Origin of the sequence: Sphingobium xenophagum (assembly GCF_002288285.1) — a bacterium.
GTDB lineage: Bacteria > Pseudomonadota > Alphaproteobacteria > Sphingomonadales > Sphingomonadaceae > Sphingobium > Sphingobium xenophagum.
The window spans coordinates 2113590-2226461 of the sequence record NZ_CP022745.1; the positions used below are offsets into that span (position 1 = coordinate 2113590).

104 protein-coding genes, 2 tRNA genes, 5 pseudogenes and 1 riboswitch (2 of these 112 running past the window's edge) are annotated in these 112872 nt (G+C 64.0%); of the genes and pseudogenes, 50 read left to right on the forward strand and 61 right to left on the reverse strand.

The genetic code is table 11. The features are described 5' to 3' along the window. From ftsW to CJD35_RS10520, 17 genes are all read left to right on the forward strand, one after another. Positions 1 to 47, forward strand: partial view of a putative lipid II flippase FtsW gene (ftsW, locus tag CJD35_RS10440; RefSeq protein ID WP_026002573.1) — the 3' end only. 1156 nt of this gene lie to the left of the window's left edge; only the last 47 of its 1203 coding nucleotides appear in the window; the start codon falls outside the window, past its left edge; the stop codon is at positions 45 to 47. Continuing rightward, positions 44 to 1210, forward strand: coding sequence for an undecaprenyldiphospho-muramoylpentapeptide beta-N-acetylglucosaminyltransferase (murG, locus tag CJD35_RS10445; protein ID WP_017184126.1), 1167 nt, complete (start codon positions 44 to 46; stop codon positions 1208 to 1210). The genes ftsW and murG overlap by 4 nt, the downstream gene beginning before the upstream one ends. A gap of 174 nt (positions 1211 to 1384) precedes the next feature. Continuing rightward, on the forward strand, positions 1385 to 2812 hold the full coding sequence (murC, locus tag CJD35_RS10450; RefSeq protein ID WP_017184127.1) for a UDP-N-acetylmuramate--L-alanine ligase: 1428 nt from the start codon (positions 1385 to 1387) through the stop codon (positions 2810 to 2812). Then, a complete protein-coding gene (locus CJD35_RS10455) occupies positions 2812 to 3009 on the forward strand; it encodes a hypothetical protein (protein ID WP_017184128.1) in 198 nt (65 codons plus the stop codon). The genes murC and CJD35_RS10455 overlap by 1 nt, the downstream gene beginning before the upstream one ends. Further along, on the forward strand, positions 2991 to 3905 hold the full coding sequence (gene murB, locus CJD35_RS10460) for a UDP-N-acetylmuramate dehydrogenase (RefSeq protein ID WP_017184129.1): 915 nt from the start codon (positions 2991 to 2993) through the stop codon (positions 3903 to 3905). The genes CJD35_RS10455 and murB overlap by 19 nt, the downstream gene beginning before the upstream one ends. 142 nt (positions 3906 to 4047) lie before the next feature. Further along, a complete protein-coding gene (locus tag CJD35_RS10465; RefSeq protein ID WP_037515017.1) occupies positions 4048 to 5010 on the forward strand; it encodes a D-alanine--D-alanine ligase in 963 nt (320 codons plus the stop codon). Beyond that, positions 5003 to 5947, forward strand: coding sequence for a cell division protein FtsQ/DivIB (locus CJD35_RS10470; protein ID WP_017184131.1), 945 nt, complete (start codon positions 5003 to 5005; stop codon positions 5945 to 5947). Before CJD35_RS10465 ends, CJD35_RS10470 begins: the two co-directional genes overlap by 8 nt. Positions 5948 to 5952: 5 nt before the next feature. After that, positions 5953 to 7239 (forward strand): cell division protein FtsA, encoded by a 1287-nt coding sequence (ftsA, locus tag CJD35_RS10475; RefSeq protein WP_017184132.1) that lies wholly within the window; start codon positions 5953 to 5955, stop codon positions 7237 to 7239. A gap of 108 nt (positions 7240 to 7347) precedes the next feature. Next, positions 7348 to 8769 (forward strand): cell division protein FtsZ, encoded by a 1422-nt coding sequence (gene ftsZ, locus CJD35_RS10480; protein WP_017184133.1) that lies wholly within the window; start codon positions 7348 to 7350, stop codon positions 8767 to 8769. A gap of 159 nt (positions 8770 to 8928) precedes the next feature. Further along, positions 8929 to 10752 (forward strand): SPOR domain-containing protein, encoded by a 1824-nt coding sequence (locus tag CJD35_RS10485; protein WP_017184134.1) that lies wholly within the window; start codon positions 8929 to 8931, stop codon positions 10750 to 10752. An 11-nt stretch (positions 10753 to 10763) separates the two neighbouring features. Then, positions 10764 to 11918 (forward strand): deoxyguanosinetriphosphate triphosphohydrolase, encoded by a 1155-nt coding sequence (locus CJD35_RS10490; protein WP_017184135.1) that lies wholly within the window; start codon positions 10764 to 10766, stop codon positions 11916 to 11918. A 58-nt stretch (positions 11919 to 11976) separates the two neighbouring features. Further along, positions 11977 to 12077, forward strand: a riboswitch (glycine riboswitch). Between the two features lie 164 nt (positions 12078 to 12241). Further along, entirely contained in the window at positions 12242 to 13393 is a 1152-nt protein-coding gene (gcvT, locus tag CJD35_RS10495; protein WP_017184136.1) for a glycine cleavage system aminomethyltransferase GcvT, read from the forward strand. A gap of 29 nt (positions 13394 to 13422) precedes the next feature. Next, positions 13423 to 13794: a glycine cleavage system protein GcvH gene (gene gcvH, locus CJD35_RS10500; RefSeq protein ID WP_017184137.1), complete on the forward strand. Its 372-nt coding sequence runs from the start codon at positions 13423 to 13425 to the stop codon at positions 13792 to 13794. A 118-nt stretch (positions 13795 to 13912) separates the two neighbouring features. Then, positions 13913 to 15271, forward strand: coding sequence for an aminomethyl-transferring glycine dehydrogenase subunit GcvPA (gcvPA, locus tag CJD35_RS10505; RefSeq protein WP_026002576.1), 1359 nt, complete (start codon positions 13913 to 13915; stop codon positions 15269 to 15271). 121 nt (positions 15272 to 15392) lie between these two features. Then, complete coding sequence (gene gcvPB / locus CJD35_RS10510; protein ID WP_017184139.1) at positions 15393 to 16961, forward strand: aminomethyl-transferring glycine dehydrogenase subunit GcvPB; 1569 nt, start codon at positions 15393 to 15395, stop codon at positions 16959 to 16961. After that, entirely contained in the window at positions 16958 to 17593 is a 636-nt protein-coding gene (locus tag CJD35_RS10515) for a DUF938 domain-containing protein (RefSeq protein WP_095687022.1), read from the forward strand. Before gcvPB ends, CJD35_RS10515 begins: the two co-directional genes overlap by 4 nt. A 95-nt stretch (positions 17594 to 17688) precedes the next feature. Next, a complete protein-coding gene (locus CJD35_RS10520; protein ID WP_017184141.1) occupies positions 17689 to 18564 on the forward strand; it encodes a hypothetical protein in 876 nt (291 codons plus the stop codon). On the opposite strand, the gene CJD35_RS10525 is transcribed toward CJD35_RS10520, so the two are convergent. The 5 genes from CJD35_RS10525 to hrpB form a co-directional block, all read right to left on the reverse strand. Further along, a complete protein-coding gene (locus CJD35_RS10525; protein WP_017184142.1) occupies positions 18521 to 20512 on the reverse strand; it encodes an ATP-binding protein in 1992 nt (663 codons plus the stop codon). The two genes, CJD35_RS10520 and CJD35_RS10525, sit on opposite strands and share 44 nt — an antisense overlap. 61 nt (positions 20513 to 20573) lie before the next feature. Next, the gene (gene spt, locus CJD35_RS10530; RefSeq protein WP_017184143.1) at positions 20574 to 21800 is read right to left on the reverse strand and encodes a serine palmitoyltransferase; all 1227 of its coding nucleotides are present in this window, start codon (positions 21798 to 21800) and stop codon (positions 20574 to 20576) included. 111 nt (positions 21801 to 21911) lie between these two features. Beyond that, positions 21912 to 22157, reverse strand: coding sequence for an acyl carrier protein (locus tag CJD35_RS10535; RefSeq protein ID WP_017184144.1), 246 nt, complete (start codon positions 22155 to 22157; stop codon positions 21912 to 21914). 119 nt (positions 22158 to 22276) lie between these two features. Continuing rightward, complete coding sequence (locus CJD35_RS10540; protein ID WP_017184145.1) at positions 22277 to 22555, reverse strand: ETC complex I subunit; 279 nt, start codon at positions 22553 to 22555, stop codon at positions 22277 to 22279. A 55-nt stretch (positions 22556 to 22610) separates the two neighbouring features. Beyond that, the gene (gene hrpB, locus CJD35_RS10545) at positions 22611 to 25154 is read right to left on the reverse strand and encodes an ATP-dependent helicase HrpB (protein WP_086485426.1); all 2544 of its coding nucleotides are present in this window, start codon (positions 25152 to 25154) and stop codon (positions 22611 to 22613) included. A 147-nt stretch (positions 25155 to 25301) separates the two neighbouring features. On the opposite strand from hrpB, the gene CJD35_RS10550 reads away from it, so the two are divergent. Next, entirely contained in the window at positions 25302 to 26927 is a 1626-nt protein-coding gene (locus tag CJD35_RS10550) for an ATP-binding protein (protein WP_095687023.1), read from the forward strand. Here the strand turns inward: CJD35_RS10550 and CJD35_RS10555 are convergent. Continuing rightward, positions 26912 to 27691, reverse strand: coding sequence for a TSUP family transporter (locus tag CJD35_RS10555; protein WP_017183140.1), 780 nt, complete (start codon positions 27689 to 27691; stop codon positions 26912 to 26914). The genes CJD35_RS10550 and CJD35_RS10555 overlap by 16 nt on opposite strands. 130 nt (positions 27692 to 27821) lie before the next feature. Continuing rightward, a complete protein-coding gene (locus CJD35_RS10560; protein ID WP_017183139.1) occupies positions 27822 to 28850 on the reverse strand; it encodes a polyprenyl synthetase family protein in 1029 nt (342 codons plus the stop codon). Positions 28851 to 28947: 97 nt separating this feature from the next. Between CJD35_RS10560 and CJD35_RS10565 the strand changes: the two genes are divergently transcribed. Further along, positions 28948 to 29232 (forward strand): chorismate mutase, encoded by a 285-nt coding sequence (locus CJD35_RS10565; RefSeq protein WP_017183138.1) that lies wholly within the window; start codon positions 28948 to 28950, stop codon positions 29230 to 29232. Here the strand turns inward: CJD35_RS10565 and CJD35_RS10570 are convergent, their stop codons facing one another. The 4 genes from CJD35_RS10570 to CJD35_RS10585 form a co-directional block, all read right to left on the reverse strand. After that, on the reverse strand, positions 29233 to 30126 hold the full coding sequence (locus CJD35_RS10570) for a DMT family transporter (RefSeq protein ID WP_017183137.1): 894 nt from the start codon (positions 30124 to 30126) through the stop codon (positions 29233 to 29235). It abuts the gene before it with no gap. A 104-nt stretch (positions 30127 to 30230) separates the two neighbouring features. Next, entirely contained in the window at positions 30231 to 30878 is a 648-nt protein-coding gene (locus CJD35_RS10575) for a heme exporter protein CcmB (RefSeq protein WP_026002385.1), read from the reverse strand. Further along, positions 30875 to 31486 carry a heme ABC exporter ATP-binding protein CcmA gene (gene ccmA / locus CJD35_RS10580; RefSeq protein ID WP_017183135.1) on the reverse strand — a complete coding sequence of 204 codons (612 nt, stop codon included), beginning with the start codon at positions 31484 to 31486 and terminating at the stop codon, positions 30875 to 30877. Before ccmA ends, CJD35_RS10575 begins: the two co-directional genes overlap by 4 nt. Further along, a complete protein-coding gene (locus CJD35_RS10585; RefSeq protein ID WP_017183134.1) occupies positions 31483 to 31932 on the reverse strand; it encodes a metallopeptidase family protein in 450 nt (149 codons plus the stop codon). Before CJD35_RS10585 ends, ccmA begins: the two co-directional genes overlap by 4 nt. On the opposite strand from CJD35_RS10585, the gene CJD35_RS10590 reads away from it, so the two are divergent. Further along, positions 31931 to 32218: a 4a-hydroxytetrahydrobiopterin dehydratase gene (locus CJD35_RS10590; RefSeq protein ID WP_017183133.1), complete on the forward strand. Its 288-nt coding sequence runs from the start codon at positions 31931 to 31933 to the stop codon at positions 32216 to 32218. The two genes, CJD35_RS10585 and CJD35_RS10590, sit on opposite strands and share 2 nt — an antisense overlap. A gap of 23 nt (positions 32219 to 32241) precedes the next feature. On the opposite strand, the gene CJD35_RS10595 is transcribed toward CJD35_RS10590, so the two are convergent. The 3 genes from CJD35_RS10595 to CJD35_RS10605 are packed head-to-tail and all read right to left on the reverse strand — an operon-like array spanning position 32242 to position 35810. After that, positions 32242 to 32709, reverse strand: a complete 468-nt coding sequence (locus CJD35_RS10595) for a hypothetical protein (RefSeq protein ID WP_017183132.1) — start codon at positions 32707 to 32709, stop codon at positions 32242 to 32244. 29 nt (positions 32710 to 32738) lie between these two features. Then, positions 32739 to 35072 (reverse strand): patatin-like protein, encoded by a 2334-nt coding sequence (locus tag CJD35_RS10600; RefSeq protein ID WP_017183131.1) that lies wholly within the window; start codon positions 35070 to 35072, stop codon positions 32739 to 32741. Between the two features lie 42 nt (positions 35073 to 35114). After that, positions 35115 to 35810, reverse strand: a complete 696-nt coding sequence (locus CJD35_RS10605) for an endonuclease/exonuclease/phosphatase family protein (protein ID WP_026002383.1) — start codon at positions 35808 to 35810, stop codon at positions 35115 to 35117. Between the two features lie 89 nt (positions 35811 to 35899). Between CJD35_RS10605 and radA the strand changes: the two genes are divergently transcribed. Then, positions 35900 to 37267, forward strand: a complete 1368-nt coding sequence (gene radA, locus CJD35_RS10610; protein WP_026002382.1) for a DNA repair protein RadA — start codon at positions 35900 to 35902, stop codon at positions 37265 to 37267. Between the two features lie 11 nt (positions 37268 to 37278). Further along, positions 37279 to 37791: a CvpA family protein gene (locus CJD35_RS10615; RefSeq protein ID WP_017183128.1), complete on the forward strand. Its 513-nt coding sequence runs from the start codon at positions 37279 to 37281 to the stop codon at positions 37789 to 37791. 23 nt (positions 37792 to 37814) lie between these two features. On the opposite strand, the gene CJD35_RS10620 is transcribed toward CJD35_RS10615, so the two are convergent. The 4 genes from CJD35_RS10620 to CJD35_RS10635 form a co-directional block, all read right to left on the reverse strand. Next, the gene (locus tag CJD35_RS10620) at positions 37815 to 38729 is read right to left on the reverse strand and encodes an NAD-dependent epimerase/dehydratase family protein (protein WP_017183127.1); all 915 of its coding nucleotides are present in this window, start codon (positions 38727 to 38729) and stop codon (positions 37815 to 37817) included. A 4-nt stretch (positions 38730 to 38733) separates the two neighbouring features. Further along, positions 38734 to 39876 (reverse strand): glutamate 5-kinase, encoded by a 1143-nt coding sequence (gene proB / locus CJD35_RS10625; protein WP_017183126.1) that lies wholly within the window; start codon positions 39874 to 39876, stop codon positions 38734 to 38736. A 97-nt stretch (positions 39877 to 39973) separates the two neighbouring features. After that, positions 39974 to 41074, reverse strand: a complete 1101-nt coding sequence (gene obgE / locus CJD35_RS10630; RefSeq protein ID WP_017183125.1) for a GTPase ObgE — start codon at positions 41072 to 41074, stop codon at positions 39974 to 39976. Between the two features lie 90 nt (positions 41075 to 41164). Beyond that, positions 41165 to 41794: a TetR/AcrR family transcriptional regulator gene (locus tag CJD35_RS10635; RefSeq protein WP_026002381.1), complete on the reverse strand. Its 630-nt coding sequence runs from the start codon at positions 41792 to 41794 to the stop codon at positions 41165 to 41167. A 52-nt stretch (positions 41795 to 41846) separates the two neighbouring features. On the opposite strand from CJD35_RS10635, the gene CJD35_RS10640 reads away from it, so the two are divergent. From CJD35_RS10640 to CJD35_RS10650, 3 genes are read left to right on the forward strand one after another with little or no spacing between them, the layout of a single operon-like run. Continuing rightward, a complete protein-coding gene (locus CJD35_RS10640) occupies positions 41847 to 42692 on the forward strand; it encodes a metal-dependent hydrolase (RefSeq protein WP_017183123.1) in 846 nt (281 codons plus the stop codon). Positions 42693 to 42724: 32 nt separating this feature from the next. Beyond that, positions 42725 to 43255 carry a GNAT family N-acetyltransferase gene (locus CJD35_RS10645; protein WP_017183122.1) on the forward strand — a complete coding sequence of 177 codons (531 nt, stop codon included), beginning with the start codon at positions 42725 to 42727 and terminating at the stop codon, positions 43253 to 43255. After that, positions 43252 to 43794, forward strand: a complete 543-nt coding sequence (locus CJD35_RS10650) for a hypothetical protein (RefSeq protein WP_017183121.1) — start codon at positions 43252 to 43254, stop codon at positions 43792 to 43794. The genes CJD35_RS10645 and CJD35_RS10650 overlap by 4 nt, the downstream gene beginning before the upstream one ends. On the opposite strand, the pseudogene CJD35_RS10655 reads toward CJD35_RS10650, so the two are convergent. The 3 genes and pseudogenes from CJD35_RS10655 to rplU form a co-directional block, all read right to left on the reverse strand. Further along, positions 43781 to 44355: pseudogene (locus tag CJD35_RS10655) on the reverse strand (GNAT family N-acetyltransferase). The gene CJD35_RS10650 and the pseudogene CJD35_RS10655 sit on opposite strands and share 14 nt — an antisense overlap. Before the next feature lie 272 nt (positions 44356 to 44627). Continuing rightward, entirely contained in the window at positions 44628 to 44897 is a 270-nt protein-coding gene (gene rpmA, locus CJD35_RS10660) for a 50S ribosomal protein L27 (RefSeq protein ID WP_017183119.1), read from the reverse strand. Between the two features lie 32 nt (positions 44898 to 44929). Continuing rightward, the gene (rplU, locus tag CJD35_RS10665) at positions 44930 to 45295 is read right to left on the reverse strand and encodes a 50S ribosomal protein L21 (protein WP_017183118.1); all 366 of its coding nucleotides are present in this window, start codon (positions 45293 to 45295) and stop codon (positions 44930 to 44932) included. A 189-nt stretch (positions 45296 to 45484) separates the two neighbouring features. Here rplU and CJD35_RS10670 point away from each other — a divergent pair, with 189 nt between their 5' ends. Together CJD35_RS10670 and ybaL are read left to right on the forward strand one after the other, a co-directional pair. Then, positions 45485 to 45877, forward strand: coding sequence for a hypothetical protein (locus CJD35_RS10670; protein ID WP_017183117.1), 393 nt, complete (start codon positions 45485 to 45487; stop codon positions 45875 to 45877). 225 nt (positions 45878 to 46102) lie between these two features. Continuing rightward, a complete protein-coding gene (gene ybaL, locus CJD35_RS10675; protein ID WP_017183115.1) occupies positions 46103 to 47740 on the forward strand; it encodes a YbaL family putative K(+) efflux transporter in 1638 nt (545 codons plus the stop codon). Here ybaL and CJD35_RS10680 read toward each other — a convergent pair. The 13 genes and pseudogenes from CJD35_RS10680 to CJD35_RS10740 all read right to left on the reverse strand — a co-directional run bounded on the left by CJD35_RS10680 (position 47737) and on the right by CJD35_RS10740 (position 61345). Continuing rightward, positions 47737 to 49275 (reverse strand): cryptochrome/photolyase family protein, encoded by a 1539-nt coding sequence (locus tag CJD35_RS10680; protein ID WP_086485428.1) that lies wholly within the window; start codon positions 49273 to 49275, stop codon positions 47737 to 47739. The genes ybaL and CJD35_RS10680 overlap by 4 nt on opposite strands. A gap of 265 nt (positions 49276 to 49540) precedes the next feature. Next, on the reverse strand, positions 49541 to 51331 hold the full coding sequence (locus CJD35_RS10685) for a DEAD/DEAH box helicase (protein WP_026002380.1): 1791 nt from the start codon (positions 51329 to 51331) through the stop codon (positions 49541 to 49543). Between the two features lie 319 nt (positions 51332 to 51650). Then, positions 51651 to 52349 (reverse strand): 50S ribosomal protein L1, encoded by a 699-nt coding sequence (rplA, locus tag CJD35_RS10690; protein WP_017183112.1) that lies wholly within the window; start codon positions 52347 to 52349, stop codon positions 51651 to 51653. A gap of 4 nt (positions 52350 to 52353) precedes the next feature. Continuing rightward, positions 52354 to 52785, reverse strand: coding sequence for a 50S ribosomal protein L11 (rplK, locus tag CJD35_RS10695; RefSeq protein ID WP_017183111.1), 432 nt, complete (start codon positions 52783 to 52785; stop codon positions 52354 to 52356). A gap of 217 nt (positions 52786 to 53002) precedes the next feature. Next, complete coding sequence (nusG, locus tag CJD35_RS10700) at positions 53003 to 53539, reverse strand: transcription termination/antitermination protein NusG (protein WP_017183110.1); 537 nt, start codon at positions 53537 to 53539, stop codon at positions 53003 to 53005. Positions 53540 to 53578: 39 nt separating this feature from the next. Next, positions 53579 to 53785 (reverse strand): preprotein translocase subunit SecE, encoded by a 207-nt coding sequence (secE, locus tag CJD35_RS10705; protein WP_017183109.1) that lies wholly within the window; start codon positions 53783 to 53785, stop codon positions 53579 to 53581. A gap of 170 nt (positions 53786 to 53955) precedes the next feature. After that, positions 53956 to 54031, reverse strand: a tRNA-Trp gene (locus CJD35_RS10710). A 53-nt stretch (positions 54032 to 54084) separates the two neighbouring features. Further along, positions 54085 to 55002 carry a YihY/virulence factor BrkB family protein gene (locus CJD35_RS10715; protein ID WP_017183108.1) on the reverse strand — a complete coding sequence of 306 codons (918 nt, stop codon included), beginning with the start codon at positions 55000 to 55002 and terminating at the stop codon, positions 54085 to 54087. A gap of 65 nt (positions 55003 to 55067) precedes the next feature. Beyond that, positions 55068 to 56291: a dihydroorotase gene (locus CJD35_RS10720; protein ID WP_017183107.1), complete on the reverse strand. Its 1224-nt coding sequence runs from the start codon at positions 56289 to 56291 to the stop codon at positions 55068 to 55070. 117 nt (positions 56292 to 56408) lie between these two features. Beyond that, a pseudogene (locus tag CJD35_RS10725) lies at positions 56409 to 57403 on the reverse strand (aspartate carbamoyltransferase catalytic subunit). A gap of 120 nt (positions 57404 to 57523) precedes the next feature. Further along, positions 57524 to 59134: a phytoene desaturase family protein gene (locus CJD35_RS10730; protein WP_026002379.1), complete on the reverse strand. Its 1611-nt coding sequence runs from the start codon at positions 59132 to 59134 to the stop codon at positions 57524 to 57526. Next, entirely contained in the window at positions 59131 to 60291 is a 1161-nt protein-coding gene (locus CJD35_RS10735; protein ID WP_174703655.1) for an aromatic ring-hydroxylating oxygenase subunit alpha, read from the reverse strand. The genes CJD35_RS10730 and CJD35_RS10735 overlap by 4 nt, the downstream gene beginning before the upstream one ends. Positions 60292 to 60358: 67 nt before the next feature. Further along, positions 60359 to 61345, reverse strand: coding sequence for a bile acid:sodium symporter family protein (locus CJD35_RS10740; RefSeq protein ID WP_017183103.1), 987 nt, complete (start codon positions 61343 to 61345; stop codon positions 60359 to 60361). Between the two features lie 95 nt (positions 61346 to 61440). Here CJD35_RS10740 and CJD35_RS10745 point away from each other — a divergent pair, with 95 nt between their 5' ends. After that, positions 61441 to 62199 (forward strand): enoyl-CoA hydratase-related protein, encoded by a 759-nt coding sequence (locus CJD35_RS10745; protein WP_017183102.1) that lies wholly within the window; start codon positions 61441 to 61443, stop codon positions 62197 to 62199. Here the strand turns inward: CJD35_RS10745 and CJD35_RS10750 are convergent. The 3 genes from CJD35_RS10750 to CJD35_RS10760 form a co-directional block, all read right to left on the reverse strand. Next, positions 62186 to 63103, reverse strand: coding sequence for a DMT family transporter (locus tag CJD35_RS10750; protein ID WP_017183101.1), 918 nt, complete (start codon positions 63101 to 63103; stop codon positions 62186 to 62188). The two genes, CJD35_RS10745 and CJD35_RS10750, sit on opposite strands and share 14 nt — an antisense overlap. A gap of 74 nt (positions 63104 to 63177) precedes the next feature. Beyond that, complete coding sequence (locus CJD35_RS10755; RefSeq protein ID WP_017183100.1) at positions 63178 to 63492, reverse strand: hypothetical protein; 315 nt, start codon at positions 63490 to 63492, stop codon at positions 63178 to 63180. Positions 63493 to 63562: 70 nt separating this feature from the next. Further along, positions 63563 to 64042 (reverse strand): MarR family winged helix-turn-helix transcriptional regulator, encoded by a 480-nt coding sequence (locus CJD35_RS10760; protein WP_017183099.1) that lies wholly within the window; start codon positions 64040 to 64042, stop codon positions 63563 to 63565. Between the two features lie 324 nt (positions 64043 to 64366). Between CJD35_RS10760 and CJD35_RS10765 the strand changes: the two genes are divergently transcribed. From CJD35_RS10765 to CJD35_RS10780, 4 genes and pseudogenes are all read left to right on the forward strand, one after another. Next, positions 64367 to 64441: transfer RNA gene (locus CJD35_RS10765), tRNA-Gln, on the forward strand. Positions 64442 to 64580: 139 nt separating this feature from the next. Next, positions 64581 to 64952, forward strand: a complete 372-nt coding sequence (locus CJD35_RS10770; protein WP_095687026.1) for a hypothetical protein — start codon at positions 64581 to 64583, stop codon at positions 64950 to 64952. Between the two features lie 75 nt (positions 64953 to 65027). Beyond that, the gene (gene istA / locus CJD35_RS10775) at positions 65028 to 66542 is read left to right on the forward strand and encodes an IS21 family transposase (RefSeq protein ID WP_021238707.1); all 1515 of its coding nucleotides are present in this window, start codon (positions 65028 to 65030) and stop codon (positions 66540 to 66542) included. Then, positions 66529 to 67092, forward strand: a pseudogene (locus CJD35_RS10780) (ATP-binding protein); the annotation flags it as partial. The gene istA and the pseudogene CJD35_RS10780, both read left to right, overlap by 14 nt. 152 nt (positions 67093 to 67244) lie before the next feature. On the opposite strand, the gene CJD35_RS10785 reads toward CJD35_RS10780, so the two are convergent. Further along, positions 67245 to 68327, reverse strand: coding sequence for an IS5 family transposase (locus tag CJD35_RS10785; RefSeq protein ID WP_031309815.1), 1083 nt, complete (start codon positions 68325 to 68327; stop codon positions 67245 to 67247). A gap of 72 nt (positions 68328 to 68399) precedes the next feature. On the opposite strand from CJD35_RS10785, the pseudogene CJD35_RS10790 reads away from it, so the two are divergent. Further along, positions 68400 to 68570, forward strand: a pseudogene (locus CJD35_RS10790) (ATP-binding protein); the annotation flags it as partial. A 246-nt stretch (positions 68571 to 68816) separates the two neighbouring features. Here CJD35_RS10790 and CJD35_RS10795 read toward each other — a convergent pair. The 5 genes from CJD35_RS10795 to CJD35_RS23400 form a co-directional block, all read right to left on the reverse strand. Further along, positions 68817 to 73493 carry an NAD-glutamate dehydrogenase gene (locus CJD35_RS10795; protein ID WP_017183327.1) on the reverse strand — a complete coding sequence of 1559 codons (4677 nt, stop codon included), beginning with the start codon at positions 73491 to 73493 and terminating at the stop codon, positions 68817 to 68819. A gap of 355 nt (positions 73494 to 73848) precedes the next feature. Next, a complete protein-coding gene (locus CJD35_RS22725; protein WP_216628940.1) occupies positions 73849 to 74010 on the reverse strand; it encodes a hypothetical protein in 162 nt (53 codons plus the stop codon). Between the two features lie 386 nt (positions 74011 to 74396). Then, positions 74397 to 75566: a hypothetical protein gene (locus CJD35_RS22395; RefSeq protein WP_157742300.1), complete on the reverse strand. Its 1170-nt coding sequence runs from the start codon at positions 75564 to 75566 to the stop codon at positions 74397 to 74399. Positions 75567 to 75851: 285 nt separating this feature from the next. After that, positions 75852 to 78773 carry an excinuclease ABC subunit UvrA gene (uvrA, locus tag CJD35_RS10800; RefSeq protein ID WP_095687027.1) on the reverse strand — a complete coding sequence of 974 codons (2922 nt, stop codon included), beginning with the start codon at positions 78771 to 78773 and terminating at the stop codon, positions 75852 to 75854. A gap of 575 nt (positions 78774 to 79348) precedes the next feature. After that, positions 79349 to 79483, reverse strand: coding sequence for a hypothetical protein (locus CJD35_RS23400; protein ID WP_017182017.1), 135 nt, complete (start codon positions 79481 to 79483; stop codon positions 79349 to 79351). 156 nt (positions 79484 to 79639) lie between these two features. Here CJD35_RS23400 and CJD35_RS10810 point away from each other — a divergent pair, with 156 nt between their 5' ends. Then, positions 79640 to 79972 (forward strand): UrcA family protein, encoded by a 333-nt coding sequence (locus tag CJD35_RS10810; protein ID WP_017182018.1) that lies wholly within the window; start codon positions 79640 to 79642, stop codon positions 79970 to 79972. Between the two features lie 88 nt (positions 79973 to 80060). On the opposite strand, the gene CJD35_RS10815 is transcribed toward CJD35_RS10810, so the two are convergent. Then, the gene (locus tag CJD35_RS10815) at positions 80061 to 80804 is read right to left on the reverse strand and encodes a LytR/AlgR family response regulator transcription factor (protein WP_019051471.1); all 744 of its coding nucleotides are present in this window, start codon (positions 80802 to 80804) and stop codon (positions 80061 to 80063) included. Between the two features lie 5 nt (positions 80805 to 80809). Continuing rightward, positions 80810 to 81922, reverse strand: coding sequence for a sensor histidine kinase (locus CJD35_RS10820; RefSeq protein WP_017182020.1), 1113 nt, complete (start codon positions 81920 to 81922; stop codon positions 80810 to 80812). Positions 81923 to 82056: 134 nt separating this feature from the next. On the opposite strand from CJD35_RS10820, the gene CJD35_RS10825 reads away from it, so the two are divergent. From CJD35_RS10825 to CJD35_RS10835, 3 genes are all read left to right on the forward strand, one after another. Then, positions 82057 to 82269, forward strand: a complete 213-nt coding sequence (locus CJD35_RS10825; RefSeq protein WP_241763599.1) for a hypothetical protein — start codon at positions 82057 to 82059, stop codon at positions 82267 to 82269. An 82-nt stretch (positions 82270 to 82351) separates the two neighbouring features. Further along, positions 82352 to 82606: a hypothetical protein gene (locus tag CJD35_RS10830; RefSeq protein ID WP_017182022.1), complete on the forward strand. Its 255-nt coding sequence runs from the start codon at positions 82352 to 82354 to the stop codon at positions 82604 to 82606. A gap of 149 nt (positions 82607 to 82755) precedes the next feature. Continuing rightward, positions 82756 to 83304 (forward strand): hypothetical protein, encoded by a 549-nt coding sequence (locus CJD35_RS10835; RefSeq protein WP_026002204.1) that lies wholly within the window; start codon positions 82756 to 82758, stop codon positions 83302 to 83304. A 73-nt stretch (positions 83305 to 83377) separates the two neighbouring features. Here the strand turns inward: CJD35_RS10835 and pgl are convergent, their stop codons facing one another. From pgl to CJD35_RS10860, 5 genes are all read right to left on the reverse strand, one after another. Next, positions 83378 to 84067 carry a 6-phosphogluconolactonase gene (pgl, locus tag CJD35_RS10840; RefSeq protein ID WP_017182024.1) on the reverse strand — a complete coding sequence of 230 codons (690 nt, stop codon included), beginning with the start codon at positions 84065 to 84067 and terminating at the stop codon, positions 83378 to 83380. 4 nt (positions 84068 to 84071) lie between these two features. Further along, positions 84072 to 84548 carry a YbaK/EbsC family protein gene (locus tag CJD35_RS10845; protein ID WP_017182025.1) on the reverse strand — a complete coding sequence of 159 codons (477 nt, stop codon included), beginning with the start codon at positions 84546 to 84548 and terminating at the stop codon, positions 84072 to 84074. Continuing rightward, entirely contained in the window at positions 84548 to 85546 is a 999-nt protein-coding gene (gene galE / locus CJD35_RS10850; RefSeq protein WP_017182026.1) for a UDP-glucose 4-epimerase GalE, read from the reverse strand. Before galE ends, CJD35_RS10845 begins: the two co-directional genes overlap by 1 nt. A 66-nt stretch (positions 85547 to 85612) precedes the next feature. Beyond that, complete coding sequence (locus CJD35_RS10855) at positions 85613 to 87790, reverse strand: 3-hydroxyacyl-CoA dehydrogenase NAD-binding domain-containing protein (protein WP_017182027.1); 2178 nt, start codon at positions 87788 to 87790, stop codon at positions 85613 to 85615. Positions 87791 to 87908: 118 nt separating this feature from the next. Next, a complete protein-coding gene (locus tag CJD35_RS10860) occupies positions 87909 to 89117 on the reverse strand; it encodes an acetyl-CoA C-acetyltransferase (protein WP_017182028.1) in 1209 nt (402 codons plus the stop codon). Positions 89118 to 89373: 256 nt separating this feature from the next. Here CJD35_RS10860 and CJD35_RS10865 point away from each other — a divergent pair, with 256 nt between their 5' ends. Then, positions 89374 to 90960, forward strand: a complete 1587-nt coding sequence (locus CJD35_RS10865; protein ID WP_244917246.1) for an MFS transporter — start codon at positions 89374 to 89376, stop codon at positions 90958 to 90960. Here the strand turns inward: CJD35_RS10865 and CJD35_RS10870 are convergent, their stop codons facing one another. Beyond that, on the reverse strand, positions 90961 to 91560 hold the full coding sequence (locus tag CJD35_RS10870) for a nucleotidyltransferase family protein (protein WP_017182030.1): 600 nt from the start codon (positions 91558 to 91560) through the stop codon (positions 90961 to 90963). Between the two features lie 158 nt (positions 91561 to 91718). Between CJD35_RS10870 and folE the strand changes: the two genes are divergently transcribed. The 5 genes and pseudogenes from folE (at position 91719) to CJD35_RS10895 (ending at position 97846) form a co-directional block, all read left to right on the forward strand. Further along, a complete protein-coding gene (gene folE / locus CJD35_RS10875; RefSeq protein WP_017182031.1) occupies positions 91719 to 92324 on the forward strand; it encodes a GTP cyclohydrolase I FolE in 606 nt (201 codons plus the stop codon). Then, a complete protein-coding gene (locus CJD35_RS10880) occupies positions 92321 to 93157 on the forward strand; it encodes an SDR family oxidoreductase (RefSeq protein WP_086485434.1) in 837 nt (278 codons plus the stop codon). Before folE ends, CJD35_RS10880 begins: the two co-directional genes overlap by 4 nt. 85 nt (positions 93158 to 93242) lie before the next feature. Then, entirely contained in the window at positions 93243 to 94019 is a 777-nt protein-coding gene (locus CJD35_RS10885; RefSeq protein WP_017182033.1) for an enoyl-CoA hydratase-related protein, read from the forward strand. Between the two features lie 229 nt (positions 94020 to 94248). Continuing rightward, positions 94249 to 96624, forward strand: coding sequence for a TonB-dependent receptor (locus CJD35_RS10890; RefSeq protein ID WP_095687028.1), 2376 nt, complete (start codon positions 94249 to 94251; stop codon positions 96622 to 96624). Then, a pseudogene (locus CJD35_RS10895) lies at positions 96624 to 97846 on the forward strand (dipeptidase). Before CJD35_RS10890 ends, CJD35_RS10895 begins: the two are co-directional and overlap by 1 nt. Positions 97847 to 97891: 45 nt before the next feature. Here CJD35_RS10895 and mmsB read toward each other — a convergent pair. The 3 genes from mmsB to CJD35_RS10910 form a co-directional block, all read right to left on the reverse strand. After that, the gene (gene mmsB / locus CJD35_RS10900) at positions 97892 to 98776 is read right to left on the reverse strand and encodes a 3-hydroxyisobutyrate dehydrogenase (protein ID WP_017182036.1); all 885 of its coding nucleotides are present in this window, start codon (positions 98774 to 98776) and stop codon (positions 97892 to 97894) included. A gap of 154 nt (positions 98777 to 98930) precedes the next feature. Continuing rightward, positions 98931 to 99989: an enoyl-CoA hydratase/isomerase family protein gene (locus CJD35_RS10905; protein WP_017182037.1), complete on the reverse strand. Its 1059-nt coding sequence runs from the start codon at positions 99987 to 99989 to the stop codon at positions 98931 to 98933. 174 nt (positions 99990 to 100163) lie between these two features. Further along, on the reverse strand, positions 100164 to 101309 hold the full coding sequence (locus CJD35_RS10910) for an acyl-CoA dehydrogenase family protein (RefSeq protein ID WP_017182038.1): 1146 nt from the start codon (positions 101307 to 101309) through the stop codon (positions 100164 to 100166). Between the two features lie 67 nt (positions 101310 to 101376). On the opposite strand from CJD35_RS10910, the gene CJD35_RS10915 reads away from it, so the two are divergent. Further along, positions 101377 to 101688, forward strand: a complete 312-nt coding sequence (locus CJD35_RS10915; protein WP_174703644.1) for a GIY-YIG nuclease family protein — start codon at positions 101377 to 101379, stop codon at positions 101686 to 101688. A gap of 81 nt (positions 101689 to 101769) precedes the next feature. Here the strand turns inward: CJD35_RS10915 and CJD35_RS10920 are convergent, their stop codons facing one another. Beyond that, entirely contained in the window at positions 101770 to 103266 is a 1497-nt protein-coding gene (locus CJD35_RS10920) for a CoA-acylating methylmalonate-semialdehyde dehydrogenase (RefSeq protein ID WP_017182040.1), read from the reverse strand. Between the two features lie 108 nt (positions 103267 to 103374). On the opposite strand from CJD35_RS10920, the gene CJD35_RS10925 reads away from it, so the two are divergent. From CJD35_RS10925 to CJD35_RS10940, 4 genes are all read left to right on the forward strand, one after another. Then, positions 103375 to 104277, forward strand: coding sequence for a LysR family transcriptional regulator (locus CJD35_RS10925; RefSeq protein WP_026002206.1), 903 nt, complete (start codon positions 103375 to 103377; stop codon positions 104275 to 104277). A gap of 117 nt (positions 104278 to 104394) precedes the next feature. Beyond that, complete coding sequence (locus CJD35_RS10930; protein ID WP_017182042.1) at positions 104395 to 105024, forward strand: class I SAM-dependent methyltransferase; 630 nt, start codon at positions 104395 to 104397, stop codon at positions 105022 to 105024. A 73-nt stretch (positions 105025 to 105097) separates the two neighbouring features. Further along, the gene (locus CJD35_RS10935; RefSeq protein WP_017182043.1) at positions 105098 to 106030 is read left to right on the forward strand and encodes an ABC transporter ATP-binding protein; all 933 of its coding nucleotides are present in this window, start codon (positions 105098 to 105100) and stop codon (positions 106028 to 106030) included. Then, positions 106027 to 106797 carry an ABC transporter permease gene (locus CJD35_RS10940; RefSeq protein WP_017182044.1) on the forward strand — a complete coding sequence of 257 codons (771 nt, stop codon included), beginning with the start codon at positions 106027 to 106029 and terminating at the stop codon, positions 106795 to 106797. Before CJD35_RS10935 ends, CJD35_RS10940 begins: the two co-directional genes overlap by 4 nt. Before the next feature lie 111 nt (positions 106798 to 106908). On the opposite strand, the gene CJD35_RS10945 is transcribed toward CJD35_RS10940, so the two are convergent. The 6 genes from CJD35_RS10945 to CJD35_RS10970 all read right to left on the reverse strand — a co-directional run bounded on the left by CJD35_RS10945 (position 106909) and on the right by CJD35_RS10970 (position 110671). Next, positions 106909 to 107229, reverse strand: coding sequence for a hypothetical protein (locus tag CJD35_RS10945; protein WP_017182045.1), 321 nt, complete (start codon positions 107227 to 107229; stop codon positions 106909 to 106911). Positions 107230 to 107314: 85 nt separating this feature from the next. Continuing rightward, positions 107315 to 108673: an MATE family efflux transporter gene (locus CJD35_RS10950; RefSeq protein WP_017182046.1), complete on the reverse strand. Its 1359-nt coding sequence runs from the start codon at positions 108671 to 108673 to the stop codon at positions 107315 to 107317. An 8-nt stretch (positions 108674 to 108681) separates the two neighbouring features. Then, positions 108682 to 109614, reverse strand: a complete 933-nt coding sequence (locus CJD35_RS10955) for a DUF808 domain-containing protein (RefSeq protein ID WP_017182047.1) — start codon at positions 109612 to 109614, stop codon at positions 108682 to 108684. A gap of 111 nt (positions 109615 to 109725) precedes the next feature. Beyond that, the gene (locus tag CJD35_RS10960; protein ID WP_017182048.1) at positions 109726 to 109959 is read right to left on the reverse strand and encodes a hypothetical protein; all 234 of its coding nucleotides are present in this window, start codon (positions 109957 to 109959) and stop codon (positions 109726 to 109728) included. Then, the gene (locus tag CJD35_RS10965) at positions 109956 to 110285 is read right to left on the reverse strand and encodes a hypothetical protein (protein ID WP_017182049.1); all 330 of its coding nucleotides are present in this window, start codon (positions 110283 to 110285) and stop codon (positions 109956 to 109958) included. Before CJD35_RS10965 ends, CJD35_RS10960 begins: the two co-directional genes overlap by 4 nt. Positions 110286 to 110341: 56 nt before the next feature. Beyond that, positions 110342 to 110671 carry an ArsR/SmtB family transcription factor gene (locus CJD35_RS10970; protein ID WP_017182050.1) on the reverse strand — a complete coding sequence of 110 codons (330 nt, stop codon included), beginning with the start codon at positions 110669 to 110671 and terminating at the stop codon, positions 110342 to 110344. A gap of 287 nt (positions 110672 to 110958) precedes the next feature. On the opposite strand from CJD35_RS10970, the gene CJD35_RS10975 reads away from it, so the two are divergent. Further along, complete coding sequence (locus tag CJD35_RS10975; protein ID WP_017182051.1) at positions 110959 to 112089, forward strand: site-specific DNA-methyltransferase; 1131 nt, start codon at positions 110959 to 110961, stop codon at positions 112087 to 112089. A 141-nt stretch (positions 112090 to 112230) separates the two neighbouring features. Then, positions 112231 to 112872 carry the 5' portion of a dihydropteroate synthase gene (gene folP, locus CJD35_RS10980; protein ID WP_017182052.1) on the forward strand. 480 nt of this gene lie beyond the right edge of the window, so 642 of the gene's 1122 nt are visible here — the first part of the coding sequence; it begins with the start codon at positions 112231 to 112233; the stop codon falls past the right edge of the window.

The window sequence follows — 112872 nt, forward strand, 5'->3', positions numbered from 1 at the left end:
ACCCCTTCATGGGTCGGCATACGGTCGTCAAATGGAGTGGTCGATGAGCATTTCCCGTCACTTCGTCCTCGCTGCCGGCGGGACGGGCGGTCATATGATTCCAGCGCATGCCGTGGCCGAGGAATTGATGGCGCGCGGCCATCATGTCGCGCTGGTCACCGATGAGCGGGGGGCGAAGATCCCCGGCATCTTCGACAAGGCGCAGGTTCATGTGTTGCCTGCCGGGCGCATGACCAAGAATCCCAAAAGCTGGCCGGGCGCATTGAAGGCGATACTGGCGGGCCGGGCGATGGCGCGGCGGCTCAATGAGACATTCCGCCCCACCGCCGTCGTCGGCTTTGGCGGCTATCCGGCGATGCCGGCTCTGCTCGCCGCGCTGGCCGATGGCGTGCCGACCGCCGTGCATGAACAGAATGCGGTGCTCGGTCGCGTCAACCGGCTGGTGGCGGGCCGCGTCGATGCGATTGCGACCGCCTATCCGGGGGTCGAGCGGCTGAAGGAAAAATATGCCGCCAAGGTGCATTTGATCGGCAATCCGGTGCGCGAGGAAGTGAAGCAGTTGCGCGAGGAGGATTTCCCGGCGCTGACGGAAGAGAGCGTGTTCCGGGTGCTGGTGATCGGCGGCAGCCAGGGCGCGTCGATCCTGTCGAGCGTCGTGCCGGAAGGGCTGTCGATGCTGCCGGTCGCGCTGCGCCGCCGCTTGCAGGTGACGCAGCAATGCCGGGCCGAGGATATTGAGCGGGTTCGCAAAACCTATGCGGAGATGGAAATCCCCGCCGACCTTGCCACCTATTTCAATGATGTGCCGGAGAAATTGGGCTGGTCGCATCTGGTGATCGCGCGCGCGGGCGCGTCGACGCTGGCGGAACTGACCTGCGCCGGGCGGCCTGCGATACTGGTGCCGTTGCCAAGCGCGATGGATGATCACCAGACCGCCAATGCCCGTGAAATGACCGAGGCGGGTGGTGCGCGCACCATTCCGCAGGCGCGCTTTACCGCGGTGGAACTGGCCAAGCAGATGCAGAAGATGGCGATGGAGCCGGGCGCGCTGCAAAATGCGGCGAAGCGCGCGCGCGGTTGTGGCCGTCCCAATGCGGCGCGGGACATGGCGGACCTGCTGGAAAGCATCGGCCATGCGCCGATCGTCAATGATGCGGTGCGGGTCGGGCCGACGCCGACGTCGCTCAACCTGGCGGGGGTTCCTGCTTGAGGCTGGCTGTCCGCACTGCATCCTCCCCTGCAAGGGGAGGGGGACCGTTCGCGAAGCGAATGGTGGAGGGGTGTTGTCCCATCGAGAGGGTGATACCCCTCCGTCTGACCTTCGGCCAGCCACCTCCCCTTGCAGGGGAGGATCTATTATAATGAATTACAAGGAATCTCGCTCATGAAGGGTGTCGGCACGGACATCGGCACGATCCATTTCATCGGCATTGGCGGCATCGGTATGTCGGGCATTGCCGAGGTGATGCACAATCTGGGCTATGATGTGCAGGGCAGCGACGTGGCCGAAGGCTATGTGGTCGAAGGGCTGCGGGCCAAGGGCATTCGCGTGATGATCGGCCACAAGGCGGAAAATCTGGGCGATGCCGCCGTGGTGGTGACGTCCACCGCGATCAAGCGCGGCAACCCGGAGGTCGAACTGGCGCTGGAAACGCGCGTGCCGGTGATCCGCCGCGCGGAGATGCTGGCCGAACTGATGCGGCTCAAATCCACCGTTGCCGTGGCGGGGACGCATGGCAAGACCACGACGACGTCGATGGTCGCGGCTTTGCTGGACGCGGGCGGGGTGGACCCGACCGTCATCAATGGCGGCATCATCAACAGCTATGGCTCCAATGCGCGGCTGGGCAATAGCGACTGGATGGTGGTGGAGGCCGACGAGAGCGACGGCAGTTTCCTGCGGCTCGACGGCACGATCGCGGTCGTCACCAATATCGATCCCGAACATCTGGACCATTATGGCAGTTTCGACCGGGTGAAGGATGCGTTTGTCGAGTTCGTCGGCAATGTGCCTTTCTATGGCGCGGCGTTGCTGTGTCTCGACCATCCCGAAGTGCAGGCGATTTTGCCGCGCGTGCAGGACCGGCGGATCGTCACCTATGGCTTTTCCGCGCAGGCGGATATTCGCGGCGACAATGTGGTGAGCTTCCCCGGCGGCAACCGCTTCGACGTGCAGATCCGCGAGCGGGACGGGTCGACGCGCAAGATCGAGGGGATCGAGATGCCGATGCCCGGTCGCCACAATGTGCTGAACGCCATGGCGGCGATCGGCGTGGCGCTGCACATGGGGATCGACGATGCGACGATCCAGACGGGTTTCGCCAAGTTCGGTGGGGTGAAGCGGCGCTTTACCAAGGTCGGCGAGATCGCCGTCGATGGCGGCGTTGCCACCGTGATCGACGATTATGGCCATCACCCGGTCGAGATCAAAGCCGTGCTGGCTGCCGCCCGCGAAGGCGCGCAGGGACGGGTCATCGCCGTCGTCCAGCCGCATCGCTTCACCCGGCTGCGCGACCTGATGGATGATTTCCAGCAGGCGTTCAACGATGCCGACATCGTCTATGCCGCGCCCGTCTACACCGCTGGCGAACAGCCGATCGAGGGTGTGGACAGCGCGGCGCTGGTCGCGGGGCTGAAGCGGCGGGGGCATCGCAATGCTTCCACGATCGCGGACGCCGATGCGCTGGCGACGGCGCTGGCCGCCGACATTCAGGCGGACGATATGGTCATCTGCCTGGGTGCTGGCGACATCACCAAATGGGCGGCGGGGCTGGCCGCTGCCGTTTCCGCCAAGGTCAAGGAGTCGGCCTGATGTTCGAACTGTTCGCGGTTGGACTGGAAATGCAGAAGCGCATGATCGACGTGCAGATGCAGGGCGTGGAGGCCGCGCGCGACATGGTGCAGGCGGCGCAGGAAAATGCCAAGGCAGGCATGGCCGCCAATCAGGCGGGCGAGGCGGGGCTGACGGCGATGAAAAGCTGGATGAAGTTGTGGGGCATGCGCGGTTGACAGCGACGATTGCCCTTCCGCCCGTGCGCGGCAGTTTGAAGGCGGATGCGCCGCTGGCCCCGCTCGTCTGGTTCAAGGCGGGCGGCGCGGCGCAATGGCTGTTCGAGCCGAAAGATGCCGACGACCTGTCGGATTTCCTGGCGATGCTGGACCCCGATGTGCCGGTCATGGCGCTCGGCCTCGGCTCCAACCTTATCGTCCGCGATGGCGGGGTGCCGGGCGTGGTGGTGCGGCTGGGCAAGCCGTTTGCAAAAGTCGAGCGACTGGACGCGGTGACGCTCACCTGTGGCGGCGGCGCGTCGGGGATATTGGTGTCATCGACCGCGCGGGATGCGGGCATTGCGGGGCTTGAATTTCTCCGCTCGATCCCCGGCACGGTCGGCGGTTTCGTGCGGATGAATGGCGGCGCCTACGGGCGTGAGACCCGCGATATATTGGTGGAATGCCAGGTGGTGCTGCGGTCGGGCGAGCAGGTGACGTTGCTCAACCGCGATCTTCATTACACCTATCGCCATTCGAACCTGACCGACGGTGCGATCGTGGTCAGCGCGACGTTCCGGGGCGAACCGGGCGAACCCGCCGCGATCCAGGCAGAAATGGACCGCATCGCCACCGCGCGCGAGGAAAGCCAGCCGCTGCGCAGCAAGACCGGCGGATCGACCTTCAAGAACCCGGACGGGCACAAGGCCTGGGCTTTGGTCGACGAAGCGGGCTGTCGCGGGCTGCAACTGGGCGGCGCGCAGGTGAGCGAGAAGCACACCAATTTCCTGCTCAACCTGGGCGAGGCGACCAGCACCGACATCGAAGCGCTGGGCGAAGAAGTGCGGCGGCGGGTAAAGGACAAGAGCGGCGTGGAGCTGGAATGGGAAATACAGCGGGTGGGGTTGGTGAAGTGAGTGGGATTGATTTCATCCTCCCCTGCAAGGGGAGGTGGCAGCACGAAGTGCTGACGGAGGGGTGTCGCGCTATCGAGAGGGCGACACCCCTCCACCATTCGCTTCGCGAACGGTCCCCCTCCCCTTGCAGGGGAGGATTTTAATGCGTGGCCCTTGGCATGTCGCCGTCCTGATGGGCGGCTGGTCGGCGGAGCGGCCTGTTTCCCTCATGAGCGGGGAGGGTGTAGCCAAGGCGCTGGAATCGCGTGGGCATCGAGTCACGCGGATCGACATGGACCGTGATGTCGCGGCGCGGTTGGCGGAAACAAAAGCCGACGTCGTGTTCAACGCGCTGCATGGCGTGCCGGGTGAGGATGGCACCGTGCAGGGGATGATGGACCTGATGGGGCTGACCTACACCCATTCGGGCCTTGCCACTTCTGTCATCGCGATCGACAAGCAATTGACCAAACAGGCGCTGGTACCGCACGGCATTCCCATGCCCGGCGGCCATATCGTGCAGAGCGAGAGCCTGTTCGAGGGCGATCCGCTGCCGCGTCCCTATGTATTGAAGCCTGTCAATGAAGGCAGTTCTGTCGGCGTCGCCATCGTCACGGCGGAGGGCAATTATGGCAACCCCATCGCGCGAGACAGTGTGGGGCCATGGCAGGATTTCCCCGAATTGCTGGCCGAACCCTATATTCGCGGGCGTGAACTGACCACCGCCGTACTGGGCGACGAAGCGCTGCTGGTGACGGAGTTGCGGCCCAAGAGCGGCTTTTATGATTTCGATGCCAAATATACCGATGGCATGACAGAGCATGTCTGCCCCGCCGACATTCCCGACGAGATTACGCAGGCGTGCAAGGCGCTGGCGTTGCGGTCGCACCAGTTGCTGGGGTGCAAGGGCGCATCGCGGTCCGATTTCCGCTGGGACGATGAACGCGGCGTCGAGGGGCTGTTCCTGCTGGAGGTCAATACCCAGCCGGGCATGACGCCGCTGAGCCTGGTTCCCGAACAGGCGGCGAAGCTGGGCATTGACTATGCCACGCTGGTAGAGACTATTGTCGAGGAAGCACTGGCAGGTGCCCGGATGCCGGACAGGGCGGGAGCGAAACATGGCTGAAGCACGGATCAGGCGCGGGGGCACGGCGCGACTGAGCAGCGCGAAGGGCAGGGCGACCAAGGGCGGTCGCGGCCGGACGCTCAAGCGCCAGTCCTCACTCGATCGACTGATCGAGGCGCTGCCGGTCAGCGAAGCCACGCTGCAACGCATGGCCAGCTGGACGATCGTGGGCATTTTCGCCGCGATCCTGATCGGGTTTGCGATTTTCTTCGGCCTGCCCGCCATGGTGCAGCAACAGGCCGCGCTGATCGCGGCGCGCGCCGGTTTCGAGGTCGACAAGGTCGAGGTGCGCGGCGTCGAGCGGATGGACGAACTGCCGGTCTATAATATCGCGCTGGGACAGGTGGATCGATCGATGCTCTCGCTCGATCTGCCCAAGGTCCGCGCCGACATGCTGAAACTGGGCTGGGTCAAGGATGCGCGCATTTCCCGCCGTCTGCCCGATACGCTGGTGGTCGACATTGTCGAACGCGATCCGGTGGCGGTGTGGCAGCATGGCGGGCAATTGCACCTGATCGACGTGGCGGGCGTGGTGCTGCAACCCGTGTCGGCCAGCGCCATGCCGGACCTGCCGCTGGTTGTCGGCCCCAACGCCAACCGCCAGACGGCGGGGCTTAATCGGCTGATGGAAAATGCCCCGGCGCTCAAGCCGATGCTGGCGGGTGCCACCTGGGTCGGCAATCGCCGCTGGGATTTGCGCTTCCAGTCGGGCGAGACACTGTCCTTGCCCGAAGGGGACAAGGTTTCCGCAGCCGCTCTGGTCAACTTCGCACGGATGGACGGGGTCAACCGGCTATTGGGCCGGGGTATCGTGAAATTCGACATGCGCGATCCTGACCGGTTCGTCCTGCGGCTGCCGCAGGGCAAGGTCGAGGAACGGCCGGTCGATGCGGCCGACACCGCGGCCAGCGCCGCGCCGTTGGGCGAGGAAGGCTAAGCCCCATGGCGCAGCCCAAGGTCGAAAAGCTGATCACCGCGATCGACATCGGATCGTGGAAAGTGTCTGCGCTGATCGCGGGGCGAACCGACACAGGTGAACTGGCGATTTTGGGCACGGGCCAGCGCGAAAGCCGGGGCGTGCGGCGCGGCTTCATCGCCGACATGGAGCGCACCGAACTGGCGGTGCGTGAAACGATCGAGCAGGCCGAGCGGGTTGCTGGCACCAATATCGAGGATGTGTGGGTCAGCTTTTCGGGCGGCAGCCTGGTCAGCGACGTCGTGACGGTAGAGCGCGACATGGGCGGCTATCGCATCGAGCAGGCCGATATCGACGATTTGCTGACGACCGGGCAACAGGGCATCGACCCGGATGGTCGCGTGGTGCTGCACGCGCAACCCACCTGCTTCACCATCAATGGCAAGGTGCCGGTCAAGAAACCCGCCGGGATGCATGCGGACCTGCTGGGCGTGGATATTCATGTCGTGCTGGCCGACGGCGCGCCGCTTGCCAATCTGGACCTGTGCGTGCGTGGCGCCTATCTGAACGTCAATTCCATCGTCGCATCGCCGATCGCGACGGGCCTCGCTTGCCTGTCCGAAGAAGAACGCGATCTGGGCGTAGCGCTGGTGGAATTGGGGGCAGGGGTGACCAATGTGTCGCTCTATGCCGGGGGAATGCTGGTGGGCCTGCATTCCATTCCCATCGGGGCATCCGACATTACCGACGATATTGCATCGGCCTTTGGCATTCGCCGCAGCCAGGCGGAGCGGATCAAATGCTTCTATGGTTCGGCGATGCAGAACCGCCGCGATTTCCGCGAGATGATCGAGATCGCAACCCCTCATGGCGATGTCGCCCTGCCGGGGCAAAGCGCCGGTCCCAATGCGGAAGGGGGCAAGATTACGCGCGCGGCGCTGGTCGGCGTTATCTGCGAACGGCTCAATCAGTTGATGTCCGAAGTGAACGCCGCGCTGGCGGGCATGGGATTCAATTCCCCCACCGGGCGGCAGGTGGTGCTGACCGGGGGCGGCGCGGAAATGAAGGGCATTGCCGACTATGCGCAGGGCGCGCTGGGCCGCGCGGTGCGGATCGGTCGGCCAAGGGGCTTGTCCGCCATGCCCGAAGCGCATAGTGGCCCGGCCTTCGCGACGCTGGCGGGACTGGCGCTTTACGGCGCTTCCAACCCGGTTGATCTCCGCACGATGGCGCCCGCGCCGCAAACCGTGCATCGTCTGGGCGCACCCTTGTGGTGGCAGCGGATGATGCGGGCGATAAAGACCAACTATTGAACGAATTTACAGTAAGACGAAATTAACTGGTGAAATACTCCAGTTTCTGGTGTTAACATTTGATGTCGGTTGTTGCTTCCTGACGAGGAAGCTGAGGGAGCAGAATATATGAGCATTGAGATCAGCCCTCCGCATGTGGATGAACTGAAGCCGCGTATCGCGGTGATCGGTGTCGGCGGCGCGGGCGGCAATGCCATCGCGAACATGATTGCAGCCCATGTCGAGGGCGTGGACTTCATCGTGGCGAATACGGATGCGCAGGCGCTCAACGCCTCGCCAGCCGAACGCCGCATCCAGCTTGGCCCGCAAATCACCGAGGGTCTGGGCGCAGGATCGCGTCCCGAAATCGGCAAGGCGGCTGCGGAAGAAACGATCGTGTCGGTCGAGCAGGCGCTGGAGGGCGCGCATATGTGCTTCATCGCCGCCGGGATGGGCGGCGGCACCGGCACCGGGGCGGCCCCCGTCATCGCCAAGGCGGCGCGCGAGCGTGGCATCCTGACCGTTGGCGTCGTGACCAAGCCGTTCACGTTCGAAGGCAATCGCCGCATGAAGTCGGCGGAATCGGGCATCGACGAGCTGCAAAAGCATGTCGATACGCTGATCGTCATTCCCAACCAGAATCTGTTCCTGATCGCCAATCCGAACACGACCTTCAAGGAAGCGTTCCAGATGGCGGACGAAGTGTTGCAACAGGGCGTGCGCGGCATCACCGACCTGATGGTCATGCCCGGCCTCATCAACCTGGATTTCGCCGACGTCCGCTCTGTGATGGGCGAAATGGGCAAGGCGATGATGGGCACCGGCGAAGCCGAAGGCGACGGTCGTGCGCTTCAGGCGGCGGAGAAGGCGATCGCCAACCCGCTGCTCGATGGCGTGTCGATGCGCGGGGCAAAGGGCGTCATCGTCTCGATCGTCGGGGGCGAGGATATGCGCCTGATGGAAGTGGACGAAGCCGCCAACCATATTCGCGAACTGGTGGACCCGGACGCAAACATCATCTGGGGCAGCGCGTTCAACGACAATCTGAATGGCAAGATTCGCGTGTCGGTTGTCGCCACGGGCATCGACAATGATGTTGGCAATCATGCCGCGCCGCTGACCCAGCCTTTCAGCTTCGCCAGCCGCCCTGCGGTGTCGGTGCCCCAGTCGGCAGCACCCAAGGCCGCTGCACCCGCGCCCGCGCCACAGGCAGCTCCCGCGCCAGCACCTGAACCGGAAACGCTGGAACTGGACGTCCCCGAAGCGCCGGCCCCCGCGCCGGTGGCAGCCGCCGCGCCCGCGCCGTTCGCTGCGCCGCGCCCGGTCGCTGTCTTTTCGGACGACGACCCGGCAGAGGATGAACTGGTGCTCGGCGCGGAAAGTGCGGCACCGCCTCCGCCAGCAGAGCCAGCGCCGCGTGTCGCATCGGGCGGCACCCTGTTCGAGCGGATGGCCGGCCTGACCCGCGGTACGGAAAAGTCGCCTGCCGCCGACGAAGGCGCGCCGGGGATGGACATTCCGCGCTTCCTCAATCGCCAGAACAACCAGTAAGCGATCCGCTTGCCGGGGCATCTGCTCCACCAGAAGCGCGCCGTCGGTCCCACAAGGCAACCGGGCGCGCTTTTTCGTTGGCGGTCATTTCCCATTCATGGCGGCATCGGTTAAGGCACGGGTGTGAAACGCTCTCTTCCCTGGATAATTGCCGCGCTGATGCTTCCGGGCGGCGCATTCGCGCAGGTTGACCAATCGCAACTGGTCCGTCCGCCAGACGCGGCCGACCTCAACAGCTACCTTGCCCGTCTGTCCACCAATCCGCGCGATGTGGCGGCGCTGATCGGCGCGGGGGAGGCGGCGCTGGCGTTGGACGACCCGCGCGCCGCCACCGGCTTTTTTGCCCGTGCCGATGCGATCGCCAGCGGTAATGGCCGGATCAAGGCCGGGCTGGGGCGGGTGATGTTGAAGCTGCAAAATCCGGGCGAAGCGCTGCGCCTGTTCGATCAGGCGGCGCGGCTGGGCTATCCCGACGCGACGATCCTGGCCGATCGCGGGCTGGCGCGCGACATGACCGGGGATCAGGCCGGGGCGCAGCGCGATTATCAGGCGGCGCTGCAACGCACGCCCGACGACGCGGAACTGATTCGCCGCTATGCATCGTCATTGGGGATAGCCGGGCAGATCGATGCGTCGGACAAGGTCATGCAGCCGCTATTCTACAAGAGCGATCGCGCGGCATGGCGATCGCGCGTATTCATTTTGGCGATGAACAACCGGCAGGCTGAAGCGCAGAAGATAGCCGAGCAGACTATGCCGCCGCAGCTCGCCGCCGCGATGATGCCCTATCTGCGCAAAATGCCCTATCTGACCCCAGCGCAGAAGGCTGCTGCGATTCATTTCGGGCATTTCCCGGCGCAGGTCGGCACCACCATCGCCGCGATCGTGCCGACGCCTCCGGCTCCCGGCTACAGCCAGCCGGTTGCAACCAAGGCACCACCGCCAGTCGCTGTGGCGGCCGCCCCGACCAGCCCGGCGCAGGATCGCCGCACGCGTCGCGCCGAACAACAGCGCCAGCGCCGCGAAGCAACGCGGCTGGCGCGGGCCGAAACGCCGCGAACGGCGACGGTTCAACCGACGCCGGCACCGACGCCCACCCCGACTCCAGCGCCGACACCGAGTGCAGCGCCCACCCCGCAGCAGCCTGCGCCGCAAACCGTCCAACCGACACCGGCGCCCACACCCGCACCGGCGCAGGTGCAGATGGTCCAGCAGACGCCCGGCGCACCGGCCCCGACCCAGTCTGCTCCGCCAAGGCAGCTTGCCGCCGCCACGCCGCAGGTACAGGGGCCGCCAGCGCCCGGTCTTGAATCGCTCGACACGCCGCGGACCGCGGCACCTGTCGCCAGCCAGCCTGCAACCACGGTACCGAATAATGCCACCGCGCTGGCCCAGGCTTCCGCACCGGCATCGACGCCCGCTGCTTCGCCTGTTGTCCAGCCCACGCCGCCCGCGCCGCCGCCTCAGCCCGATCCGCAGGCGACCCGCACGCTGGCCGACATCATCCGCGCCATCGATGTGCCGGAAGCGGAACGGCGGCCCACCGTCGCGGCCGTCGATCTGGCCGAGATCGAGAAAATGCAGGCCGCGCGCCGCGCCGAGCGTCTGGCGGCTGCCGAAAAGGTGAAGAAAGCCGCCGCAGCCAAGGCCAAGGCGGAAGCCGATGCGAAGGCGAAGAAGGAGGCGGAGGAAAAGAAGCGGCTGGCCGACAATCCGTCACGCAACTGGCTTCAGATCGCGACCGGCGCGAACAAGAGCGCGCTGGCATTCACGCTGAAGGCGCTGCGCAAGAAATATGACGAGCTGGCCCCGCAAAGCGCCTGGACCGCCAGTTGGGGCCGGACCAATCGTCTGGTCGTCGGTCCATTCGCCAGCTTCACCCGCGCCAGGACGCTCGAAACCAAGCTGAAGGGCGAGGGTGCAGATGTTTTTGCCTGGCAAAGTGATGCCGGAGAGGTGGTCGAAAGGCTGAGCGGCGAGTAGAGGGGCGTCCCATGACGACCCTTGCTTCCTATGCCTGCCATCCCGCCGCCAGCCGTGGCCGCCTCCACCCCGAAGAGGGGGGCGAGGTGCGCGGCCCGCGCGACATGTTCCAGCGGGATCGGGATCGCATCATCCATTCGATCGCATTTCGTCGCCTGCGCCACAAGACGCAGGTATTTGTGTCGCCAGACGGGGATCATTTCCGCGTCCGCCTGACCCACAGTCTGGAGGTTGCGCAGATCGGGCGCACCACCGCGCGGACGCTGGGGCTGAACGAGGATCTGACCGAGGCTCTGTGCCTGGCCCACGACATTGGCCATCCGCCCTTTGGCCATGCTGGCGAGGATGCGCTGGAGGCGGCGATGGAGGCGCATGGTGGCTTTGATCATAACGCCCATACGCTGCGCACGCTGATGCTGCTGGAAAGTCCCTATCCGCGGTTCCGGGGACTCAATCTGAGCTGGGAAATGCTGGAGGGGCTGGCCAAGCATAATGGGCCGATCCGCAATCCCGGCTGGGCGATGCGCGAACTCGACGCTTTATTCCCGCTCGACCTGACCAGCCATGCCTCGCTGGAGGCGCAACTCGCGGCGATTTCCGACGATATCGCCTATGACAATCACGACATTGACGATGGGCTGCGCGCGGGGCTGCTGGTGCTGGAGCAGTTGCTGGAGGTTCCGTTCGTGGCGCGCTGTTGGGACCGGGTGCGGACCCGCTATCCCGATGTCGCGCAGGACAGGCTGCTGCGCGAACTGGTGCGCGAACAGATTGGCGTGATGGCCAACGACCTGATCGCCGCGACCCGCGCCAATATCGCAGAATCGGGGGTGCGGACGGTGGAGGATGTGCGTGCGCTGGGCCGTACGCTGGTTGCCTTCTCGCCCGAACTGGCGGCGCAAGAGCGTGGTCTCAAGCGTTTCATGTATGCCAGCCTGTATCATCATCCCGAACAATTGGCCGCTGCCGACCGGGCGCGGGTGATCGTCACCGACCTGTTCGCCGCCTATCAGGCCGATCCCGCGCTGATGCCGGGCGAATGGCGCGATGAGTGCGTGACCGGCGAACCCGATCGCAGCCGCCACATCGCCGATTTCATCGCGGGCATGACCGACCGTTACGCCGAAAAGCGCCATGCCGAGATATTCGGGGCGGTGGCGGATTGACGCGCCGGTGCGTTTGACGCAATGCAAATCATGTCGTCGGCGCTGAGGATTCGGCGCCGGGCATGATGCGGGAGAGTATGGGCGGCCTTTCAGGCCAAGCCCGTCGCCGAAGGAGCAACCGCCCCGGAATCTCTCAGGCCAAAGGACCGCATCACGCGCAGACGCTCTGGAAAGCGGATGGGGGAACCTGTCCCACCGAAGGGGTAAGCCGTCCCGCAAAGGACGGTCAAAGCTCTCAGGTTCCCGTGACAGAGGGGGTGACGAAAAGGCGGTCCGTTGGCCGGGTCGATCGTCGCTGTGCCCTCTTACGGAAAGGTCGTTTCATGACCGCCACGGACAATATCGCCACGCTGGAAGAAAGCCTGCCGCTGGAGGCCTTGCCGCTCGACGCCTGGCATCGCGCGCGCGGCGCGCGGATGGTGGGGTTTGCCGGTTATCACATGCCGATCCAATATGATGGCATCATGGCCGAACATGGCTGGACCCGCGAACATGCAGGCCTGTTCGACGTCAGCCATATGGGGCAACTGACCTTTTCGGGTGAGGGCGTGGACGAAGCGCTGGAGCTATTGCTGCCCAGCGATATCAAGGGATTGAAGCCCTTTCGCCAGCGCTATTCGATGTTGCTGGATCGCGATGGCGGCATATTGGATGACCTGATGGTATCGCGCCTTGGCGATGGGGCGTTCGATGACGCGGCGATCTACATGGTCGTGAACGGCGCGACCAAATATGACGATATTGGCTGGATGATTGAGCATTTGCCCGATGCCGTGACCATGAACCATATGGCCGATCAGGCGCTGCTGGCTTTGCAGGGGCCGGAAGCGGGCGAGGCGATGGCGGTGCTGGTGCCGGGGACTGCCGAACTGACTTTCATGCAGTGCGGCGCGTTCGACTGGAACGGGGTGCCGCTGTGGATCAGCAGGTCGGGCTATACCGGCGAGGACGGGTTCGAGATCAGCCTGCCCGCCGATGCGGCGAACGCCTTTGCCGACGCCTTGTGTGCCCTGCCGCAGGTGAAACCAATCGGCCTTGGCGCGCGCGATTCCTTGCGGTTGGAGGCGGGGTTGCCGCTCTATGGCCATGACCTGACCCCTGCGGTCAGCACGATCGGCGCTGATCTGGGCTTTGCGATTCCAAAGCGTCGTCGTGAGGAGGGCGGTTTCATCGGCCATGGCCGGGTGATGAAGGAACTGGCGGACGGGCCGGGCGCAAAGCGCGTGGGCCTGACCATCGAGGGCCGCCTGCCCGCGCGCGAGGGCGCACAGATTTATGTCGGCGATGTGCAGGTGGGCGACGTCACCTCCGGCGGTTTTGCCCCGACCGTGGGCGCGCCGATTGCGATGGGTTGGGTCAGCCTGCCCCATAGCGCCATCGGCACCGCGCTGGAAATTGAAGTGCGCGGCAAGCGCATCGGCGCAACGGTCGCGCCCATGCCGTTCGTACCGCACAATTATCGCCGCAAAGCCTGAATTTTTTGTCCGATAGGGGAGACAGACCCATGAGCCGCTATTTCACCGACGAACATGAATGGATCGATGTCGAGGGCGAGATCGCCACGGTCGGCATTACCGACTATGCGCAGGAGCAGTTGGGCGACATCGTGTTCGTCGAACTGCCCGCCGAAGGCACCACGTTCGACAAGGGCGACGATGCCGCCGTGGTCGAATCGGTGAAGGCCGCGTCGGACGTCTATGCGCCGATTTCGGGTGAAGTGATCGAAACCAATGGCGCGCTGGAGGATGAACCCGCGTTGGTCAACAGCGACGCGGAGGAAGATGGCTGGTTCTTCAAGCTGCGCATGACCGACCCGTCCGAGCTGGAAGGGCTGATGACCGAAGCGGCCTACAAGAAGTTTGTGGCCAGCCTTTGATATTTAATCGCCCCTCCTCTTCAGGGGAGGGGTTGGGGTGGGGGCTTGCCTCACGCGCCGCGTGGAGCGGACAGCGCCCACCCTCGGCCCCTCCCCAGAAGGGGAGAAGGAGAAATTGATGCGCTACCTACCCCTAACCGACACTGACCGCGCGGATATGCTGTCCGTCGTCGGCGCGGCGTCGATTGACGATCTGTTCGTCGACGTGCCCGCTGAAGCCCGCCTTTCGACCAAGATCGCGGGTCTGCCCGATCATGCGAGCGAACTGGCGGTCGAACGCCATATGAGCAAGCTGGCGCGGCAAAATCTGTCGGCGGGGGAAGCGCCCTTTTTCCTGGGGGCGGGGGCGTACAAGCATCATGTCCCGGCCAGTGTCGATCATCTGATCCAGCGCGGCGAGTTTCTGACCGCCTACACGCCCTATCAGCCGGAAATCGCGCAGGGGACGTTGCAGGTATTGTTCGAGTTCCAGACGCAGGTGGCGCGCCTGCTGGGCTGCGACGTGGCGAACGCATCCATGTATGACGGGTCGACCGCCTGCTGGGAAGCGATCGGCATGGCGCGGCGGATCACCAAGCGGGGCAAGGCGATCTTGTCGTCGGGCCTGCATCCCCATTATGTGTCGGTCGCCAATACGATGGCGAAGTTCACCGGCGACCAGTTGGTGCATGACGCGCCGACCCTGAGCGCCGACCCCGATATCGACGCGCTGATCGCCGGCATCGACAAGGAGACGAGCTGCGTCGTCGTCCAATATCCCGACATTTTGGGCCGCATTGCCGACCTGACCCCGCTGGCCGACGCGGCCCATGCCGCCGGTGCGCTGCTGGTCGCGGTGGTGACCGAGCCGGTGGCGCTGGGCGCGCTGGTCCCGCCCGGCGAGATGGGCGCGGACATCGTCGTGGGCGAAGGCCAGTCGATCGGCGTCGGCCTGCAATTTGGCGGGCCGTATCTCGGCCTCTTTGCCTGCAAGCAGAAATATGTCCGCCAGATGCCGGGCCGCCTGTGTGGCGAGACGGTGGACGCGGCGGGCAAGCGCGGTTTCGTGCTGACGCTCTCCACCCGCGAACAGCATATCCGCCGCGAGAAGGCGACGTCGAATATCTGCACCAATTCAGGGCTTTGCGCGCTGGCGTTCAGTATTCACATGACCCTGCTTGGTGAGCGCGGGTTGCGTGAACTGGCGGCGCTCAATCATGGGCTGGCCTGCCAGGCGGCGGATCGTCTGGCGCAGGTGCCGGGCGTGACGCTGCTCAATGAGAGCTTCTTCAACGAATTCACGCTGGTCCTGACGAAGGATGCGCGGGAAGTGGTGCGCAGCCTGGCCGACAAGGGCGTGCTGGCCGGCGTGTCGCTGGGCCGTCTGTTTCCGCAACACGCATCGGTCGGCAACGGGTTGGTCGTCGCTGTGACCGAGACGGTGACGGCGGAGGATATCGAAACGCTGGCCCAGGCGCTGGAGGAGGAACTGGCATGACGGTTCATAGCCTCAGTGCTGCCGCGAAGGCGGTAGCCCAGTCCGGCCGTTCAGCTACCCGCAAGGGCAGGACTGGGTTCCCGCCTTCGCGGGAATACGGCGCGAACAAGGAGATTGTCGCATGACCATGCTCAAGGAAGGCCGTCCCACCGCGCCCGTCACCGTCAAGGATGCGCATATGGCCCCGGCCACGGCGACGGGAAACCGCGCGCTGATGCTGGAAGAAGCGTTGATCTTCGAGATTGGATCGACCGATACCACCGGCGTCGATTTCGCGCCCGCGCCCAAGCTTGCCACCCGCCTTGGCGGACTGGAGCGCGGGGCGATCGGCTTGCCCGGCCTGTCCGAACAGGAAACGGTGCGGCATTATACGCGCCTTAGTCGCCAGAATTATGCGATCGATCTTGGCTTGTTTCCGCTCGGCAGCTGCACGATGAAGCATAATCCGCGCCTCAACGAAAAGGTCGCGCGGATGCCCGGTTTTGCCGATCTTCACCCGCTCGCTCCGCAATCGACGGTGCAGGGCGCGCTGGCGGTGATCCATGAACTGGCGGAATGGCTGGTGACGCTGACGGGGATGCATGCGGTAGCGATGTCGCCCAAGGCCGGGGCGCATGGCGAATTGTGCGGCCTGCTGGCGATCCGTTCGGCGCTGGAGGCACGGGGTGACGCGCGCAGCGTCGTGCTGGTGCCCGAAAGCGCGCATGGCACAAACCCTGCGACGGCAGCCTTTTGTGGCTATAAGGTCGAGGATATTCCGGCGACCCCTGAGGGCCGTGTCGATCTGGCGGCGCTGACCGCGCGGCTGGGACCGGACGTCGCGGCGGTGATGATCACCAACCCCAATACGTGCGGCCTGTTCGAGCGGGATCTCAAGACGATTTCCGACGCGGTTCATGCGGCTGGCGCGTTCGTCTATTGCGATGGCGCGAATTTCAACGCCATCGTCGGCCGGGTCCGCCCCGGCGACCTGGGCGTCGATGCGATGCACATCAATTTGCACAAGACCTTCTCCACGCCCCATGGCGGGGGCGGTCCCGGTTCCGGCCCGGTCGTGCTGTCGGAGGCGCTTGCCCCTTATGCGCCGCTGCCCTTCGTCGAAAGGCAGGGCGATCGCTTCGTCCTGATCGAGGAGGAATCGGCCGAGGATCATCACGCCGGCACGTTCGGGCGGATGGTCGCTTTCCACGGCCAGATGGGGATGTTCACCCGCGCGCTGGCCTATATTCTGAGCCACGGCGCGGACGGCCTGCGGCAGGTGGCGGAGGATGCGGTCCTCAACGCCAATTATATCCTGCGTAGCCTGGACGACGTGCTGGACGCGCCGTTCGGCGGCAGCGGCCCCTGCATGCATGAGGCGCTGTTCAGCGACAAGGGACTGGCCGATGGCTTTACCACGCTCGACATCGCCAAGGGGCTGATTGACGAGGGGTTCCACCCGATGACCATGTATTTTCCGCTGGTCGTCCATGGCGCGATGCTGGTCGAACCGACCGAGACGGAAAGCAAGGCGGCCCTCGACCAGTTCATCATGGCGCTGCGCAGCCTGGCGCAGCGGGCCAAGGCAGGGGATGAGGCATTGAAGGGTGCGCCCTATCATGCGCCGCGCCGTCGCCTCGACGAAACGCTGGCGGCGCGAAAGCCCGTGCTGACATGGGAAGCGCCGACGCTGGCGCAGGCGGCGGAATGACGCCCTGGGTTCCGGGTGAAGCGGGCGGCGAGGCGCAGAAGCGCCACGCCCCCGCGACGCTGCGGAACAGGGACGCCATCCTGACCATCCTGCGCGATGCCTTGCCGCCATCCGGTCTGGTGCTGGAGGTGGCGAGCGGTAGCGGCGAACATATCATCCATTTCGCCGCCGCGCTGCCCGCGCTCGATTGGCAGCCAAGCGATCCCGATATGGCTGCGCTGGCCTCCATCGCGGCATGGCGGGCGGAGGCGGACCTTTCCAATCTGCATGAACCGATCCGGCTGGACGCGGCGGGAGACTGGCCGGTCGATCGGGCCGATGCGATATTGTGCATCAACATGGTGCATATCAGCCCATGGAACGCGATGTTGGGGTTGATGCAGGGGGCAGGGCGGGTTCTACCGCCGGGTGGGCCGCTCTATCTGTACGGACCTTATATGCGCGATGATGTGGAGACTGCGCCCAGCAACCTGGCGTTCGACGCCTCGCTCAAGGCCCGCGACCAGCGCTGGGGCCTGCGCCGGGTGGAGGATGTCGTGACCGCAGCGCAGGCGCAAGGGTTGCGCCTCGACAGGATGGTGGACATGCCGGCGAACAATCTGTCGCTGATTTTCAGGCGAGCGGCCTTCTGAAATCCGTTCGCGCTGCGCCTGTCGAAGCGCTTTACAGTCCCGCGAACAGGAACAGGCCTTCGACAAGCTGAGGCCGAACGGATAAGGGGAGCGCAATGTCCAGCCAACTCCTTCCCCTTGTCGCTGCCGAGATGCTCCAGCCCGCCGATCCGCGTGCGGCGGCCATGGCCGGGGCGATCGCGGCGCAATATCCGCACGCGGCCCGCGCGGTCCTATTCTACGGCTCCTGCCTGCGGGAGGCCAATCTCGACGGGCTGATGCTGGATTTCTATCTGATCGTGTCGGACTATCGCGCCGCTTATGGCAAAAGCTGGCTGGCGCGGGCCAATGCGCTGATCCCACCCAATGTGTTTCCGTTTGAACATAATGGCTTGATCGCCAAATATGCGGTGTTGTCCGAACCGGACTTTGCCCGGCTGTGCAGTCCAGCGGCGGACAATGTGTCGGTCTGGGCGCGCTTTGCGCAGCCGTCGCGATTGCTGTGGGCGGTAGATGAGGATGCGCGGGCGCGGGCCATCGCGGCGGTGGCTCAAGCCGCACCGACCCTATTGTCGCTGGCCCTGCCCATGGCGGAAGGTCAGGATGCGTTGTCCCTGTGGAAGGCGGGCTTCACCCTGACCTACCAGGCCGAGTTGCGGGCGGAGCGCAAGGGGCGGTCGCTGTCCATCGTTGATGCGGACCCCGATCGCTACCGTCGTTTCGGCGAGGCGGCGCTGGCCGATGGCCTGCCCCCATCGCCAGAGCAGGCCGCGCAGCGCTGGCGTGCGCTTCAGCGGCGGGGCAAGTGGCTGTCGGTCGTGAGGCTGGCCAAGGCGAGCTTCACCTATGCGGGTGGGATCGATTATCTGGCGTGGAAAATCAATCGTCATGCGGGGACGGCGATCGTCATCAAGCCATGGCAGCGGCGCTGGCCGCTGCTGGGCGCGCTCACTCTGCTGCCGCGACTGTTCCGTTCTGGTTCGATCCGCTGAGCGCGACGGACAGGGCATTGGCGAGCGACATCAGCGTATAGGGTTTGCGCAGCACTTCATGGCCCGCAAAATCGGCGCTGGCGGTTGCGTCGCCCGCATAGCCGGTGACGAACAGCACCGGCAGATGGCGATATTGCTGTGGCAGGGCGCGGATCATTTCCGGCCCGGTCAGGTCCGGCATCAGCACGTCGCTCATGATCAGGCCAATATCGCTATTATTGGACAGCAGCTTTGCGGCCTTGGACGGATGATCGCAGGCGATGGGCAGGTGCCCCAGTTCCGCCAGCGCCGCCATGGTCTGTTTCAGCACGCGCGGATCATCCTCCACCACCAGGATGCGGGTGGGCGGATGAAGCGTTGCGTCGTGCGGGGAGGATATGGCCTCGCTGGCATCGGCTGCCGCGTCGCCCATCCGCCGGGGCAGGTAGATATGGACGCTGGTGCCCTTGCCCGGTTCGGACTCGATGCGGATTTCGCCTTCGCACTGGCGCACGAAGCCGAAGATCTGGCTGAGGCCCAGACCCGTGCCCTTGCCGACCGGCTTGGTGGTGAAAAACGGCTCGAACACGCGCGCCAGTACCTCGGCGCTCATGCCGCAGCCATCATCAGTGACATTCAGCACGACATAGTCGCCCGCCTGACAATCGCCGACCTCACCCGCCGCTAGCGCGGTCTGGCTGGTGCCGATGGTCAGCCGCCCGCGCCCGTCCATGGCGTCGCGCGCATTGACGCACAGGTTCAGGATCGCATTTTCCATCTGGTGCTGGTCAACGAAGATGCGCCATCCCTGCGCTTTGGGTGCGAGCGCCACGGTGATCTGGTCGCCGATGGTGCGGTCGATAAGGTCCGCCATGCCCGACACAAGCGCATCGGGATCGACTGCGCTGGGCAGCAATGGTTCGGACCGGGCAAAGGCAAGCAGGCGACGCGTGAGGGCGGAGGCGCGATTGGCCCCCTCCATCGCATTGTCGAGATGACGGGATGCTTCCTGCGGCTTTAGCCGGATATTGCGCTTCGCCAGTTCCAGTCCACCGACAACAACGGCCAGCATGTTATTGAAATCATGGGCGATACCACCCGTCAGCTGACCCACCGCATCCATTTTGTGCATCTGGCGCAGATTTTCCTCCGCCGCCGCGCGATCGATCGTTTCCTGTTGCAACCGCTCATAGGCATCGGTCAGTTCCGCCGTGCGTGCGCGCACCGCCAAGTCCAGCCGGTCGGCCCGTTCCGCCTCCGCCTCCGCCAGCCGCCGGGCGTTGCGGCGATCGCTATAGGCGATATGGGCGAACCAGGCAGCGAACAGCACACATACCAGCATCGCCAGCCCCAGCAGGCGTGAGGTCTGCCCCATCCATTCGGTACGGTCCCCCGCGAGCGCCACGGCAAGGCTACGTTCGCGCAGGCGCAGATTTTCCGCCTCTATGACGCGGTTGAGCAGCGCGGTGATGCGTTTCAGGTCGCGCGACGTCCCCGCTTCGTGAAAGCGACCGAGGGCTGCCATCTTCTGGTCGTAGGTGGTGCGCAGGCCGATTTCGTTGAGTGTCTTGCCGCGCGCCATGAAGGCTTTTTGCAGCGCCTCCACATTGCCGCGCTGCCATCCGGTGCCGCGCGTCGCAAAGGCCAGCGCCTTCAGTTGCGCGCCGGCAGTGCGCCACTGGTCCTGAAACAGGCGGCCGGTATCGGGGTTGAGGCCGATGACATAGCGGGCCAGCGTCACTTCCGCGCGTGCGGTCTGGGCCTCAAACGCGCGGGCCAGCGCGATGATCTCGAAACTGCGCTGCTGTTCGGCCAGCGCCAGTTGATGATCGCGCGAGGCGTTGCTGGCGCTATAGAGCAAAGCACCGAGCGACCCGACCAGCAGGATGCCGAGCAGGAATGGCAGCAGGCGTCGCGCCTTAACGCGCAAGCTGCTGCCTTCATGATCCAAAGTGTCGCCGTCCGCCATCACTCGTCACACTAGCGGAACAAGCATAGCAGCGAAACAGCGCTGATCAACGGCGTGCCGGTCAGGCGATCGCGCCGGTCGCCTGACCCGCGGCCTTGAACATGCCGATAATCTGTTCGACCTGTTCGTCGCTATGATCGGCACATAGCGAGCAGCGCAGCAGGAAGGTGCCGGCCGGGGTTGCGGGCGGGCGCGCCATGTTGACGTAGAGGCCCAGTTCCAGCAGCGTCTGCCAGATCGCCACGGCCTGCGCCTGATCGGTCAGGATCACTGCGATGATTGCCGATTGCGGCGTCGTGGTGCCCAGGGTGAAGCCAAGGTCGGTCAGTCCCTGATGCAGCCGCTTGCTGTTCTTCCACAAGTGGGCGCGCTTTTCACCCGCATGCATCAGCTTGCGGATGGAGGTCGCGGCGGTCGCGACCACGCTGGGCGGCAGCGATGCGGTGAACACATAGGGACGGCAGACCAGCCGCATGATCTCAAACTTGGGATGGTTGGAAACGCAGAAGCCGCCGACCGTGCCGACCGATTTGGAAAAGGTGCCGACGACGAAATCCACGTCTTGTTCGACGCCCTGTTCCTCATAGACGCCCCGGCCATTGGGACCGAAAAAGCCCATGCCATGCGCTTCATCGACCAGGATCATGCAATTTTGATGCTTGCGCACCGCGGCCACCATGTCGGGCAGGGGGGCGATGTCGCCCAGCATCGAATAGACGCCTTCCAGCACGACCAGCTTGAGCGCGTCGGCGGGCAGGCGACCCAGGCGCTTGTCCAGATCCTCGACGCTGTTGTGGCGGAAGCGGACGATTTCCGCGTCGCCCAGGAAGCAGCCATCATAGATGGACGCATGGCTGTCAGCGTCCAGCACGACATAGTCGCCGCGTCCGGCCAGCGTCGAAATCATGCCCAGATTGGCCTGATAGCCGGTCGAAAAGACCATGGCGGACGATGTGCCGTAAAATTCCTTGAGCGCGTCCTCGACTTCGCGATGGCCCTGATAGGTGCCGTTGAGGACGCGGCTGCCGGTCGTGCCAGCGCCAAATTCGTCCAGCGCTTTCTTGCCCGCCGCGACCACGTCCGGGTCGAAGGTCATGCCCATATAATTATAGGTGCCCAGCAGGATGGTTTCCTTGCCCTTGATGATCGCGCGCGTGGGAGAAAGCACCTGATCCATCACGATCGAGAAAGGATCGCGCACGCCGGTGTCGAGCAGCGCCTGCCGCTCGGCGATCAGGGGATCGAATTTGGACAGCAGATCGCGGGTTTCAGTGGCGGTGTCGGTCATATCTCTTCTGTCTTTCCCAATTCGTCATGCCGGACCTGATCCGGCATCCAGGGTTCCATGCGGAGTGCCTGGCGCACTGGACCCCGGATCAAGTCCGGGGTGACGACAAACTCAGGCGGCCTTCAGCTTCGCGACGGCATCGACCAGCTGGCCGACCGTCTCAATTTCCGCCTGCATGTTCATGGTGATCAGAATGTCGAATTCATCCTCGATCGCGGCGACGAAATCCATGACCGTCAGGCTGTCCCATTCCAGATCGCCGGCAAAGGTGGTGGTTTCGGTCAGCGCGACGCCCTTCTTGTTGAAGGGGGCGACCTGCGCGGCGACGCTGTCGAAAATTTCGGTGCGATCCGTCATCTTTTGCTTCTGTCTTTCCGTAAAGCACGGCTTTTGCCGCCTTGGCCTGCCCTATGGCAAGTGAATAAGGCGGTAATCGGGCAGCATCGCGCCCGAATTTGCACGGTGTTTTTGCGCCTTTAGCGGAAATTGTCGGCGTAGGCCTGCAATTTCAGCGTCTTGGGCGGCGTCGCTATCACGGTGTAGGGCACACCCTGCTTTTGCGCATAGGCGATGGCGGCTTCCTGCGAGGGGAAGCTGAGCTTGAGCTGCTGCTGCGTGTCGCCGGAGCCTGCCCATCCGGTCAGCGGATCGGCCTGCTTCGCTTCTGCCGGTGCATATTCCAGCACCCATTTATGGGTCAGCGCCTTGCCCGATTGCAGGGCGTTCTTCTGGATCTGGTAAATGCGCGCGCTCATCGCGAAAGACTCCGGTAAATCGTCATGCTGCGTTGCACCAGCGTCCGGCGTGAAGTCAAGTGCGCGTGCGGGCATCGGCGCGCTTGGTGCGCAACGTGGGCGGGGCGGCGGTCGGATCGTCGGGCCAGGGATGGCGGGGGTAGCGGCCGCGCATTTCCTTCGCCACATCGCGCCAGTTGCCCGCCCAGAAGCCGGGCAGGTCGCGCGTGGTCTGGATCGGGCGGCCAGCGGGCGAGGTGAGCGACAGGACGAGCGGGATGCGCGCGCTGCCCACGGTCGGGTGCTCGGCCAGGCCGTAGAGCGCCTGTACCCGCAATTCGACGCGCGGGCCGCCATCGGCCATATAGTCGATCGCATGGCTGCTGCCTGCCGGGGAGCGGAAATCGGGCGGGGCCAGCCGGTCCACCTGCTGCTTGCCGTCCCAGCCGATCAGGCCGTCCAGCACCCCCGACAAGTGCGACCGGTCGATGTCCGACAGGCGGCGCTTGCCCGCCAGCAGCGGCGGGAGCCATTCGTCCAGGCTGGCGATCAGGGCGGCATCGGACAGCGCCTCCACCCCGGCAAAGTCGGCGCGCATCCGCAGCGACTGCGCGGCCTCCGACCAGGGAAGCAGATCGAGGCCCCCCTGTCGCACGCCGTCCAGCAGCGCCGCCACCACCGCCGCCGGATCGGGCCGGTCGTCGGAGCCTGACGACAGGCGCACCGCGCCCAGCCGCCGTTCCCGCAGCGCCTCTATCCCGCCATTGGCGGGGCGGAAGCGGACGGTGCGGCTGGTGATGATCCGGTCCGGAAACAGCGCCAGCACGTCCGCTTCGGCGATCGGCGCGGCGGACAGGATGCGCGCGCCTGCCGCGCTGCCCTGCACCTCTCCCACCGCCAGCCATTCTTCGCGGGCGAGCGGCGACAGGGGGTCGAGCCGAAAACCGCGCCCGCCCACACTGGCCCAGTCCGCGCCATCGGCGGAGCGGCGTTTCGACACGCGATCGGGAAAGGCGAGCGCAAGGCAGAGGCCGGTGGCTTCCGTCGCGCTGACTGTTCCCCTCCCGCTTGCCGGAGGGGTTAGGGGAGGGCGTGTCGCTAGATTAGCTGGTACAGACCCTCCCCCGGCCCCTCCCGCAAGCGGGAGGGGAGCAAGATGGTTGGGCGTCGCCACAAGACCCGCCCAGCGCTTGGCCAGCGCGCGGCCAGCATCGGCCCGCTTGCCGCCCTCCCGCCGCCAGCGTTGCAGGCGCAGCGTAAGGTCTGTGTCCTGTCCGCCAATGCCGCGTTCGCCCAGCAGCACGGCAATATCGGCGGCGGTCTGCGCCAGCCCCATTTCGGCGGCGCGCACCAGCATATGCGCGATGCCCGGGCTGAGCGGCAGTTTCGCCAGCGCCTTGCCATGGGGCGTGATCCGACCGTCGCCATCCAGCGCCTCCAGCGCGGTCAGCCTTGCCCGCGCCTCGGCGACGGCTGCGGCGGGCGGGGGATCGAGCCAGCGCAGCGTCCCCGGATCGCTCACGCCCCACAGCGCGCAATCGAGCAGCAGGCTGGAAAGGTCGCTTTCCAATATCTCCGGCGGATCGAAGGGGGGCATGCCAGCGTTCGCGGCTGCTTCCCACAGGCGATAGGCGACGCCGGGCCGCTGCCGCGCGGCGCGGCCCGCACGCTGGGTCGCCGACGCCTGGCTTGCCCGTTCGGTCACCAGCCGGGTGACGCCCGCCGCCCTGTCATAACGGGGGCGCCGCGCCAGCCCGCTGTCGACGACGATCCGCACACCATCGATGGTCAGGCTGGTTTCCGCGATGCTGGTCGCCAAAATGACCTTTCGCACGCCCGACCGCGATGGCCGGATCGCGGCCCGCTGGGCGGCGGGACCAAGCGATCCGTGGAGGAGATGCACGTCATAGGGGCCGCCGTCGATCCGCTCCGCCGTGCGTTCAATCTCTCGCACGCCCGGCAGGAAGGCGAGCAGGTCGCCTTCCGCTTCCTCGCTGATGGCGCGGCGGATGGCGGCGGCCATCTCATCCTCGATCCGTCGTTCCGCATGGCGGCCGATATGACGCAGTTCGAGCGGCTGGATGCGGCCTTCGCTCTCGATCACCGGTGCGTCGCCCAGCAAGGCGGCGAAGCGCGCGCCGTCGAGGGTTGCGGACATGGGCACGATGCGCAGGTCCGGGCGCAGCGCCTCCTGCGCGTCGAGCGCCAGCGCGAGGCCGAAATCGCTGTCCAGACTACGCTCATGCACTTCGTCGAACAGCACCGCCGACACGCCCGTCAGTTCGGGGTCGTCCTGAATTCGGCGGACGAAAATGCCCTCCGTCAGCACCAGCAGACGGGTACGCGCCGACATTTTGCTGTCCATCCGCGTGGCATAGCCGACCGTGCCGCCCGGCTGTTCGCCCAGCATTTCGGCAATCCGTTCGGCAGCGGCGCGGGCCGCAAGGCGGCGGGGGGAAAGCAGCAAGACCTGCCTGCTGCACCATGGTTCGTCCAGCAGCGCGGGCGCCACCGCCGTCGTCTTGCCAGCCCCCGGCGGCGCGACCAGCACGGCGTTGCTGCCGGTGCGCAGCGCAGCGAGCAGATCGGGCAGGACGGCATGGATGGGCAGGGCGCTCATGGCCCTTCCTCTCGCCCCATTGACGCGAAATCGCAAGCGGAACGGAAATTGCGCGGTGAGGGAAAGATTAGCCGTTTCAGGCGTTTGCGTGATAGGCAGAAATTATAGCCCTTGCGCGCGCGAGCATGGGTGGGGGATAAACAGGGCATGTCGGCATTTACCGAAGATGCGGAACGCTATCGTACGCTGTTTGAAACGATGGACGAAGGCTTTTGCGTCATCGAATTTTTCGACGGGCCGCATGGACCGTTAAGCGACTATATTCATATCGAGGCGAACCCGGCCTATGAACGCCATGCCGGCATTTCCAATGTCGTTGGCCAGACATTGCGTGAAATGGTTCCGGACGAGGCCGATGGCTGGCTGGAACTATATGGCCGCGTGTTGCGCACCGGGGAGCCGATCCACTTCCAGCGCGAACTGATCGCTACCGGCCGCCATCTCGACATTTCCTCCTTTCGCATCGGCGCGCTGGAGGACAAGCAGGTTGCGGTTCTGTTCAAGGATGTGACCCATCGCATTCGCATCGAAACCGAGTTGCGGCAGCTGAACGAAACGCTGGAGACGCGGATCGCGCAGGCGCTGGCCGAGCGGGAGGAAGCGGAAGCCGCGCTGCGACATGCGCAGAAGATGGAGGCGGTGGGGCAATTGACCGGCGGCCTGGCCCATGATTTCAACAATTTGCTGGCCGGGATTTCCGGCGCGTTTGAAATGATCGGCCTGCGCCTGGCCGAGGGACGCACGGCGGATGTCGAACGCTATCTGGCCGCCGGGCAGGGTGCGACCCGGCGCGCTGCATCGCTGACCCACCGGCTGCTGGCCTTTTCCCGCCGTCAGACGCTGACGCCCAAGCCAACTGTCATCAACCGCCTGTTCACCGACTTTACCGAACTGGTGCGCCGGACCGTCGGGCCGCAGATCGAGGTGCAGACGATTGCGGCGAGCGGGTTATGGCCTGCGCTGGTCGATGCCAACCAGCTGGAAAATGCGCTGCTCAACCTGTGCATCAATGCGCGCGACGCCATGCCGGACGGGGGCAAGATCACGATCGAGACCGCCAATCGATGGCTGGATGATCGCACCGCGCGCGACCATGGTCTGACGCCGGGCCAATATGTCACCGTGTCCGTCAGCGATACCGGGACCGGCATTGAAAAGACGATTCTGGACCGGGTGTTCGATCCCTTCTTCACTACCAAGCCGATGGGGCAGGGGACAGGGCTGGGCCTGTCGATGGTCTATGGCTTTGCCCGGCAGAGCCACGGCCATGTCCGCCTCTATTCCGAAATCGGACAGGGGACGACGGTGTGCGTCTATCTGCCGCGCCATCGCGGCGAAGAGGATGAGGAAAGTCCGGCCCTGCCCGACGCCGCCACCGAAGCCGAAGCGGGCGAGACGGTGCTGGTGATCGACGATGAACCATCGGTCCGCATGCTGATGGTCGATGCCCTGACCGATCTTGGCTATGTCTGCGTCGAAGCGGGCGATGGGCCATCGGGCCTCAAGGTGCTGGAATCACCGGCGCGGATAGACCTGCTGGTTACCGATGTCGGCTTGCCGGGCGGGCTGAACGGGCGGCAGGTAGCCGACGCGGCGCGGGCGTTGCGGCCGGACCTGCGCATCTTGTTCGTGACGGGTTATGCTGAGAATGCCGTGTTGAACCACGGGCATATCGAACATGGCATGGAAGTGCTGACCAAGCCCTTCGCCGTTGAGGAATTGCGCCGCCGGGTCGCCGCCTTGCTCCAGTCCGACGATCAGCCGAACAGGTAGATGTGAATCGGGTTCTTCGGATCGATCAGCATCTTGGTCGTCAGCGCCAGCGACATGATGATCAGCAGCGGCTTGATCAGCCTGGAACCAAAACGCATGGCCAGATGCGATCCCACCTGCCCGCCGATGATACTGCCGATCGCCATGGTGAGGCCCGCGACCCATAGCACATGGCCGCCAGCCACCATGGTCAGCAGGCCCGCAACATTGCTGGCGAAATTGGCGGCCTTGGTCTGGGCGGTGGCGCGCAGGATCGACAGGCCGCCCAGCGCCAGAAAGATGGTGGTGTAGAAAGCGCCCGCGCCCGGACCGAAAAAGCCGTCGTAAAAGCCGATGACGCCGATCAGGCCGCTTAGCGCAGCAATGCCGACGCGCGCGTGCCGGTCTGCCTCGCCCAGTTTGGGAGAGAAGGTGAAATAGGCGGCGATGGTGATGAGCAGGGCAGGCATAAGCCCGGCTAGGATCGATGGATCGACCCGCTGGAGCAGCCATGCGCCGCCGACCGATCCGATGAAGGCGGCGATCACCGGCGCCTTGTAGGTTTTGAGGTCCATATGCCCGCGCCGGGCATAGGCGAGGCACGCACCGAATGTGCCAAAGCAGCTTTGCAGTTTGTTGGTGGCGACAGCCTGCACCGGCGGAATGCCAGCAGCCATCAGCGCGGGCAGGGTGATAAGCCCGCCGCCACCTGCCATCGCGTCGATGCAACTCGCCGTCAATGCGGCGGCCATCAGGAAGGCGAGGGTTTCGGGAGTCAGGATCATGGGTGCTTTGGCCCGCCACCCCATCCCGTTCGGGCTGAGCCTGTCGGAGCCTGATACTTTCTAAGAAGAATGACCCTTCGAAACAGGGCGAACGGCCTTTGCTGGTCAGACGAAACGCGGACCCAAATCCTCAATAGGCGCGGATCGTTGCAAATTCGACGGCTTCGGTCAGCGCGGCCTTGGCCTTGCCATTGTCGAACATGCCCAGCGCGTCGATCGCGCGCTGGCCGTAATGGCGGGCGCGGGCGAGCGTGTCGGCGATCGCGCCGGTGCGGCGCAGCAGGCCGGTGGCGTGGGTCAGATCATCATCGCTGATCTTGTGACCCGCGATCGCCGCCTTCCAGAAGGCGCGATCCTCATCGCTGCCACGGGCATAGGCCAGGATCACCGGCAGCGTCACCTTGCCATCGCGGAAATCATCGCCAGCATCCTTGCCCATGGTCGCGCCATCCGATTCATAATCGATCGCGTCGTCGATCAGCTGGAAGGCGATGCCCAGATTGCGGCCATAGACGTCGAGCGCCTGCTCCTCCCGCTCGTCCCGGTCGGCGACCACGGCGGAAATGCGGCAGGCGGCGGCGAACAGCGCTGCGGTCTTGGCGCCGATAATGTCGAGATACTGGTCCTCGCTGGTGTCGATCTTGCGCTGGGCGGTCAGCTGGTTGACTTCGCCCTCCGCGATCACCGCCGATGCGTTGGCCAGGATTTTCAGGACTTTGAGCGATTCCGCCTCGACCATCAGCTCGAAGGAGCGGGAGAAGAGGAAGTCGCCGACCAGCACGCTGGCGCTGTTGCCCCAGATGATGTTGGCGGTCTTGCGGCCCCGGCGCAGGCCCGATCCATCGACGACATCGTCATGCAACAGCGTGGCGGTGTGGATGAATTCGACCGCGGCGGCCAGCTTGTAGTGGCGCGATCCGGCATAGCCGACCAGATCGGCGCAGGCCAGAGTCAGCATAGGCCGCAGCCTCTTGCCGCCGCCTGCAATCAAATGCCCGGCCAGTTCGGGGATCAGCGGGATGCGCGACTGCATCCGGTCCAGAATCACGGCATTGACCTGGTTCATGCCATCGGCGACCAGATTCATGATGGGGGCCAGCGACGGCGCGCTTTTGGCGCGGCCGATGGGGTGGACGTTACCGGGGGCGGGTGCTGTCATGATGTGCGTCCCTTGGCCGGGCAAAATGCAGATGGCAAGCGGGAATAGCTTGCCTGTGAGGCCAGATGGCGCAAAAAGCGCGCCGATTGACCGGAGGATGAACGTGACCGACACATTGCAGCGCTACCGCGAAAGCATCGACAATATCGACGCCGCGCTGGTGTTCATGCTGGCCGAGCGGTTCAAGGTGACGCAGGCGGTGGGCGAATATAAGGCGAGCCATGCGCTGCCCCCGGCCGATCCGGGGCGGGAGGAACGGCAGGTTGCCCGGTTGCGGCAGCTGGCGCTGGACGCGAAGCTGGACCCTGACTTCACCGAAAAATTCCTGCGCTTCATCATCGACGAAGTGATCCGCCATCATGAAAGGCTGCGCGAAGGCTGATCAGGCCGGTTCGGTCAGGTCCGCTTGTCTGGCGGGCGCCGATCGACCGAGCAGCACCCCGCCCAGCGCCAGCGCAAAACCGACAAGCTGGATAGGGCCAAGCCGTTCGCCAAAGAGCAGCCAAGCCTCGATCGCGGCCAGGGGCGGGACGAGCAGCAACAGCATCGACATGGCGGTCGGCCCCTGATGGCGGACCAGCCAGACGAGCAGACTGAGACCAGCCGCCGACAGGACAAGCACCGACCAGCCGAGCGCGGCCCAGAGCATGGGATCATTGTCCCAACGCCATTCGCCCACGATCAGCGTGGCGGTGATCGCGACCAGTGCGCCGCCGATATTCTGCACCCCGCCCGACACCAAAATCGGATCACCCGCCAGTCCGCCGCGCTGAATCAACGTGCCGCCGGTCATGGCGATGACCGCGACCAGACCCGCAATCGCCAACCCGATGGAGATGGAGCCGGTGCCGCTGCGCATGATGGCGGGCAGCAGGACGCAGGTGACGCCCAGGATCGCGATGGCAAGTCCCACCCAGGTGCGGCGCGGTAGCCGGTCGCCCAGCAGGACGACGCTGGCGACCGCGACCATCAGCGGCTGGAGCGCCCCCAGCAGCGACATGATCCCGGCGGGCATGCCACGGCTGATCGCCCACCAGCCGACCGTAAGATAGACGCCGTGCAACATGGCGCCGGCAAGCAGGTGGAGGGCCAGCCTGCGCCCGCGCGGAAAGTCCTGCCGCGCGAACAGGGCCGCGCCGCACAATAGAATCGCAACCAGCGTCAGGCGGATCGCCAGCACCAGTTCTGGCGCGCCGTGCGGCACCGTCGCGCGGGCGACGATGAATCCGGTGGACCAGATCAGGACGAACAGGATCGAGGCGGCAAGGGCAAGCATGGGGCGGCTGTGGCGCAGGCGAAGGGCGATGTCGAGAGGCGGAAGGAGCAGGGCCGTGTCGGGCTTGTTCGCCTTTTACAGCCTCGCGATCGGCGGATGCCGGACTATTCCCGCCCCGCCCGTATCGCTGCGCCACCGGCAAATGGCGTGATCGCGACCAGCAGCATCGAGGCGGCGGCGAGGAATTTGAGTGCTGCGCCACTGCCATCGCCCAGCGTGCCGGCGCCAAAGATCAGCAGCGGCACCGCCAGCGGCAGAGCGAGCAATCCCGCCAGCGCACCGCTGGATCGCAGGCCCGCCGTCAGCGTCGCGACCAGCAGGCCGAGCGCCGCCAGCGCAGGCGTGCCGATCAGCAGGCCAGCCTCGAGCATCCAGATCGTCCCGCCATCCAGCTTCAGCAAGGCGGCGGCGGGCAGGGTGGCGATCATCAGCGGCGGGCCAAAGCCCAGCCAGTGAGCGATCAGCCGGGCCAGCACGACCATTTCGTCGCCAATGCCGCGCAGCGCCATCTGATCCAGCACCCCCGCGTCGCGATCCGGCGCGATCAGCCGGTCGACCGGCAGCAGGCTGGCCAGCAGCGCGGCGATCCACACCATCCCGCCCCCGGTGCGGCGCAGCAGGCCAAGGTCCGGGCCGACAGCAAAGGGATAGAGGCTGGCGACCAGCAGCAGGAAGGCAACCGGCAGCCACAGGCCCGACGAGCGCCAGGCGGTGCCCAGATCGCGCGAGGCGAGCAACCAGAGCATCCTCATGCGTCCCACTCCGCCGGATCGGGCAGATGGTCAGCCAGCGACAGCACGACCGGCGCGCCCAGCGGCAGTGGCTGGTGCGACGCTGTAACGACGATGCCGCCGCCCGCCAGATGCGCGGACACGGCCGATCCCAGCAGGGCCAGCGAGGCGCTGTCCAGACCATTGCCCGGCTCGTCCAGCAACCAGATCGGCGCGCCGCTGGCGATGACCCGCGCCAGCATCGCCCGCTTGCGCTGCCCGGTCGACAGCATCCGAACCGGCACGTCGGAAAGCCGCGTAAGCGCCATAGCCTCGAGCGCCGCGGCGACGGCATTCGCGGCGCTGCCGTCCAGTCGCGCCCAGAAATGGAGGGCGCGCGCCAGCGGCAATTCACTGTCGAGCGCCAGCCGCTCATCGGCCAGCGCGACCGCGCCATGGCGTTCCATCGTGCCGGAAAAGGCGGGGAGAAGCCCCGCGCATAGCCGCAACAGGCTGGATTTGCCGACGCCATTGGGGCCGGTCAGCAACGCGCTGGCGCCTGCATCGAGCGTCAGGTTGACGCCGCGAAACAATATCCGTCCGCCGCGCAGGCAGGCGACGTCCGACAGGGCCAGCGCCGCACGGCTCATGGCGCGACCATATCCTCCAGCACATGCATGTCGATGTCCGACAGGCCGAAATGATGGCCGATTTCATGGACGACCACATGGGTGATCAGCGCGTCCAGCGGCACCCCGGTTTCGATCCATTCGTCCAGCAGGGGTCGGCGGAACAGATGGACGGTGGGCGGCGCATCCCCGGTCTGCGCCTCCTGCCCGACGGGGCGGCCGGTATAGAGGCCGGTCAGGCCGAACGGATCGTCAATGTCCATGTCCTTGAGCGTCTGCGCATCGGCAAATTCCTCAACGAACAGGACGACATTGTGCAGATGGTCGGTAAAGGGGGCGGGCAGGCGCGCCAGCGCTTCAAGCGCCAGCGCCTCAATATCCTGCGCAGTGGGAGCGAAGCGGTGCGGTTGACCTTCGTGCGACATGGCTGCCACATAGGCGAAACTATTTTCAGAGGATAGGGACATGATCGAGAAGCTGAGCGATGAGGCGCGCGCGCTGGCGCTGGCCGACCTGCCCGAATGGTTGGTGGTCGCGGAGCCGGACGGCATTTCGCGCCGTTTCACCTTTCCGGATTTCGTCGCCGCCTTCGGTTTCATGACGCAGGTGGCGATCTTGGCCGAGAAGGCGGATCATCATCCCGAATGGAGCAATGTCTATAACCGGGTGGACATGGTTTTGACCACGCATGACGCAGGCGGCCTGTCGCAGCGGGACATTGACCTGGCGCACCAGGTCGACGGGTTGTTGTAATACTGAACGGATGGGGGGAGCGCCTATTCTTCGTCGCGCCCTTCGATCCGGTCCTCATATCCATGCAGTGCGGCGGTGACGGACGGATCGGCGGCGTAGCGGCGGCGGAGCGTCGCCAGCGTCGCGTCGGACCCGTGGCACAGTTCCGCGACATTTTCCTCGATATAGGCGCGCCGTTCCGCATCATAGGCTTCTTCGCCCCGGAAATGGTCGCAACTGTCGCGCTCCACCATGAACTGGGTCACTTCGCGCGGGAATGGGGCCGCGCTGGCGGCGACGTCCGACGGCGGCAGGTCGAGCGAATGCCATGGCGCGGGCTGGGCGCGAACGGTAACGACCGGCCCGGCTTTGGGCCGCGGCGGTGGGCTGACGACCGCTTTGGGCGGGGGTGGCGGGGCAGGCGCGGGAACGACCGGCGGGCTGGGGCTGGGATCGGCCTGCGCAACCTGCGGTGACGAATCTCCGCAGCCGGCGACGAGCGCCAGCGTCATGCCTATCGGAACCAGCCTCAAACGCCTGCTCACCCGATTTCCTCCCGCAAGCTGGCGATCAGGTCCGCGGCATGCGGTAGCCGCGACTCTTCTTCGTCCAGGATCGCCAGAAAAGCCGCTCGCCTATAGTCGCGCAGCGCGTCGGGGGAAAGGCGGCTTGCGGTGGGCATGGCTGAAATCACGATGTCCAGCAGCCGCTCGACCCCATGCAGGCGGCCCCACAGATAGTCATTTTCCCGATAGACCCGGCTGAAGAAAGCGCCGAAATTATTGAATTCAATGCCTTTAAGTGTGGCGGCAGCGCCGCCGGGCCGGATCGCGGAGCAATCTTCGGGCGAAATCCGGTCGACCTTCACCGGATCATATTCGTCCATAGTGTCACCCTGAAGCAACGGTAGGGTGGCTATGTCATAGAAGGGGAAGCCGAGATAAGCGAGCAGCATGGACCTGCGACCGGCCTTGGGCAGGGCGGCGAAGGCTTCGGCCAGGATCATCTCCGCACCCTCGTCCCGCGTCCGCAGGCCGCGTTCCTGCGCGACCGCTTCCAGTGCGGCGGCGGCATCGCCCGGCACATCGCGCGCGGCGGCCAGCACGGCGGCCCCGTGAAAATCGCTCTCCTCGCATTCGGCATAGAGCGCCAGCGCGCGGTAGATCGCGTCATGCATTGCCAGCACCGCTTCATCCTCCGCCGCGCCCTCGCTTTCCAGCGTGTCGGCCAGATGCCGCGCCAGAAAGCGCAGGCGGCGAATGCGGAACGCCAGATCATGGGTGCGGAAGAAGGTGACCGGGCCGGAAGCCGACCCGCCGCTCCCGTCCAGTTGATCCGCGCCATCCTTGCGCACCTGTGCCCATATCGCCGCGCGATAGGTTTCGCGCAGCATCCGGCTGTCCTCCCCCGACAGGCGGAACAGCAAGGTTGCGAGCGATTCGACGATGCCTGACAATTTGAGGTGGCCATAGGCGGGAAAGGCGAAACCGGCGGAACTGGCCGCCCGCTGCTGCGCCTTGGCGCGCCAGGCCGACAGGCGCGACGGGGTTGGCCGGTCGAGGAACAGCATCCCGCCGATCGCCCCTTCCACCTCCGCCTCGATACCGGGGCGCAGCGCGTTCAATATGCGGCGCATCCGGCGAATGCGCGAGGAATGGCGGTCGATCGCCTCCAGATTGTCGCGAATCGGCTGTTCGCGCGGAATGTCGCTCAGCGCGCCGAAGATGGTGCGGAAGAAGCCGGGCAGCGGCGCATCCTCGCCCGTGGGCACCGCGACCTGATCGCCATGGCGGTTGAGCTGGATGGTGCGATGTCCAGGCTTTGGATCGATATAGACGAAGCGCCGGTCGACCTCCCGCCGCGATGGCCGGTTGCGCAGCGCGCCGATGGCCTGCGCGAAGGGCGCATTGGCCAGCACCGACCCGTCGATCAGCACCGCATCCTCGGCCGTGCCGCGCGCCCAGTGACGCGGCAGCGCGCGGGCCAGGAAGGCATCGCGCGTCGGCCAATTGCGATGGCGGCGCTTGAGCACCCGGTCCAGTTCCCGCACGGTGAAGGGGGGGAAGGCGCCCGGAAAGCTGGCGGTGGCGCGCGCCGCGAACACCAGTTCGGCGGTATCGGCAAATTCGCGCGCTCCCCGACCCCGTGCCCGGAAGCCGATCGACAGGCGATGTTCGGTCTCGATCACCTGGCGCGGGCTGTTGAGGGTCAGGCTTTGCGGATGCCCTTCAAAATCGGTGACGGTGACGAACAGGTCGAGCGGATGGCCGTCAGGCAACAGCACCGGCCCGCGCTCGCTGGCCGCCATCGCGTCGAAGGCGTCGAGGATCAGCGTCGTGAAAATCTCCCCGCCAAAGGGCGGTTCGAACCAGCGGGAGCGGATGAAGCGGGACAATTTCATCCGCACTTCCTCGCGCGTGTCCGGCGCGACCGTGCGCTCCACCGCATCGCCGGGCCGCCGCGCCGCCATCCAGACCAGCGGCGTCGCCCAGAATTTTGTGAGCGCGCGGGTCGGGCGGGCGTCGGGATCGAGCAGGCTGTCGACATCGGCATTGTCGAGCCACAGGTTGGTCAGCGGCTCCAGCGACTGGCCGGTCTCGATCGCCTGCGCCAGAAAGATGCCATTGATGCCGCCGGCGCTGGCCCCGGCGATAATGTCCGGCAGCACGCGCAGCCGCACCCCGCTGGCTTCCTCCATATCGGCAAGCAACTTGTGATAGATGGCCTCGCTGCCTGTCTCCGGCTGCACGCCGTCATGATAGGCGCGGCTGGCGCGCGCCAACCGCCATACCTCCTTGGTGATGCCATGCATGTAAATGGCCAGGCTGATGCCGCCATAGCAGACCAGCCCAAGCCTGAGTTCCCTCTCCTTCATGGCGTGAACGTCGCAGAGCGGAGACAGCTTGTCGAGGGGCTGTCAGGCGCGGAAATCGGCCCAGATCGGTAAATGGTCGGACGCCTTGCGCGACGAAGCGCTGTCATGGACGCCGCAGTCGGTCAGCGTCAGCCGGTTGCAATGCATGATCCGGTCGAGCCGCGCCACCGGACGGCGCGCATGGAAACTGCGTCCGCACGGCGCGAAACTATAATGATGCGCAAAGTCGGCCAGGCAGCCGCGATTGGCGCTCCATTCGTTAAGATCGCCCATCAGCACGGTGGGCATGGGCGCACCCTGTGCCGCCGCATTGATGACGGCTGCGGCCTGCCGCCGCCGCCACAGGCCCGACAGGTCCAGATGCATGCCGAACACGCGCAGCGACAGGCCGTTCAGCGTCACTTCCGCCATGGTCGCGCCGCGCGGTTCCAGATAGGGGAGATGCAGCACGTCGCTCAGGTCGATCTGTGCAGCCTTGCGCACCAGGAGGGCGTTGCCGTGCCAGCCCATCGAATCCACCTGCACGTCGAGCGGCACGGGCTTGTAATCGCTCAGGCGCTCCATCAGCACGGGCGGAATGGCCGCAGATCGCACGCCAAAGCGCCGGTCGGCTTCCTGTAGCGCGATGATGTCCGCGTCCACCTCGCCCAGCACCTCCAGCACCCGTTCGGGCATCCGCCGCCGGTCGGTGCCGATGGCCTTGCGGATATTGTAGCTGGCAACGCGGATTGTCTTCATTACCGCTTCAATGCCTGAGCCGCGATGATGTTTCCAGTCCATCACCGGATGTTCTTGCAATGTTCGCGCATGGTCGGCATATCTCCGCCATGGCCAAGGCAAAGCGGAAATTCGTCTGTCAGCAATGCGGCACAGTCTCGCCGCGGTGGCAGGGCCAGTGCGAGGATTGCGGCGAGTGGAACAGCATCGTCGAGGAAGCGCCGGAAACCGCGTTTTCGGCGCGGCACGACCTGCACGCTGGCGGACGGGCGATCACGCTGATCGGGCTGGACAGCAAGGTCGAGCTGCCGCCGCGCACCAGCACCGGCATTGCCGAGTTCGATCGGGCGTTGGGCGGCGGAATCGTGGCGGGATCGGCCACGCTGATCGGCGGCGATCCGGGCATCGGCAAATCGACCTTGTTGTTGCAGGCCGCGGCGCGGGTGGCGGCGCGCGGGCTGTCGGTCGTCTATATCAGTGGCGAGGAAGCGACCGATCAGGTGCGGCTGCGCGCGCAGCGGCTGGGCCTGGGGGGCGCGCCGGTGATGCTGGCGAGCGCCACGTCGGTGCGCGACATATTGACGACGCTGGGGGAGGGGGAGCCGCCCGCCTTGCTCATCATCGATTCGATCCAGACGATGCATAGCGATCTGATCGAGGGTGCGCCCGGCACGGTCAGCCAGGTGCGGGCATCGTCTCAGGAACTGATCCGCTTTGCCAAGCAGCGCAACAGTGCGCTCGTGCTGGTCGGCCATGTGACCAAGGATGGCAGCATCGCCGGGCCGCGCGTGCTGGAACATATGGTCGATACCGTGCTGGCGTTCGAGGGGGAGCGCAGCCACCAGTACCGCATCCTGCGCGCGATCAAGAACCGCTTTGGCGGCACGGACGAGATCGGCGTGTTCGCAATGGTGGCGGAGGGGCTGGAGGAAGTCGCCAACCCGTCCGCCTTGTTCCTGACCCATCGTGATGAGAGCGTGACCGGCGCGACCGTGTTCCCGGCGCTGGAAGGAACCCGGCCGGTGCTGGTAGAGATACAGGCGCTGGTCGTGCGCCTGTCGAGCGGGGCGACGCCACGCCGGGCCGTAGTAGGCTGGGACAGCGGTCGGCTGGCGATGGTGCTGGCGGTGCTGGAATCGCGCTGTGGCCTCAGCTTTTCGACCTGCGAAGTCTATCTGAACGTCGCGGGCGGCTATCGCCTGTCGGACCCGGCGGCGGACCTGGCGGTGGCAGCGGCGCTGGTCTCCGCCCTGTCGGAAAAGCCCGTTCCCGCCGACGTCGTGCTGTTCGGCGAAATCGCGCTGTCGAGTGAAATCCGGCCCGTCGCCCATGCGCCGCTGCGGCTGCGCGAATCGGCCAAGCTCGGGTTCAATCGCGCTTTCATCCCCGCCGCGGCGGCGGACGGGGTGAAGGGAATTGCGGTCAATGGCTTCCGCACGCTCGCGGGGCTGGTTGACCAGATGCTGGGCAGGGGATAGCCACGCTGGCGATGAACGCCGTTGATATTCTTGTCCTGCTCGCCATTGGCGGTTGCGCCATATTGGGCTTGCTGCGCGGTTTCGTGCTGGAAACCCTTTCGCTGATGGCGTGGGTGCTCGCGATCTTCGCCATTCGCCTGTTCCATGCCTCCGCCACCGAATTGCTCAGCGCCTTTGTCGGGACGACCAGCGGGGCCGCCGTGCTGGCGCTGGTACTGGTGTTCGGCGTTACCTTCGCAGCGGGCAAGATGGTCGCCCACGCCATTGGCCGCCGTACCCGCCAGTCCGTGCTGGGGCCGGTCGACCGGGTGCTGGGCGGCGGCTTTGGCGCGGTCAAGGGACTGATCGGCGCGACCCTGATCTTTCTGGCATTCAGTCTGGTCTATGACACCATGTATGGCAGCGGCGCGCGCCGCCCGGACTGGCTGTCCGACGCGCGCACCTTTCCGCTGCTCAATGCCAGCGGGCAGGCGATCAGCGAATTTCTGGCGGAACAGCGAGCGAAGAAGCCCGTCGAATCATAACGGTGAGGGTAAGGGGGGCGGACCTACACCCAGCCCTTGGCCCGATAAGCCTCCGCCGTCGCCTTCAACCCCGCCTCGGTCGGCACTTGCGGCATCCATAATTGCCGGGGGACATGCGCGCCGGTCGCGGCGACCCAGTCGGGATGGCAGAAATAATCGACCCGGTCAGGGGTCAGCTTCGCGCCCTTGCCCCGGATCATCCGGTCAGTCCGTGCCGCCACGCCCAGCAGCCATGCCGGAGTTGCCAGCGTCCGTACGGTGCGCCCCATCGCGCGGCCGATCGCTGCGCCAAAATCCTTGTGATCCCACCCGCCGACAGTGCCGTCGTCCGCCTCATAGATGTGCGTCAGGCTGATTTCCTGCTCGCCCGCCAGCGTCAGCAGCAGCCGGGCCAGATCGCCTACTTCGATCACCGAAAGGCGCCCGCCGGGCGGCAGCATCATGACGCCGCGCTTGGCCATGCGGAACAGTTCCAGCATCTCCCGATCATTGGGGCCATAAATGGCGGGCGGGCGCACAATCGTCCAGTCGAGGCCGCTGGCCTGTACATGGCGTTCGGCCAGCGCCTTGGACCAGCCATAGTCGGACAGGTCCGGTTCGCGCGCCGCCAGTGAAGAAACGTGGATCAACCGCCGCACGCCACGTTTGCGCATCGCGTCGATCACGGCGATGGTGCCGCGCGCATTGCCGACAGCGAAAGCCGCCCTGTCCGGCGCGTTCACCACGCCCGCGATATGCACCACGACATCGGCGTCGCGGACCAGCGTATCCAGCCCCGCGGCGTCCTCCAGCGATCCCGGCACCCATTTCAGCCGCGCGCGCGGCGGCTGTGCCTTGCGCGTCAGTGCGGTGACATGATGCCCCGCCGCCAACGCCTGATCCAACGTCTCCGTGCCGACGAAACCCGTCGCGCCGGTCATCGCAATCCGCAATGTCATGGCGTCAGACCATCGCCATATGGTCGCGATGGACCAGCACGGATCGTGGCAGATGGCCAAGCAGCACGGCAATATCCTCGCTGCGCTTGCCCGCGATCCGCGCCGCTTCCTCGCTGTCATATTCGCTCAGGCCGCGCGCGATCGTCCGGCCATCGGGGGTCATGATATCGACCACGTCGCCGCGCGCGAATACGCCTTCGACACTGGCGACACCGGCTGGCAACAGGCTGTTGCCCTGGCCCAGCGCCCGTTCCGCGCCCGCATCCACGATGATCCGCCCGCGCACGGTCAACCGCCCGGCAAGCCAGCCCTTGCGCGCACGTTTCGCTGGAGCGGCGAGGAAGATCGACCCCTTGCCACCAGTGGTCCAGTGCGACAGGGGCGCATCGACCTTGCCCGAAATGATGGCCAGATGGGCGCCCGCGCCGGTCGCGATCCTGGCCGCCTCGATCTTTGAGGTCATCCCGCCCGATCCCATGCCGGACGCGGAACCGCCATCGGCCATGGCAGCGATTCGCGCATCGATGCGTTCTATTGTCTCTATCAGCATCGCGTCCGCATCGACGTGCGGGTTGGCGGTGTAAAGCCCGTCGACGTCCGACAGCAGGACAACTGCGTCAGCCCGTGCCGCCTGTCCGATACGCGCCGCCAGCCGGTCATTATCGCCAAAGCGGATTTCGGCGGTAGCGACGCTGTCATTCTCGTTCACCACCGGCACGACGCCCAGCGTCATCAGCCGTTCGAGCGTAGCGGACGCATTGAGATAGCGGCGGCGATTTTCCAGGTCGTCGAGCGTCACCAGCATCTGCGCGGCAGTGATGCCGCATTCGTCCAGCAGGCTGGCCCAGCATTGCGACAGGGCGATCTGTCCGGTTGCCGCCGCTGCCTGCGCATCCTCCAGGCTGCCGCGTCCGCCCTTGGGCAATTTCAACCGGCGCGCGCCCAGCGCGATCGCGCCGGACGATACGATGATCACCTGCTGCCCCGCGCTTTTCCGCGCCGCGACATCGGCGACCAGCGTACGCAACCAGTCCACCCGCACCTGACCCGCCGGATCGACCAGCAGGGCAGAGCCGATCTTGATGACCAGACGGCGAATGAGGGCGGGGGGAAAGCCGGAGAGGGGGGGCATGGACACAGCTATCATTCCGTTCGCCCTGAGCTTGTCGAAGGGCCGTTCTTTCTTGAAGAGACGTGCAGGGCTTCGACAGGCTCAGCCCGAACGGGGGTGGGTTGGTTGACGCCTAGAGCGGCGACCATGGGCCTTCGCCTTCTTCATCCGCGCTGCCTTCAGCCTTCGCATCGTCCAGCGCCTGTCCCACGATCGGCAGGATCGAGTCGAGCAACGCTTCCACGCCCTCGCCAGTGCCCGCCGAGATGATGAACACATCTTCCACGCCTTCCTCGCGCAGCTGGCCGGCAATATCTTCCATCAGTTCGGGGCCAAGCAGGTCGCCCTTGTTGAGCGCGACGATCTGCGGCTTTTCGTCCAGCCCCTCGCCATAGGCGGCCAGTTCGTCCTGTACGATGTGGAAAGCCTCGATCGGATCGTCTCCGGTCGCGTCGATCAGATGGAGCAGCACGCGGCAGCGTTCGATATGGCCCAGGAAGCGGTCGCCAATCCCCACGCCCTCGGCCGCGCCGGCGATCAGGCCCGGAATGTCCGCCAGCACGAATTCGCGATTCTTGTGCAGCACCACGCCCAGTTGCGGCTTGGTGGTCGTAAAGGCATAGGAGCCAACCTTAGCCTTGGTATTGGTGACCTGATTGATCAGCGTCGATTTGCCCGCATTGGGCATGCCGACAAGGCCGACATCGGCCAGCAGCTTGAGCCGCAGCCACACCCACATTTCCTGGCCCGGCCAGCCCGTGCCATGCTGGCGCGGCGCGCGGTTGGTGCTGGTCTTGTAGGACATGTTGCCCCGGCCGCCATCGCCGCCGCGCAGGAAGGTGATGCGCTGTCCCACTTCGGTGAAGTCGGCCAGCACTTCCTGATCCTCATAATCGGGAATGCCGTCCTCATCCTCGCTGCCCTCGATCGGTTTGGGATCGGACAATATCTGGGTGCCGACCGGCACTTTGATCACCAGATCCTTGCCGCCCGCGCCATAGCGATTCTTGCCCATGCCGGGCGTGCCGCGCTGCGCCTTGAAATGCTGGGTGTAGCGAAAGTCTATGAGGGTGTTGAGGCCCTGCACCGCTTCAAAGATGATGTCGCCGCCCTTGCCACCATTGCCGCCATCCGGGCCGCCATATTCTTCATATTTTTCGCGCCGGAAACTGACCGCGCCGGGGCCGCCCCAGCCGGATTTGATAAAGATTTTTGCTTGATCGAGAAAATGCATGGGGCGCCCATAGAGCATTCTGAACTCTGCTGGAACAGCCGAGCGCTCGCGGAATGCGGAAAATGAGAAATAGCGTGCAATCGCACAAGGTTAAACCTTGGCTTGCGCCGCTTCGGTCGCGGCAAAGGCGGCAGCTTCGGCCATGAGCGCAGCGACCAGGCTGCGCGTGGCGATCTCGCGCGCCTTTTCGCGCGGCAGGCCCAGCGACGCCGCCATCGGCCCGCCCATCTGCGAATCGCCCAGCGCCAGCAGAACCAGCATCAGCGTATTGTCGCGGATTACATCGCCCAGGTCCGGGGTCAGCGCGGTGGCGACCAGCTTGTCGACCAGCCGGTGGATCGCCTCCACCACAGGGTCGAGCGCATCCTCATTGCCTGACGCCAGCATCCAACTGGCCAGCGCGCCCGCGCCGCCCGCGTCGAACGCATCGAACGTCATGTCGACGATCAGGCGGGGGGCGACTTCGCCGCGCCGCATGGCGTCCACCGCTTTGCCGATCGTCGCGGTGATCGTTTCGCCCAGATGCGCTGCCAGCGCCTTTTGCAAGCCCGCGGCCGACCCGAAATGATGGAGAAGATTGGCATGGGTCCGTCCGATCCGCGCTGCCACGGCCTTGAGCGTCACGGCTTGCGGTCCGGCCTCGATCAGCAGCATGCGCGCCGCTTCCACGGCCGCGTGACGGCTTTCATCGGGGCTGAGGCGGGCACGTTTTATTGACATTAGTGTAAGCAACTCGTATTTACATTCATGTAAGTAGTGAAGAGATGTCCCCATGACCCCGACTGACTTGACCATCACGCCGCGCGACCGCCGTTTCGGGCGCGGGCAAGGGTCCGCCCGACATTGGCTGAATGGCGATCCGATCGCCACGGCTTTCTTCAACGCCCTGTCGATCACCTTTCCGCGCGGCGAAGCCTATTTCATCGACAGTGTCCGGGCTTTTCGCGAAGGCGTGCCTGATCGGCTGGCGCAGGAGATCGCGGCCTTCACCAGGCAGGAAGTGGTCCATAGCCGCGAGCATTTGGCCTTCAACCGGCAAGTGACGGACAATGGCTATGACGTGTCGCTGCTCGACGCCGACGTGGTTCGGTTGCTGGACCTTGCCCGGCAGCGGCCGCCGATCATCAGCCTGGCCGCGACCATGGCGCTGGAACATTTTACCGCCATCCTGGCCCATGAACTGCTGCGCGATCCGCGCTACCTGGTCGGGGCAGAGCCGGAAGCGGCCGCGATGTGGCGCTGGCACGCGATCGAGGAGATCGAGCATAAGGGGGCGGCGCATGACACATGGATGCATGCGACCCGCAACTGGAGCAGGGCGAAACGCTGGCGCGTCAAGACGCTGATGATGCTGATCGTGACCAGGCATTTCCTGCACCATCGTGCGCGCGGGATGATGGAGTTGTTGCGGCAGGACGGGATTACAAATGTGCGCGCATGGGGCGGGCTGCTGCACTATGCTCTGGTGCGGCCCGGCATATTGCGGCGCGTGGCACGACCCTGGATGAGCTATTTTCTTCCCGGTTTTCATCCATGGCGGGTGGACGACCGGGCATTGATCGCGCTGGCCGACAGCGCCTATGCCGATGCGCGGATGGCGGCGCCCGCCACGGCTTGACCGGCGGGGCGAGGTGCGGTCTTATCGCGGCCATGCTCCATCCCCCGACGCTCCAAACCGACCGGCTGATCCTGCGTCCGCACGGCGTTGCGGACTATCCCGCCTGTTGCGCGCTGTGGGCCGACGCCGATGTCGTGCGCCATATCGGCGGATCGCCGCAGGATGCGCAGGCGGTGTGGTTCCGCCTGCTGCGCTATGCGGGCATGTGGTCGCTGCTGGGCTATGGCATGTGGGTGATGGAGGACCGGGCGACCGGCACGCTGATCGGGGAGGCGGGATTGCTGAGCGCCGCACGCGGTTTGCCTGAACTGGAGGGCGTGCCCGAAGCCGGCTGGGTGCTGGGACCGCAGGCCTGGGGGCGGGGATTGGCGACCGAGGCGATGACGGCAGTGCTGGGCTGGGCGGACGCCAATCTGGACGCGGCCAAGATCCGCTGCATCATCGGACCCGATAATGGCGCGTCAATCAAGGTCGCGGGAAAGCTGGGCTTTGCCGAATTTGGCGATGCGATGCTGGCGGGCAAGGCGATCAGGCTGTTCGATCGGCGGAGACTGTTGGCATGATCGGCTGGTCCGTGCCTGTAATGGCTATCGTCGCTGCGCCCGTGATCGGAGAGGTGGATCGAGCGGCCATCGCTTCCCGCGTTGTCGAGTTCAACGCTATGATGAATGACGGGCGCATCGCTGACAGCCTGGACTTTCTTCCGCCCCGCCTGATCCGTAGCATCGCGCATCGCTTTGGCGTGCCAGAAAGCGAAGTGAAGCTTTTGGTCGGCAAGCAGATTGCCGATGCCGTGGCGGGCGTACGCTTCCTCTCCTTCACCATGAATATGCAGGCCGCGACAGTTAACACGACGCCAGATCGACAGCGTGCCTATATGCTCATCCCAACAGAGAGTCAGATCGCTATTCCTGATGTAGGGACACTGCGTAGCCAGACGAGTACGCTGGCGTTACAGGATGAAGGCCAATGGTATCTGATCCGCATCGACAGCGCGCAGCAAGTTGCCCTGCTGCGCGCCGCGTATCCTGAATTTACGGGCGTCGATTTTCCGTCCGGGTCGTCGACGATGATCGAACGACCGGAGCTTACGCCGCCATAGCAGGCATGGCGTCAGCGTACAGATCCATCGCCGGGTCATCGCCCCGTCGGGCCACGCCGCCTTCTTCCAGGATCAGGCAGGGCGCAGTGTCGCCGCGCGCCGGGCTGAAACGGGGTTCGACGCGGCCAGTCTGGCGAAAGCCCAGCTTGCGCAGGACATTGCCCGACGCGCCATTGTCGGCGAAATGGACGGCACGGATGCCACTGACGCCATTGGCGCGCGCCATGCGCAGCACGGCCTGTGCGGCTTCCGTCGCGAAACCCAGCCCCCAATAGGGGCGGGCGATCCAGTAACCCAGCTCATGGCCGCCATCGTCGGCGCGGGTGATGCCGCAGCCGCCGACCAGGCGCGGCGCGCCGTGGGTGCGGGTGAAGGCAAGCAGGCTGGGCAGATGCACGTCCTGCGGCCTTTCCAGAAACGCCAGCGCGTCTTCCAGGCCATAGGGGCTGGGCACGCGCGTCAGGTTACGCAGGACGGCAGGGTCGCCAATGGCCTGGGCCAGGGCAGGGGCATCTTCCATCCAGCCCGGACGCAGGAGCAGGCGGGGGTACGGGCGAACATTCTCGTCTCTCCTCTTTGTCGGCGCCGATAGCCGCCAATGATGACGGCTTGACGACGGCGTGGGTTCATGGACTGGCCCCGCCCGCATGACGCGCGAGAAGGGCTTAAGTTCCAAGGACTTGAGGGAAAGTGGAGGGGAGGCCCGCAACAATGAAAAAGGGGCGCTCCTTGTGGAAGGAGCGCCCCTTTTTCCCTCGAAAACCGACAGTGCCTATTGGCCCTGTCGGGAGGATCGCCCCTTTGCGGAGGGACGATCCGTCATCGATCGTCCGTTATTCAGCGGCCTGTGCGACGGCGTCTACCGACACATATTTGCGGCCCTGCTTGCCAGCGTGGAATACCACGCGGCCTTCGCCCAGTGCGAACAGCGTGTGGTCCTTACCCATGCCGACGTTGCGGCCGGGATAGACGCGGGTGCCGCGCTGGCGAATGATGATGTTGCCGCCGATCACTTCCTGACCGCCGAACTTCTTGACGCCAAGGCGCTTCGATTCCGAATCACGACCGTTGCGCGACGAACCGCCAGCTTTCTTATGTGCCATTGTCTAAACTCCTAATTCTAGTCGCGAAGCGATCAGGCTTCGGCAGCGGCAGGGGCCGCGTCTTCGGTCTTGGCAGCGGCCTTCTTGGCCTTCTTCGCTTCGCTGCCGATCGAAACGATCCGCAGGATCGTGTGACGCTGACGGTGGCCGTTCTTGCGGCGATAATTGTGGCGGCGGCGCTTCTTGAAGACGATGACCTTCTCGCCCTTCGCCTGCGCGATGATCTCGGCTGCGACGGTCAGACCGGCCACATCCTTCAGATCGCCGCCTTCACCGGCCAGCAGGACGTCGTCCAGCGTGATCTTGTCGCCGGCCTCACCGGCCATCTTTTCGACGACGATCTTGTCTCCGGCGGCGACGCGATATTGCTTGCCGCCCGTGCGCACGATAGCGAACATGGCTTGTCTCTTCTCGTTCAAATCTGCTTTACGCAGATCACCAAAGACATGAAGCCTTAGCCGACCCGCGCGGGAATGTGGCCCGGTAGTGGAATGACTCGGACCTGTCAACCACGATAGGCTGGTTCGAGGGGTGGTTTTCGACCTGCCTTGCCCTATCTATAGCAGGATAAAGGGATAGTGACACACATGAAGCGCATTGCAACGGACAGTGGAGCATCGGCGGGCCAGCGCCTGTCGGTCGTCGCTGCCGTGTGTACGCTGATTGTGGTCATCCTGCTCTCCGCGCTTGCGCCGCTTGGGCCTCCGCTCAGCCGGGTCGCGGGTTCCGCCTTCAATCCCGCGACGATCGATGTCGTGATCAAGGCACGCGCGCCGCTGGCCCCGCAGGCAGTGCAGGCCACGCAACCGGACGGCGAAGGTCCGTCGGTCCCGCTGCTGTTGCTGGCGGCGTTTGCCGCCGCTTTTGTGATCCTGTGGCGGCAATCTGCTGCCCCCGCCTTCGCCCCTGTCGGGGAAAGAGCGCGATCAAGCTTCCACTCCAACGATAGACGCGCCCGCGCTCCGCCCGCCAGTTCCTGACGAATCGAGTCCCGGCCCGCCTGTGCGGGCCTTCGTTCGGAACAAGGAGCTTCGCTCATGCCCCGCAAACGCCCGCCCTGGTGGTTCATGCCGGCCGTCATGGTCGCGCTGGCCATTGCCGCTGCCGCGCTATCGCTAGCCATGCTGCCCATCGCCCAGGGATAGGTCGCCCGGCTGGCCGCGCCTGTCATGCGCGTGGCCGCCGTGCAGAATAGAAAGCCTGCTATGCCCCATCACACGCCCCTGATCGGCACGATTGTCGCCGGTCTCGTTGTTGCCTTCATCATGGGGGCGATCGCGCATCGCCTCAAACTCTCGCCGCTCGTCGGTTATCTTGTCGCCGGGATCATGGTTGGTCCCTTCACCCCCGGTTTCGTTGCCGACACTGCGCTGGCCAACGAACTGGCCGAAATCGGGGTCATCCTGCTGATGTTCGGGGTAGGACTGCATTTTTCGCTCAAAGACCTGCTGTCGGTCAAGAATATCGCCATCCCCGGCGCACTGGTGCAGATTGCAGTCGCGACCGGCCTTGGCATGGCGTTGGCGCATGTCATGGGCTGGCCGCTGATGGGGGGCATCGTCTTTGGCCTTGCCCTGTCGGTCGCCAGTACCGTCGTACTGCTGCGGGCGTTACAGGGCGCCGATCTGGTCGAGACGCGGCGGGGCCGCATCGCGATCGGCTGGCTGATCGTCGAGGATCTGGTGATGGTCCTGGCGCTGGTCCTGCTGCCCGCACTCGCCACCGTCATCAACGACGCCAATGCAGGGGCAGGGGCAGGCGCCCTGATCGCGCCGCTGGTCGGTACCCTGCTCAAGGTTGCGGGCTTCGTGGCCCTGATGCTGGTGGTGGGGCGACGGGTGATCCCCTGGGCGTTGCACTGGGTGGTGCATACCGGATCGCGCGAACTGTTCCGGCTTGCGGTTCTGGCCATCGCGCTGGGCGTGGCGTTCGGCGCGGCCTATGCGTTCGACGTCTCCTTCGCGCTCGGCGCATTCTTCGCGGGCATGATTTTGGGCGAAACGCCGCTCAGCCGCCGCGCGACCGAGGAGACGCTGCCTCTGCGCGACGCATTTGCGGTGCTGTTCTTCGTATCGGTCGGCATGTTGTTCAATCCGGCGGTGCTGGTGGAACAGCCGCTGCCGCTGCTGGCCACCGTGGCGATCATCATCGTGGGCAAATCGATCGCCGCCTATGCCATTGTCCGACTTTTCGGCAAGCCAGCCGACACCGCCATGACCATCGCGATCAGCCTGGCGCAGATCGGCGAATTTTCCTTCATCCTCGCCACGCTGGGGACGGGACTTGGCGTCCTGCCTGCCGATGCGCGCGATTTGATCCTGGCGGGCGCCATCGTCTCGATCTTCCTCAACCCCATCCTCTTCTCGCTGGCCGTGCGTGGCCGCAAGCAGGACGAGGTGGATGCAGAAGCCGCCCGCGTCGCGGCGGAGCGCCCGCCGGTGGGGCATGTCGTGCTGGTAGGCTATGGCCGCGTCGGCAAGCTGATCGCCACCCGCCTGACCGAGCGATCCGTGCCGTTCGTCGTGATCGAGGGCGATGGCGCGAAAGCCGAGGATGCCCAATCCGCCGGCCTGTCCGTGGTACGCGGCAGCGCGCTGGAGGACCGGCACCTTACAAAGGCGGGAGTTAAAAAGGCGCATCATCTGCTGATTGCCGTGCCGGAAGGTTTCGAGGGCGGGGCGATTTTTGAACATGCGATCCGCTTGAACCCCAACCTGGCCGTCGTCGCCCGCGCGCACAGCGACGCGGAGGTCGACTATCTGGAGAAACTGGGCGTGCCGCAAATCGTGATGGGGGAACGGGAACTGGCGGGCCGCATGCTCAGCCTGTGCGGAGCCAATTAATCGAGAGACGTCAGAAACCGCGCGGCCTGATCCCGGATCGCCGCGCGGTCGGGCTGCGCCATCTTCGCCCAGTTGCGATAGGGCATGGCCAGCCGCATATTGCCACCCAGCAGCTTTTCATTACGGGCCAGGAAATCCCAATAAAGGGCGTTGAACGGACACGCATCCTCGCCCACCCGCTGCTTCACGTCATAGCGGCAGGATTTGCAGTAATCCGACATGCGGTTGATATAGGCGCCGCTCGCGGCATAGGGCTTTGACCCCAGCAGGCCGCCATCGGCAAACTGGCTCATCCCCAGCGTGTTGGGCAGTTCGACCCATTCATAGGCGTCCGCATAGACTTCCAGATACCAGACATGAACCTGGTGCGGATCGATCCCGGCCAGCAGCGCGAAATTGCCAGTGATCATCAGTCGCTGGATATGGTGGGCATAGGCATGGTCGATGGTCTGGCCGATGGCCTGCGCCATACAATGCATGTCGGTTTCGCCGGTCCAGTAGAAGCCGGGCAGGGGCCGTGTCGCCCCCAGCGCGTTACGCTGCGCATAGTCCGGCCCTTCGTGCCAATAGATGCCACGCACATATTCGCGCCAGCCGATGATCTGGCGGATGAAGCCCTCCGTTGCGTTCAACGGCACCTTGCCCGCCCGATAGCGCGCCTCGACCGCCTGGCAGAGTGCCAGCGGATCGAGCAGCCCGGCGTTGATATAGGGCGACAGGATCGAGTGCCACAGGAACGGCTCGTCCGTCAGCATCGCGTCCTGATAGTCGCCAAAGCGCGGCAATGCCTCGTCCAGAAAGCGGCGCTGCTGGCGCATCGCTTCCTCATGCGTCACAGCGAAATGGAAATGGTCAAGGCTGCCGATATGATCGGCAAAGCGATCCGCAACCAGCGCCAGCACATCTTGCGTCACCGCGTCAGACCGGAACCGGACGGGCTGCGGCATCAACAGGTCGCGCCCCGGCGGTGGCTTGCGATTTTCCGCATCATAATTCCATTCGCCACCCTCCGGATTGCCCGCGCTTGTCATCAACAGTCCGGTTTTTCGCCGCATGTCGCGATAGAAAAACTCCATCCGCAACTGCTTGCGCGCCGCCGCCCAACTGTCGAATTCCGCATGGGAACAGAGGAAGCGGTCATCCTCATGGATCGTGACCGGCAGCCCGAAACGCAGTTCCCAATCTTCCAGCATCGCGCGCACCCGCCATTCACCTGCTTCCGTCACGTGAATGGCGACGGGGTGATGCCGCGCGATGGCACGCGCAACCTCGGCAGTGAAGCTGCCGCTATTGGCCGGATCGTCGAGTTTCACATAATCGACTGTCCACCCCAGCGCGCGCAGCCGATCGGCATGGTGACGCATGGCGGACAGGATGAAGGCGATCTTCGCCTTGTGATGGCGGACATAGCGGGTCTCATCCGCTACCTCCATCATCAGCACGACGCTGCGTGCCTTGTCGGCGTGCCGCAGCGCGGCGATGTCGGGCGTCAACTGGTCGCCCAGCACCGGAATGAGAAAGGGGCCGTCGGTCATGCTTCATAGCAATGACCGACGGCCCCTTTGGCTCCTAGCTGTTCTAAAGGGTGCTGGTTTACATCAACACCGTTCGTCCTGAGTAGCCATTGAGCGAAGTCGAAATGGCGTATCGAAGGATGCGTATGCGCACGATGCTTCGATACTTGAACAGGTGAACCATCCCCCGGATGGTTCAGGATCGTCCGGGGGACGATCCGACCTGTTCAACTTCGACAAGCTCAGTCTCTACTCAGCACGAACGGATGTGTAAGTATCTTGCAACTTACCCCCGGCTGCGCGGCGGCCCCTTGCGCGGGCCGCCTGCGCCCGCGCCCTTGAACGGGCGTGGGCTATGCGGCGCTGCGCCGCCACGCGAAAAATTGCCGGGACCGCCGCGGGGCGGACCGCTGCGGTTGGGGCGGTCGCCATTGGCAGGGCGCAACTGCTTGCGCTTTTCGCGCGCTTCCTCGCGCGGGGCGCCATCGACCGGATCGAACAGCACGTCCGCGCCCTCGTCACCCGCTTCGCCGGTGCGACGAACGGCGGCCAGGAATTTGGACGCGATCGCCTTGGGAATTTCGAACATCGTGTCGTTGGTGGTGATGCGGATTGCGCCGATGTCACCGCGCGACACATGGCCGCGACGGCAGATCAGCGGCAGGATCCAGCGCGGATCGGCATTCTGGCGGCGACCGATATTGATGCGGAACCACTGGGTATCCTCAAAACCGGGACGTGGCCCGTCGCGGCGGGCGGGCGCTTCGCTGCCGTCCAGCAGCTCTTCGGGCGCAGGCAGCGCGGCGCGGGCAGACCGCACCAGCATGGCCGCGATTTCCTTGGCGCTCTTGGCTTCCAGCAGTTCGCCGCCCAGTGCCCAGTCGGACTCTTCCAGTTCCATCGGCTCCAGCAGGCGCGCGCGCAGCCGTTCGGCATCCTGCGCGGCGATCGCTTCCTTGGTGGGGGCGGACGTCCATTCGACGGGAATTTTCGCGCCCTTCAGCATCCCTTCTACCCGGCGACGGCGTGGATAGGGGACGATCAGGACGGCGGTGCCCTTCTTGCCCGCGCGGCCGGTACGACCGGAGCGATGCTGCATGGTCTCGACGTCACGCGGGATTTCGACATGCACCACCAGCGTCAGCGTGGGCAGGTCGATGCCGCGCGCGGCCACGTCGGTCGCCACGCACACGCGCGCTCGCTTGTCGCGCAGCGCTTGCAGCGCATGGTTGCGCTCATTCTGGCTATGTTCGCCCGACAGCGCGACGGCGGCAAAGCCACGCTCGGTCAGGCTGGCGTGGAGATGGCGGACATTGTCGCGCGTGGCGCAGAACAGGATCGCCGTCTCCGCTTCATGGAAGCGCAGCAAGTTGACCACGGCATTTTCAATGTCGGCGGGCGCGACGGTCATCGCCTGATAGCTGATGTCGCCATGGCCGCGATCATTGCCGGCGGACTGGATCTGGAACGCATCCTTCTGATAGCGGCGGGCCAGCGCCACGATCGGCTTGGGCATGGTCGCCGAAAACAGCAGGGTGCGGCGGCCATCAGGGGTGGCGTCGAGAATACCCTCCAGATCTTCGCGAAAGCCCATGTCGAGCATTTCGTCGGCCTCGTCCAGCACGGCGGTTTTCAGCGCCGACAGGTCGAGCGCGCCGCGTTCCAGATGGTCGCGCAGGCGGCCCGGCGTGCCCACGACGATATGCGCGCCCTGCGCCAGCGCCTTGCGCTCGCGAGCGGCGTCCATGCCGCCAACGCAGGTGGCGATGCGCGCCCGCGCTCCAGCGTAGAGCCATTCCAGTTCGCGGCTGACCTGCAATGCCAGTTCGCGCGTCGGCGCGATGACCAGCGCCAGCGGCCAGGCGGGCGGGGGCAGGCGGCCTTCCTCGTTCAGCAATTCGCCCGCCATGGCCAGGCCAAAGGCGACGGTCTTGCCCGACCCGGTCTTGGCCGACACGATCATGTCGCGGCCAATCGCTTCGGGTTCGATGACCGACGCCTGCACTTCGGTCAGGTTTTCATACCCCTTCGTCGTGAGCGCCTGCGCCAGGATGGGGGGGAGAGTTTCAAATGCCATATTGTTGTATTCCATCGGATAATAGCGACCCGCCATATACCGACGGATACCAAAAGACCTGTTCCTTCCGCCCGTTCAATCGGACGCCCGAAGCGCAAGGTCGCACGCTTCGGTTTCATACCATCCTCCCCTGCAAGGGGAGGTGGCAGGGCGAAGCCCTGACGGAGGGGTGTCCCCCTCTCGATAGGGTGATACCCCTCCACCACCGCTATGCGGCGGTCCCCCTCCCCTTGCAGGGGAGGATGAACATAAAAACAGGAAAGCCTCCTTCCCCATTTCGCGAGGAAGGAGGCTTGCCTGATTGTCTATAACGCAAAAATCAGACTGCGGCGACTTCCGCCACATCGACCTTCACGCCCGGACCCATCGAGGAGGACAGGGCGATCTTGCGCACATATTTGCCCTTCGAACCGGTCGGCTTCGCCTTGACGATCGCATCGACGAACGCGTCGAAATTCTTGCGCAGGTCTTCGGCGGTGAAGCTCGACTTGCCCAGGCCCGCATGGATGATACCGGCCTTTTCGACGCGGAATTCGATCTGACCACCCTTGGCGGCCTTCACGGCTTCGGCGACGTTCGGGGTCACGGTGCCCAGCTTGGGGTTGGGCATCAGGCCCTTGGGGCCCAGAACCTTACCCAGGCGACCGACCAGGCCCATCATGTCCGGCGTCGCGATGACGCGCTGGAAGTCGATGTTGCCGGCCTGGATCGATTCCAGCAGGTCTTCTGCACCCACGATGTCGGCGCCGGCGTCGAGCGCCTGCTGAGCCTTGTCGTTACGGGCGAACACGGCGACGCGAACGTCCTTGCCGGTGCCTGCGGGCAGGGTGACGACGCCACGGACCATCTGGTCAGCGTGACGGGGATCGACGCCCAGATTGATCGCGATTTCGACGCTTTCGTCGAACTTGGCGGTCGCGTGGGTCTTGATCAGGCCCAGCGCTTCGTCAACGCCGTGCAGCTTGTTCTTGTCGATCGCGGCGGCGAGAGCCTTCGCCTTCTTGGTCTGCTTTGCCATGGTCTTAGCCCTCCACCACGTCGAGGCCCATCGCGCGCGCGGAGCCTTCGATAATCTTCGTTGCTGCGTCGATGTCGTTCGCGTTCAGGTCAACCATCTTGGCCTGGGCGATTTCGGCGAGCTGGGCGCGGGTGATCTTGCCAGCGACGACCTTGCCCGGTTCCTTGGAACCCGACTTCAGGTTGATCGCCTTCTTGATCAGGAAGGTCGCAGGCGGCTGCTTCGTGGTGAAGGTGAAGCTGCGGTCGGCATAGACGGTGATGATCGTCGGCAGGGGCGTGCCCTTGTCGACATTGGCCGTCTGCGCGTTGAACGCCTTGCAGAATTCCATGATGTTCACGCCGCGCTGACCCAGGGCCGGGCCGATCGGCGGTGCAGGCTTGGCGTCTCCAGCGGGCACCTGGAGCTTGATATAGCCCGTAATTTTCTTGGCCATTATGACTCACTCTGTTGCTGGGCGGACCCGAAAGCCACGCCCGGTTCAAGTTTAGCGGTGCTAACGAAGGCGAAGCCTCCTCCCGCGCTTATTCCCGGTCGCCCGGAAATTCTGTTTGCCCCGTCATGCCGGACTTGATCCGGCACCCAGGGCGAAATCATGCGACGTCACGCCCAGACGCCCTGGATCCCGGCCTTCGCCGGGACACGAGCTTTCCTTATTTGGAAAGCTCTACCTGCTCGAAATCCAGTTCCACAGGCGTGGCGCGACCGAAGATCGACACCGACACCTTGACCCGGTTCTTTTCGAAATCCAGTTCCTCGACCGTGCCGTTGAAGCTGGCGAAGGGACCGTCCAATACCTTGACCGCATCGCCGATTTCGTAATCGACGCTGACCTTGTGCTTGGGCGCGGCCTCGGCTTCCTTGCGGGCGCCGAAATAGCGTGCGGCTTCCGATTCGCTGATCGGCTGCGGCTTGCCCATCGAACCCAGGAAACCCGTCACCTTGGGCGTGTTCTTGATCAGGTGATAGATGTCGTCGTTCATCGCCAGCTTGGCCAGAACATAGCCGGGCATGAACTTGCGCTCGACCTGCACCTTCTTGCCGCGCTTCACTTCGGTCACGGTTTCAACAGGCACTTCGACCTGTTCGACCAGCTGGGAAAGGCCCATGCGCTCGGCTTCGGACAGGATCGATTCCTTGACCTTGTTCTCGAAGCCCGAATAGGCGTGGATGATGTACCAGCGCGCCATGTTACCGTTTCAAACTCCCAAAAACCAAGGCGGTCATGCTCAGGCCCGACCCGCCGCGAGGCTCAGCAGCCACTGGACGATCGCGCCGAAAAAAGTGTCGATGCCAAAGAAGAACAGGCCCAGCATCGTCGTCATGATGACGACCATCACGCCGGTCATGATCGTTTCGCGACCCGTGGGCCACACGATCTTCGACGCTTCGGTCCGCACCTGATTGACGAATTCGCCGGGGGAAACCTTCGCCATCGCCTGCCTCAAACCCTTTGCACAAACACCAAAACGCGAAGCAATAGTCCGCCCTCCCGATCCCGCCCATATCGGCGTCCGGGGGATGCGGCCGCATAGCTTCGCGACACAATTTCGACGGCGCGTCTAGCGGCAAACCTCATGCAAGACAAGGATGCTGCTGGAACGCCTGGCAGGAGTGGAGGGACTCGAACCCCCGGCATTCGGTTTTGGAGACCGACGCTCTACCAACTGAGCTACACTCCTGTGCCGGCGAAGGAGGGCGCTTTAGCGTGGCATGACGGGCAGGGCAAGCGCGATTATGCAGCTTTTTCCTGGCGGTCCGCGATGCTCGTTTCGGCACTGGTCTGCCGCTCTGCCTCCGCATTGATCTGCGCGCCCAGCAGCACGACATAGGCCGACACGAAAAGCCATAATTGCAGCACGACGACCGCGCCCAGCGACCCGTATGTCTCGTTATAATTGCCAAATGTCGCGACATAGAAGGACACGCCCAGCGTGACCACCAGCCAGAACAGGGTGGCTGTGACCGACCCGACCGTCAGCCATTGCCACTGCGCCTGTCGCCGGTGCGGCCCGAAACGGTAGATCAGCCCGAATATCAGGCTGGCGAACAGGCCGGCGCAAATCCATGTCACGGCCTTGATCGCGAACAGTACGCCCGGTCCCCAGTTGACCAGCAGCTTTTGCAGCAGGCCGATGACCGTGGCCGTAAAAACGCCTGCCACCATCACCAGCACGGCGGAACAGGTGATGCCCATCGACACGCGGGTGAACGCGATGATGCCGCGTCCTTCCTTCTGCCCATAGACGATGTTCAGCGCCTCCATGATGGCCGATGCCGCGCGCGTCGCGCCATAGATCGCAATGCCCAGTGCTGCGGCCAGGCCAAAGCCGATCGCCGGTTTGGCGGTGCTGACGACGCCCAGCAACTGGTCGTTGATCAGCTTGGCCGCATCGGCCGGCACGACCGCGATGATCGCCTGCATATGCCGTCCGACCATCGCCGGATCGCCAAACAGGCCATAGGTCAGCACGACGGCCGCCATCATCGGCGCGATCGAGAGGAATGCATAATAAGCGACGCCTGCCGCGAGCAAACCGACATGGTTGGCCGACAGCGCGCCATAGACCCGCTTCAAAATCTCCCACCAGGCCCGCGGCGGAATTTTCCACGGTGCATCGACATGCACCTGCTGCGCGACTGGCTGCTTCATCGGTTTCCCCTGTTGCTACACCAGGCAAGCGCATGAAAGGGGAGGGCGGTTCCCGCCGTTGGGGGTTACAAAAACACGCCGCCCTTCATGATCCGCCGCGCGCGGCCCTGCACCGGCACCCGGTCGAACGGCGTGTTGCCCGCCGCCGCCGCCATTTTTCCACTGTCGACGATCCACGGCGCGTCGGGGTCGACAAAGATCAGGTCCGCCGCGCTGCCGCTTGCAAAACTGCCCGCATTGACGCCCAAAATCCTGGCCGGATTGGCGCTCAGCAGGGTCATCAGCCGGTTGAGCGACACATGCCCGTCCCGCACCAGATTGAGCGAGAGCGCCAGCAGCGTCTCCGCCCCGGCCATGCCGGGCGAGGCGTCGGCGAAGGGCAGGCGCTTGTCCTCCGCCCCGCGCGGATCATGGCTGGACGTGATGACGTCGACCGTTCCGTCCGCGACCGCCGCGATGCTCGCCTTGCGATCATCCTCCGACCGGAGCGGGGGCGACAGGCGGGCGAAGGTGCGGAAATCGGTCACCGCATTGTCGGCCAGGAACAGATAGGCGGGGCTGATGCCGCAACTGACCCGCAGCCCTTCCGCCTTGGCCGCGCGAATGAGGTCGAAGCCAGCCCTGGTCGTCACCAGCCGGAAATGGATCGCCGCGCCTGCCTGCCGCGCCAGCATGATGTCCCGCGCGATCGCCATGGCTTCGGCGCAGGCGGGCGCGTGCGGCAGGCCCAGTCGCGTCGCCGTCTCACCGCTCGTCGCCACCGCCTTGCCCGCCAGCCCGCCATCCTCGGCATGGGCGATCACCGTCAGCCCCAGCCCGGCCGCATAGGATAATACCCGCAGCATCACGCCCGAATCCGCGATCCACTGCCGCCCGGTGCCGACCGCCTTCGCTCCGGCCGCCTGCATCATGCCAATCTCGGCCAGTTCCGTGCCCTTGAGGCCGCGCGTCGCCGCCGCGATCGGGTGAACCCAGAAATCGGGCTTCCCCGCCCGCGTCGCCTGCCGGATCAGCGCCGCATCGTCCAGCAGCGACGACTGGTCGGGCATCAGCGCCGCGCGCGTGATCCCGCCAAAATGAAAGGCGGGCTTGTCCGTCGCAAAGACGCCCAGGTCGACAAGGCCCGGCGCGACCACCTGCCCCTGCGCATCGATCCGCTCCGCGTCCGCAGGCACGGCGATGTCCCCGGCCGCGACGATGCGATCGCCTTCGATCAGGATGGAGCCGGAGAGCAGCGCATCCCCCGCCGGATCGGCCAGGCGACCGTTGATGATGGCGAGTTTAGTCACCGAGAAATACCCCTAAAACGTTCGCCCTGAGCCTGTCGAAGGGCCGTTCTTTCTGTTGCGTCAAGGAAAAGGTCAGGGCTTCGACAGGCTCAGCCCGAACGGAGGTTGTGGAATTCATCACGCCCATCCCTCCACCCCCGCGCGCCGCGCGTCAGCACGTCCAGGCACGCCATGCGGATCGCCACGCCCATTTCCACCTGTTCGGTGATTGCCGATCGCGTGGGATCATCCGCCACCACGCTGGCAATCTCCACGCCCCGGTTCATCGGGCCGGGATGCATCACCAGCGCGTCCGGCTTGGCCAGCGCCAGTCGCTCAGGCGTCAGGCCGTAGAGCATGTGATATTCGCGCGCCGACGGGATGAACGCCCCGTCCATCCGCTCATTCTGAAGCCGCAGCATCATCACCACGTCCGCGCCGTCCAGCCCCTGCGCCATGTTGGTGAAGGGCGTCGCGCCCAGCATCTCCACTTCCGGCGGCATCAGCGTGGGCGGCGCGACCGCCCGGACCTGCGCGCCCAGCGCGGCGAGGCACAGCATGTTGGAGCGCGCGACCCGACTGTGCAGCACATCGCCGCAGATCGCGACGACCAGCCCTTCGAAACCGCCCTTGCGCCGCCGGATGGTCAGCGCGTCCAGCAGCGCTTGCGTGGGATGCTGGTGCCAGCCATCGCCCGCGTTAAGCACCGGGCAGTCCACCTTGTCCGCGATCAGCGCGACTGCGCCGGAACTGGCATGGCGGATCACGATGACGTCGGCGGCCATGGCGTTGAGCGTCATCGCCGTGTCGATCAGCGTCTCGCCCTTCTTCACGCTCGACTGGCCCGCATGCATATTGACCACGTCGGCGCCCAGCCGCTTGCCCGCAATCTCGAACGACAGCAAGGTCCGCGTGCTATTTTCGAAAAAGGCGTTGATCTGCGTCATCCCGGCCAGCCGGTCATCATGCTTGCGCGCGCCGCTGCGGTTCGCCCGCGCCCAATGCTCCGCCTCGTCCAGCAAAAAACGGATTTCCCAGGGCATCAGGTCCGCAATGGACAGCAAATGCCTGTGCGGAAACAGCGCCCGACCGGTCAGGTCGGACGAAGCGGGCGCGGCGGTCGTTTCGGGCATGGGATGCGCTTTAGGCGAGGGGAGGAGAGAGGGCAAGGGAGCGGTGATGAAGTTGAACGCAAACCCGACATCCGTTCGGGCTGAGCCTGTCGAAGCCTTGTTCTTTCCGTGGGATCGCAGTCACCTTCGGCCCCGAAGCCGCCCCAGCAGCGCCCCGTCCCGCAACACCTCCCGCGCGGCGTTATGTCCCGGTGCGCCGGTCACGCCGCCGCCGGGATGCGTGCCCGCGCCGCACATATACAGGCCCTTCACCGGCCCGCGGTATGCGCCATGGCCCAGCACCGGGCGCGCGGCCCACATCTGGTCCAGCGACAGGTGGCCGTGCATGATGTCGCCGCCGACCAGCCCGAATTTGCGCTCCAGGTCCAGCGGCGAGTGGATCTGCCGCGCGATCACGCTGCCGGCAAAGCCCGGCGCAGCCGCCTCCACCGTAGCGATGATGCAGTCCGCCGCCGCCTCCCGCTCATCGTCCCAGCTACGGCCATCCGGCAGTTCAGGCGCGAATTGCTGGCAGAAGAGGCTGGCGACATGGCATCCTTCCGGCGCCAGAGAGGCGTCGATGGTGGACGGGATCAGCATTTCGACGATCGGCGCTTTCGACCAGCCATCGCGCTTGGCGTCCATGAACGCCCGATCCATATAATCCAGCGTCGGGGCCAATATGATGCCCGACTGATGGTGCTCCCCCACGCCGGGCAGGCAGGGGAAATGGGGCAGGGCGCTCAGCGCCACATTCATGCGGAACGTGCCGGAACCGGCCTTGAACGCCTTGATCCGCCTGGCGAAATCGGCGGGCAGATCGGCCGGGGCCATCATCCGCTCATACAATAGTTTCGGCCCGACATTGGCGATCACCGCCTTGCCCATCACCTCTTCGCCGCTCTCCAGCCGCACGCCCACGGCCCGCGCGCCGTCCACCAGCACGCGCCCGACCGGCGCTTCCAGGCTGATCTCCACCCCCATGGCGGTCACGACCCGCGCCATGATCTGGGTGATCATGCCCATGCCGCCGACGCTATGGCCCCAGGCGCCCTTCTTTCCGTTCACCTCGCCAAAGACATGGTGCAACAGCACATAGGCACTGCCCGGCGTGTCGGGCGACGCATAATTGCCCACCACGGCGTCGAACCCGAACGCAGCCTTCACCGCGTCACTCTCGAACCAGCCGTCCAGGAAACTGCGCGCCGATTTGGTGAACAGGTCGAGCGTATCGCGCTGCTGTTCGATAGTCAGCCCCGCGATGCGCCGCCCCTGTTTCAGCGCGTCGATGATCATCGACAGGCCGTCGCCGACATTGGGCGGACTTTTCAGCACCAGGTCGCGCAATATGTCGGCCACCACCTCCAGCGCATCATAATAAGCGGGCAGGGCGGCGGCGTCCCTCGCGCTGAACCGGGCGAATTCCGCCTGCGTCCGTTCCAGCCCGCCGCCCAGTTTCAGATAGCCGCCATCGGGCTGGGGCAGGAAATTGCTGATGGGCCGTTCGATGACGCGATAGCCGTGATCGGCCAGCCTCATATCGGCAATGACCTTGGGATTGAGCAGGCTGACCGTGTAGCTGGCGGTCGAGTTGCGGAAACCGGGGTGAAATTCCTCCGTCACCGCCGCACCGCCAACGACGTCGCGGCGCTCCAGGATACGCACCTTATAGCCAGCCCGCGCCAGATAGAAGGCGCACACCAGCCCGTTATGCCCCCCGCCGATGATGACGGCGTCGTAGCTTTTGGTCATGCGTTCGCGCTCCATCCCGCCGCGGGTGCGCGGTGCTGCCGCGCCTGTGGAATAATCGTGCGCATCCGCCCGCAAAAATGGCGCAGCGCCACTTCATCCTGATGCAGCGGCCCGACGGTGAAACTGTGCGACGCCATGCCCGCCTGCACCCGCGCGACCAGCGCCGTATCCTCTGCATTGACCTGCCGGTTGATCCGCCAGTTGAGATAGCGCGCCGCCTTCATCTCCCTGCGGTCATCCGGCACAGCATAGCTGATCTCGCGGATCAGCGTCTGCGTCGGCGACACGGGCAGCCAGGCCATGAAATCGACCTGATCGGGATAGATGTCGAACGCGAAATTGGGCCACAGCTTGAAATAGGTCCATAGCCGCTGCCGCTCCGGCGGCAGATGCGGCACGGCGGGCAGGAAGTGCTGATAGGCGCGCTCCGACCAGTTGGCCGATGGCCGTTCGACGATCGGCCCCCACATCTTGTCGACATGGGCGCTGGCCTCCACGCCATAGCCGTCGCCCATCAGCCGTTTAAGCCCCGGATGCGCGACGCTGATGTGCAGCCCGTCGGAATAATTGTCGCCGATATTCTTCCAGTTCACGCTGCGTGGCCGCAACGTCACCCGCCCCAGCGCGCGCAGGTCGGCAAAGCGATAGGGCGCGATTTCCTCGACATAGGGGGCCATCATCTGCGCGACCGAAGGGCCACCATCATCGGTCAGGCGGACGAAGAGAAATCCGTGAAAATCCTCGACCTGCACGGGCGTCAGGCCATGGTCGGCCAGGTCCATGGCATAGCCCGCCTTCATCGGCACGCCGGTCAGCCGTCCGTCGCTCTCATAGGTCCAGCCATGATAGGGGCAGACCAGCTTTCTGGCGCAGCCCGACACCCCGTCGACGATCCGCGCGCCGCGATGGCGGCAGACATTGGTAAAGGCGCGCACCGCGCCATCCTCGCCCCGGATGACGATGACACTTTCACCGATATAGTCGAGCGTCTGGAAATCGCCCGGCTGGGCTATGTCGCTGATGTGGCAGACGATCTGCCAAGCGGGGCGAAAGATGCGTTCGACTTCGGCGGCGAAAAATTCCGGGTCACTATAGGTCCAGGCTGGCAGGCTCCAGCCCGCATCCGGGTCTGCCCCGCTTCCTGCCTGCTCCACCATTTCCGCGCATCCCCCGACGCTGCCGATCAATTTTACGAACGTATAATATAACCCGCGTTCATGCCAGCTATATGTCCAGGTCAGTGTCGGCTTTGTCGACCTGCGCGCTATAACGCCGCGCCAGCACGGCGCAGGCCATCAACTGGATCTGGTGGAACAGCATCACCGGCAGCAGGATCGCGCCGACGCTACTCGCCGGGAACAGCAATCCGGCCATCGGTACCCCGGTCGCCAGGCTTTTCTTCGACCCGCAAAAGACCAGCACGATCCGCTCCGCCCGCGCCAGGCCCATCATCCGCCCCAGCCCCCAGGTGAAGCACAGGACCACCGCCAGCAGGGCAACGCAAAGCCCCGCCAGCAGCGCCATCTCCCCCGCAGACACCGTCTGCCACAGCCCCTCGACCACTGCCGCGCTGAAGGCGGCATAGACGACCAGCAATATCGATCCGCGATCGACCCGTCCGATCATCGCCTTGTGCCGCGCCACGAACCCGCCAATCCAGGGTCGCGCCAGATGCCCGATCAGGAAGGGGAGCAGCAATTGCAGCACGATCCCCTCGACCGAAGCCAGCGAGATCAGACTGCCGCTGCCCGTCCGCTGCATCAGCAGCGCGACCAGCAAAGGCGTCAGGACAATGCCCAGCAGATTGGAGAAGGAGGCGCTGACGACCGCAGCGGCGACATTCCCCCGCGCGATCGCGGTAAAGGCGATGGACGATTGCACGGTCGATGGCAAAAGCGTCAGGAACAGCAGCCCGGCCCGCATCCCGTCGGGCACCGCGCCGATCTGCTGGCTTGCTAGCCCCAGCAGCGGAAAGACGGCGAAGGTCGTCGCCAGTACCGCCAGATGCAGCCGCCAGGCCTTGGCCCCGTCCCAGATCGCGGCGCGCGACAATTTTGCGCCATGCAGAAAAAACAGCAGGACGATGCCCGCATCCGCCACGGCATCCGCGATCCGTGCTCCGTCACCACGCGCGGGCAGCAATGACGCTAGCGCAACCGTGCCCAGCAGCAGCAACAGGAATGGATCGATCAGTTCACGAAGGCGGGTCATGGGTCAGCCTTGGGCAGGGAAGGGCGCAAAATCGGGGATAGACGCCGCCTCTTCATTGAGCCAACAGATTCGCACAAGCAGGCAAGGAGCGGATGATGAGCGAACATATTGCGGTGATCGAGCAGGCTGGCGTGCTGGAAATCCACATCGACCGACCCGACAAGAAAAATGCGCTGACCGCCGCCATGTATCGCGCCATGACCGCCGCGCTCGCCGATGCGTCTGCGCGTGCGGACATTGGCGCCGTGCTGTTCGCGGGGCGTGGTGACGCCTTTTGCGCGGGCAATGATCTGAAGGATTTTCTGGCCGGGCCGGAAGGGGGCGCTGCCGCCTTCGCTTTCATCCGCGCGATCGCCGCGTTCGACAAACCGCTGGTCGCGGCAGTGCAGGGGCTGGCCGTTGGCGTCGGCACGACCATGTTGTTCCATTGCGACCTGATCTACGCCGCGCCCGATGCGCGCTTCGTCATGCCGTTCGTCAATCTGGGGATCGTGCCGGAAGCCGGGTCCAGCCTGCTCGCGCCAGCGTTGATGGGTCATGCGAAGGCCGCAGCGATGCTGATGCTGGGCGAACCTATGGATGCACAAGGGGCTGACCGCGTCGGCCTCGTCACCGCCATCGTTCCGGCCGACCAGTTGCTCGACCATACCCGCGCCAAGGCCGCCGCACTGATGGCGAAACCGCCCCAGGCTCTCGCCGTCACCCGCCGCTTGATGAAGGGCGATCCCGCCACGCTCACTGCCCGGATCGACGAGGAGGCGCGGCTGTTCCGCGAATCGCTGACATCACCCGAAGCACAGGAAGCCTTCACCGCCTTCTTCGAAAAGCGCGCGCCCGTATTCAGGCGGGGCTAGGGCCGTCGGCCTGCTTGCCCAGCCGTAATTCGCTCACGATCACCGCTGCGACGATCATCGCCCCGCCCAGCAGCGCCATGGGCGGCAGCCGGTCGCCAGCGATCCGCCCGATGATCCCGGCCCAGACCGGCTCGCCTGCATAGATCAGGGTCGCCCGCGTCGGCGACACGGTGCGCTGCGCCCAGTTCATGACCAATTGGATGATCGCCGTCATCGCGCCCAGGCCGCAGGCAGCGATCACCACCGCCCAGGAAAAGGGCGGGATCGCCTCGCCCACGGGCATCATGCAGGCGAAGGCCAGCAGCGACGTCACCGCAAGCTGCACCACCGTCACCCGCAATATGTTGACGCTGCCTGCAAACAGGCTGATGAAAATAATCTCCAGCGCGATCGGCACCGTGCTGACCAGCGTGATCAACTCGCCCTTGCCCAACTTCACCCCGTCTTGCGGCGCGGCGACGAGCAGCAGGCCGATAAAGGCCAGAACCACCCCGATCCAGCTGGCAAGACGCGGGCGGCGGCGCAGGATGATCCATTGCAGCACCGGCACCAGCGGGACGTAGGCCGCCGTGATGAAGGCCGAAGAACTGCTCGAAATCGTCTGAAGGCCCCAAGTCTGGAGCGTGTAACCCGCGAATATGCCCAGCCCGATCACCAGCCCGGCCCATAATTCGCGCAATGTCATGCCGCGCAGCAGCGGAGCCGCCAGCGGCAGGGTGAGCAGGGCCGCCGTACCGAAGCGCAGCCCGACGAAATAGAGCGGGCCAGAATGCGTTACTGCGCCATGCACGATCAGAAATGTGCCGCCCCACAGGATCGTTATGCCGATCAGGGCCAGTTCCGCGCGGCCTATAAGCCAGCGGCTTGGGACGGGCTTACGGTCTAGGACGGCGGCATGGGTCATGACCGACCGCTATGGACCGCGCAGGGCGCGGTCAAGCCAGGGGTGCGCGGGATGCGCCCGCGCACCCGGACGGATTATTCGTTCTTCAGATCCTTGCCCGCTTCTTCCAGTGACGCGCCGACATCGCGCTTGGCGGCATCCGCCTTGCGTTCCGCATCTGCGGCCGCATCGCTCGTCGCGGCGCCGATCTTGTCCGCGCCCTCGTCGATCGTCCGTCCGGCCTCATCCAGGCCATTGTCGATCTTGTCGCCAGCCCGATCAACCGACTGGCTGATGTCATTGCCGATCGAAGCGCCAGCGTTTTCGACGCTATCCTGGGTCTTTTCCGAGCAAGCCGACAGGCTGGCGATAGACAGGACCGCTAGGGCGGCCAGAACTGAAGTGCGCATGATGTCTCCTTTTCCCCATGGCATGGAAGGAGATAAGCGCAGCAGGCGCGATAAGGTTGCGTCGGCGGGCCTATCCGCCGCGCAGGCCGAACACCATCGACCGGTCCTGATCGGGGATCAGCCCTTCCAGCACCCGCCAGAAGCCGGTGACCGATCCTTGCCCCGCCTGCGCATAGGCTGCCGCCATCTTCTCGCGCAGGGCGCGGAACAGTTCCGCCTCCAACGCTGCGCCCGCTTCGCTCAGCCGCAGCAATTTCTGGCGGCGATCACTGGCGCCGGGCCGCGTCTCGATATAGCCGCGCTCGATCAGGTCGTTAAGAACCCGACCCAGTGACTGTTTGGTAATGGCCAGCAGCCGCAGCAGATCCTTGACCGTCAGGTCGGGCTGGCGCGAAATGAAATAAAGCGCGCGATGATGCGCCCGGCCCAGCCCGATCGCGGCCAACCCCTCGTCGATGGACCGGGTCAGCGCCGAATAGCCGAAATAGAGCATTTCGATCCCGCGCCGTATCTCATCCTCGCGCAGGAACAGCGGGGAAGCGGGCGACATCTGGGCCGAGGAAGGCGATGAACTGGTAACGGTCATGGCTGTGATGATCCAGCGCGGGAGGAAAGTATCTTATTGCCGTCCCAAAAGGATGATGACTAGTGGTCCGATTCTGACATTTGCTACCTTATGGGGTAAGGCCTGTTCAAATGTCAGAATCTTTTCGGACCACCAGCCCGCTTTTATCCTGGTGGATTTTGCGATTTTGACATTTGCAGGCCCATCCTAGCCGCCAGGGGGATGCAAATGTCAAAATCAATCCGCCGGGCTTTCCTTTCGCCAATCACACGCTATATGCCTGACCGCGTCGACGATAGTCGGCCCTGCTGGGGCGTCGCCAAGCGGTAAGGCAGCGGCTTTTGATGCCGCCATGCGCAGGTTCGAATCCTGCCGCCCCAGCCAGCATTACCTACGGCTTGAATCTGCTGTTCAACGCCTACGACATTTCCAAAGTTTCGAAGACGGTTCGTTCCTAGGCATTTGCCTTTAGGAACAGCGTCTTTGTGCTTCGAGGTGTCGCGGGCCGAAAGGCAGCGAGGCCATGAGCTATGGTCAAAGAGGCAAGCGAGCTGCACCGTTCTCGCTTCGCCTGTCGTTTGAAGAACGAACCAAAGTCGAAGCCAACGCGGGCAACATGCCCGTGGCGGCTTATATCAAGTCACTTCTCTTCGCGGACGATGCGCCGCGATATCAGGCTCGCTCGAAAGAGCCGGTCAAGGATCACCAGGCGCTCGCGCAGGTGCTGGCATGTCTGGGTGCCAGCCGCCTGTCGAGCAACCTGAACCAGCTCGCGCATTCGACGCACGTTGCGACCTTCTACTTCGATGAAGATACGAAGGCGGCGATCCAGGGCGCGTGCCGCGATGTCAGGATTGAGGATCAGCGTGCAATAGGCACCCCCTTCGTGGGGTGATCGGCGTGCAAAAAGGACCCCTTCATCCCGGGGATTTAGTCGGCCGACTGGTTTTGATCAGTTGGCGAGAACGGGATGTTGATCGTGGAGACAGTGGTTCGGATTCGGCGTGAGCATGCAGCGGGTAAGGCGATCAAGGCGATCGCTCGTGACCTTCGTTTGTCGCGGAAGGTCGTCCGCAAAGCGATCCGGTCGCCGGAGGCGGCGTTCAACTATCAGCGCAAAGTCCAGCCGCTGCCGCGGATCGGTCCTTATCAGGATCGTCTCGATGCGCTGCTTGAGGAGAACGAAGGTCGCGGCCGCCGCGATCGGCTACGGATGACGCGTATCCATGACCTGCTGGTGCGCGAGGGGTTCGATGGATCCTATGATGCGGTGCGCCGCTATGCGGCGCGCTGGCGTGCTGCGCGGCGGAAGGATGCTGGCGAAGGCGCACCGGCGTTCATCCCGATGACCTTCCAGCCGGGTGAGGCCTACCAGTTCGACTGGAGCCACGAGGATGTGGAGATCGCCGGCAAGCCGATGCGGGTGAAGGTGGCGCATATGCGTCTCTGCGACTCGCGCGCACCCTATGTCCGGGCCTATCCGCGCGAGGGCCAGGAGATGCTGTTCGATGCCCATGCCCGGGCGTTCGCGTTCTTCGGCGGTGTGCCGCGACGCGGTATCTACGATAATATGAAGACGGCGGTGACGGCCGTGTTCACCGGCAAGGAGCGTGTGTTCAACCGCCGCTTCCTGATCATGACCGATCATTACATGGTCGAGCCGACCGCCTGCTCGCCGGCGGCGGGATGGGAGAAGGGCCAGGTCGAGCAGCAGGTCCAGACAATCCGAGGCCGCTTCTTCCAGCCGCGGCTCCGGTTCGCCAGCCTGGCCGAGCTCAACGGGTGGCTGGAGGCCGAGTGCCGGCGCTGGGCCGAGCATCATGCCCATCCCGAACGCGGGGATATTACCGTCGCCGAGGCGCTGGATATGGAGCGACCGGCCCTGCAGCCGATCCTGGCACCGTTCGACGGCTTCCATGAGAGCGAGCATGCCGTCACCGGCACCTGCCTCATCAGCTTCGATCGCAACCGCTACTCGGTCATGTCGACGGCCGCACGCCGGACCGTTCAGGTGCGCTCCTATGCCGATCGCATCGTCATACGCTGCGGCGATGCGATCGTCGGGGAGCATGAGCGCCACTTCGGTCGGAACCGCACGATATACGATCCCTGGCATTATCTGCCGGTCCTCGCGCACAAGCCCGGCGCGCTGCGTAACGGCGCACCGTTCCAGGACTGGGATCTGCCGCCCGCCCTGCACCGATTACGGCGAAGGCTCGGCACCGGGGACGAGGCCGATCGCAGGTTCGTGCGGGTCCTCTCGGCGGTGCTCACCGATGGCCTGGAGCCGGTAGAGGCTGCCGTGCGCGAAGCGTTGGCGAACGGAACGGCCAGCGACGAGCTGATCCTCAACATCCTCTCCCGGCGCCGCGAGCCGGCGACACCCCACAGCATCGTCACTTCGGAAGACCGGATGCTGCAGCATCCTCCGCTCGCCGACTGTGCCCGCTATGATCTGCTGCGAGGCTATGATGCAGCGGCATGATATGATCGACACGATGCGCGGCCTCGGACTCAAGGGCATGGCGGCGGCGTTCGACGAGGCGGTCACCACCGGCCTCCAGCGCAAGCGCACCACCATGGAGATACTGACCGACCTGCTCCGTGCTGAGGCGACCCACCGGGATGCAGCCTCCATCCGCTATCGGATGACGGCTGCGAGGCTGCCCGTGGTGAAGGACCTGGAGCGGTTCAGCTTCGAGGGCACACCGATCAATGAGGAGATGATCCGCTCCCTTCACGATGGCTCCTTCCTCCCGCCTCGCCGCAATATCGTGCTGGTCGGCGGCACGGGGACAGGCAAGACCCACCTCGCCATCGCGATCACCGCCAATGTCGTGCGAAGGGGCGCTCGCGCCCGCTACTTCAACACCGTCGATCTGGTGACACGCCTCGAAGAGGAGACCCGGATCGGCAAAGGCGGGACCCTGGCGGCGCAGCTGTCGCGGCTCGACCTGATCGTTCTCGACGAGCTCGGTTATCTGCCGTTCGCCCGCTCGGGAGGGCAGTTGCTGTTCCACCTCATCAGCAAGCTGGACACCTCGAAGAACCGCTGGATTTGCGTGTAGGGTCGACGGTGCGGATTGAGGCGGCGTGGAAGGAGTGATGTTGCAGCGTATTTGTCGGTGATTTCGATATTGCCGGTGCCGCAGTGGCCGGATTTACCGTCGGTGGCGCTTGGTTCATATCAAGCAGGCGCAGTTCGCCCTTCGAGCCAGGCCAAGCGCTGGAAGTTATAGGCCAAGTTGGCCATGCCGATCTTGATGGTAGCGCGGGCGATGCCGATGGTGCGCACGACCAGCCCCATGCGGTTCTTTTGCCCGGCGAACACATGCTCGACCTGGGCGCGGATCTTGGAACGCCGGGTATTGGCCTTGGCGATCCGCTCAGGCAACGCTCGCCGCGGTTTACGCCGCTGGTGAATGTGGCTGGTGAACATGCCACTGGCCAGGAACGCCTCGTTCTTCTTGGATCGATAGGCGGTATCAGCCCAGACGCCGGAGGCAGTGTTGTCCTTACTGATCAGAACCGGCAGCCGTGCGCCGTCATGGGCATTGGCGGCGCTGGCATCCCAGGTGCGGATCAGCCCATGGGTTTTGTCGATGCCGATATGATTCTTGTACCCGAACATCGGGATGGCCAGATCGACCGGCCTAGCCGCCTTGGGATCGGCGCCCTCTTTGATCTTGGCCTTGCTGTACTTGATCGACCAGCGCGCATCACGGTCCTTTTGCCGGGTCTTGGCCGGCTTCCAGCCCTCGGGCACGCCGCCTTCCTTGATCGCTGCTTTCTCCGCTTCGGTATTGCGCTGTTTGGGTGCCTGCACGACCGTAGCGTCGATGATTTGCCCGCCCATGGCGAGATAGCCCCGATCCTTGAGGGCAGCGTCGAAGCGAGCGAAAAGTTTGTCTATGGCCTTGGCATTTACCAGGCGTTCCCGAAACAGCCACACCGTGGTCGCATCCGGCACGGTGCCATCGAGCCCAAGGCCCAGGAACCGTTGGAATGACAACCGGTCTTTGATCTGAAACTCGGCGGCCTCGTCCGACAGCGAATAGAGCGCCTGTAGAACCAGAATCTTGAACATCAGCACCGGATCAAAGGGCGGTCGCCCACCCTTGCCGCGAACGCAGCGACGAAGCGCTGCCACCAGCGGACCACGGAAAACCTCGAAATCCACAACTGCCGCTAATCGCTCCAGCGGATCGCCCGCCGCGCTCAGCGCATCGTACCGGTCCGAAAGATCGAAGAAACCAGGCTGACTTGCCATCATCGCCTCCTACGCATCGCCGACGAAGTGAATCAAATCCGCCGATCAAACGCCAGAGTTTTTCGAGGTGTCCAGCTTTATGAGCGGACCAGCGTCATCATCACCACGAACCTCGCCTTCGGCGAATGGCCGACCGTGTTCGGCGATCCCAAGATGACCACGGCGCTGCTCGACCGCGTCACCCACCACTGCGATATCGTCGAGACGGGCAACGACAGCTGGCGCTTCAAAAACCGCAGCTGACAGCCACCTTCGGCGCCTTCAAAAATCTATCTTGCGCTGCGCGCGCCTCCGGTCGGGCTACGCCCGCCCTCCGCCGCACGCAGCGCAAGGCCATCTTCAACAAACCAGCATCATATTATCTGAAAAGGGGGTCCCTCTTCGACGCCGATCGGGGGTCCCTTTTGAACGCCGTTTGACAAACATCATCGAATCATGCGGGAAGCGGAGACGGCGGTGGCCGCCTCCTTCGTCCCTCAGCGGCGCTGGTTACCGGCCCAACAGTCCGCGCGCTTGACCGGCAATTTCGGCCAGCATCGCCACATTGGGCGTCGCCGCGGCCTTGGCGCGTTGTACCAGGGTGCGGAACTGGCGGATGCGGGGGCCGCGCTGGATCAGCCATTGCTCGACATGGTCCGATATGTCCTTGCCTTTGCCATGGGCCAGGAAATCGAGCCGGACCTGCTGCATGTCGCGGGCGACGCCCGAAATCAGCAGCCGCTCCCACGGGTCGCTCGGCTCCATGCGCGCGGCGGCTGACTGGACCCAGTCGATTCCGACTGCTTCGCCCAGATGGGTGAAGGCGCGGGTCAGCGCGACTTCACCCACGCCCATCTTTCCGGCCAGGGCCGCGATTCCGACTGCGCCGTCCAGCTTGAACAGACCCGCCGCACGCCGCGCCAGAGCCTCTGGCGCGCCGAGCGCCAGCAGCCTGTCTGTCACCGCATTGGTGCGGCGCTGTGCTTCGCTCGTCAGCAGATCGTCGACCTGCGCCGCCAATGTGCCGACTCCTTGTTTGAGGGCAGCCAGTCCGGCGCTGGGCAATGTTCCGGCCGGTTGGCTGCGCAAGATGTCGGCAATCTGCGCCCGCATCCCGCTGGCAATGTCGCCGAACAGGGCAAGGCGCGCGCTTTCCGCCATCTCGGCGGCGTCAATATCCGCCCATAGCGCGTCGATGTCATAGAGGCGCTCGGCAATCAGGAAGGCGCTGGCCATGTCGCCCAGCGAACAGCCTTCCTCCTCCACCATTTCAAACGGATGGATCAGGCCCAGCCGGTTCACGATGCGATTGGCGACCTTGGTGGCGATGATTTCCCTGCGCAGCGCATGGGCGGCAATCGCATCGGCCTCCTTTTCCTGCATCGCAGGCGGGAAGGCGGCCATCAATTCGCCAGTCATGCTGTCGTCGCTGGCGATGTCGCTTTGTTCGATCGCATCCTGCAAGGACAGCTTGGCGGTCGAAAGCAGCACAGCCAGTTCGGGTCGGGTCAGCCCCTGGCCGTCCTGCCCACGCCGCAGCAACTGGTCATTGGCGGCCAGTCCTTCAACCTGCCGGTCAAGGCGCCCACTTTCCTCGAATGTCTCGATCAGGCGGACATAGCTTGCCAGATCCGCCGCGCCGCCATTTTCGGCGATCGACAGTCCCAGCGCCTGAAGGCGATTATCCTCCAGCACGATCGCGCCGACGGCATCGGTCATGCTTTCCAGCAGCGCATTGCGCTCCTCGAACGGCAGGCGACCCTCGGCCATCTCCTTGTTGAGCGCGATCTTGATGTTAACCTCATTATCCGAACAATCGACGCCCGCGCTATTGTCGATGAAATCGGTGTTGATCCGTCCGCCATGCAGCGAAAAGGCGATGCGCCCAGCCTGCGTCGTGCCCAGATTGGCACCTTCACCGATCACCTTGACGCGCAGTTGCTCTGCATTCACGCGCAACCGGTCATTGGCGGGATCGCCGACATCGCTGTGGCTTTGCGCGGCCGCCTTTACATAGGTGCCAATGCCGCCGAACCAGAGCAGGTCGGCCGGGGCCTTGAGGATCGCGGAAATCAGCGCGGTCGGCTCCATCTCGGCATCGGTGACGCCCAGTATCGCCTGGATTTCCGGAGTCAGCGTTATGCTCTTGAGCGCGCGGGAAAATACGCCGCCGCCCTTCGAGATCAGCGCCTTGTCATAATCGTCCCAGCTTGAGCGGGGCAGCTGGAACATGCGGTTGCGCTCCTCCCAGCTTCTGGCGGGATCGGGCGCAGGATCGAAGAAGATGTGACGATGATCGAAGGCGGCGACCAGCTTGATCGCCTTGCTGAGCAACATGCCGTTGCCGAACACATCGCCCGACATGTCGCCGCAGCCCACGACGCTGATCGGTTCGCTCTGCACGTCGACGCCCATTTCGGCAAAGTGGCGCTGGACGGAGATCCATGCTCCGCGCGCGGTGATACCCATCGCCTTATGGTCGTAACCGTTAGACCCGCCGCTGGCAAAGGCATCGCCGAGCCAGAATTTGCGGTCGAGCGCAATGCCATTGGCCACGTCGCTGAAGGTCGCCGTCCCCTTGTCGGCGGCGACCACGAAATAGGGGTCGTCGCCATCGCGCACGACGACCTGGGCGGGGTGCTTCACATGATCGTTGACGATATTGTCGGTGACCGACAGCAGCGCGCGGATGAAGATGCGGTAGCTTTCCGTACCCTCGGCCAGCCAGGCATCACGATCGGCCTGCGGATTGGGCAATTGCTTGGGATAGAAGCCGCCCTTGGCCCCGGTCGGCACGATCACGGCGTTCTTCACCCGCTGCGCCTTCATCAGGCCCAATATCTCGGTGCGGAAATCGTCGCGCCGGTCGGACCAGCGCAACCCGCCGCGCGCGACCGGCCCGGCACGCAGATGGATGCCCTCTACCCTGGGGGAATAGACCCAGATTTCGCGCCATGGCAGCGGCGCGGGCAGGCCGGGAACCTGCGCGCTGTCCAGCTTGAACGCCAGCGCCTCGACTGCGGCCTTGCTGAAGAAATTGGTGCGCAGCGTCGCGGTGATGACCGCGCGCAACAGGCGCAGCACCCGATCCTCGTCGATCGCGGTCACGGCTTCCAGCCCGGCGTCGATCGCCGCCTGCGCCTCGGTCACGCGCGCGTCCGCGCCATCGCGCGCGGCGGGATCATGCAGCGCCTCGAACAGGGCGACCAGATTGACGGCAACCCCCTGCGCACGGCGCAGCGTTTCGGCAAAGGTCGCCATGCCATAGGCCATGCCGGTCTGGCGCAGATAGCGGAACAGCGCCCGGAACAGCACGACCGATCGCGGCGTCAGCCCGGCGGTGACGATCAGTTCGTTGAAGCGGTCATTTTCCGCCCGGCCTTCCAGCACCTGGGCGATCGCTTCGGTGACGATGTCGGCGCGGTCGACCACGCCCTGTGCATCGCCGCCAGCGGGCAGTTCCAGCACGAAACGCTGGACATGGCCCAGCGCGCCCTTCTGGCCATTGGCGTCGATGGCCGTCGTCATCTCCTCGATCACGCGAAAACCGAAATTCTCGAACGCCGGGACGACTTCTGACAAGGCGATCGTCATATGGCTGTAGAGTTTGAGCCGCAGCCGTTCCGCGCTATCCTCAGGATTGCGATAGATGCGGATCGATTTGTCGTCCGCCCCGGACAGACCATGGATCAGGCGGATGTCGATAGCCGCTTCGGCTGGCCCGGCGCCGTTGCGATAGACCGCAGGGAAACCCCCGGCGTAGCGTTGCGCCAGCGCGGCGGCGCGGCCCGGCTCCTCGGTCTGGGCCAGCGCTTCCTCGACGGCGGGCAGCCAGCCGCGCACCATCTGCTTGAGTTGATGGTCCAGTTCCGCGTCATCCGGCACCACGCCGCCTTCGCGCAGGTCGAGCGTGATGCGCAGCAGCGCCAGTCCGCCTTCCTCCAGCGCGATCGACCAGCTGAGAACCGGCCCGTTCGACGCCTGCGCCAGCATATCCTGCACCGCCATCCGGCGCGCGGTCGACAATTCGTCGCGCGGCAGCCAGACAAAGGCATAAAGATGGCGCGCCAGTGCGCTGGTCGCGAGCGCCAGTTTCGGCCGCGGCCGGTCCGTCAGCGACATGAAGGTCAGCGCCAGCCGCTCCAGCGTCTCGCGATCAAAGCCGATCGTGATGTCATGGGGCAGGGCAGTGAGCGCGTGGGCCAGCGTCTTGCCCGCATGGCCCGCCGGATCGAAGCCGAACTTGTCCATCAGGTTCGACAGCGTCGATCGCAGCAAAGGCACCTTGTCCGGGGTCGCCGACAGGCCCGAACTGGTCCACATGCCCGCATGGATCGACAGCGCCTTGACCTCGCGACCTTCGCGCACGGGGATGATGATCAGGTCGAGCAGCACATGGCGATGAATGCGCGAGAGGCGGCTGGACTTGATGATCAGCGGCGTGCGTTTGCCTTCCTCGAACCACACGAAGGCGGCTTCCAGCGAAGCCGGGGCGATCAGCGTCTTGTCGCGCAGGGTGCAGATGCCGAGCTGCGACTGGGTGGTACCGTCGCGGTTGCACAGTTCGTGCCCGGTCTGGGTGAAATGGCGCGCCAGGAACCAGCGCAGCAGCGCCGCGCCTTCCTCATCCGGCACAGCATCGGCGTCCGCCGACATCGCCGCCTGCATCGGCGCCCAGTCCGCCACCGCCGCCCGCACGTCGGCCAGCGTATCGCGCATCGCCTTTTCCAGCGCCCGCCGCGCCTTGGCGTCTGCCCGGTCCGCTTCCATGTAAATCATCGATTCGCGCCGCGCGCCCGGCGCGTCATCGTCCAGAATGGCGGCGATTGATCCGTCGGCATGCCGGGTTACCGACAGGACGGGGTGCAGCAGGCGGTGGATGGTGATGTCGGCGGCCGCGAGCGCGTTGGCGATACTGTCGACCAGAAACGGCATGTCGTCGTTGACGATCGCGATCCGCATGTAACGGCCATTGGCGCCTTCGCCCAATGTTTCGACCATGATGGCGGCTTCGCCCGGCTTGCGCCCGTTGGCGGTGCGGCCCAGAAAGGCGGCGGCGGCGGCAATGCCATGCTCGTCCAGCCCTTCGCGTTCGCCGGGCAGCGCACCACGCTCCAGCGCTGTCTCCAGCGCCTCCCGAATGAACTTGTCGACTTCCTTGATGTTCGCGTCCGCCAGCGCCGTCATTCGCCTAACCTCTCATGCGGGTTCGTCCCGCTTGGAATTGAACGGAGGAGGCACTGGATCGCCGCCATGCGTCTCCTCGGCTTTCGAGCGTCTATATGCCTCCGCCCATCGGGAGGCTCAAGTCTGATTGCGAAATAAAGTGTCTTAACATTGAAATAATATGATGCACCGCAACATGCCCCGAACAGGCCGGCGGGGCAGGTCGTGACGTGACTATCGGCCAGCCCGCGCCGCATGTCGAGCGGGATACAGGCGCTTTCGGCGCATTTTGCCGCGATCCGCCCAAGCCAGGCGGCGCGTCGTGCCGCGCCACGCCTATATGTTGCAGCGCTGTCCCAAAGGGGGGGCGGCTCTGTTACTCCGTGAACATATTTCTGTCGGTGACGACCAGATTGGTGACCCCGCAATAGTCGACCGGGCTGGTGAACGCGCGGGCGTCGGCAAAGACCACGCGGGTCTGCACTTTGCAGCGTTCGTCGCCATAAAGGCGCTCTAGTGGCACGGTGGCCCTAGACAAAGGGTTAGTACTATCGCCAGCGACTTATGTTACCAGTTGCCGCCTATGTCCTTGATGGCTTTAAGAGGGGCTTTCTCGCGTTCCGAAGGACTGGCGTGGTTGCGCACTAGTTCCAACATTTCCGGGGCGGACCCGGATGCATATTAGCCCATGTGATCTGCGATCAAATACTCTCGTGCAATGGTCAGGAACTGATCACTAATTGCTGCATCGAAGAAGCGGACCCGATAGGGTCGGCCAGCCCATCCAGCAGGGCGAAACCGACAACTTCAAAGCCGCGTTGCAGAACAGGATGAAACCAGCCGTGGATGGGTCGTCGAACATACCTATCCTGCTTGACTATCAGCGGGGGAGGGGGAAATTGAGAACGGGGGAATAGTCTAGAGCTAACCCTTTTCACAACTTGCAGGTGCCAAGTTGCTCAATTTGGACGGCTTTATTAGTTGCAAAGTATCTCTCAGCGTTGCCCACCGCGGCAGGACAAGATTAAGATATTCTAAATAGTAATCCATTATTTCTGACATACTTTTTACATCATTTCCTGTAATTAGCACAGAAGATGATATCATACTAGTATAGACTGAAGCGATATGTTCGTAAGGATTCTTAGATAGTCGATGGCGATGTAGGAATTCTGCTATAGTTAACATGATGCACCATGCTCTTACGTCGGATCTGGCATGGGTTTTATCAAAAGTATAATCATCATTGTCCCGATAAGGAATTACGTCATCACCGAGAAACATAAGAAACGCGCATATCAAAGAAAACTCACCTAAGTCGTTAGGGGATTTATACGAAAATTTGAGAAACTCTGGTACTTTTGAATATTTTTTATTCATGGCGCTGCGAACCATGTTTAGCCAACCAATTGCAGCAAAAGCATCGGCGTCAAATTCTAGCGTGTTATACGTTCTCAACGAGGAGCTTCTGTCCTCGAATAAATGAATTCCATCAATAGAAAGAAAATTTTCTTTCGATATTTTAAAATCTAAATGCCCGTTCAAGATATGGCCAATTTCATGAAATATAACCATTCCAAAGACGCCACATAATAGTTTAAAAAGAGATGGATCTTTGGTGGTCGTAATAATAGGTATTCCATTTTCTCTAGGTAGTTTTTTGTAATTTTTTTCTGTGATAACTTCATGGAAATCATCTGATATGTCCATGAATTCTTTTCCAATTTCAGTACATGGCCATATGCTGCAGTTTCTAGCTAGTAAACCAGTAAGTCCGCTAAAATAACAAATAACATATCTGTCTCGTATTTTAGAACAAAATGCATTTTCTAAACCATCACAATCAATAAAGCAGATATTAATTTCCGAATTGCAACCCCATGTTAAATTACAGTAATTTATAATATTATCTGCTAAATTACATAGGACGGCATTGATCGGGGATAATGAATAAATATCTGAGTAGCTTATTATTTTTCCAGAAAATCCCCTTTTTTCTAGTATGTTCTCGATGTCGCCAAATCTATTATCAGGCAAATAGTGTTGAAAATAGTGACCAAATGAACCAGAGTATTCATTTTCAGATATGGTCATTTCAATATCCAATAATTTATTACAATAAAACATAGAAATTGATCTACATATCATTTTCAATAGTTTTATTAATTAATTATATGCCCCTGTATATTATATAGAAAACTCATTCATCAGTTAAGCTAAGATTGAAGCGAGATGTTACCCCGTAAATCATCGCGGCTCTTCACAACCGTCTCCGATGTGCCCTCAGCTACCACCTCGCCGCTCTTGACGCCGCCCTCTGGTTGACTGCGTTGACCGTACCCCGGACGGTCTTGGCGCGTTCAAATGTCGAGGATTCAATCATTCTGCGGCCTCGGCCTTTGGACGAGCCAAAAGGGGAGCGAGATAGTGGCCAGTGAAACTGCGGGATTCCTTGGCGACCTTTTCCGGCGTGCCCTCGGCAACCACTTCGCCACCCTTCACGCCGCCTTCCGGTCCCATGTCGATGATCCAGTCGGCGGTCTTGATGACGTCCAGATTATGTTCGATCACGACGACGCTGTTGCCCTGGTCGACCAGCGCGTGGAGGACTTCCAAGAGTTTGCGGACATCCTCGAAATGGAGGCCCGTGGTCGGTTCATCCAGAATGTAGAGGGTGTTGCCGGTGGCGCGGCGGGAAAGTTCCTTGGCGAGCTTGACCCGCTGCGCTTCGCCGCCGGACAGGGTCGTGGCCTGCTGGCCGACCTTGATATAGCCAAGGCCCACTTCGGCGAGCATCGCCATCTTGTCGCGGATGGGCGGGACGGCCTTGAAGAATTCGACCGCGTCCTCGACCGTCATGTCCAGCACGTCGGCGATCGACTGGCCCTTGAACTTCACCTCCAGCGTTTCGCGATTGTAGCGTGCGCCGTGGCATACGTCGCATGTCACATAGACGTCGGGCAGGAAGTGCATCTCGATCTTGAGCACGCCGTCGCCCTGGCACGCTTCACATCGGCCGCCCTTGACGTTGAAGCTGAAACGGCCGGGCTTGTAGCCGCGCGCCTGGGCTTCGGGGAGGCCCGCGAACCAGTCGCGGATGTTGGTGAAGGCGCCGGTATAGGTGGCCGGGTTGGAGCGGGGAGTGCGGCCGATGGGTGACTGGTCGATGTCGATCACCTTGTCGCAATGTTCCAGGCCCGTCACCTTGTCATGCGCGCCGGCCAGAATGCGGGCGCCGTTCAGGGCGCGGGCGGAGGCGGCGTAGAGCGTGTCGATGGTGAAGCTGGACTTGCCGGAGCCGGAGACGCCGGTGATGCAGGTGAAGGTGCCAAGCGGGATCGATGCGGTGACGCCGCGCAGATTGTTGGCGCGGGCATTGTGGACGGTGATCTTCTTGCCCGATCCCTTGCGGCGCTTCTTCGGCACGTCGATGCGGCGGGTGCCGTTCAGATAGTCGGCGGTCAGCGACCCTTTGGCGGCGAGGATGTCGGACAGCGTGCCCTGGGTGACGATCTGCCCGCCATGGATGCCTGCGCCCGGCCCCATGTCGACGATATAGTCGGCGTGGCGGATCGCATCCTCGTCATGCTCGACGACGATCACGCTGTTGCCCAGGTCGCGCAGGCGCTTCAAGGTCACGAGCAACCGGTCATTGTCGCGCTGGTGCAGGCCGATCGACGGTTCATCGAGGACGTAGAGTACGCCGGACAGCCCGCTACCGATCTGGGACGCCAAGCGAATGCGCTGGGATTCGCCGCCGGACAGCGTGCCGCTGGTGCGGTCGAGATTGAGATAATCGAGCCCGACATTGTTGAGGAAGCCCAGGCGCTCGACGATTTCCTTGAGAATGGCCTTGGCGATCTGGTTCTGCTGATCGTTTAGCTTGTCCGGCATCGCGGTGAAGAAATTGAGCGCGTCCACGACCGATCGGCGGGTGGAGAGGGAAATATCCTCGCCCGCAATCTTGACCGCCAGCGCTTCGGGTTTGAGGCGCGCACCGTGGCAGGTTTCGCAGGGCTGGGCGCGCTGATATTTGCTCAGTTCCTCGCGCATCCAGGCGGATTCGGTTTGCAACAGACGGCGGTTGAGATTGCCGATGACGCCCTCAAACGCTTTCTTCACCTCATAGCTCTTGCGGCCATCCATGAATTTCAGGGTGACCGGCTTGCCGCCGGTACCGTGCAGGATGATGAGCTTCACTTCGCCCGGCAGGTCCGACCAGGGTGTGTCGAGGCTGAAGCCGAATTCCTTGGCCAAAGAGCCGAGCACTTGCATATAATAGGGACTGGGCGGGTTGGATTTTGCCCAGGGGACGACCGCGCCCTTCTTGAGGCTCAGGGCTTCGTTGGGGACGACCAGTTCGGGGTCGAACTCCAGCCGTTCGCCAAGGCCGTCGCACGCCGGGCAGGCGCCCATGGGCGCGTTAAAGGAAAAGAGGCGCGGCTCGATCTCCGCGATGGTGAAACCGCTGACGGGACAAGCGAATTTTTCACTGAACACGATGCGGTTGGCGGGGATGCCGGACCCCTTCATCTTCTTGTCGGCGGCAGGGGCTTCATCCTCGCGGCCCGGCACGACGCCATCGGCCAGATCGACATAGGCCAGGCCGTCGGCAAGTTTGAGCGCCTGCTCGAAACTGTCGGCGAGGCGGGTACCCATGTCGTTTTCCACGGCCAGGCGGTCGACCACGACTTCGATGTCATGCTTATATTTCTTGTCGAGCGCGGGGGCGTCCTCGATCAGCATCATTTCGCCGTCGATGCGGACGCGGGTATAGCCCGCCTTCTGCCATTCGGCCAATTCCTTGCAATATTCGCCCTTCCGCCCGCGCACGACGGGCGCAAGGAGGTAAAAGCGGGTGCCCTGCGGCAGCAGCATCACGCGATCGACCATCTGGCTGACGGTCTGGGCGCTGATCGGCAGGCCGGTGGCGGGGCTGTAGGGGATGCCGACCCGCGCCCATAACAGGCGCATATAATCGTAGATTTCGGTAACGGTCGCGACGGTCGAGCGCGGATTCTTGGATGTGGTCTTCTGCTCGATGCTGATTGCGGGGCTCAAACCCTCGATATGCTCCACATCGGGCTTCTGCATCATCTCCAGAAACTGGCGCGCATAGGCGGAAAGCGATTCCACATAGCGCCGCTGTCCTTCGGCATAGATGGTGTCGAAGGCGAGCGAGCTTTTGCCCGATCCCGACAGGCCAGTAATGACGATGAGGGAATCGCGGGGCAAATCGACATCGACGCCCTTGAGGTTATGCTCGCGCGCGCCGCGCACACTTATGTGGGTCAGACTCATGGGGCGTGTTGTTCCAGATTTGTTCTGTTCGGGCAAGTCCATCTGCCGATCGTCCCGACAGATGGGGCGAGGGCAGGGATTTGAGAAGGGAAAATCCGCACCGTGGAGCGCAAAGCTAGCTGCCCTGTACCAAAGACATGGGCGTTGATTTGCGCGTCATTGCCGATTTTGTCGGCCATGACGTAGCGTCCAGTCATCCGACTGAGCCTATCCTGGCCAACGCAGGAACGCTGCCAACGGCGCGTCCCATGTCGTTGGTGGATGTCGGTCGGCGGTTTGTCGCCGGGGAATGCCGCCGGGCGTATTGCCGGGGCAGGTTGTCGAACGGGGCGTTCGCGCAGCGGCATTGCAGCTATGATGAGCGCCATGCAGAAAACGGCTGCGCAGATGTCGCACCGTCTTTTCCGCAACAGTTCATCCCGATCCCGGTGCCCGACAGCATCCTGGATACGCCCCCGGCCATCCCTTGCGCCGGGGGCGTTTTCTCGTTTGGCTGGCGCGGACCGATGCGCTGACCCTGCTGTCGCAGGCGCGCGAATTCCGCATCCGCCATTCGTTGCGATTCCCGCTTTCCGTTACGGCAAATGTCGTTTGGCGGCCTGTTCATGTCGTTCGTCGCGCTGTTTGTCCGAGCCGCGCGGCGCTTTGTCGATGGGAGCGTCGTTGGCCGATGCGGAGTGCCGCCGGTCGAACCAGGCGGGCGTCATCATCGGCCCGCGCCTAAACAGGGTGGGCGAACGGGAGACGGCGCCGACCCCAAATGATCCCCAGGCCCGCCCCGTTCGCACCCGGACCGCCGCCCGCCCCTAACAGGCGGTGGTCGATAAGTGGCGATTGAGCCACAGCAGATTTGAGGAGATAAGCCCATGTTCCGTTCGACCCTTTTCGCCGCGCTCGGTTCCTTCGCGCTGATCGCCACCGCCGGTTCGGCTTCGGCTGGTGAATTTATATCCAATGGCCGCACGAGCGAAGTGCGCCATGGCGACCTGAACCTGTCCAAGGCGTCCGACCAGCGGGAATTGCGTCAGCGCATTTCCCGCGCGGCAAACCGGGTTTGCAAGTCGACCGACCACGCCACCAAGCAGGCATGCAAGACGCAGGCGATCGCGCATGTCGAAGCGCCGGTCAACGCCGCCATCGCTCGTGCCGAAACCAGCGAACGCTATGCCGATGCAGGCGCGAAGGGCATGCAGAACTGATTACCGGGGTACCCGCCAAATTGTGAAGAAGCCCGGCCAATGCCGGGCTTTTTTGCGTGAGGGCAGGGCGACGCGCCGTTGTTCCGCCTCAGCGTCCCGTCATGGCGCGGGCGTTGGCCAGGAAGGTGCGGCCAATGCGGATTTCGTTACCGTCGACGAGCGCGGCGAACCAGACGCCGCTGCCGTCATGACGCAGGCGGGCGATATGATCGCGCCGGACGATGTGGGAGCGATGGAGGCGGACGAACTGCTGCGGATCGAGCCGCTCCTCCAAGCTGCTGATCGTCTGGTGCAGCAGATAGCTGTGGCTGCCGACATGCAGGCGCATATAGTCGCGTTCGGCTTCGATCCGGTCGATCTGGTCAGTGGCGATGCGGATCAGTTCGGAACGATGGGGCACCCAGAATTCTTCGGCCCAGTCGGGTTGTGGTTCGGCGGGTGCAGGGATGCCTTCGGGCGCGCGGTTGCGCAACACTGCCTCGACCCGGTCGATGGCGCGGGTCAGGCGATCGTGCGCCACGGGCTTGAGCATATAATCGATGGCGGCCAGGTCGAAGGCTTCGACCGCGAACCCTTCAAAGGCGGTAACGAAGATGACGGCCGGGCGGATGCCCATGCGCCCGACCGCGCGGGCGACGCCGATGCCGTCGAGCAACGGCATGGCGATGTCGAGCATGACGAGGTCGGGCTTCAATCCTTCGATCAGGCGTAGCGCAGCTTCGCCATCGGTGGCGGTGCCCACAAGCGCGATGCGCGGTTCACGCGCGCACAGCATCTGGAGCCGCTCGACGGCAAGCGGTTCATCGTCAACGATCATGGTGCGGATGGACATGGACGTCAGCAACCCCGACGGATGATGGGTAGGGTGAGGAGGACGGAAAATCCCTTCTCCTCGCGCGGACCATAGGCGATCTGGCCCTGATCGCCAAAGCGCGCTGATAGCCTGTCCCGCACATTGGCAAGGCCAATGCCGCTGCCGCTGTCCGACAGGCTGGGCGGGTTGTCGCCATCGTCGGTGACGGCGATGTGCATCAATCCGCCATCTTCCCTTGCGGTGATACGGATCTCGACCGGGCTGGAGGTGCGCGAGACGCCATATTTGATGGCATTTTCGACGAGCGGCTGGAGGATGAGGCCGGGGACGCAAGCGCTCATCAGGCCGGGAGGAATATCGATCACCGTATTCAGCCGGTCGGGAAAGCGAACCCCCTCAATATCGAGATAGAGTTTCTGGAGATGGACTTCCTCCTCCAACGGCACGTCGTCCAGCGGATCGCCGGTCAAGCTGGTGCGGTAGAAGTTGGAGAGTGACATGATCATCTGCTCCGCCTCGTCCCGCCGGTCCTTCATGACGAGGGAGGAGAGGGAGTTGAGCGTGTTGAACAGGAAATGCGGGTTCACCTGATAGCGCAGCGATCGCAGTTCGGCCTGCTGGGCCGCGCGCTCCAGCCGGGCAGCGCGGCGTTCCGTACGATGGGCTTCGCTGGCGTAGGACAAGGCGAGATAGAGGCCAGCCCAGGCGGCGAGGAAGAAATAGCGGCTGATCGCATCTTCGACGATCTGGATCAGGGCAAAAGCCTCTTCGCTGGCATATTTGCCCCGATCGCCGTCGGTGAAGATATTCACCGGGTCATAGACGTTGAACATGTAGAAATTGGCAGACGCCATCGCGAGCGCGAAGGGGGCGGCGAGCGAGAAGGCGGCGACGATGCGGACGCTTAAAGGCTTGGCGTCGAAGCGGCGCAGCACCAGGTAGAGAACCCAGGTGACGACTATGCCGATCACCGTGACGACGGCGCGGCGAATACCCAGTTCGCCCTGCGATTCAAAGCCCATCACGGCGGCGCGCAGGGTTACGAGTATGGCGTAGAAGAGCCAGAAACCAAGAATGGAATAAAGCGCGACCGCGGGGGATACGCCGCGTTCGCCGTCGTCGGGAAGGCTTGTCATCTTCACCTTTTACGCGCTGGCGGGGGAAATGTCGCCCCATGGCACGGTAGCTGGTCGAACTGCCCCGCCCGTTGGTCGAACATGGGAACCGCCGCCCGCCGCCGCCCGTTGAAACAGGCAAGAAGGAGAGTGTGATGAACGATCAGGATGATGTCCGCCCCAACAGTCGCGAGGAAGCGGGCGATGCGCGTGAATCCGATGCACAGGATCATGTGCTGAGCGAGGAAGAGAAGCTGGACGAAGGGTTGAAGGATTCGATGGATGCGTCCGATCCACCAGCCGCCACCCGTCCGGGTGACAAGGGCGATCCGGTGCCTTCGTCGGGCTTCAAGGAAGGGCAGGATTGATGGTTCTTTGCCGCAAATCATGCTAGTTTTGCTTCGCGGGATTGCGAATACGCACCTGCGTTTTTGAGAGGAGCGATCATCCATGCCGACATCTGCCACCCCCGCGATCGAACGCATAGCCCGCGTTCTTGCCGGCCGTCAGCTTAGCCTGAATGGCGGCGGCAGCGATCCCCATGCGGCAGGCGCGGTGGATGCGGCGTGGCCCAGTCATGTCGATGATGCCTATGCAATATTGCACACGTTGCGCGAACCGGACGCGCAGATGGCGCAGGCGGGCGACGTCGCGGTGTGGCGCAGCATGATCGGCGCAGTGCTGGAGCGACAGACGGGCGCGTGAAAGATTGCGCAACCGAGGCCAAATTTTCATGTTGCGCCGCACAACAAAATCTGGTCCGTTGTGAATGGCCGTGGAACAGGCGCTTAAGCCTTTAGCAACCATAAGAGGCGCATGTTCCTACGATCGACTTGGAGTCGGAGGGCATGACAATGGGTACGAGTGCAAGACCTGCGGACGGGGCCGTAACCTTGGCGGAATTGCGTGAATTCGCCAGTTTCCCGTCTGCCACGCAACGCTATATTCGTCGGTCGCTGGATATTGGGCTGCATCGTCGCGATGCGATGAAGCTGTGGTCGCGCGACATGGTGGAGGAAGCCTCCATTCGCGCACAAGCCCGCATCTATGGCCGGATCGAGGAGATCAAGGCGCGCGTGCCCGATGATAGTGGGCTGGATCAGGTCGAGCCATTCATGGCGCCGCTCGTCACCATCTCCGCCTTCGATCTGGGGCAGGACCGGCTGGCAAGTTTTTCGGCCTATCGTTTTCTTTATGAGCGGCTGCTGGGTGCGGGGGCACGGCCCTGGCTTCCGGGCGCCTTCTGCGCGGCGGCCAGTCTGCCGCATTTGCATCCCGAAAAGCGTCGTACGCTGCTTCAGTCGATCAGCGAAGCGGCGGCGACGGCGGCTGGCTGGTCCAACCGCGAGCCGACCTTCTACCCCGAATGGGTTGAGAAGGTGGATATGAGCAAAGCCAACTAAGGCTGACTGGACGCCGCTTCCGGGGGGAGGCGGCGTTTTTGTCGTCAATCCTCTCCTGCCGGGGGAAGCCTTTTCAGGCGCTAATCCAGACTTCCACCGGCGTCTGCGCCTGAAGCAGGGCAAGGCGGATAGGCAGTGTTTCGACCGGGCCATCCTCCAGCGCTTGGGCATAGACCGCCTTCTTGGCGTCGCCGCTGATTTGCAGAAAGATGTGGCGCGCGGCCAATATGGCGCTGGCCGTCAGCGAGAGGCGCTGGTGCGGCGCTGCGGGGGGCGTGACCGCGATGGTGCGGGCGGTGCTCGATAGGCCATCGGCCAGTTCCGCCGCAGCGGGAAAAAGCGAGGCGGTGTGGCCATCCTCGCCCATGCCCAGCAGCACTATGTCGAGCGGCCAAGGAATGGCGGCGAAGGCGGCTTCGACGGCGGGCCGGCCTGCATAAGCATCTGCCGCGTCATTTTTCATCGGCACGAAGTGCGCGGCGGCGGCCGGGCCGGTCAGCAAGGTATCGCGCAGCAGCCGTTCATTGCTGTCGGGCGCATCGGGCGCCACCCATCGTTCGTCGACCAAAGTTACGACAACCTTGCTCCAGTCGAGCGGGGTGCGGGCGAGTGCCTCCAGCACGGGCTTTGGCGACCGGCCACCGGACAAAGCGAGGCTAGCGGTGCCGCGCGTTGCGATCGCTTCGCTCAGCACGGTCGCGATGCGGGTGGCGAGGTCGGCGGCGGCTGCACCACCGTCGGTGAAATGATACTCTGTCGGCATGTGATTATTCCACGGTTTCAGGCAGGGTGCAGATGTCGATCCATTTAGCGTCAGTCAGTTGCGCGAGGCGGGCGGGGGTGAGTTCGACCGAACTGGTGCGTGAACCGGCGGCTGGAAAGACGGTGGCGAAGGCTTGGAGCGAGACGTCGCAATAGACCGGAAGCGGCGCAGCGAGGCCGAAAGGGCAGACGCCGCCGACCGGGTGGCCGGTGATGGCCTCGACTTCGTCAGCACCAAGCATGCGGGGTTTGGCGCCGAGCGCGGCTTTCGCCTTTGCGTTATGCAGGCGGGCATCGCCACGGGTACAGACCAAGGCGACGGTGTCACCGACGCGCAGCGACAGCGTCTTGGCGATGCGGGCAGGCTCGACGCCCAGCGCCTGCGCCGCCTCCAGCACGGTAGCTGTGCTGACGCCCTGGTCGATGATCGCGATGTCCGGCGCATTTGCAGCGAACCAGGCGCGTACGGAGGCTTCGCTCATCAGGCGCGTTCGCTCAGGCTGCGCTCCCATGCCAGGGCGTGGCGGACGATGAGGTCGAGATCGGCGTAGCGCGGTTCCCATGGGAAGGTGGACAGAATGGCGCGATTGTCGGAGATCAGCGCATCGGGATCGCCCGCGCGGCGCGGTCCCAAGGTGCGGTTGATGGTCATGTTGGTGACACGATCCACGGCGTCGAGCACTTCAAGGACGGAGAAGCCCCGGCCATAGCCGCAATTGAGCAGGTGGCTGCGCGCGGGATCGGCCATCAGGGCTTCGAGGGCGAGGACATGGGCGGCGGCAAGGTCCGTTACATGGATATAGTCGCGAACGCCGGTGCCGTCAGGGGTGTCGAAGTCCGTGCCGAAAACCGAGACGCCTGCGCGCTTGCCGAGCGCTGCTTCAACCGCGACCTTGATGAGGTGGGTGGCGCCTGCGGTCGACTGGCCGCTGCGTCCCTGCGGGTCCGCCCCCGCAACGTTGAAATAGCGCAGGGCGCAAAAGTTCATCGGATGGGCCGCCGCGACGTCGCGCAGCATATATTCGGTCATGAGTTTCGACATGCCGTACGGGTTGATCGGCCGTTGCGGCGTCGTTTCCTTGACCGGGCTTTCTTCGGGAATGCCATAGGTGGCGGCCGTCGAAGAGAAGATGAAATGGTTGACGCCGACGCGAACCGCGCTCTCTATCAGGTCGCGGGTCTTGGCGCTGTTATTGTGGTAATATTTGAGCGGGTTTTCGACGGATTCGGGCACGACGACCGATCCTGCAAAATGCATGATCGCGCGGATTTCATGCTTGCGCAGGGTGGATTCGACCAAAGGCTGATCGGCAATGTCGCCACGCACCAGCGGCACCCCATCGGGCACCGCCCAGTCGAACCCGGTGACAAGATTGTCGATGACGACGACGCCATAGCCGGCGTCCTTCAGAGCCAATACGGCGTGGCTGCCGATATAGCCTGCGCCGCCTGTTACCAGGATCGTCGGTTTGTCGCTCATAAAGAATAGGTCTCCCCAGATGTCATGGGGAGACCTAAACGAGCGACGCTACGATTTACAGTCTTTTCATGCCGCAGCGCGGGATGGCGCGGGGCGGTAGAATGTGCTGCCGGTGGACGCCATCTCGCGCAGTTGCGCGGTGGGCGCGAAGCGATTCCCATGGGTCGCGGCCAGCCGGTCCAGCACCGCAACGACATGGGCGATGCCGACCGTGTCCATATGAGCGAAGGGACCGCCGGTGTAAGGGGCAAAGCCCCAGCCGAAGATGGCGCCAATGTCGCCATCTTCAGGCGTTTCCAGCACGCCTTCCTCGAAACAGCGGGCGCATTCGACCAGTTGGCGATAGAGAAGGCGCTCCTTGACCGCCTCGACATCCGGCTGATCCTCGGCACGGGGGAACAGATCGGCGATACCGGGCCAGAGCGCTTTCTTGCCATTTTCGGGATAGTCATACCATCCCTTGGCATTTTTGCGGCCCAGGCGATCGAGTTCCACCATCTGCGTCATGACGTCGTCGGAACATTGCGCGACATAGGCGTCGCCCAGTTCCTTCTTGGCCGCCGTCATCACCTTATAGCCGAGTTCGATCGACACTTCGTCGCTGACCGCGAGCGGGCCGACGGGCATACCCAATTGCTTGCCCGCATTTTCGATCAGCGCGGGATTGATCCCTTCGGCCACCAGTTCCGCACCTTCCTGCACATAGGTGCCGAAGCAGCGCGAGGTGTAGAAACCGCGCGAGTCATTGACGACGATCGGCGTTTTCTTGATCTGGGCGACGAAATCGAGCGCCTTGGCAATGGCGGCGGGGCCAGTCTGCTTGCCCAGGATGATTTCGACCAGCGGCATTTTTTCGACCGGCGAGAAGAAATGGACGCCGATGAAATTTTCCGGCTTGGACCATGCGCCCGCCAGCTTGGTGATCGGCAGGGTGGAGGTGTTGGACCCGAAGATGACGTCGGGGCCAAGCACAGCCTCGACCTGCTTCGTGACTTCAGCCTTGATCGCGACATCCTCGAACACCGCCTCGATCACGAAGTCCGCGCCTGCCAGGTCGGCATAGGTTGCGGTCGGCGTGACGCGGGCGAGGGTGGCGGCCAGCTTTTCGGGCGTCATCCCCTTGCCAAGCCGCTTGGACAGGACGGATTCGACATGCGCCTTGCCCTTTTGCGCATAGGCAATGTCGCGGTCGAACAGGATGACCTCCATCCCCGCCTGCGCGGCGACGGTGGCAATCCCTGCACCCATCATGCCCGCGCCCAGCATGGCGAGCTTCATGGTCGGGGCCTTGGGCTGGTCCTTGGGGCGGCGCGCGCCGCGTTCGGCGGCCTGCTTGTTGACGAACAGGCTGCGGATCATGTTGCCGGCCTGCGGATCGGCCGCGACCCTGGCGAAATATTTGCTTTCGACGCGGATCGCGCGGTCGAAGGGCAGGATCGCCCCTTCATAGACCGCCGACAGCAAGGCGATGGGCGCATTCATGTTACGCTGGGTCTGCTTGAGCGTCATCGGCAGCGCGCCCACCATGGTCTGCACGAAGGCGGGGTTGAACCCGCCCGCACCGCCGGGAAATTTGAAACCCTTGACGTCCCATGGCTGGCTCGCGGCGTTGGGGTTGGCCTTGACCCATTCGCGCGCGGTTTCCAGCGCCGTGCCCTGCGGCACGACCTGATCGACGGCTTTCAGCATCGCCGCTTCGGCGGGACGGAACAGCTTGCCTTGCAGCATGTACATGAGCGCAGCCTGCACGCCGATGAGGCGTGGCAGACGCTGCGACCCGCCGCCGCCGGGGAACAGGCCGATCAGGATTTCGGGCAGGCCAAGCTGGGTCTTGGGACTGTCGCCGACGATCCGGCGGTGGCAGGCGAGGGCGAGTTCAAAGCCGCCGCCAACGCAGGTGCCTTCGATCGCGCAGGCGACGGGCTTGCCACAGGTTTCGAGGCGGCGGAACAACTGGTTGAGAACGAACACCTGATCGAAGATCGCAGCGGGCTGCGGGCGGCTGCCATCGCTGGTGGCAAGCATCGAGCCGAAATATTTAAGGTCCATGCCGGCCATGAAGCCGCTATCCTTGCCCGACGCGATCACGGCGCCCTTGATCGCGTCGTCCGACGCGATGCGGGTGATCGCGGCGTCCAGATCGGCGATGAAATCCGGGCCGATGACGTTCATCGACTGGTCCGGCACGTCGATCATCAAGGTGGCGATGCCGTCGGCGTCGGTGCTGATAGTGATGCTGTTCATTTTGATCTCCTCTCCCCCGTTCGCCCTGAGCCGGTCTAAGGGCTCGCCTGAGCGGAGCGAAGGCATCTCACTGCGTTCGATGGTGGGCTTCGACGTCGCTCAGCCCGAACGGAAATAGCTAGATACGTTCGATGATGATGCCGGTGCCCATGCCTGCGCCAACACACAGGTTGATGAGCGCGGTGCCCTTGCCCGACCGTTCCAGTTCGTCGAGCGCGGTGCCCAGCACCATGGCGCCGGTCGCGCCGAGCGGATGACCCATGGCGATCGCGCCGCCATTGACGTTGATCTGGTCATGGTCGAGCTGCATCGCCTGCATGTAGCGCAGCACGACGCTGGCGAAGGCTTCGTTGAGTTCCCACAGATCGATGTCGGCGGCAGTCATGCCCGCGCGTGACAGCAGCTTGCCTGCGACAAATTCCGGCCCTGTCAGCATGATGAGCGGTTCCGAACCGATCGAGGCCATGGCGCGGATGCTGGCGCGGGGCTTCAGGCCATATTTGTCGCCAATATCCTTGCCACCGACCAGGACGGCGGCGGCGCCATCGACGATGCCGCTGCTGTTGCCGGCATGGTGAATATGGTTGACCCTTTCCAGTTCGGGATAGCGCAGCAGGGCGACGGTGTCGAAGCCGGGCATCTCCTCACCAAGGGCGGTGAAGCTGGGTTTCAGCGCGCCCAGCGACTGCATCGTGGCGTCCGGGCGCATATGTTCGTCATGGTCGAGCACGATCTGGCCGATCACGTCGCGCACGGGGACGATTGATTTGGCAAAGCGGCCTTCGTCCCACGCCATCTTGGCGCGCTTCTGGCTTTCCACGGCATAGGCGTCGGCATCGTCGCGGCTGATGCCGAACTTGGTGGCTATGACGTCCGCGCCGATGCCCTGCGGCGCAAAATAGGTCTTGTAGGCGACTGCGGGGTCCATCGCGATTGCGCCGCCGTCAGATGCCATCGGCACGCGGCTCATCGATTCGACGCCACCGCCGATGGCGAAGAGCGCTTCGCCCGACATGACCTTCGCCGCCGCGATGTTCACGGCTTCAAGGCCAGACGCGCAGAACCGGTTGACCTGCACGCCCGGCGTTGTCTGTGCATAGTCGGCGTTCAGCACGGCGGTGCGCGCAATGTCCGCGCCCTGTTCGCCCACTGGCGTTACGCAGCCCAGAATCACATCGTCGACATCGGCGGTATCGATGGCGTTGCGATCACGGATCGCTTCCAGCGTCTGCGTCGCCAACTGGATCGGGGTGATTTCGTGCAGCGACCCATCGGGCTTGCCCCGACCACGGGGCGTCCTGACGGCGTCATAAATATAGGCTTCCATAAGATTTTCCCTCTCCGTGGGTCACCCTTGCCGGGGGCATCGGATACGCACTTGAATGTATTTACGTTTACGTAAAGTGCAAGCAAGAAATGCAGTTTTTGCGTGGCGTGGCTCTGACGTAAGGGCAGGGGCCAAAGACTGACGGGTTTGACCGGCGGACGATATTCCGCTTCATGGGCATGTGCCCGATGTTGATTCCCCCAAAGCCCCGTCGCCGCTTTCCATTCCCATTTTTCGTGCGATCTGGACGGCCAGTCTGGTGTCGAATTTTGGCGGGTTGATCCAGTCTGTCGGCGCGGCATGGATGATGACGTCGCTTTCGGCTTCCCCGTTGCTAATCGCGCTGGTTCCGGCGGCGACGACACTGCCGATCATGCTGCTGTCGCTATGGGCGGGGGCGGTTGCGGACAATCTGGACCGGCGCATGGTGATGATCGGTTGCCAATTGGCGATGCTGATCGTGTCGGCTGCGCTGGCAATCACGGCCTGGGCGGGGATGATTACGCCATGGCTGCTGCTGGCCTTCACCTTTGCGCTGGGCTGCGCCACAGCGATCAACGGCCCGGCCTGGCAGGCATCGGTGGGCGATATGGTCCCGCGCGCAATCCTGCCGAGCGCGGTGGCGATGAACAGCATGGGGTTCAACCTGGCACGCAGCGTCGGCCCGGCGCTGGGCGGGGTCATCGTCGCGACCGCAGGTGCCGCAGCCGCATTCCTGACCAATGCGCTGACCTATATCGCGCTGCTGGCGGTGCTGTTCCGCTGGCGGCCCGACCTGCCAGCCAAGCTGTTGCCGCGCGAGCGGCTGGGCGTCGCGATGCGCGCAGGCGTGCGTTATGTGGCGATGTCGCCCAAAATCCAGCTGGTGCTGCTGCGCGCGGGCGTGTTCGGCATCGGCGCGAGTGCGGTGTCGGCGCTGATGCCGCTGGTCGCGCGCAACATATTGGGCGGCGGGGCGCTGACATTCGGCGTGACGAGCGGCGCTTTCGGCATCGGCGCCGTGATTGGCGCGCTGTCCACGCGCCGACTGCGTACGCGCTATTCCGTCGAAACCATCGTGCGGACAGCGGCGCTGACGCTGGCGCTGGGAACCGCGATCACCGGCGCGAGCGGTTGGCTGGCGCTAGCCTTGCTGGGCTATCTCCTCGCCGGGTTCGGCTGGGTGACGGCGCTGGCGACGTTCAACGTATCGGTGCAGATGTCCGCGCCGCGCTGGGTGGTGGCGCGCGCGGTGTCGCTCTATCAGATGACTGCTTTCGGCGGTATGGCGATCGGCGCCTGGCTGTTTGGCTGGCTGGCCGAGTCTCATGGCGTGGTCGAAGCGCTCTATGCGTCGGCGGCGGCCCAGTTTGTCGCGGCGATGCTGGGCCTTGTCTGGCGCTTGCCACAGACGGGCGACGACAATCTGGATCTGCAAAACAGCTGGCGTGAACCTGATACCGCCGTGCCGGTCGAACCGCGTAGCGGGCCAGTGGTCGTGACGATCGAATATCGCATTCCGGCGGGGTCGATCGTCCCCTTTCTGGCGGCAATGAGCGAGCGGCGACGGATCAGGCGGCGCGACGGCGCGCATGGCTGGTCGCTGATGCGCGATCTTGGCGATCCGGAACTATGGCTGGAACGCTATCATGTGTCGACCTGGCTGGACTATGTGCGCCATAACCAGCGGCGCACCGTGGCCGATATTGCCAATAGCGACGCGATCTGGGCGCTGCACACCGGCCCGATCCCGCCAGTGGTTCACCGGATGCTGGAACGGCAGACCGGATCGCTGCCGATCAGCCGCGCGCCCGATCCGCGCGAAATGGGCGATGCGATGACGGACCCGACGCGATCGAGCTGATCAATCGGAGGGTGCCGGTCGCCAGCCGGGCAAGTCCTCCGGCGTGTCGATGTCATGCAGGACATTGCCGGTGGTTTCGATTTGAAGCCCGTGGCTGAGCAGCGCCCGCGCCCCTTGATCGCCCTTGAGCGCCAGCAATTCGGGGAAATGCTTGCGGCCTATGAAAGCGGGCGGGGAAGAGGAGAATCCATCGGTGCTGGCGACGACCGATCTTATGTCCTCCGCTGCCAGGCAGATGCGGTTATAGTGGGTCTGGGGCACTTCGGGCATATCGGCCAGGCAGATAAGGATGCCGCGGATGCGGTTCACCGGCATGACATGCTCGACCGCGCGCACGATGCTGCCCGAAATGCCGTCTTCGGGACGATCGTTGACGATGATGGTGTAGCCGCGCCGGTCAAGCTTGCGATGCAGGACGGGGGCGACCTCTATCGGGCGGACGACGGCGATCAGTTCGGCAAACGCCATCGAAGCTACGGTTTCAAGCGTGTGGGCGGCGAGCGGCTTGCCGCGCAGCTCCGCCATCAGCTTGTCCTCCTCACCAAAACGCGATGAGGTGCCGGCCGCCAACAGGACAGCTGCGATCCGTTCAGTACGCATGAGACGAGACAATGATTGGCATATTATGTGTGGCGACCTTCTGTTTTTGTCCGATTTGCCACCGCCGCGATCTTGTGTCCACCACCGTCAAAGGGTCTGGTCATCGGCGGGGCTAGTCGCCATATGCGGGGCCGATACGATAAGGAGTGGCCCTGTTCATGGCATGTGATCCCGATGCGGAGATGGTTGGCGAAGGCAAGGAGCCGGTTCCGGCAGAGGTTTCGGAAGCGATCCGCACGCTGATCCGCTGGTCGGGCGATGCGCCCGAACGCGAAGGGTTGATCGAGACGCCTGAACGTGTGGCGAGGGCCTGGCGCGAATATTGCCGGGGCTATCATGACGATCCCGCCTATCATCTCTCGCGCATTTTTCATGAGGTGGGCGGATATGACGATGTCGTGTTGTTGAAGGACATTCCGTTTCAGTCGCATTGCGAACATCATATGGCGCCGATCGTGGGGAAGGCGCATATCGCCTATCTGCCGGGCGACTATGTGGTCGGCATTTCCAAGCTGGCCCGCGTGCTGCATGCCTTTGCCAATCGCTTGCAGGTGCAGGAGCGGCTGACGTCCGAAGTGGCCAACTGCATCTGGGAGCATTTGAAGCCCCAGGGTGTGGCCGTCGTGATAGAGGCGACCCATGGTTGCATGACCGGCCGTGGGGTCAGGACGCCCAATGTCATCATGAAAACCAGTCGGATGCTGGGCGTATTCCGTGATGACGAAAAGTCGCGGGAAGAAGTGCTGAAACTCATCTCGTCATGATCGAGGAGGACGTCCCCTATCGCCCATTGGGCAGCGCGCGCGGTCAGGGCGAGGCGGGTGCCTTGCCGATCGCGAACAAAAGGCTGGCGCTGGTGACCGGCGGCCATCGGCGTCTGGGCGGGATCATCGCCGGGGTGCTGGCCAGAGCGGGCCATTCGCTGGCGATCCACGGCAGCCATGATACGCGGCTCGATTCGCATCTGGCGCTGACGCTGGAGGAGGAGGGGACGCAGTGGGAAGGCTTTGTCGTCGATTTCGCCGACCCCGAAAATGCCGAGGAACTGATCGCACAGGTCGCGGCGCGCTTTGGCCGCCCGCCCGACATCCTCGTCAATAGCGCTGCGCTGTTCGGGCAGGACCGACTGGACGATGTGACGGCCGAGGATCTGATGCGCCATTATGCGGTCAATTGCGCCGCGCCGGCCATGCTGACCAAGGCATTCGCAACCGTCCCGGCCGGATCGGGCGACAGGTGCATCATCAATATATTGGACCAGCGGATCGACCATCCCCATGGCGACCAACTGGCCTATACATTGTCCAAACTGGCGCTGGCGGGTCTGACCCGGACGACCGCGAGCAGTCTGGCGCCGCAGGTGCGGGTCAATGCGGTGGCGCCGGGGTTGACGATCGCGACGCCCGACTATGATGCGGATCAGATGGCGCGGCTGGAGCATATGATGCCGCTGGGTCGCCTGCCGCAGGCGGAGCAGATTGCGCAGGCGGTCCTCTATCTGGTCGACGCCAGTGCGGTGACGGGGCAGACGCTATATGTCGATGGCGGCGCGCACATGCGCAGCTACGACCGGGATTTCATGCATCTATGCCGATAGGTGCGGCGCAAATGCGGCGGAGTAGGGGCTGGCGGTCGACGCGCGTCGACCATAGAGCCTGTCCAAAGGCATAAGGGAGACGGCGATGACCTATGAGACGATTTTGGTGGAACAGCGCGACGCGGTAACGCTGATCACGCTCAACCGCCCGCAGGCACTGAATGCACTGAATGGGCAGGTGTTGACGGACCTGAGCGCCGCCTTTGCCGCCTATGACGCTGACCCGACCCAGCATTGTGCGGTCCTGACCGGCAGCGAAAAGGCGTTTGCGGCGGGCGCCGACATCAAGGAAATGGTCGAAAAGGAAGCGGCCGATTTCTTCCTGCAGGATTTCTTTTCCGGCTGGCAGACCGGCGTGGTTGCGACGCGCAAGCCGTGGATCGCGGCTGTGGCCGGTTTTGCGCTGGGTGGCGGATGCGAACTGGCGATGATGGCGGACTTCATCATTGCGGCGGACACGGCGAAATTCGGCCAGCCCGAAATCAAGCTGGGCGTCGCGCCGGGCATGGGCGGGTCGCAGCGCCTGACCCGCGCGGTGGGCAAGGCCAAGGCGATGGAAATGTGCCTGACCGGGCGCATGATGGGCGCGGAAGAAGCCGAGCGGTCCGGGCTTGTCAGCCGTGTCGTGGCTGCCGCTGATCTGCTGGACGATGCGCTCAAGACGGCCGCCGCGATTGCCGCGATGCCGCCTATGGCCGCGATGGTGAACAAGGAAATGGTCAATATCGCGTTCGAAACCGGCCTTGCCCAGGGGCTGCTGACCGAACGGCGCATGTTCCAGATATTGACGGCGACGCAGGACAAGAAGGAAGGCATGACCGCCTTTGTCGAAAAGCGGCCGGGCGTCTGGAAAGGGCGCTAAGCGTTCAGGGTGCTGTGGTCTCTTGCGAATGCGGGAGACCAGTAGGTCCGCTGAACTGGGTTCCGCCTGCATGGGACCATGGCGGTTGATAGTCTGCTGACAAATTCGCATCAGCCCATGGAGGGGTTTTCCGGCATTCTCGTTTCACTTGGAAACGGAACAAAAGACATGGAGAGGTGTGGCGCGGCGCGCCGCCCTGAAAGGCTCATAATATGCAGGGAGCCTCTTCATGTCCGACCTATTTTCCGCCCGCCTGTCCATTCGCGCGCTGCTGCTCGCCTGCGCGGCCGGCACACTGACGCCGGTGGCCTTCGCGCAGGAACCGGCCGCCGACGACGAAATGAACATCACCGTCACTGGCCGCCGCATTTCGCAATCGTCCGAAGCGATTGGCGAAGATAAGGTCAGCAATGTCGTGGCGGTCACGCGGGAAGCGCTGCTGTCGGCCCCTTCGGGCATTTCGGGCTTGAAAATGCTGGAGCAGTTGCCCGGTTTCAACGTCCAGACCGACGGCGCTCTGGGCCTGTATGAATTTGGCAACAGCGTGCAGACCCGCGCCTTCAACCTCGACCAGATCGGCTTTGTGGTCGATGGTATTCCGACCGGGCGCAGCGACGCCTTTGGCGGCAGCCCGGTATTCCGGTACGTCGACAATGAAAATCTGGGCGTGGTGGAAGCCGCGATCGGCGCGGGCGATGTCAGCCTGCCCAGCTATTCGACGCTGGGCCCGGTCATCCAGTATAACAGCATCGCGCCACAGGAAGAGATGGGCCTGTTCGTGTCGCAAAGCTTTGGCGATCAGGATCTGCGCCGCACCTTCATTCGCGCGAGCACAGGGCGGGTCGGGCCGTTTACGGCCTATGTCAGCCGCACCAAGCTGGACACGGAATTGTGGCGCGGTCCCGGCACGGTCGATCGCGAGCATTGGGAAGGGCAGATTCACGCGGACCTGGGCGGCGACAGCTGGGCGCGGTTCAAATTCGTGTCGAACGACTTTTTCGATTATGACTCGCCCACGATCAGCCGGGCGCAATATAATTGCACGGTCCGGAATGCGCTGGGCCAGTGCGGCCGGAATTTTGCGCTGATCGAAAATGTGCCCAACACAACGCCCGGCTTTGCGCCATTGGCGACCGCGCCCGGCGTCTATTATTCGAACGCCGCCTATACCGCTGTCTATAATCTGGCGATCAACGTGCGGAAGGACAAGCTGTATGGCGCGACCTTCCATGCCGGGATTGCCGAGGGCGTCTGGGCGGAATCCACCCTCTATTGGGAGGATAAGGACGGCTATGGCGTGTCGCCCGACGGCTATGCCAACTCGCTGGGCCGCTACACGCCGCAGGCGCAGGCGGGGCTGCCCGTGGTCGCGCCCAAGGGCGTGCAATATGGCCTGTCGGGCGTGGGCGGTGACCGGTACGGCATTACCAGCAAGCTGCATTGGGAGATGGGCGCCAACACGGTCGAGGCGGGCGTGTGGGCCGAAGTCGATAAATATCACCGGACGCAGGCACGGTATAATACGGTCGGCGGCGCGCCCGATGGCGCACCCAATCTGGATGAACTGGTCTATCTGCGCCGCGATTATCGGACCAAGCGCGATACGCTTCAGATCTTCCTGAAGGATACGCTCAAGCTGGCGGATGATCGTTTCATCATCGATGTCGGCTTCAAGGGGCTGAACCTGGACTATGTCCATAACGGCTATCGCGAATTTGACGATTTTTATCGCGTCGTCGGCGGGGTCGGCGTGCCGGGCTATGGTCCGCAGATCAATACGGCGCACTATAGCGATTTCTTCCTGCCGATGGCGGGGCTGCTCTACAAATTTGACGAGCGCACGCAGCTCTTTGCCTCCTACGCTGAAAATATGGCGCTGCCCAAGGGGCTGGACGACATCTATTCGGTCATCCGCCCCGGCGGCGGGCTGGTGCCGCAGCCTGCGCCCGAACGATCCAAGAATATGGAACTGGGCATCCGCACCAACCAGGGGCAGCTTTATGCGTCGCTGGCGGCATTCTACACCAAATTTGACAATCGCATCCAGTCGATCACCAGCCTGATACCGGGCGGCGGGCTGGCGACCGAAACCTTCTTCCAGAATGTCGGCCGGGTCCGTTCCTATGGCGTGGAATTTGCCGGAACCTATAAGCCGTCCTTCCTGAACGGGCTGGCCTACGGCAATCTGAACGTCACCTATAACAATGCCAAGTTCAAGGATGACGTGCCCGCGGCGACGCCGATCCTGATCGCCGACAAATATATCCCCGACAGCGCCAAATGGATCGTCAGCGGCGGCGTGACAGTGGAGCCGGCGAGCTGGCTGGTGGCCAATATTTCGGGCAAATATACGTCCAAGCGCTGGTCGACCTTCACCAACTCGCCCGGTTCCAGCGTGCCGGGGTTCACCGTGTTCAGCGCTTATGTCGATATTGGCGACGGCATCAGCTTCGGTCCGGTCAAGGGGATAAAGGTGCGCGCCAATGTCGACAATCTGTTCGACAAGGATACGCTATCCTATATTTCGCCGGTGGTGACGGGCGACGGCTTCTTCCGACCGCTGTCGCCGCGCACGTTCCAGCTGACCATTTCGGGTGAAATCTGATGCGGAGGACTTTGGTGATGGGGGCAGCGCTGGCGGCGCTGCTTGCAGGTCCGGCGTCGGCGCAGGCGGTGCCCAAGAAGGTGCAGCAATTGCACCAGAAATTACTGACGCTCGACAGTCATATGGACACGCCTGCCTCTCTGGACCTGCCGGGTTGGTCGATCGAAGAGGAGCATGATGTTCATCTGGATTATACCCAGGTCGATCTGCCGCGCATGAAGAAGGGCGGGCTGGATGGCGGTTTCTGGGCGATCTATACGAGCCAGGGACCGCTGACGGTCGAGGGTTTCCACAAGGCGCGCGATTTTGCGATCCTGCGGGGCGTGTCGATCCGCCAGATGGTGGCGGCGGACCCGGCCAATTTTGCGCTGGCGCTGGAAGCCAAGGACGCAGCGCCGATCGCGGCGGCGGGCAAGCGGGTCGTCTATATGTCGATCGAAAACGCCTATCCGCTGGGCGAGGATGTGTCGCTGCTCCAGACATTTTACGACATGGGCGTGCGGGTGGTGGGCTTTGCCCATTTCGCGCATAACCAGTTTGCCGACAGTTCGACCGACCCGTCGAAAAAGCCGCGTTATGGCGGGCTTAGTCCGCTGGGCAAGGAATTGCTCAAGGAGATGAACCGGCTGGGCGTGGTGCCCGATGCGTCGCATAGCTCAGACCAGGTACTGGACGATCTGCTGGCGCTATCGACCACGCCGGTGCTGCTCACCCATTCGGGGTGCAAGGCGATTTATGACCATCCGCGCAATATTGACGATGATCATCTCAAGGCGCTGGCGGCGAAGGGCGGCGTCATTCAGATGAACGCCTATGGAAGCTATCTGAAAGCATCCAAACCCAACCCGGAGCGGCAGAAGGCGATGGGTGCGCTGTTCGCGTCGCTGCGCGAGGGGGGGCGATAACGGCCGAGAAACGCGCCGAACTGCTGGCCAGGCGGCAGGAGATCGATCGGCTCTATCCGGAGACCGACCGGGCGACCTTCGACGATTTCATGGCGCATATGCTGCACGCGCTGAAGGTCGTGGGGCCGGACCATGTCGGGATCGGCGCGGACTGGGACGGCGGCGGTGGCGTGGTCGGGATGGAGGATGTGGTCGACCTGCCCAGGATCACCGACGCGCTGCTGAAGGCGGGCTATAGCGAGGCGGACGTCCAGAAAATCTGGTCGGGCAATGTGCTGCGCGTGCTGGCAGCGGCGGAGGCCAAGAAGGGGAAGTAGATACTGCCCCCGTCATCCCGGCGTTCGCCGGGATGACGGATAAGCTTATTTCCCCTCCAGCATTTCGATCATCAGCGAGAAGTCGCGGCCTGCTTCGCCCCGATTGGCGAGCAACTGATAGAGGGCTTCGGCGGCATTGCCCATCGGCACCGACGCGCCGACCAGCGCGGCGGCTTCGGTGGCGAGCTTCAGATCCTTGAGCATCAGGCCGACGGCGAAGCCGCCCTGATAGCCATTGTCGGACGGGCTTTGCGGGCCGACGCCGGGGACGGGGCAATAGCTGGTCATCGACCAGCTCTGGCCCGACGAGACGCTGCTGATGTCGTAGAAGGTCTGGGGATCGAGGCCCAGTTTCCTGGCCATGGCGAAGGTTTCGCAGGTCGCGACCATGGTGGCGCCCAGCAGCATGTTGTTGCAGATTTTCGCCGCCTGGCCATTGCCTGCGCCGCCCGCATGGATGACTGCCTTGCCCATGGCGGAGAGGATGGGCTTGGCCTTGGCAAAGGCGGCATCGGTGCCGCCGACCATGAAGGTCAGCGTGCCGCCATTGGCCGCCGCGATGCCGCCGGAAACAGGGGCGTCGACCATGTCGAAGCCGCGATCGGTCGCTGCATCGATAACGCGGCGGGCGGTCGCGACGTCGATGGTCGAGCAGTCGAGGAACAGGGCGCCCGGATTGGCCGCGCCATAGACTTCACCGGCATAGACGCTTTCGACATGCTTGCCCGCAGGCAGCATGGTGACGACGGCGTCAGCGCCGGTGGCGGCATCGGCGGCGCTGCTGGCGCGGATCGCGCCATGGGCTTCCGCCTTGGCCAGCGCATCTTCCGACAGGTCGAAGGCGCGGACGGCATAGCCGTTCTTGATCAGATTGGCGGCCATGCCGCCGCCCATATTGCCAAGGCCGATGAAGGCGATCGTCTGGGTCATGATGGCATTTCTCCTGCTTAACTTCGCATATTTCCCGGTAAATCGGACATATTCTTGCGTGGCCCTGATCCTATCGGAAAGCGGCCGGTACTGGGCAGGCAAGGCGCGCCGGGATCATAACGGGCGTCTGCCATGTAGGACAGCTTACCCCCCTTCAGGTCGCGACGTCGGGCAGCGGCGTCCATTGCCGGTCGGCGGGCAGGGGCGTGAAAATCGCGTCGATCATCGCGTCGCTCACCTGCTCCAGCGTTGCCGGGTTCCATTGCGGCTTGTTGTCCTTGTCAAAGATCAGCGCGCGCACGCCTTCGACAAAATCGGGGCGGCGGATGATCGCACAGGCCAGGCCATATTCCATCGCCATATTGGCGGCGAAATCGGGCTGGGCCGCGCCCTCGATCAACTGGCGCAGCGCGACCTTGATCGTCTGGGGGGATTTGGTGGCGAGGGTGGCGCGTTGTTTCGCGGCCCATTCGCCACCGTCGGCGTCGAGCGCGGCGACGATCTCCTCCGCCTTGTTCGAGGCGAAGAGGCGGTCGATGTCGGGACGGGCAGCGTCGAGCTTGGATGGCGGCGGGGTCTGCGCGGCAGCATCCAGAATGGCGGTCAGGCTGGCGGGATCGGCCAGGATGCGCGCCTTCACATCGTCGAGCGTGTCGGACGGCATATAATGGGTGGCGATGCCGATGGCGGCGCAATCGGCCCCGTCGATCCGCGCGCCGGTGGCAGCCAGCCATGCGCCGACCCGGCCGGGCAGGCGGGGCAGATACCAGCCGCCGCCGACGTCGGGGAACAGGCCGATGCCGGTTTCGGGCATGGCGAAGGTCGTCCGTTCGGTCGCGACGCGGTAGCGGGCGGGGAGGGAGATGCCCACGCCGCCGCCCATGACGATGCCATCGATGAAGGCCACGATCGGCTTTTCATAGACGAACAGCAGATGGTTCATGCGATATTCGAGATGGAAGAAGCGTTCAGCCTCCACGCAGTCGGCCTTCGCGCTGTTGGCGATAAGGGCGATGTCGCCGCCCGCGCAGAAACCCCGGCCTTCGGTATGATCGATCATCACCGCGGTGACGCTGTCATCGGTGCGCCAGGCCAGCAAGGCGGTGTTGATCGCGTCGCACATATCGGGCGTCAGCGCGTGGATCGCCTTCGGGCGGTTGAGGCGAATGCGGCCGATATTGTTTTCGATGAAGGTCAGGACTTGGTCGGTCATGTCTCTCTCCTGCCTCTCCCCGGCGGGGAGAGGATACGAAGCCTTGGCGCGGCACGCGCCTAGGCGAAGTTGGAGAGGGGGTGCGCCGCGTTGGCCCTGTCCCCCTCTCCCAGCTACGGCTAGGCAGCACGCTGCCAAGCCTTCGCAACCCTCTCCCCCACGGGGAGAGGGGGGTTAATCCCGCAACATATCCCGCGCGACGATCATGCGCATGACCTGGTTGGTGCCTTCCAGGATGGAATGGACGCGCAGGTCGCGCCAGAAGCGTTCGATGGGATAATCCATCAGATAGCCGTAGCCGCCATGCAGTTGCAGCGCGCGGTCGACTACCGACGATCCGGTGTCGGTGGCGAAGCGCTTGGCCATGGCGGCAAAGCGGGTCTTGTCGGGCGCGTTTTCGCTCACCTTGACAGCAGCGGCGTAGAGCAGGGTGCGGGCGGCCTCCAGCTCGGTCTGCATGTCGGCCAGGGTGAATTGGGTATTCTGGAAATCCGCGATGGATTGGCCGAACTGCTTGCGGTCCTTGGTATATTGGACAGCTTCGTCGATGCAACGCTGCGCGCCGCCCAGCGAACAGGCGCCGATGTTGAGGCGACCGCCGTCCAGCCCCGCCATGGCGATGGCGAAGCCCTGACCCTCGCTGCCCACAAGATTGGCGACGGGGACGCGGACGCCATCGAAATTCACCTGCGCTGTGGGTTGGCTGTGCCAGCCAAGCTTGCGTTCCTGCGCGCCGAAACTGACGCCGGGCATATCCTTGTCGATGACAAGGCAGCTAATGCCTTTCGGCCCATCCTGACCTGTACGGACCATGACGACATAGACTTCATTTTCGCCGCCGCCGGAGATGAATTGCTTGGACCCGGTGACGACATAATGGTCGCCATCGCGCACCGCCTTGGTCTTGAGGCTGGCGGCGTCGGACCCCGCGCCTGCCTCTGTCAGGCAGTAGCTTGCCATGCGGTTCATGGGGATGAGATCGGGAAGATAGGCGTCCTTGACCGCCTGCCCGCCAAATGTGTCGATCATCCAGGCGGCCATATTGTGGATCGAGATAAACGCGCTGGTCGAGGGGCAGCCATAGGCCATGGCTTCCATGATCAGCGCGGATTCGAGCCGGCCAAGGCCAATGCCCCCGGACGCTTCGGAGACATAGATGCCGCCAAAGCCCAGTTCCGCCGCCGCGCGGATCGTGTCGCGCGGGAAGATATGCTTCTCGTCCCACTCCGCCGCATGAGGCGTGATCGCGTCGGCGGTGAAGCGGCGGGCGAGATCCTGGATTTCGCGCTGGTCGTCGGTCAGGTCGAACTGATTGGTCATTGCCTTACCCTAAATTGCCGTCATGCCGGACTTGATCCGGCATCCATTTGGCGCTTCCTGTGCAATCATGTCGAACCAGCCATGTGTCTATATTCTCGCCAGTGGTCGTCATGGCACATTGTATATCGGTGTAACGGGTCATCTGGTCGAGCGGGTCCATCAACATCGCACCGGCATAGTCGCTGGTTTTACCAGCCGCCATGGGGTCCGTCGCCTGGTCTGGTTCGAGCATCAGCCAGACTTTCCTACCGCCATTGCGCTTGAAAAGAAGCTCAAGAAGTGGCGGCGGGACTGGAAAGTCGCTCTTATCGAGAAGGACAATCCCTTCTGGGAGGATCGGGCTATCATGCTCGGCTTTCCGCCACTGGAGCGAGGGTAGGATGAATGGATGCCGGATCAAGTCCGGCATGACGGCAAGAGGCGGGGGGAGCGGATCGGGTGATCCGCTCCCCCCAAACCCTTACCCCATCGTCGGGATGACGAAGGCGCTGTCGGCCGATGCGCCGCCGTCGGGCCAGCGCTGGGTGACGGTTTTCACCTTGGTCCAGAACTTCACGCCTTCCATGCCGTGCTGGTTGGTGTCGCCAAAGGCCGAGCGTTTCCAGCCGCCGAAGGTGTGATAGGCGACCGGGACCGGGATCGGCACGTTGATGCCGACCATGCCGACATCGACGCGGGCGGCGAATTCGCGGGCGGCGTGGCCGTTGCGGGTGAAGAGGGCGACGCCGTTGCCATATTGATGCTTGCTGGGGAGCGAGACCGCTTCCTCGAAGCTTTCGGCGCGCACCATTTGCAGCACGGGGCCGAAAATCTCTTCCTTGTACGCGCTCATGTCCGTGGTGACATGGTCGAACAGGGTGGGGCCGACGAAGAAGCCGTCCTCATGCCCCTGAAGCTTGAAGCCGCGCCCGTCGATCACCAGTTCCGCGCCTTCATCGACGCCGGTCTGAATCCAGTTTTCGATCTTCTGCTTGTGCGCGGCGGTGACGACCGGGCCATAATGGGCTTCGGCATCGGTCGAGACGCCGACGCGCAGCGCCTCGATCGCCGGGATCAGCTTTTCGCGGAGCGCAATCGCGGTCTTTTCACCCACCGGGACGACCACGGGGAGCGCCATGCAGCGTTCGCCAGCCGAGCCGAAGGCAGCGCCCGACAGGTCGTTGACGACCTGATCGAGATCAGCGTCGGGCATGACGATGCCATGATTCTTCGCGCCGCCCATCGCCTGGACGCGCTTTCCGGCGGCGACGCCGCGATTATAGACATAATGGGCGATGTCGGATGAGCCGACGAAGCTGACGCCCTTGATGTCCGGATGGTCGAGGATGGCGTCGACCATTTCCTTGTCGCCCTGAACGACCTGCAAAATGCCTTCGGGCAGGCCCGCTTCCAGGAAGAGTTCGGCCAGGCGGACGGGCACCGACGGATCGCGTTCGGAGGGCTTGAGGATGAAGGCATTGCCGGTCGCGATCGCGACGCCCGACATCCACAGCGGGATCATGCCGGGGAAGTTGAACGGGGTGATGCCAGCGCCGATGCCGATCGGCTGGCGGAAGCTGTAGACGTCGATGCCCGGCCCGGCGCCCTGGGTATATTCGCCCTTCAGCACATGGGGGATGCCGCAGCAGAATTCGATGACTTCCAGACCGCGCTGAATGTCGCCCTTCGAATCCGCGATCACCTTGCCATGTTCGGAGCTGAGCAGATGCGCCAGTTCGTCCATATTGGCTTCGACCAGCGCCTTGAAATTGAACATGACGCGGGCGCGGCGCTGCGGGTTGACGGCGGCCCAGGCGGGCTGCGCCTTCTTGGCGGCCGCGACGGCAAGGTCGAGCAGTGCAGCGTCGCCCAGCGCGACGCGGGCCTGAACCCCGCCATTATTGGGATCGAACACGTCGCTGTAGCGCGTGGGCTGTGTATCGTGGGCGAAGGCGAGCTTGTGCGAAATCTCACGCATGGGGAGGCATCCTCTCGGTTAATGGCGGCCTTCTAGTCTGGTTGCGTTATTGCAAGCAATGGGGAAGTCTTGCATAGCCGCGCTGCAAATATGCAGGCGGTGGCGGCAATGTTCGATTGGGATGATCTGCGCGTATTTCTAGCGGTGGCGCGGGCGCGCAAGGTCGCCCCGGCAGCGCGTTCGCTGGGGATCGACGCGACGACCATCGCACGGCGGCTGGCGCGGCTGGAAAAGGCGCTGGGTGCCGAACTGTTCGAGCTTGGCGTTGGCGAACGGACGCTGACGGCGCGGGGGCAGGAATTGCTCGGCCACGCCGAAGCGGCGGAAAGCGCGGCGCTGGCGGCGATGGAGGATGCGCAGGGGCAGGAGCATCGGCTGGCGGGGCAGGTGCGGCTGTCGGTGGCGGAAGGGTTCGGTACCTGGGTGCTGGCGCCGGGCATGGGCGATTTCAACCGGCGGCATCCGGGCATAAGGCTGGACCTGATCACCGCGTCGGGCTTTCTCAATCCGTCCAAGCGCGAGGCGGACATGGCGGTGATGCTGGCGCGGCCGCAGCGCGGGCGGTTGCTGGTACGGCGGCTGGGGGATTATCGGCTGCACCTCTATGCATCGCCCGATTATCTGGCGCGGGCGGGGCGTCCGGGCCGGGCGGCGCAGCTGCGGGACCATACGCTGATCGGCTATGTGCCCGAATTCATCTTCTCGCCCGAACTGGATTATCTGGACGAGGTGGAGGCGGGGCTGGAGGCGACATTGCGATCGACCAGCATCATCATGCAGCAGCGGATGATCGCCGAAGGGGCGGGGATCGGCGTTTTGCCCGACTTTATCGGGCGGCGCGACCCTGCGCTGGTGCAGTTGATGCCCGATCAGGTGGAGATCGTCCGCAGTTTCTGGCTGGTCATGCATGGCGACCTGCGCAAGCTGGCGCGGATCGCGGCGGTGGCGCAATGGCTGCAGGAGCGTATCGACACATTGTCCGGCCATCGCGCTGGACATTCGCTGGGCTGAAGGCTCCCGCCCGGCGGGTGACACCCCCGGACGGAAATCGCTCATAAAGCCAATCGACGGGGCGGCTCTGGCTCGTTAAGGGAGTCGGGATGGATAGAGAGCGGTCGCATTTCGCCCATGCAGCATAAGCCCAAGCGGAGCCGGGCAATCGCGTTGCCGCGCGCGGAGTTTCGCGCCCGCGCCACCGAATATCTCGATTTTCTGGCGGCCTGGGTGCAAAAGCCGCGCCAGACCGCTTCGGTCGTGCCGAGCAGCCGCTATCTGGCGCGCTTGATGGTGGCGCAGATCGACCCGACCGATGGCCGGGTGCTGGAGCTGGGCGGGGGCACGGGGGTGTTCACGCGCGCGATATTGGGGACCGGCCTGCCGCCCGAAAAGCTGGAGGTGGTAGAGATCAACCCGGCCTTCGCGCGCGGGTTGCGGCGGCATTTTCCCAATGTTTCGGTGCTGGAAACCCCCGCGCAGATCGTGTCGACGGCGGCAGCGGGAGAGCCGGGCACCTATCAGACGGTGGTGAGCGGCCTGCCGTTGCTGGCGATGGACCGGCACGTGCATTATGATATTTTGTCCGAATCCTTCCGCATGTTGCAGCCGGGCGGCAGTTTCGTGCAATTTACCTATTCGATGCGCCCGCCGGTGAGCCGCGACGTGATCGACGCGCTGGACCTGAATGTCGAGCGCGCGGGACAGACGGTACGCAACTTTCCGCCCGCAACGGTATTCCGGTTCACGCGCCGCGACGCATAGAGGGTGGTAGATAGGTTGCGTTTGGCAATCGGCTTCCTATCTTTGCCGCAACGCAAAAGGGGCAAAGCCACCCATGGCATCCATCATTGAAATTGAAGGTCTGACCAAATCCTATGCGTCGGGCTTCAAGGCGCTCAACGGCGTCGACCTGACCATCGAGGAAGGCGAGATTTTCGCGTTGCTGGGGCCGAACGGCGCGGGCAAGACGACGATGATCTCCATCATCTGCGGCATTGCGCGGGCGAGCAGCGGCAGCGTGAAGGTGGCCGGGCATGACATCGTGCGCGATTATCGCGGCGCGCGCGCGGCCATCGGGCTGGTGCCGCAGGAATTGTCCACCGACCAGTTCGAACGGGTGATCGACACGGTGACGTTCAGCCGGGGTTTGTTCGGCAAGCCGCGCAATCCGGCCCATGTCGAGAAAATATTGCGCGACCTTTCGCTGTGGGACAAGCGCAACGCCAAGATATTGGAACTGTCGGGCGGCATGAAGCGCCGTGTGATGATCGCCAAGGCGCTGAGCCATGAGCCGCGCGTGCTGTTTCTGGACGAGCCGACCGCTGGCGTGGACGTGGAGTTGCGCCGCGACATGTGGAAGCTGATCGGCCAGTTGCGCGAAACCGGCGTCACCATCATCCTGACCACCCATTATATCGAGGAGGCAGAGGAAATGGCCGACCGGGTGGGGGTGATCAACCGGGGCGAGTTGATGCTGGTCGAGGACAAGACCGCGCTGATGAAGAAGCTGGGCAAGAAAACGCTGACCGTCGTGCTGGCCGAGCGGCTGGACGCGGTGCCGGCCGAACTGGCGGAGTGGCAGGTGACGCTGAAAGGCGACGGGCAGGAGATCGAATATATTTTCGATACGCAGGCGGAGCGGACCGGCGTGTCGTCGCTGCTGCGGCGGCTGGGCGACCTGGGCATCGGGTACAAGGATCTGAACACGGCGCAGAGCAGCCTGGAGGATATATTCGTGGCGTTGGTGCATCAGGAGAAAGCGGCATGAGCCTGTCCAACCTGCGCGCCATTGCCGCCATCTACAAATTCGAGCTGCACCGTTTCCGCCGGACGCTGCTGACCGGCCTGCTGGTGCCGGTGATCACGACGACGCTCTATTTCGTGGTGTTCGGCGGGGCGATCGGGTCGCGGATGACGGAGGTGGACGGCATTCCCTATGCCGCCTTCATAGTGCCCGGCCTGATCATGATGGCGATGTTCACCGAAAGCATCTTCAACGCCAGTTTCGGCATCTACATGCCCAAATTCACCGGCACCATCTATGAATTGCTGTCCGCGCCCGTATCCGCGACCGAGACGATCATCGCCTATGTGGGGGCCGCGGCGACCAAGTCGCTGATCATCGGCACCATCATCTTCCTGACGGCCCATCTGTTTGTCGACGTGCCGGTGGCGCACCCGTTGGCGATGGTGGGCTTCATGATCCTGATCGCCGTCAGCTTCTGCCTGTTCGGCTTCATATTGGGCATATGGGCGCAGAGTTTCGAGCAGTTGCAGGTGATCCCGATGCTGCTGATCATGCCGATGACGTTTCTGGGGGGCGCCTTTTATTCCGTGCAGATGCTGGCCGAGCCGTGGCGCACCATCACCCTGTTCAACCCGATTGTCTATCTGATCTCAGGGTTCCGCTGGACCTTCTTTGGCAAGGGCGATGTGGGCATCGAGTTCAGCCTGATCTTCGTCGCGGGGATGCTGGCCATCTGCCTGGGGATCATCGGCTGGATGTTCAGGACTGGCTATCGGTTGAAGAAGTGAGGGGGAGGGGAACACCCCTACCCGTTCGTTTCGAGCGAAGTCGAGAAACCTGCGTGCAATGTTTCTCGACTTCGCTCGAAACGAACGGTGTGTAGTGAGCAGGCCCGCCAATCAGGCGGCGGCGCTCTCCGGTGCGACGGCGAACAGGGTAACGCCCCGATATTTGTCGTCATTCTGGTCGTAGAGGCCGTGCATCGCCTCAAACGGTTCGTCCAGTACCTTGATGTCGGACAGACCCACCAGCTTGAAGGTGCCGAGTTTGAGTTCGCGCGGCGGCCTGCCGTCGCGGTCCACGGTCACGGCGTCGATGAACATTTCATCATGGCGCGTGTAGAGGATGTGCGGGGCCAGGGTGACGACCATCTTGTTGTAGGTCACCAGCAGGCACTTCTGGAGCGCGATCGCTTCGAAAATCTCGGTCGGGGCTTGCATAATGACGCATATCTGACCGATTTGTCCGATTCGATCAATTGCTTTGTGCGCTGCACCATTGTCCTGCAACGCAATCCTGTCGGCGTTACACCAGCCCTAGCCGCTCGCGCAGGCTCCAGCGCGTGACTAGCAGGATGGCGACGGACCCCAGGCCTGCGGCCAGGCCCAGCCATATGCCCAGCCCAGCCATCCGCAGCGGAAAGGCAAGGATAGCGCCAACGCCAATGCCGACGAGCCAATAGCCGATCATCGCGAAGATCATCGGCACTCTGGTGTCCTGCACCCCGCGCAACACGCCAGCGCCCACCGCCTGCGCTGCGTCGACCAGTTGGAATAATGCGGCGACTGCGAGGAAGCTGACAGCGAGCTGGACAGTGCGGGCATTGGCGGGATCGTGCAGGTCGAGAAAGGCCGAGACGAGCGTGCGCGGTATGAGGATGAGGGCAAGCGCGGCGCAGCAGGCAAAGCCGGTGCCAAGGAAGAGGGCGAGCCAGCCCGCCCGGCCCACGCCCGCGCGATCGTGGCGGCCATAGGCAAGGCCGACGCGGATCGTCGCTGCCTGGCCGATGCCCATGGGGACCATGAACACCAGCGCCGCGATCTGGATCGCGACGGCATGGGCGGCGAGCGAATCGCGGTCGATCAGGCCCATGAGCAGGGCCGATGCATTGAACACGGTGGTTTCAAAACCCAGCGTAATGGCAATGGGCAGGCCCAGCGCCCAGACCTGCCGGTGGCGTTCGCGGTCGCGGGTCCAGAAGCGGCCGACCAGCCAGTAGCGGCGAAAGCGGCGGTCGATCAGGATGACCGCGAGCAAGCCGAAGAAGAGGAAGCAGGAGGAGGCGGTGCTGGCCAGCCCGGCGCCGAACAGGCCGAGCGGGGGAAAGCCCAGATGACCGAAGATCAGCGCCCAGCCCGCCAGGATATTGAACGGGATGGCGGCCAACATGATCAGCAGACCCCAGACCGGGCGCTCCAGCGCGGCGATGAAGGTGCGCAGCGTGGTAAAGCCCAGAAAAGGCAGCAGCGCCCATTGCAGGCCGCGCATCAGCCGGCCCGCGCCATGGGCAAGATCCGCGTCCTGCCCCATGGCGAGCAGGATCGCCTCGCTCTGCCACAATATCGCCCAGGCGGGGATGACGAACAGCGTGGCGGCGCGCAGCGTTTGATGAACGGTGCGGCGCACGTCGCGCACCGAATGGCGGCGGCGGCCCCGTTCGCTGGCGATCAATGGCGATGCGGCAGTGACCAGCCCCATGCCGAACAGCAGCAGCGCATGAAACAGGTTGATGGCGAGCGCGCCCGCCGCGACAGCCTCCGCCCCCAGGCGGCCCAGCAGCAACAGATCCGTCGCGGCAATCGCCGACCAGGCGATATTGCCCGCGATCATCGGCAGCGCGAGGGCGACAAGCGCGGCGGCTTCGATACGCCAGGGGGAGGACATGGGGGGCTTTAGTGCTTCCGAGGGATGAAATGCAGCGCGGCGACGATGATGCCGCCGACGATCAGCCCGACAATCGCGCCGCCAATCGCGTTCACGGTCCAGTCGACCAGCGGGCCGACAGTGGGCAGGGCGCTGGCGGCGGCCTGCGCTGCGTGGTGAATCGTGCCGGGGATCGCATCCCAGTGGAATTCGTGCAGGCCATGGACGATCAGGCCGCCGCCGACCCACAGCATCGCGGCGGTGCCCACGACCGCCAATATGCGCATCAGGACCGGCATCGCCTTGACCAGGCCGCGCCCGATCGCACGGGACATGGCGGAGGCGCGGGTGGCCAGATGGAGGCCGATATCGTCCATCTTCACGATGAAGCCGACAACGCCATAGACGCCCGCGGTAATCAGGATGGCGACGACGACGAGGATGAGCGCCTGTTCCCAGATCGGTTCGGATGCGACGGTGCCGAGCGAAATGGCCATGATCTCGCCCGACAGGATGAAGTCAGTGCGGATCGCGCCCGACACTTTCTGGTTTTCAAGTTCGGTCGAGTTGAGGGTTTCCAGCGCTTCCTTGGCGACATCATGGCCGCCCTGCACGGCCTCCAGCAGCTTTTCCGCCGCTTCATAGCACAGGAATGCGCCGCCCAGCATGAGGAGAGGGGGCAGCAGCCAGGGCGCGACCGCGCTGATCAGCAGCGCAGCGGGCAGCAGGAAGAGCAGCTTGTTACGCAGCGATCCCTTGGCGATTTTCCAGATGATCGGCAGTTCGCGGTCGGGGGTGAGGCCCATGACATAGCGCGGGGTGACGGCGGTATCGTCGATCACCACGCCCGCGGCCTTGGTGCCCGCCTTGCCCGCGGCGGCGGCGACATCGTCCAGCGAGGTCGCGGTCAGCTTAACAATGCCCGCCACATCATCGAGCAGCGCAATCAGACCCGAAGGCATAGACAGTGATTCCCCTGTTTGGGCCGGTGCATCGACCGCCCGTCATGCCGCCTCAATAGGAGGCAGGCGGGGCAGGGGCAAGCAAGGGCGAGCGGCAGTATTTCAGCTTTTTCAATAGTTGCCCGGCGGGTCGCTGGCGGGGAAGGATTCGTCCGACTGTTCGTCGACCATGTCCCAGTCGCGCGCTGCCGTTTCCCCTTGCGGCCCGGCGTCGCGGACGACGCCCGACGAACCCACCGGCCCGCGATCGTCAAGCGGCTGCGCCGTGCCCATCCAGTCGCGCCATCCCTTTACGGCAAATGCGCCAAGCCCGGTGACGATGGCGAGTTTGAGCAGACCCTTCATGGCGCGCTCTCCTTTGGTTCTTGCAGATGGACCCAGTCGGCCCGGTTGCCACCGACCGCATCGGGGGGCAGGCGGAACTCGCCTTCCTCGTCGGCGCCGGCGGGGGGCTGATCGTCGGCGGCTGGCTGGGTGACCGTCCAGCGTTCGCGCAGCGCCGCATCGATCATGCTTTCCCACATGCCTGCGTCCCCGGCCGCGCGCATGGCGTCGTCGGGCTGTTTCAGGATCGCCAATATGCTGGCGGCATCCTCGACATGGGCGGGCCAGTCGTCCGGCGTGGTGGCGAGATGGCGGGCCAGGCGTTCGATGAGGGGGCGGTGTTCCATGACGGGGCAACGCGCCTTGTCAGCCTGCGTTCCGCGCCGTCATGACGCCAGCGCAATTATTCGCCTAGTCCGTCGAGCGCGGTGAAGCGTTGCGACCAGAGCGCACCATAGACGGCCATCCATTGCACCACCGGGGCCAGCCCCTTTGCCCTGGCGCTATACCAGGTTTCGCGGCCCGTGCGGCGGGCGGTCACGAGCGCGGCGCGCTTGAGCTTGGCCATGTGGCGCGACACCATCGGCTGGGATACGCCGGAAATGGCGGTCAGGGCGTGGACACTCTGTTCGCCTTCGCGCACCAGATATTCCAGCAGAGCGCGGCGGGTACCGTCCGACAGAGCCTTGAACTGGGCGTCGATGGTGGCGGGGGTATTGGCGCTGTTTGTCATCAGCGCGGCATAACCATAAGGTTATGAATTGGTCAAGCGGGAGGGCATTTTTGCCCATGCCGCACGCGTTAACCAAAAAAAGTCTGGCAGGCGATCGGTTGAGTCTTTTGAGTCACACTGGCCGATATTGAGTCCGATTCGTCCGCTGCGACTCAACATATAGTGGCTACCCGCTTCGTTCCGACCCATGTTAACCATTTTTAGAAAGGTTAACGCTAAGTCGCTGATCTTGACGGGAGTCTGCCGAGGACTCATCGCTGGGCCTCAGTACGAACGGGGGTTGCATTATGGGTGTCATGGAACGGGTCGCGCCGCGGCGGAAAAAGGCGGTTGCGCTCGCACCAGTCACGATCGAGGCGGATCGCCTGCTGCGCGGCGACTGCATCGCCGAAATGGCCAAGCTGCCCGATGGCTGCATCGACATGATCTTTGCCGATCCGCCCTATAACCTCCAACTGGGTGGCGATCTGTTCCGGCCCGAAGGCGGGCGGGTGGACGCGGTCGATAATGACTGGGACAAGTTCGATACGCTGGGTGCCTATGACCGTTTCACCAAGGCATGGCTGGCCCAGGCACGGCGCATATTGAAGCCCAACGGCACGATCTGGGTGATCGGCAGCTATCATAATATCTTCCGCGTCGGCACGGCGTTGCAGGATGAGGGGTTCTGGATCCTGAACGACATCATCTGGCGCAAGGCCAACCCGATGCCCAATTTCAAGGGCACGCGCTTTACCAATGCGCATGAGACGCTGATCTGGGCCAGCCAGGGCGAGGACGCCAAATATACGTTCAATTACAAAGCGATGAAAACGCTGAACGATGAATTGCAGATGCGGTCCGACTGGGTACTGCCGATCTGTGGCGGACAGGAGCGGCTGAAGCGCAACGGGACCAAGGCGCACCCGACGCAGAAGCCGGAATCGCTGCTCTACCGGGTGATGCTGTCCTGCACCAAGCCGGGCGATGTGGTGCTCGATCCCTTTTTCGGCACGGGAACCACGGGCGCCGTGGCCAAGCGGCTGGGGCGCAAATGGATCGGCATCGAGCGCGAGGAGAGCTATATCGAGGTCGCGCTGGAGCGGATCGAGGCGGCACTGCCGCTCGATGAATCATCGCTCACCATCATGCAGACCGCGCGGCAGCAGCCCAAGGTGGCGTTCGGTACGCTGGTCGAGACCGGCTATCTGAGCCCCGGCACGACGCTGAGCGACGTCAAGCGTCGCTGGACCGCCGTGGTCAGGGCCGACGGGTCGCTGAGCGTGGGCAGCGACACAGGGTCGATCCACAAGATGGGCGCGACCTTGCAGGGCGCGCCGAGCTGCAATGGCTGGACCTTCTGGCATGTGGAGGTTGAGGGCAAGTTGCAGCCGATCGACACGCTGCGGCAGACCTATTTGCTGGCGAACGAGCCTTAAGATGATGGGGTGCTCCCGCGCAGGCGGGAGCCCAGTCCTGCCGACAGTTCTACCCTGAAGGGTCGGAACTGGGCTCCTGCCTTCGCAGGAGCACGGGATTGCGTTAAGGGCAGGCCGCCGGACCTGTCAGAAGGATAGTTGATGCTGCCCACCATTCCCGCCGATGCCCGGCTGTACCTGCGCCCGGTCTGGTTCGTGCCGTCGCCCTTTGGCCTGCCCGATGGCGCGGCGGCGCGGATGGGCAATGGGTTGCTGTGGTTCCAGGGTTATGAACTGACCGCCCTGCGTGGTCGGGAGCGGGTGGCGCGGGTCACTGTTCCGGTCGCGGCGTTTGGCGATGCCATCGCGGCCCTGCCCGAACCGCTGGCGCAGCGGGCGCGGATGCTGGCCGCCAATATCTCGGCGCAGCGCGCCCCGCTGGTGCTGGGGGAGCGGACCATCCGTTTCGACGGGCCGCAGGTGATGGCGATATTGAACATCACGCCCGACAGTTTTTCCGATGGCGGCAAGCATGTCGGCGACCCGCAGGCAGCGGCGGACGCGGGCTTTGCCATGGCGGCGGCGGGGGCGGCGCTGGTCGATGTGGGTGGGGAATCCACCCGGCCGCGCGCGGAAAAATTATGGGAGGGCGACGAGATCGCCCGTGTGGTGCCCGTCATCGAACGGCTGGCAGCGTCTGGCGTGCCGGTATCGATCGACACGCGCAAGGCGGCCGTGATGGAGGCGGCGCTGGGCGCTGGCGCGAAGATCGTCAATGATGTGAGCGCCCTGCAACATGATCCG

Excerpts from the sequence above, each read along its gene's own strand:
- murG (WP_017184126.1), top strand. The coding sequence starts at position 44 with ATGAGCATTTCCCGTCACTTCGTCCTCGCTGCCGGCGGGACGGGCGGT.
- murC (WP_017184127.1), top strand. The coding sequence starts at position 1,385 with ATGAAGGGTGTCGGCACGGACATCGGCACGATCCATTTCATCGGCATT.
- CJD35_RS10455 (WP_017184128.1), top strand. The coding sequence starts at position 2,812 with ATGTTCGAACTGTTCGCGGTTGGACTGGAAATGCAGAAGCGCATGATC.
- CJD35_RS10465 (WP_037515017.1), top strand. The coding sequence starts at position 4,048 with ATGCGTGGCCCTTGGCATGTCGCCGTCCTGATGGGCGGCTGGTCGGCG.
- CJD35_RS10470 (WP_017184131.1), top strand. The coding sequence starts at position 5,003 with ATGGCTGAAGCACGGATCAGGCGCGGGGGCACGGCGCGACTGAGCAGC.
- ftsA (WP_017184132.1), top strand. The coding sequence starts at position 5,953 with ATGGCGCAGCCCAAGGTCGAAAAGCTGATCACCGCGATCGACATCGGA.
- ftsZ (WP_017184133.1), top strand. The coding sequence starts at position 7,348 with ATGAGCATTGAGATCAGCCCTCCGCATGTGGATGAACTGAAGCCGCGT.
- CJD35_RS10485 (WP_017184134.1), top strand. The coding sequence starts at position 8,929 with ATGCTTCCGGGCGGCGCATTCGCGCAGGTTGACCAATCGCAACTGGTC.
- CJD35_RS10490 (WP_017184135.1), top strand. The coding sequence starts at position 10,764 with ATGACGACCCTTGCTTCCTATGCCTGCCATCCCGCCGCCAGCCGTGGC.
- gcvT (WP_017184136.1), top strand. The coding sequence starts at position 12,242 with ATGACCGCCACGGACAATATCGCCACGCTGGAAGAAAGCCTGCCGCTG.
- gcvH (WP_017184137.1), top strand. The coding sequence starts at position 13,423 with ATGAGCCGCTATTTCACCGACGAACATGAATGGATCGATGTCGAGGGC.
- gcvPA (WP_026002576.1), top strand. The coding sequence starts at position 13,913 with ATGCGCTACCTACCCCTAACCGACACTGACCGCGCGGATATGCTGTCC.
- gcvPB (WP_017184139.1), top strand. The coding sequence starts at position 15,393 with ATGACCATGCTCAAGGAAGGCCGTCCCACCGCGCCCGTCACCGTCAAG.
- CJD35_RS10515 (WP_095687022.1), top strand. The coding sequence starts at position 16,958 with ATGACGCCCTGGGTTCCGGGTGAAGCGGGCGGCGAGGCGCAGAAGCGC.
- CJD35_RS10520 (WP_017184141.1), top strand. The coding sequence starts at position 17,689 with ATGTCCAGCCAACTCCTTCCCCTTGTCGCTGCCGAGATGCTCCAGCCC.
- CJD35_RS10525 (WP_017184142.1), bottom strand. The coding sequence starts at position 20,512 with ATGGCGGACGGCGACACTTTGGATCATGAAGGCAGCAGCTTGCGCGTT.
- spt (WP_017184143.1), bottom strand. The coding sequence starts at position 21,800 with ATGACCGACACCGCCACTGAAACCCGCGATCTGCTGTCCAAATTCGAT.
- CJD35_RS10535 (WP_017184144.1), bottom strand. The coding sequence starts at position 22,157 with ATGACGGATCGCACCGAAATTTTCGACAGCGTCGCCGCGCAGGTCGCC.
- CJD35_RS10540 (WP_017184145.1), bottom strand. The coding sequence starts at position 22,555 with ATGAGCGCGCGCATTTACCAGATCCAGAAGAACGCCCTGCAATCGGGC.
- hrpB (WP_086485426.1), bottom strand. The coding sequence starts at position 25,154 with ATGAGCGCCCTGCCCATCCATGCCGTCCTGCCCGATCTGCTCGCTGCG.
- CJD35_RS10550 (WP_095687023.1), top strand. The coding sequence starts at position 25,302 with ATGTCGGCATTTACCGAAGATGCGGAACGCTATCGTACGCTGTTTGAA.
- CJD35_RS10555 (WP_017183140.1), bottom strand. The coding sequence starts at position 27,691 with ATGATCCTGACTCCCGAAACCCTCGCCTTCCTGATGGCCGCCGCATTG.
- CJD35_RS10560 (WP_017183139.1), bottom strand. The coding sequence starts at position 28,850 with ATGACAGCACCCGCCCCCGGTAACGTCCACCCCATCGGCCGCGCCAAA.
- CJD35_RS10565 (WP_017183138.1), top strand. The coding sequence starts at position 28,948 with ATGAACGTGACCGACACATTGCAGCGCTACCGCGAAAGCATCGACAAT.
- CJD35_RS10570 (WP_017183137.1), bottom strand. The coding sequence starts at position 30,126 with ATGCTTGCCCTTGCCGCCTCGATCCTGTTCGTCCTGATCTGGTCCACC.
- CJD35_RS10575 (WP_026002385.1), bottom strand. The coding sequence starts at position 30,878 with ATGAGGATGCTCTGGTTGCTCGCCTCGCGCGATCTGGGCACCGCCTGG.
- ccmA (WP_017183135.1), bottom strand. The coding sequence starts at position 31,486 with ATGAGCCGTGCGGCGCTGGCCCTGTCGGACGTCGCCTGCCTGCGCGGC.
- CJD35_RS10590 (WP_017183133.1), top strand. The coding sequence starts at position 31,931 with ATGATCGAGAAGCTGAGCGATGAGGCGCGCGCGCTGGCGCTGGCCGAC.
- CJD35_RS10585 (WP_017183134.1), bottom strand. The coding sequence starts at position 31,932 with ATGTCCCTATCCTCTGAAAATAGTTTCGCCTATGTGGCAGCCATGTCG.
- CJD35_RS10595 (WP_017183132.1), bottom strand. The coding sequence starts at position 32,709 with ATGACGCTGGCGCTCGTCGCCGGCTGCGGAGATTCGTCACCGCAGGTT.
- CJD35_RS10600 (WP_017183131.1), bottom strand. The coding sequence starts at position 35,072 with ATGAAGGAGAGGGAACTCAGGCTTGGGCTGGTCTGCTATGGCGGCATC.
- CJD35_RS10605 (WP_026002383.1), bottom strand. The coding sequence starts at position 35,810 with ATGAAGACAATCCGCGTTGCCAGCTACAATATCCGCAAGGCCATCGGC.
- radA (WP_026002382.1), top strand. The coding sequence starts at position 35,900 with ATGGCCAAGGCAAAGCGGAAATTCGTCTGTCAGCAATGCGGCACAGTC.
- CJD35_RS10615 (WP_017183128.1), top strand. The coding sequence starts at position 37,279 with ATGAACGCCGTTGATATTCTTGTCCTGCTCGCCATTGGCGGTTGCGCC.
- CJD35_RS10620 (WP_017183127.1), bottom strand. The coding sequence starts at position 38,729 with ATGACATTGCGGATTGCGATGACCGGCGCGACGGGTTTCGTCGGCACG.
- proB (WP_017183126.1), bottom strand. The coding sequence starts at position 39,876 with ATGATAGCTGTGTCCATGCCCCCCCTCTCCGGCTTTCCCCCCGCCCTC.
- obgE (WP_017183125.1), bottom strand. The coding sequence starts at position 41,074 with ATGCATTTTCTCGATCAAGCAAAAATCTTTATCAAATCCGGCTGGGGC.
- CJD35_RS10635 (WP_026002381.1), bottom strand. The coding sequence starts at position 41,794 with ATGTCAATAAAACGTGCCCGCCTCAGCCCCGATGAAAGCCGTCACGCG.
- CJD35_RS10640 (WP_017183123.1), top strand. The coding sequence starts at position 41,847 with ATGACCCCGACTGACTTGACCATCACGCCGCGCGACCGCCGTTTCGGG.
- CJD35_RS10645 (WP_017183122.1), top strand. The coding sequence starts at position 42,725 with ATGCTCCATCCCCCGACGCTCCAAACCGACCGGCTGATCCTGCGTCCG.
- CJD35_RS10650 (WP_017183121.1), top strand. The coding sequence starts at position 43,252 with ATGATCGGCTGGTCCGTGCCTGTAATGGCTATCGTCGCTGCGCCCGTG.
- rpmA (WP_017183119.1), bottom strand. The coding sequence starts at position 44,897 with ATGGCACATAAGAAAGCTGGCGGTTCGTCGCGCAACGGTCGTGATTCG.
- rplU (WP_017183118.1), bottom strand. The coding sequence starts at position 45,295 with ATGTTCGCTATCGTGCGCACGGGCGGCAAGCAATATCGCGTCGCCGCC.
- CJD35_RS10670 (WP_017183117.1), top strand. The coding sequence starts at position 45,485 with ATGAAGCGCATTGCAACGGACAGTGGAGCATCGGCGGGCCAGCGCCTG.
- ybaL (WP_017183115.1), top strand. The coding sequence starts at position 46,103 with ATGCCCCATCACACGCCCCTGATCGGCACGATTGTCGCCGGTCTCGTT.
- CJD35_RS10680 (WP_086485428.1), bottom strand. The coding sequence starts at position 49,275 with ATGACCGACGGCCCCTTTCTCATTCCGGTGCTGGGCGACCAGTTGACG.
- CJD35_RS10685 (WP_026002380.1), bottom strand. The coding sequence starts at position 51,331 with ATGGCATTTGAAACTCTCCCCCCCATCCTGGCGCAGGCGCTCACGACG.
- rplA (WP_017183112.1), bottom strand. The coding sequence starts at position 52,349 with ATGGCAAAGCAGACCAAGAAGGCGAAGGCTCTCGCCGCCGCGATCGAC.
- rplK (WP_017183111.1), bottom strand. The coding sequence starts at position 52,785 with ATGGCCAAGAAAATTACGGGCTATATCAAGCTCCAGGTGCCCGCTGGA.
- nusG (WP_017183110.1), bottom strand. The coding sequence starts at position 53,539 with ATGGCGCGCTGGTACATCATCCACGCCTATTCGGGCTTCGAGAACAAG.
- secE (WP_017183109.1), bottom strand. The coding sequence starts at position 53,785 with ATGGCGAAGGTTTCCCCCGGCGAATTCGTCAATCAGGTGCGGACCGAA.
- CJD35_RS10715 (WP_017183108.1), bottom strand. The coding sequence starts at position 55,002 with ATGAAGCAGCCAGTCGCGCAGCAGGTGCATGTCGATGCACCGTGGAAA.
- CJD35_RS10730 (WP_026002379.1), bottom strand. The coding sequence starts at position 59,134 with ATGACCAAAAGCTACGACGCCGTCATCATCGGCGGGGGGCATAACGGG.
- CJD35_RS10735 (WP_174703655.1), bottom strand. The coding sequence starts at position 60,291 with ATGGTGGAGCAGGCAGGAAGCGGGGCAGACCCGGATGCGGGCTGGAGC.
- CJD35_RS10740 (WP_017183103.1), bottom strand. The coding sequence starts at position 61,345 with ATGACCCGCCTTCGTGAACTGATCGATCCATTCCTGTTGCTGCTGCTG.
- CJD35_RS10745 (WP_017183102.1), top strand. The coding sequence starts at position 61,441 with ATGAGCGAACATATTGCGGTGATCGAGCAGGCTGGCGTGCTGGAAATC.
- CJD35_RS10750 (WP_017183101.1), bottom strand. The coding sequence starts at position 63,103 with ATGACCCATGCCGCCGTCCTAGACCGTAAGCCCGTCCCAAGCCGCTGG.
- CJD35_RS10755 (WP_017183100.1), bottom strand. The coding sequence starts at position 63,492 with ATGCGCACTTCAGTTCTGGCCGCCCTAGCGGTCCTGTCTATCGCCAGC.
- CJD35_RS10760 (WP_017183099.1), bottom strand. The coding sequence starts at position 64,042 with ATGTCGCCCGCTTCCCCGCTGTTCCTGCGCGAGGATGAGATACGGCGC.
- CJD35_RS10770 (WP_095687026.1), top strand. The coding sequence starts at position 64,581 with ATGAGCTATGGTCAAAGAGGCAAGCGAGCTGCACCGTTCTCGCTTCGC.
- istA (WP_021238707.1), top strand. The coding sequence starts at position 65,028 with ATGTTGATCGTGGAGACAGTGGTTCGGATTCGGCGTGAGCATGCAGCG.
- CJD35_RS10785 (WP_031309815.1), bottom strand. The coding sequence starts at position 68,327 with ATGGCAAGTCAGCCTGGTTTCTTCGATCTTTCGGACCGGTACGATGCG.
- CJD35_RS10795 (WP_017183327.1), bottom strand. The coding sequence starts at position 73,493 with ATGACGGCGCTGGCGGACGCGAACATCAAGGAAGTCGACAAGTTCATT.
- CJD35_RS22395 (WP_157742300.1), bottom strand. The coding sequence starts at position 75,566 with ATGACCATATCTGAAAATGAATACTCTGGTTCATTTGGTCACTATTTT.
- uvrA (WP_095687027.1), bottom strand. The coding sequence starts at position 78,773 with ATGAGTCTGACCCACATAAGTGTGCGCGGCGCGCGCGAGCATAACCTC.
- CJD35_RS23400 (WP_017182017.1), bottom strand. The coding sequence starts at position 79,483 with ATGATGACGCCCGCCTGGTTCGACCGGCGGCACTCCGCATCGGCCAAC.
- CJD35_RS10810 (WP_017182018.1), top strand. The coding sequence starts at position 79,640 with ATGTTCCGTTCGACCCTTTTCGCCGCGCTCGGTTCCTTCGCGCTGATC.
- CJD35_RS10815 (WP_019051471.1), bottom strand. The coding sequence starts at position 80,804 with ATGTCCATCCGCACCATGATCGTTGACGATGAACCGCTTGCCGTCGAG.
- CJD35_RS10820 (WP_017182020.1), bottom strand. The coding sequence starts at position 81,922 with ATGACAAGCCTTCCCGACGACGGCGAACGCGGCGTATCCCCCGCGGTC.
- CJD35_RS10825 (WP_241763599.1), top strand. The coding sequence starts at position 82,057 with ATGAACGATCAGGATGATGTCCGCCCCAACAGTCGCGAGGAAGCGGGC.
- CJD35_RS10830 (WP_017182022.1), top strand. The coding sequence starts at position 82,352 with ATGCCGACATCTGCCACCCCCGCGATCGAACGCATAGCCCGCGTTCTT.
- CJD35_RS10835 (WP_026002204.1), top strand. The coding sequence starts at position 82,756 with ATGGGTACGAGTGCAAGACCTGCGGACGGGGCCGTAACCTTGGCGGAA.
- pgl (WP_017182024.1), bottom strand. The coding sequence starts at position 84,067 with ATGCCGACAGAGTATCATTTCACCGACGGTGGTGCAGCCGCCGCCGAC.
- CJD35_RS10845 (WP_017182025.1), bottom strand. The coding sequence starts at position 84,548 with ATGAGCGAAGCCTCCGTACGCGCCTGGTTCGCTGCAAATGCGCCGGAC.
- galE (WP_017182026.1), bottom strand. The coding sequence starts at position 85,546 with ATGAGCGACAAACCGACGATCCTGGTAACAGGCGGCGCAGGCTATATC.
- CJD35_RS10855 (WP_017182027.1), bottom strand. The coding sequence starts at position 87,790 with ATGAACAGCATCACTATCAGCACCGACGCCGACGGCATCGCCACCTTG.
- CJD35_RS10860 (WP_017182028.1), bottom strand. The coding sequence starts at position 89,117 with ATGGAAGCCTATATTTATGACGCCGTCAGGACGCCCCGTGGTCGGGGC.
- CJD35_RS10870 (WP_017182030.1), bottom strand. The coding sequence starts at position 91,560 with ATGCGTACTGAACGGATCGCAGCTGTCCTGTTGGCGGCCGGCACCTCA.
- folE (WP_017182031.1), top strand. The coding sequence starts at position 91,719 with ATGGCATGTGATCCCGATGCGGAGATGGTTGGCGAAGGCAAGGAGCCG.
- CJD35_RS10880 (WP_086485434.1), top strand. The coding sequence starts at position 92,321 with ATGATCGAGGAGGACGTCCCCTATCGCCCATTGGGCAGCGCGCGCGGT.
- CJD35_RS10885 (WP_017182033.1), top strand. The coding sequence starts at position 93,243 with ATGACCTATGAGACGATTTTGGTGGAACAGCGCGACGCGGTAACGCTG.
- CJD35_RS10890 (WP_095687028.1), top strand. The coding sequence starts at position 94,249 with ATGTCCGACCTATTTTCCGCCCGCCTGTCCATTCGCGCGCTGCTGCTC.
- mmsB (WP_017182036.1), bottom strand. The coding sequence starts at position 98,776 with ATGACCCAGACGATCGCCTTCATCGGCCTTGGCAATATGGGCGGCGGC.
- CJD35_RS10905 (WP_017182037.1), bottom strand. The coding sequence starts at position 99,989 with ATGACCGACCAAGTCCTGACCTTCATCGAAAACAATATCGGCCGCATT.
- CJD35_RS10910 (WP_017182038.1), bottom strand. The coding sequence starts at position 101,309 with ATGACCAATCAGTTCGACCTGACCGACGACCAGCGCGAAATCCAGGAT.
- CJD35_RS10915 (WP_174703644.1), top strand. The coding sequence starts at position 101,377 with ATGTCGAACCAGCCATGTGTCTATATTCTCGCCAGTGGTCGTCATGGC.
- CJD35_RS10920 (WP_017182040.1), bottom strand. The coding sequence starts at position 103,266 with ATGCGTGAGATTTCGCACAAGCTCGCCTTCGCCCACGATACACAGCCC.
- CJD35_RS10925 (WP_026002206.1), top strand. The coding sequence starts at position 103,375 with ATGTTCGATTGGGATGATCTGCGCGTATTTCTAGCGGTGGCGCGGGCG.
- CJD35_RS10930 (WP_017182042.1), top strand. The coding sequence starts at position 104,395 with ATGCAGCATAAGCCCAAGCGGAGCCGGGCAATCGCGTTGCCGCGCGCG.
- CJD35_RS10935 (WP_017182043.1), top strand. The coding sequence starts at position 105,098 with ATGGCATCCATCATTGAAATTGAAGGTCTGACCAAATCCTATGCGTCG.
- CJD35_RS10940 (WP_017182044.1), top strand. The coding sequence starts at position 106,027 with ATGAGCCTGTCCAACCTGCGCGCCATTGCCGCCATCTACAAATTCGAG.
- CJD35_RS10945 (WP_017182045.1), bottom strand. The coding sequence starts at position 107,229 with ATGCAAGCCCCGACCGAGATTTTCGAAGCGATCGCGCTCCAGAAGTGC.
- CJD35_RS10950 (WP_017182046.1), bottom strand. The coding sequence starts at position 108,673 with ATGTCCTCCCCCTGGCGTATCGAAGCCGCCGCGCTTGTCGCCCTCGCG.
- CJD35_RS10955 (WP_017182047.1), bottom strand. The coding sequence starts at position 109,614 with ATGCCTTCGGGTCTGATTGCGCTGCTCGATGATGTGGCGGGCATTGTT.
- CJD35_RS10960 (WP_017182048.1), bottom strand. The coding sequence starts at position 109,959 with ATGAAGGGTCTGCTCAAACTCGCCATCGTCACCGGGCTTGGCGCATTT.
- CJD35_RS10965 (WP_017182049.1), bottom strand. The coding sequence starts at position 110,285 with ATGGAACACCGCCCCCTCATCGAACGCCTGGCCCGCCATCTCGCCACC.
- CJD35_RS10970 (WP_017182050.1), bottom strand. The coding sequence starts at position 110,671 with ATGACAAACAGCGCCAATACCCCCGCCACCATCGACGCCCAGTTCAAG.
- CJD35_RS10975 (WP_017182051.1), top strand. The coding sequence starts at position 110,959 with ATGGGTGTCATGGAACGGGTCGCGCCGCGGCGGAAAAAGGCGGTTGCG.